This window comes from Microlunatus phosphovorus NM-1 (genome assembly GCF_000270245.1).
Lineage (GTDB): Bacteria > Actinomycetota > Actinomycetes > Propionibacteriales > Propionibacteriaceae > Microlunatus > Microlunatus phosphovorus.
Genome location: NC_015635.1, coordinates 4,148,869 through 4,264,211, shown reverse-complemented (window position 1 = coordinate 4,264,211; position 115,343 = coordinate 4,148,869). Strand labels below are relative to the sequence as shown.

The window sequence follows — 115,343 nt, the reverse complement described above, 5'->3', positions numbered from 1 at the left end:
CTGCCCGGCTCTCGAGGAGAGAGCATGCCCAACCCTGACCAGCTGTCGGTCCAGCTCTACACCGTGCGTGGGGCGCTCGAGGAGGACTTCGACGGCACCCTGGCGCGGATCGCCGAGTTCGGCTACACCCAGGTCGAGCCGTTCAGCTTCGTGACGTACTTCGACGATCTGAAGACGGGGCTGGCCGCGTACGGGTTGTCGGCGCCGACCACCCACATCGGATTGCTGACCGCCGAGGACGTCGACGATGTCTTCGTCAAGGCCAAGGAGCTCGGGATGGAGACGGTGATCGTGCCGTCCACCGACCCAGCCCGCTGGCAGAGCGCCGAAGGTATCGCCGAGATCGCCGCGGAGCTGAATGCGGTGGCCGGCAAGGCCGCCGAGTACGGTCTGACGGTCGGCTATCACAATCACCACTTCGAACTGGAGTCGAGGATCGACGGCAGGCACGGCCTGGAGGTGCTGGCCGAGCAACTCGATCCCGCCGTGGTGCTGGAAGTGGACACCTATTGGGCCTATGCCGGTGGCGCCGATGTCCCGGCATTGTTGGAGCGGCTCGGCGATCGGGTCGTCGCGCTGCACGTCAAGGATGGAGACGGTTCATTGGATGACAAGAAGCAGGTAGCGGTCGGCAGCGGTTCGCTACCGGTCAACGACTACCTGGCGGCCGCGCCGAGCGCGCTGTTCGTGGTCGAGTTGGACGACTCCGAGGGCGACCTGATGACTGCCGTCGGGGCGAGCCGGGAATTCCTGATGGGAGGTGCGCTCTGATGGCCGGTCGTGGACCCGTCGGTGTCGGCATCATCGGCGCCGGCGTGATCAGTGGCACCTACATCGAGAATCTGAAGTCGTTCCCCGACACGGAGCTGTTGGCGATCGGCGACCTCTACCCGGAGATCGCCGAGGCGAAGGCCGCTGAGTACGGCATCGCCTCCGCCGGCGGCTCAGAGGTCGTGCTGAACAACCCCGATATCGAGATCGTCATCAACCTGACGGTGCCGTCGGCTCATGCGGAGGTGGCTGCGCAGGCGATCGCGGCTGGCAAGAACGTCTGGAACGAGAAGCCGCTGGCCTTGGATCGGGAGGCCGGCAAGGCCACGCTCGAGGCGGCGGCCGCGGCTGGCGTACGCGTCGGGTGTGCGCCGGACACCTTCCTCGGTTCCGGCATGCAGGCGGTCAAGGCGGCCCTGGCCGACGGTGTGATCGGCCAGCCGCTGAGCGCGCTGTTCTTGATGCAGCAGCCCGGTCCCGACCTGTGGCATCCGAATCCGGCGTTCCTGTTCCAGTATGGTGCCGGCCCGCTGTTCGACATCGGCCCGTACTATCTGACCGCGCTGGTGCAGCTCTTCGGTCCGGTGGCTTCGGTCGCCTCGATCGGCACCAAGGCCCGGGAGCGCCGGACGATCATGGCCGGTCCCAAGGCCGGTGAGGAGTTCGACGTCACCGTGCCCAGCCAGACGGTGGCACTGGCCAGGTTCGAGAGCGGCCAGGCGCTGACCCTGGTGCTCAGCTTCGACTCGGCGGTGGAGCGGATCCTGCTCGAGGTGACCGGCACCGATGCGGTGCTGGAGATGCCGGATCCGAACATGTTCGACGGCGAACTCAAGCTGCGTCGGCCGGGTGTCGACTGGGAGAGCCTGGGCACCACCAAGGCGAAGTCGGCCCGGGGCACCGGTGCGCTCGACATGGCTCGCGCCATCCGTGAGGGTCGGCCGCACCGCGCGACCGGCGATCTGGCGTACCACGTGCTCGACATCATGGTCTCGATGGCCGAGTCGGCGGAGTCCGGTGAGGTCGTCCAGGTCGAGAGCACGGTGCAGCCGTCCGCGCCGCTGCCTGCCGATTGGGATCCGCTGGCCGCGACCCTCTGAGGTACCGCCCGCTGGTTCAGCCCGCCCGGCTCCGTACGTCCGCCGGGCCCCATCGAAGCTGCTCGGGTTTGTCGGTCCTGCTCTATCTGCAGATCGAGCAAAGCCGACAAACCCGAGCAGCAACTCTGTCGTCGCTCGCCTCGCGGCCGCTCGCGGTGTTGGTCGTCGACTCGCTGTTCGGCTGCGCTCCCAGGACTCCCTCCGCCTCACGGCCGCTCGCGACGGGGGACGCAGCGCCCTTAGGCGGACGGGACGGGATGCTTGCCGACCTCGCTCTGGGCATCGACCAGTTCGGTACGCGCGGTCTCGCGGCTGAGCAGCAGGCCGATCAGCGACAGCACTCCGACGAAGATCAGGAAGAACGCCGGGGCGCTGGAGTTGCCGGTCACCGCGATGAGCCAGGTGCCGATCAGTGGCGCCACGCCACCGAAGAGCAACGCGCCGACGTTGAACGGCAGGGCGAAGCCGAGGTAGCGGGAGCGAGTGCCGAACATCTCGGTGAAGAAGGATGGGAAGACCGCGTCGTTCATCGCGAAGAAGATCAGGCCGACGATGAGCACCGTCGTCGCCAGCAGCACGCCGCCCCGGGTGAACAGGCTCATCATCGGGTACGACAACACGATGAACGCGATGCTCGAAACCAGCAGGGTGCGTTTGCGCCCGAAACGGTCGGAGAAGTGCGCGATGACCGGGATGATGACGAGATAGGCGACCAGGCTGATCGTGACCACCAGGTTCGAGCTTGCCTCGCTCATGTGCGCCTGCTCGATCAGGAAGGTGGGCGTGTAGCTGAGCAGCAGATAGTACGCACCTGCGTTGAGCGACATCACGAGCAGCACCTTGAGCATCGACGGCAGACTCCTGCGCACCTCCGCCCAGCGGTGGGCCCGGGAGAGCGCCGCACGTTCCGCCGCGTCCACCTCGCGCTGCTGGCGTTCGAGCTCCTGCACGTGACGGAACTGGGGAGTGTCCTCCAGCCGGGTCCGCAGCCACAGACCCAGGATGCCGAGCGGTCCGGCGATGAGGAAGGGGATCCGCCAGCCCCAGGAATGGAGGAACTCGGGGGACATCGTCGCGTAGAAGACCGTCGCCATCAGCGAGGCGAGCAGGAAGCCGGCGGCCGAACCCAGGGGCACGACGCTGGTCAGCAGCCCTCTCCGGTGGGGCGGCGCGTACTCGGCGATGAAGGTGCCTGCGCCGGCGTACTCGCCCGAAGCAGCGAAGCTCTGCGTCATCCGCAGCAGCAACAGCAGAATCGGGGCGAGGACGCCGATGGTCGCGTACCCGGGCAGGAAGCCGATCAGGAAGGTCGACCCGGACATGAGCAGGATCGTGGTGGACAGGATGGTCTTGCGGCCGACCCGGTCGCCCAGGCTGCCCCAGACGAAGGCGCCGATCGGGCGCACCAGGAACGCGAGCGCGAACACCGCGAAGGTGCTCATCAGCGCGACCGTACGGTCCTCGGAGGCGAAGAAGACCACCGCGATCGTGGTGGCGAGGTAGCTGTAGCTGGCGTAGTCGAAATACTCCAGCAGGGTGCCGAGGCCGCCGGCGATCAGGACTCGGCGAAGCACCGAGCGGTTCTCCTGCTCGGTGGTGTCGGGCGCGTTGGACATGGATGACTCCTGTCAGATGCCGGGTGGAGCTGTCAGGTACCAGTCGAGGGACCTTCGGGAACGGGTGTTGCCGGATATGGTTTCAATCGGTGTCGGCATGGGGGAATGGCCGCGCGGCCAGTTCCGGCACAGCACGATGTACGTTGCGGCGAATCGGGAGCGGCCTCGCGTGCTGGTCGGTCGGTTCGTTGTTCGGCCTGGTCAGTCCAGGTGGTGATCGCGGAATCCGCGCGCCTTCAGGGCCAGCCAGAGTTCGGTCTGCGCATCGATCGCCTCGATGTCGTGACCGGTCAGCTGGGCGATCCGCTGCAGACGGTTGCGCACCGTGTGTCGATGCACGTTCAGCCGGTCCGCCGTCGCATCCACCGAGCGCCGCTCGACGAGCCAGGTGTGCAGGGTGAGCAGCAGGGCCGCTCCGCCGCGAGCCGACTCGATCGGCGCCAGGGTGGCGTCGGCGAAGGACTCCAGGTAGTCCGCCGGAGCGGCTCGGATCAGGAATTCGTGGGAGGCGCCGTCCACGTACTCGATCGGGGTGCCCAGCCGGCGACTCGTCTCGAGGGCGACGCCGGCCTGCTGCATGCTCCGGGCCGCGTGCCACGGGGCGACAGCGACGCCGACTCCCAGTGGCACCTCGAGTCCGTACTCCCGTAGTGCGCGTCGTGGGTCGGCGCCGACCAGACACTCGACGAGCCGGTCCCGATGTGGCCGAGCCGGTGGAATGCCGCGACCGGTTCGCCGGTCTGCTGCTGCCAACCGCGCAGCAGCCGCTCGATGCCGCCGCCGCGGGCGACGATCGCCGTCAGATCGATCTGGAGCTCCAGTGACCGGACGAGCGCCTGGTAGGCCTCGGGCGGTGTGTCGGCGGTCACAGCGGTCAACCTAGCAAGCTCGTGTTACGGGGAACCACGCTGTTTTCGCCGCTGCGGCCACTTGACGGAAGTGGCCATCGCCATGGTGGCGATAGACCGACCCGGAGCAGATTCCTAACCTGGGCGGGGCCGCGGACCACGCAGCCACTCACCGACAACCAAGCAGGAGTTCAGATGATCGGCCAGAACGAGTACTTCGACGGGCAGGTACGCAGCCTCGAGTTCTGCAATGAGCAGGGCAACTTCACCGTTGGCGTCATGGAGCCCGGCGAGTGGACGTTCGAGGCGCCGGTCAAGGAGTGGATGCACCTCGTTCGTGGCAGCTGGGACGTGCAGCAGCCTGCCGGCCAGGGTGAGTGGAAGACCTACCGCGAAGGCGAGCAGTTCGAGGTCCCCGGTGGCACCGACTTCACCGTCCGGATCAAGGACACGGTCGCCTATCTCTGCCCGTACACCGGCGAGTTCCTCGGTCACCTGGATCTCTGAGCCCAAGTCGCGTACCGCCGACGTACTCCTTACTTCCTGCTCGGGTTTGTCGGTCCTGCTCGATCTGTAGATCGAGCAAAGCCGACAAACCCGAGCAGGAGTGAGGTGGAGGGTCAGGCGAGGTCGTTGACGCTGCGGAGGACGGGCTTGGCGGTGAGGGCGACCTCGCCCAGCCCTGCGATCCCGTCGGACTCGGTGCCGGTCACCCGGAAAGTGTGCATGGCGCCGGCCGGGAGGGTGACCAGGGCGGTGTCCACCCGGGCCCGGGGGTCCAGCCGGTCCGGGAACAGGGTGGCGTCCTTGACCAGGGCCTTTGCCTCCAGGCGTACGTCGTAGCCGTCTTCGGTCGGCACCACTGTGACCTGGTACGCCGCCGCCGGGTCGACCAGCTGTAGGGCAGTGTCCTCGACGAAGTACCCGTACGCCGTCGTCGCCGACCTATCCTCCGAAGTCCCAGTCGCGGTCAGGAACTCTGCGGTCGGGTCGGCGGGGCTGAGCACATCGGCATCCAGGGCGATGGTGAGGGCCGAGCGGGCGTCCAGATGCAGTGGCAGTCGCTGCTCGGCCAGCACCGGCGTACCGACTCCGGTTCCGCGGCGGGTGATCACCAGTTCACCGCTCCAGACGTCTGCGGAGTCGTTGTGTGCGATCAGCGCTTGCACGTCGGTGCCGTCCTCGTCCTGCCGGGGCTGGAAGGTCAGCAGCCGGTCGGCGTACGCCCGATGGAGCGCATGCCATAACGGCTTGCGGATGCCGGCGTAGTCGACGGCCGCCCAGGAGATCACCGGCCAGTTGTCGTTCAGCTGCCACACGATGGCGCCGCGGTTGCGCGGGTAGTAGCTGCGCAGATGCTCCACGCCGAAGCTGACCGCTCGTGCCTGGTTGAGCGAGGTCAGCCAGTGCCAGTCATCCAGGTTCGGGGTCGGCGTCGTCGACCACATCGGCAGATGGTCGCCCAGCCCACGCTCCAGCTTCAGGTTGCCCTGGTGTGCCTTCTGGTGCACCAACATCTGTTCGCCGTACGGGTCTGCGGGCTCGTCGTGGACGACCGAGAACAAGGTCGACCAGCCGGGCGGGCCCTGAAAGCCGAACTCCGACACGAACCGGGCCGGGTAGTCCCGGTAGTGGTTGTAGTCCAGCTGGTTCCAGACATCCCAGATGTGCATGGTGCCGCTGCGGAAGTCGTTCGGGTGGTGATACTTCGCGTACGAGTAAGGGCTGCCGGGGGAGTACGGCACGGGCGGGTCCAGCTCGGCCACGATCGACGGCAGGATCTCGGAGTAGTAGCCGTCACCCCAGGTCCGACCGGCCAGCGGCTGCCGCCAGCCCCACTCCACGTAACCCCAGATGTTCTCGTTGTTGCCGTTCCAGACCGCCAGGCTGGGATGAGACGACAGTCGGGTGACCGCCTCGCGGGCTTCCGCGATCACCTCGCTGCGCAGCGGCTCCTCCTCGGCGTACGCGGCGCAGGCGAACAAGAAGTCCTGCCAAACCAGGATCCCGAGCTCATCGCAGACCTCGTAGAAGTCGTCGCTCTCGTAGAGGCCGCCGCCCCAGACCCGCAGCAGGTTCGCACCGGCGGCGACTGCCTCGTCGATCGAGGTGCGATAGGTGGCCGGTGACAGCCGGGTGAGCAACGCATCGTCCGGGATCCAGTTGAAGCCCTTGACATAGATCAGGGTGCCGTTGACCACGATCGCGAACCCGGTGCCGTGCTCGTCCGGGGTGTGTGACAGCTCGACGGTGCGGAAGCCGACCTTGGCGGCGTGGGACTGCTCGCCGACTTGCACCGTCACGTCGTAGCGGGACTGGGATCCGTAACCGATCGGCCACCAGAGTTCGACATCGTCGACGGAGAGCTCGACTGTCGCTTCGGTGTCGCCAGGGATGACCGGGACGGCGATGGTCTGATCAGCCAGAGTGACGACCACCTCAACGACATCCGTGGCCACTGGATCGGCCCACTCCAAATCGACGTGCGTCTCCAGCCGTCCCGTCGTGCCGTCCACCAGCGCCAGCGGTCGTACCGACCCGAGTCGGACGGTGCTCCAGGACTCGATCCGGACCGACTTCCAGATCCCGACCCCGGCCAGGTCGGGCCCCCAGTCCCAGCCGTAACCGGCGGCCATCTTGCGGATCGCGTTGAACGGATGACCGTATGCCCGCGGTCGCTCGCCCAGCTCCTCCGACAGTCGCTGGGCTGCGGTCACCGGACCCTCGAAGCGCACCTCCAGGACGTTCTCGCCCGTCCGGACCAGGTCGCCGACATCGAAGCGGTAGCTGCGATGCTGGTTCGCGGTCCGGCCGACCTCGATGCCGTTGAGCAGCACGGTCGCGATGGTGTCGAGACCGTCGAAAACCAGGTCGTGCCGCTGCTCGTCCCCGGGTGCGAAGGTGAAGCTGGTGCGATAGGACCAGTCGACGCTTCCGATCCAATGCAGCCGGCGCTCGTTGTCGCCGTTGAAAGGGTCGGGAATCAGCTCGGCGGCGAACAGGTCCGCGTACACCTCTCCCGGCACCGTCGCCGGAATCGGGGCCACGGCGACTCGGCTCCACTCGGCGGGCGGTGGGGTGAGCGGGATGAGGGTCCAGGAGACTCCGGCGGGGGAGTCAGCGGTGTTCAGCGACATGCAGCGCAGCGTTGGTGACATCGTCGTCGGGGGCACATTCCGGGACGCTACTTGACCGGTTAAGTGTGGACAAGGGTCGGAGGGCGGCAATGGGGTTCCCATCGGCTGGAGGTCAGGCGCACTCCGAGCGCTCCTACTAAGGTTAGGCTTACCTCATGCGTGATCAAGATCACCCGCAGTCGGCCGCCGCTCCCGCCTAGGATTTTAGCAAGGACACTGTTTCGTAAATGTGCCCTCTTGTCTGTTGGATCGAGTGAGAGCGAAGTTGTGAGAGATCTGCGTGTTGCCGTGGTTGGTGCCGGCCCGGCGGGCATCTATGCCGCCGACATCTTGACCAAGGCTTGCGAGGAGCGCGAGAGTCGGGCCGGCGTCGACCTGTTCGAGCGCCTGCCCGCGCCGTACGGCCTGGTTCGCTACGGCGTGGCACCCGACCATCCCCGGATCAAGGAGATCATCACCGCGCTCCGCCGGATCCTCAGCAAGCCCGGGCTCCGGTTCTTCGGCAACGTCACGTACGGGGTCGACGTCAAGCTCGCTGACCTGCGCCAGCACTACGACGCGGTGATCTTCGCTACCGGCGCTGCCGCCGACCGCCCGTTGGAGATCCCGGGCATCGAGCTGCCCGGCAGCTACGGTGCGGCGGATTTCGTCTCCTGGTATGACGGGCATCCTGACGTGCCGCGGACCTGGCCGCTGGATGCCCGTGAGGTCGCCGTGATCGGGGCCGGCAACGTGGCCCTGGACATCGCCCGGGTGCTGGCCAAGACCGCCGATGAACAGTTGGTCACCGAGATCCCGGACAACGTCTATCAGGGCCTGAAGGCAAACCAGGCAACCGATGTGCACGTCTTCGCCCGCCGCGGCCCGGCGCAGATCAAGTTCACGCCATTGGAACTGCGCGAGCTCGACCACTCGCCGAATGTCGACGTGATCGTCCATCCGGAGGGGTTCGAGTTGGACGAGGCGAGCGAGCGCACGGTTCAGAAGAGCCGGCAGGCCAGGATGGTGGTCAACACGTTGTTCGGCTGGATCGACAAGTTGCCGAAGGGCGCACCGCATCGTATCCACATCCATTTCTGCGCGGCTCCGGCTGCGATCCTCGGCGTCGATCGAGTCGAAGGACTGCGGACCGAGCGCACCGAGTTGGTCGGCGACGGGCAGGTCCGAGGCACCGGAGAGTTCACCGATTGGCCAGTGCAGGCGGTCTATCGGGCCGTCGGCTATCTGTCCTCGCCGCTGGCCGACGTCCCGTTCGATCACGTCGGGGGTGTGATCCCGAACCAGGCGGGGCGGGTGCTCGATCTCGACGACTTCGCCGTCACGGGCGTCTACACCACCGGCTGGATCAAGCGAGGGCCGGTCGGACTGATCGGGCACACAAAGTCCGACGCAGCCGAGACAATCGACAGCCTGCTGGCCGATATCGACGAACTGCCTCGGCCCGAGTACGCGAACCCGAGTTCCATTGTGCAGCATCTGCGCGGCCGCGGCATCGCTTTCACCAGCTACGACGGCTGGGAGCGGCTGGACAGCCATGAGATCGCCCTGGGCGAGGCAGCTGGGCGTCGCCGGATCAAGGTGGTTCCACGGGAAGAGATGGTCGCGATCTGCGGCGATTGATCGTCGCCAGGCATGTTACTTGCCAGTAGGTTGCGGGGTCTACGCTGGCATCGTGAGCGCGTTTGACGAGATCTACACTCCGACCGAGGATCACCAGGCGCTCCGGGAGGCGGTCCGGGAGCTGTGCGAGGCGAAGATCGCGCCGCACGCCGCCGAGGCCGACGAACTTGGGGAGTTCCCCAAGGCGTCGTTCGAAGCGCTGCGTGCCGCGGACTTCCACGCCCCGCATGTGCCGGAGCCGTACGGCGGTGCGGGTGGGGACGCGCTCGCGGTGGCCATCGTTATCGAGGAGATCGCCCGGGTCTGCGCCTCGTCGGCTCTGATCCCGGCGGTCAACAAGCTCGCCTCGGTGCCCTGGCTGCTGGCCGGATCCGAGGAGCTCAAGTCCCGCTACTTCCCAGGGATGGCCACCGGCGAGGCGATGGCCTCCTATTGCCTCTCCGAGCCGGAGGCTGGTTCGGACGCGGCCAGCATGAAGACCCGTGCCGTACGCGACGGCGACGACTGGGTGCTGAACGGCACCAAACGCTGGATCACCAATGCCGGCGTCTCCGAGGTCTACACGGTCTTCGCCGTCACCGATCCGGACAAGCGCTCCAGGGGTATCAGCGCGTTCGTGGTGGAGAAGTCCGATCAGGGTGTGTCGTTCGGGGCACCGGAGAAGAAGCTCGGCATCAAGGGCTCGCCGACCCGGGAGGTCTATCTCGACCACGTACGGATTCCCGGCGACCGGCTGATCGGCGCCGAAGGCACCGGCTTCGGTACGGCCATGAAGACCCTCGACCACACCCGGGTCACCATCGCCGCCCAGGCGATCGGCATCGCCCAGGGCGCCCTCGACTATGCGCTCGGCTATGTCAAGCAGCGGCAGCAGTTCGGCAAGGCCATCGCCGAGTTCCAAGGGCTGCAGTTCATGCTCGCCGACATGGGTATGAAGCTGGAGGCGGCTCGTCAGCTCACCTACGTCGCCGCTGCCAAGTCCGAGCGGGGCGACGCCGATCTCACCTATTTCGGCGCGGCGGCCAAGTGCTTTGCCTCCGACGTGGCGATGGAGATCACCACCGATGCGGTGCAGCTGCTCGGCGGCTATGGCTACACCAAGGACTACCCGGTCGAGCGGATGATGCGGGACGCCAAGATCACCCAGATCTACGAGGGCACCAACCAGGTCCAGCGGATCGTGATGGCCCGCCAACTGCTGGCCGGCCTGCCTCAGGTCTGAGCTGCCTGATCGGCGACTGGGCTCATCGACTGGTGCGCTGGAGTGGCTTCAAGTCAGTCGAAGCCACTCTGGCGCACCAGTGAGTGCGCGCTCACTTCCTCCGCGGTCAGTCGCTGACGCGCTGCTGGCCGAAGACGGCGAAGTAGTAGCAGAGATAGGCGGCGAGCGTCGCGGTCATGTCTTGGTGGTCGGTCATCGGGTTGACTTCGGTCACCGCGAACGAGTCGCAGTGCGGTGCGAGCGCGATGATCGTGTCGATCGCCTGGCGCGAGGTGAGGCCGCCCGGTTCGAGTGCGCCGGCCCCGGGTGCGTGGGCGGGATCGATCGCGTCGATGTCGAAGCTGCAATGCACGTGATCGGCGCCGGAGATCCGCGCCAGGATGCGATCCACTGCCGCACTGGTGCCGATGTCGTCGAAGGCGGCTGCGGTGATCCGGGCCAGTCCGGAATCCTCCAGGTAGGCCCGTGAGGAGGGGAAGTTGAAGTGGCGCAGGCCCACCTGGATGCTGTGCTCGGTGCTCGCCCGGTCGAGCTCGAGTGATCGACGCATGCCGCTCGACTGACTGTGGGTGCCTTGCTGCCGGTTGCGATCCATCACGTCCAGGTGCGCGTCGAAGTGGATGATCGCCAGGGTGCCGTCGGTGGCGTCGTGCAGTCCTTTCGAACCGGCATAGAGAAAGCAGTCGTCACCGCCGAGCAGGATCGGCACGTTCCCGGCGCGAATGCTGTCCGACACTCGCGCACTCGTACGCTCCAGCGTGGTCATCAGATCGTGCGCCACGACATCGGCGTTCCCGCCGTCGACGAGTTGCGGGGCCGCGTGCAACTCGCCGGTCTCGAGCGAGAAGACCTCGCCGGATTCGACCCGCTGGGTGATCCACTTGAGTTGGTGGCGGATGCGATCCGGGGCATAGCGGGACCCGGGGTAGCCGAGCGTCGAGGCGCCGTCGAACGGTGCTCCGATGACTTCGAACTGGCGGACGCTGCCTGACATACCTGCGCTCCTTGAGTCCTGCGAGTGGGCCGGGGTCCAGTATGGGGTTCGTGGGCGTCGACCGATGGCTGATTGACCAGCATCCAGTTCGGAGAATCTCGGAGCGCGACAATCGCCGGCTCGCGCGGGACCGGTGGCCGGCCACGCTCGCGCCGGTCCGGCAGTTGCTGGACGATGGTCTCGACCTCGGCGGGCTGACCATCCTGGTAGGGGAGAACGGCACCGGGAAGTCGACGATCGTCGAGGCGGTGGCGATCGCGTACGGACTGTCGCCGGAGGGCGGCTCGACCGGCGCGCGACATTCCACCCGTCCGAGCGAGTCATCTTTGAGTGACTATCTGCAGCTGACTCGGGGCGCCGGCGCCACGAAGTGGGGCTACTTCCTACGGGCCGAGACCATGCACGGGCTGTTCTCCTACCTGGAGGACAACCCGGGGCGGGATGATCCGCGATTCCACGAGCTGAGCCATGGCGAGTCGTTCCTGCGCATGGTTGGCACCCGGCGATTCCTCGACGCCGGCTTCTTCGTCCTCGATGAGCCGGAGTCGGGGCTCTCCTTCACCGGTCAACTCGCCCTGGTCGGCCTGTTGGCCGAGTTGGCCGGAGATCCGCGCGCCCAAGTCCTGATGGCCACCCACTCGCCGGTGCTGGCCGCGGTGCCGGGTGCGACCGTTCTGCAGCTCGACGAAACCGGTCTGCATCCGACGGCCTGGGAGGACCTGGCGGTGGTCGACCACTATCGCCGCTTCCTGGATGCACCACGGCGCTACCTTCGCCACGTCCTGCCGTGATCCATGCCGAGAGTCTGTCTGGCAGCCGTTGCCAGATCGAAACGGGTGTGAGTCGTGGATTGCGGCGTACGGTCACCCCGTCATCGAGTGGCGACTACTGGTTGCTTCGCGCAGGGCAGTCGAGCCCGCTGCCCGGACTTGAGGCGGTCGGGTTGCCTACCACAGTCCTGACGCACACCCGATCGAAACCATACGACCTACCATTCCAATGGTAGAGTAATGGCATGAAGACAACCATCGATCGGGCCGGGAGGCTTGTGATCCCCAAAGCCCTGCGGCTGGAGATCGGTCTCGTGCCGGGGCCGGTCGAGATCGTGGTGGATGGCAACGCGTTGCGGATCAGACCGAGTGGTGCCGTGGAGTTCGACGACCTCGAATTGGTGGATGGCATCCCGACCCTCCCCAGAACCGGGGTCCCGACGACTGACAACGACGTACGGGAGATGCGGCTTGCCGACCAGCGCTGAACTGCTGCTCCTCGACACCAGCGCGGCGGTTGCTCTGGTCGATCCGGACCATGTGGCTCATGACGCGGTTCGTGATCGGGTCCGGGGCCATCGACTCGGACTCGCGGGTCATGCCGAGTTCGAGACCTTCTCAGTCCTCACCAGGCTTCCGGGTGCGAAGCGGGTCGCGCCGGAGGCGGCGATCAGGCTGATCCAGATTGGGTTCCCCGAGACTCGGCACCTTTCGCGCACCGCCGCAGAACTGTTGCTGACCGAAGTCGGTCGCCGAGGGGTGGCTGGCGGAGCCGTGTACGACGCTCTGGTGGCCGCGGCGGCAGGCGAACACGCGTTGTTATTGGTGAGCCGAGATGCCCGTGCGATGGCCACCTATCGTGCGATGGGCATCGACGCCGAACTCGTTGGCCTGCCGTAGCTCCCGAGGTATCAAACGCGCCCCCGCGAGTGTCCTTGAGGTGCACACCCGCGGGGGAGGCAGATCGTGACCGCGACCATCGCTGACCGGAGTCATGCCACGAGTCCACCGGCAGTTGCCGGCGGCAAGCCTGACGAACTCGAGCCCGAGCATCCGCGCCGGATCCGGCGGGCGCCGTTGCCGACGATCATGCCGGTCGCCGGGACGGTCAAGCGGGATGTGCTCGAGCAGTTGGCGGAGACCCATCCCGTCGACGCGGAGCGACTGGGCGAGGCGCTCATCCGGGGGCAGCGAGCGCTCGACGGCGATGATCGGGTCCACTTGGCCGAGCTGGTCAACGAAGGCGTACGCACCCTGACCCCCGCAATGGCCACGACCGACAAGGCCGTACGGGTGAAGGCCGAGACCGCCCTGAAGAACCGGGTTACCTTCGTCTGCCGCTTCGTCTCCCGGCGGGAGGGTGAGATCGCTCGTCGGAAGTACGCAACCGGGCTCGGCTTGGGGGTCGCGTTCAGCGTGCTGGTGCTCGCTTTGGTCGGCTATCTGGCTCCGGTGGTCATCCGATCCTGGCTGCAGCTGACCCATGAAGGAGCCGACACCATCGTGGTCGGCTCGTACAACTGGCTCGCCCTACGCGACACGCTGGTGGCGATCGGTGGTGGCGCTGCGGGCGCGGCGGTCAGCGTGTTGCTGCGGCTCAACCGGGTGCCGGACCTGAAGGTCGAGACCGTCCGAGCCAGCACCGCGATGGTGCGGATCCTGCTCGGCTGGTTCTTCGCCCTTGCGCTGCTCGCCCTGGTCAAGAGCGGGATCGCGGCGGACCTGTTCCACGACCCGAGCGGGGCACTGTTGGACGCCGATCCGACCAACGACACTCCGGCCGTGATCGTGGGCAGTTGGTTCTTCTGGGCCGCGGTCGGTTTCCTGGCGGGCTTCAACGAGCGCTGGGCGACCACCATCATCGCCCGTGACCCTGCCACGCCGCCCGCGAAGACGGATCAATCGGGCATCCCGAACCCGTGAGTCGATCGCCGACCGCGCGAAACTCCCGCCGCACGAAACTCTCGCCGCACGAAACTCCCGCCGCACGAAACTACTGGGCGTACTTCTTCAGATTCGAGGTGTCCCCGCGGGCGATGTCCTCGAACATCGACTTCGCCTCCTGCTCGTCCCAGATCACCGCGGATCCGACCGGCGTGTACGCCCCAGGGTTCGACACCGGGACGGTCAGGGTCAGGCCCTGCCCGGAGGAGACCTTGCGCATCGCGTTGCCCATCTTGACCACCTCGAGGAACGAGGTGTCCTCTCCGATGGTGATCGCGTCGAAGCCGGACGTCATCAGCCTGAAATAGCGCACCGGATTGATCACCGTCACCGGCGAGGCGGCGTCCTTGGCGATGGCGGCCAGCATCTCTCGTTGCCGCTTCACCCGGCCCAGATCGCCGAGCGGGTCAGCCTTGCGCATCCGGACATAGCCCAGGGCGTTCTTGCCGTCCAGGTTCTGGCAGCCTTTGGGCAGATCGAGGTGCGAGTCCTTGTCCTTGATCGCCTTCGGCAGGCACATCTCAATCCCGCCGAGAGCGTCGATCACGTTCACGAAGCCGCCGAAGCCGATCTCGGTGTAGGCGTCGATCCGCAGCCCGGTGTTCTGCTCGACCGTCTGCACCAGCAACTCCGGCCCGCCGAGGGCGTACGCGGCGTTGATCTTGTTGGTGCCGTGACCGGGGATCGGAACGTAGGAGTCGCGGGGCACCGAGATCAGCGCCGGCTTCCCGCCGGGCGGAATGGACAAGATCATGATCGTGTCGGTGCGCAGGCCCTCTGTGCTGCCCGTACCGAGCTTCTTCTGCTCAGCCTTGGACAGCCCCTCTCGGGAGTCGGACCCGACCAGCAGGAAGGTGGTGCCGGGCTGGTTGGCCGGTCGGTCGCCGCTCGGTGCCGCATCCACGCGATCGATCCGAATCCAGGCGTAGACCGGGACGGCGATCAGCCAGACCAGCAAGGCCGCCAGGATGATCGCGACCCAGGTGAAGAACCGGCGTACGGGGTGCTTCTTCTTGGGACTCTTCGGTCGACCACCGGGCCCGCCCGGTCCGGGAGGGCCGCCTGGCCCGGCCGGCCCTCCGGGTCCGCCGGTGCCTCCCGATCCGTACGGGGCAGGCTGGGGAGGCGGCGCCGGCTGCGGGCGCACGACCGGCGGTGGAGGAAATTGCTGCGGCGGTGGCGACGGCCGGGCCTGACCGGCCTGCGGGGGCACCGGAGGCAGCATGCGAGTCGGTTCTGGCTCACTGGCACGAGGGTTGTCGCGCCCGTACAGCCAGTCGAGGTCGTCGTCGCGGCCGGATGCCATGGCAGCGAGCGTACCTGTAGCAGTTCCAGGTTGCCCCGGCGTGGCGCGCCGGAAGGGCCTTGGTCTGGCGACAATACTGGCCGAGGTTCTTCATTGAGCTGACTGGCCGAGATGACGAAAGGTTCCACGTGTCGGACACCGGAGAGGACGAGACGCAGCAGCCACAGGCACCTCGCGACTCGCACCTGCCGCCTCCGTCGCTGCGCACCTCGCAGCAGCGCAGCGAGCGGGTGAAGCTGCGTCGCGCCCTCGGCTTTCTCGGCATGACGCTGATCGCCCCGGGTTCGGCACAGCTCGCGGCCGGCAACAGAACGCTCGGCCGGGTGGCGCTGCGGATCTGGGTGGGGTTGTGGGCAGTGCTGCTGCTCTTGGGGATCGGCGCCCTGGTCTGGCGTTCCGCAGTGATCGGCCTGTTCACCAACTCGACCGTCCTGCTCCTCCTTCAGGTGTTGCTGGTGCTCCTCGGCATCGGCTGGGGCCTGCTGTTCGTCGACGCCTGGCGACTCGCGCGTCCGCCGGAGCTGGCTCGTCGGCATCGGCTCGGCTTCGCCGCATTGGCCGGGGTGCTGGTGTTCGTCGTGGTCGGCGGGCTGGTCTCGTCGGCGTCGATCGTGGCGAGCCAGCGCAGCCTGATGTCGACCGTGTTCGCGGGCGGCGGTGAGACGAAGGCCCAGGCTGGGCGCTACAACATCCTGCTGCTCGGTGGCGATGCGGGGAAGGGCCGGACGGGCCTTCGCCCCGACAGCCTCACGGTCGCGAGTGTGGATGCGGAGACCGGTCGTACGGTGCTGATCGGCCTGCCGCGCAACATGGAGGACGTGCCCTTCCCGGAGAGCTCGCCGATGCACAAGAAGTTCCCGAAGGGCTTCGGTTGTGAGGACCACAGCTGCATGCTGAACGCCGTCTACACCTATGCCTCGACGCACCCGGGTCTCTACCCCAAGAGTGTCAAGGACCCGGGTGTCCAGGCGACCAAGGAAGCGGTCGAGGGTGCGACCGGGCTCAAGATCAACTACTACGCGATGGTCGACCTGAAGGGCTTCGAGGCACTGATCGATGCCGTTGGCGGGGTCCGGATCGACGTCAACCGAGACATCCCGATCGGTGGCGGCGAGGCCAAGCTGTACGGGTATGTGAAGAAGGGCAAGAACCAGTTGCTGAACGGCCGCTCGGCCTTGTGGTTCGCCCGGTCTCGATCCGACTCCTCCGACTATGACCGGATGGCGCGGCAGAAGTGCGTGATGACCGCCATGCTGAAGCAGCTGGATCCGGTGACCGTGCTGACGAACTTCAACCAGATCGCCGCGGCCGGCAAACAGGTCGTGGAAACCGACATCCCGCCGAGCAAGGTCGACACCATGGTCACCCTCGCCCTCCAAGCCAAGACGAAGCCGATCGCCAGCGTCTCCTTCGTGCCGCCGGCGATCTATCCGGGCAGCCCGGACATCGCCAAGATGCACTCGATGGTGGCGAAGAAGATCGCCAAGGCCGAGGCCAAGGACAATCCGACCGCCGCTCCCACTCCGGCGGAACAGCCGACCGACGCGCCGTCCTCGTCATCCTCGTCATCCTCGTCGCCGAGCCCGTCGGCCAGCAAGAAGCCCAAGAAGAAGACGGCGACGTTGAAGGCGGGTCAGCAGACCGAGGACCTGGCGTCGGTCTGCTCCGCGAGTTGATCTGCCGGCGAGTTGACCTGCTCCGCGAGTTGAGACGCCGTCAGCGGTGAACGATCGGCAGAATGAGCCGGTGCGCACCTGGCCCGGAGTGAGTGTCGTGATGCCGATCCTGAACGAGGAGCGGCATCTGCGCGCCGCCGTGGCGGGGGTGCTGGATCAGCACTATCCAGGCGACCTCGAGCTGATCATGGCGATCGGGCCGTGCCGCGACCGCACCCATGAGATAGCCGAGGAGTTGGTGGCCGACGATCCTCGGCTCAGGATCGTCGACAACCCCGCCGGCCGTACGCCACATGCGCTGAACCTGGCTATCGAAGCGGCTCGGCACGACATCCTGGTCAGGGTCGACGGGCACGGTGAGCTGGGAGAGCGCTATATCGAGCGGGCCGTCGAGCTGCTCGAGGAGACCGGCGCGGCCAACGTCGGCGGCGTGATGGAAGCGCAAGGGCAGACACCGTTCGAGGAAGCCGTCGCCTTCGTCTACACCAGCCGATGGGGTTTGGGGGGTGCGGCGTTCCACCAGGGCGATGTGCCCGCCGGCCCGGCGGAGACGGTCTTCCTCGGGGTGTTCGACAAGCGCGAGCTGAAGGCGGTGGGCGGCTTCGACGAGACCATGCACCGGGCACAGGACTGGGAACTCAACTACCGACTCCGGCAGTCGGGGCGCGTGGTCTGGTTCTCGCCGGAGCTGCGGGTGACCTATCGACCGCGGTCGTCGTTGCGGGCGCTCGTGAAGCAGATGTACGACACCGGCAAGTGGCGTCGGGAAGTCGTCCGGCGCTATCCCAAGACTGCCAGCGTGCGCTATCTGGCCCCGCCAGGCGCCGTGCTGGCGATCGCTGTCGGGTTGGTCGGCGCCTTCGTGGGCACGGTGATCGGCTCGCGGCTGCTTCAGTTGGGCGTGTTGGCGCCGCTGGGCTACGGGGCCTTCGTGGGGTACGTGACCGCGACCGCGCCCCGGACCTTGACGCCCGAAGCCCGGCGATGGCTGCCCGCGGTGCTGGCCGCCACCCACCTGTCCTGGGGTGCCGGCTTCTTGGTCGGACGGCGCTGAGCTGGTCGTCCGGTAAGTTCCGGACAATGAGCATCGAGCAGCAGGTCCAGGACCTCATCGATGGAGCGGGCGATGAGCTCGGCGTGGGTCAGATACACGACCTGTTGCTGCGCGTCGCCGAGATCAGCGGAGGCAAACCGCAGGCGGTGACCGGACCCGGACCAGAGTTCATCTGGCGACTCGGTGACCGTGGGCAGACCGTTTCGGTCTACCGGTTCCGCGACCGGCTTTCGCTGTCACACGACACGTTCGACTGGGCTGAGCACGACGACGAGAAGTATCGCGACTTCAAGTGGGGTGAGGTCCCCGATCTGCCGTATCTGTGGCGGCTGCCGATCGCGGGCGGGCTCGAGTGGGGTCCAGGTGCGCCGGTGGCGACGAGCTGGCGGGCGTTCTTCACCTGCTTCGAGAAGTGCCTGGATCGTCTGCCGAGTGACCTCCAGCTGATTCCGCCTGCGTGGCGGCCGGCGGGCGAGATCGTCACCTCGATGTGGAACATTGACGGGCCGACGTACGGAAGTGCCAGCATCGCCGTCTCGGACACCGGGATCACGATGGAGTGCTATGGCGACGAGCCCTTGCTGCTGCAGATCCCTGCCGACCGTCTCGGACCCAAGCAGGTGAGCGTGCCCGCGATCCTGGCGTCGCTGACCGCCAACGGCAACTACCGCGAGCTCCAGTTCTTCGAGAACCAGACGGTGATGGACGTCTTTCCCACCGGGATGGAGCCGGGCGATCCGATGTTCGATCCGGACGACTTTCCCGACCCAGGCAAGCCCAAGCACCTCCAGACTGTCGATCAAGCGCGCGCCCTCCTCGCCCCTGCGCCTGAGCCCGAGTCGACCACTCTCGCTGCGGTCGCCGATCCGGCGCCTGCCGAGCCGGTCGCACCGGTCGAGCCGGTCGCACCGGTCGAGCCCCCAGCACCGCCCTTGGTCATAGAAGTGCCTGCTGCACCGGAGGCGCCGGCACGTAAGCCGTGGTGGCGCAGGCGTGCCAAGCCATCGCCGGCAGCGTTCGTCGCGACGATGCCGCCGGAGCATGCCGTCGAACTGGCTGGTCAGCTGGCCCTGAACAACCACGATGTGCCGGCTGTGCTCGCGGCGTGGGGAACGGTCCTCGACGAGCGGTGGCATGGGGTGCTGCGGCTCGGGTTCGTTCAGTGCCAGCGGTCTGGTACCGGTTACGACGTCGCCGTCGAGTTGGTGCCCACCGGTGGTGAGATCGATGACCTGTCCGGCGCCACGGCGTACGCGCGTCAGCTGAAGGATGGTCTGAGGGCACGTTTCGGCGGGCAGCAGGCGCAGTTTGCCTCGCTCACCACAGGGAGCTTTGCCTGGCAGGTGGGCTCGGCGGGAGTCGTCTTGGAGCTTGATGCCAAGCGGGTGGCCGTCGTGGTGCTGGCTGATGGCGATCGGGCGGTGTCGTTGGTGGAGGGAATGGCCCAGCCATCCACCTGATCGACATTCTGCTCTGACTCCACAACGGAGTTCATCACTTCGATAATTTGTCCGTACAAATCTTGACTGCCGGCCGGACCGGCACTACCGTCGGACAGAATCGAAGGAGAGTGATGAGCAGCGCACCTCAGCACAGTCCGGACGTAGCTTCGACACCGCTGGAGGTGTTGACGTTCGGCCGCAGTGGCGTAGACATCTACCCGCACCAGATCGGGGTGGGCTTGGAGGATGTCAGCTCCTTCGGCAAATACCTCGGCGGCACCACCGCCAATGTGGCGGTCGCCGCCGCACGACTGGGGCGACGGTCGGGGATCATCACCGGGGTCGGCAACGACCCGTTCGGACGCTTCGTGCGCCGCGCCCTCACCGAGCTCGGGGTCGACGACTCCCAGGTGGTGACCAACAACGAGTACCCCACGCCGGTCACCTTCTGTGAGATCTTCCCGCCGGACGACTTTCCGCTCTGGTTCTATCGCAAGCCGACGTCGCCCGACATGCAGGTCAGGGTCGACGACATCGACTTCGACGCGGTCCGGGCAACCCAACTGATGTGGCTGTCGGTCAGCGGATTCAGCCAGGAGCCGAGCCGCTCGGCGCACTTCGCCGTCCTCGAGGCGCGCAACCGCAAGCCGATCACCGCCCTCGATCTGGACTACCGACCGATGTTCTGGGAATCCCCTGCTCACGCCGGCGAGCAGGTACGCAAGGCGCTGCCGTACGTGACGGTGGCCGTCGGCAACCGTGAGGAGTGCGAGGTCGCGGTCGGGGAGACCGATCCAGAGCGGGCGGCCGATGCGCTGCTGGATGCCGGCGTCGAGCTGGCCATCGTCAAGCAGGGTTCGAAGGGTGTGCTGGCCAAGACCCGTACGGAGCGGGTGGTCTCGCCACCGATCATGATCAAGCCGCTGAACGGCCTGGGTGCCGGCGACTCCTTCGGCGGCTCGCTGTGTCATGGGCTGCTCGCCGGCTGGCCGCTGGAGAAGGTGCTGGCGCGGGCGAACGCGGCGGGAGCCATCGTCGCCTCGCGCCTGGAGTGCTCGACTGCCATGCCGACCAGCGAGGAGATCGACCTGCTGCTGGCCGGCGGCGATCCCAACGAGCGGATCGCCGATCAGCTCGCCGTGCACTTCGAGACGGTGGGGGCGACCTCATGAGCGTGACCGAGGCGCCCCTCACGACCTCTCGATCGGCATCCTCGACAGAGACCCCTGCGCCTCAGCGGTTCGTCTCCTCGATCGCCGAGATCAGCGACGTCCGGTTTGCCGAGCCGGAGCGGATCGGTGAGCTGCTGGCCACCCGGCGCCGACGTACCATCGCCGGCAGCGACGGCCGGCTGATGATCGTGGCCTGCGATCACCCGGCCCGAGGCGCGCTCGGGGCGACCGGCAACCGGATGGCCATGGCCAACCGGACCGAGCTGCTGGAGCGGCTCGTCACCGCGCTGGCGCGACCTGGAGTCGATGGACTGTTGGCCACGGCCGACATCGCCGAGGATCTGCTGCTGCTCGGCGCGTTGGAGGACAAGCTGGTCTTCTCCTCGATCAACCGAGGTGGGATCCAGGGCTCAGCCTTCGAGATCGACGATCGCAACACCGGCTACGACGTCCGGGGCACCATCGAGGCCGGCTTCGACGGGGCCAAGATGCTCACCCGGATCGATCTGGACGATCCCGCCACCGTGGCCACCCTGGAGGCCCAGGGCAAGGTGATCACCGAACTCAACCGGGCTCGCCTGATCGCCATGGTCGAGCCGTTCCTGTCCAAGCGGGTCAACGGCCGGGTCGTCAACGACCTCAGCCCCGACGCGGTGATCAGGTCGATCGCGATCGCCCAGGGCCTGGGGGCTTCCAGCGCCTACACCTGGATGAAACTGCCGGTGGTCCATGAGATGGAGCGGGTGATGGCCGCCACCACCTTGCCGACCCTGCTGCTGGGCGGCGATCCGGACAACGATCCCGACGAGACGTACGCGTCGTGGCAGGCCGCGCTGGCGCTGCCCTCGGTGCGCGGTCTGGTGGTCGGCCGCACCATGCTCTACCCGGCCGACGACGACGTAGCGAAGGCGGTCGACACCGCCGTATCCCTGGTGCGCTGAAAGGTCCCCAATCGATGAGTGAGTTGTTCCTCCCTGCTGGCGCGGGCGCCAGTGGACCGTATGACCTCGAGGTCACGCCGACCTCGGCCGGCTGGGGCTACTCGAGCCTGCGCACGATCACGCTCGCCGCTGGTGCCAGCCACGACTTCACCTGTGATGGCGAGGAGATCATCGTGGTGCCCCTGGCGGGCAGCGCGACCGTCAGCACCGGTGAGCAGAGCTTCATCCTCATCGGTCGACCGCACGTGTTCGCCGGGCCGACCGACATCGTCTACCTGCCGGCCGGCTCGGGTGCCACGCTCACCTCGGCCGATGGTGGCCGGTACGCGCTGTGCGGTGCGGTGTCCACCGCCGAGCTGCCTGCTCACTACTCGCCGGCGGCCGAGATCCCGGTCGAGCTGCGTGGCGCGGGCCAGTCGAGCCGACAGGTCCGCAACTTCGGCACCCCCGGCGCCCTCGAGGCCGGCGCGATCATCGCCTGCGAGGTGATCACCCCGGGCGGCAACTGGTCGTCCTATCCGGCGCACAAGCACGACGAGGCGACCGAGACCGAGTCGGAGCTGGAGGAGATCTACTACTTCGAGATCGCGGCCGGTCCGAATGGCGAACCCGGTTTGGGTTTCATGCGGACCTCGTCTTCGCCGGGTCACGAGATCGACATCTGCGAAGAGGTCCATGACCGCGACACGGTGCTGGTGCCGTACGGCTGGCACGGTCCCTGCGTCGCGGCGCCGGGCTACGACATGTACTACCTGAACGTGATGGCCGGTCCGCCCAACCCTGATGGCGGCGACCGGGCCTGGAAGATCTCCGACCATCCCGATCAGACCTGGGTGCGGGGCACCTGGGTCGACCAGGCGGTGGACCCCCGACTGACTCGAAAGGACTCCTGACCATGGCCGAGACTGTTCACCTGACGGTGGCGCAGGCGACCATCAAGTTCCTCAGCCGGCAATACAGCGAGTCCGACGGTGTCGAGCGCAAGTTCTTCGAGGGCTGCTTCGGCATCTTCGGTCACGGCAATGTGGCAGGGCTCGGCCAGGCGCTGCTGCAGGCCGAGATCGAGGAGCCGGGCACGCTCCCGTACGTGCTGGGCCGCAATGAGCAGGCCATGGTGCACTCCGCCGTCGCGTTCGCTCGGATGCGGAACCGGCTGCAGGCCTATGCCGTGTCCTCCAGCGTCGGGCCGGGTGCGACCAACATGGTTACCGGCGCGGCGTTGGCGACGATCAACCGGCTGCCGGTGCTGCTGCTGCCGGCCGACACTTTCGCCGACCGCAGTGCCTCGCCGCTGCTGCAGGAGTTGGAGCTGCCGACCGCCGGCGATGTCACCGTCAACGACGCGTTCCGCCCGGTCAGCAAGTACTTCGACCGGGTCTGGCGGCCCGAACAGCTGCCGGCCGCGCTGCTGTCGGCGATGCGGGTGCTGACCGATCCGGTCGAGACCGGCGCGGTCACCGTCTGCTTCCCGCAGGACGTCCAGGCGCAGGCGTACGACTGGCCGGTCGAGCTGTTCGCCAAGCGGGTTTGGCACGTCTCCCGGCCGCTGCCCGAGTCCGCGATCATCGGCCGGGCCGCCGAGATCATCCGCGGCGCCGGCAAGCCGCTGGTCGTGGCCGGTGGCGGGGTGCACTACTCCGGCGCGACCGAGGCCCTGGCCAGCTTCGTGGAGGCGACCGGCATCCCGGTCGGCCAGACGCAGGCCGGCAAGGGCACGCTGGCGTACGACCATCCGCAATGCCTGGGCGCCATCGGCTCGACCGGCACCACCGCCTCCAACGCGATCGCGCACGAGGCCGACGTGGTGATCGGCATCGGCACCCGCTACGAGGACTTCACCACGGCCAGCCGGACCGCGTTCGCCAATCCGGACGTGAAGTTCGTCAACGTCAATGTCGCCCCGATCGATGCCGTCAAGCACGCCGGTCTCGCCGTCCAAGCCGATGCCCGCGAGGCTCTCGGTGCCCTGACCGGTCTGCTCGACGGTTATGCGGTCGACGACTCTTACCGAGCCCGCTACACCGAGCTGGATGCCGAGTGGGATGCGACCGTCACGGACGCCTACGCCCAGGAGGAGCCGGCACCGGGCCTGCTCACTCAGAACTCGGTGATCGGGCTGGTCAACGAGCTGTCCGATCCGCGCGATGTCGTGGTGTGTGCGGCCGGTTCGATGCCCGGTGACCTGCACAAGCTCTGGCGGACCAGGGACCCCAAGGGCTATCACGTCGAGTACGGCTATTCCTGCATGGGCTATGAGGTCGCCGGCGGCCTCGGCGTTCGGATGGCGTGCCCCGACCGAGATGTGTTCGTGATGGTCGGTGACGGCTCATACCTGATGATGGCCACGGAGTTGGCGACCGCCGTGCAGGAAGGCATCAAGATCATCACCGTGCTGGTGCAGAACCACGGGTTCGCCTCGATCGGCTCGCTGTCGGAGTCGCTGGGCTCCCAGCGCTTCGGCACCGCCTACCGGCGGCGCGATGCCGAGACCGGTCGGCTCGACGGTGCGAAGCTGCCGATCGACCTGGCCGCCAACGCCGCCAGTTTCGGGCTCGAAGTGCTCAAGGCGACCACCAAGGCCGAGTTCGCCGAGGCGATCAAGACTGCCAAGGCGGCCGAGCACCCGATCGTGATCTATGTCGAGACCGATCCGCTGATCGACGCGCCGTCCTCGCAGTCTTGGTGGGACGTGCCGGTCAGCGAGACCTCCACGCTGACCTCGACCCAGCAGGCCAGCGAGTTCTACCGAGGGAAGAAGGCCGAACAGCGGCCCTACCTCACTCCGACGGCCTGATCACGCCGAGCAACACAGCACCGACCAACCCTCCACTGACCAAGGCAGCAAGGAAGAGAAGCAACCGTGACGTCCACCCTCACCATCGGCACCGCCCCGGACTCCTGGGGTGTCTGGTTCCCCAGCGACCCAGAGCAGGTGTCGGCCAGCCAGTTCCTTGCCGAGGTCGCCGAGGCCGGCTACGAGGCCATCGAGCTGGGCCCGTACGGGTATCTGCCCAGCGACCCCGCTGAACTGCAGGAGGTGCTGGCCGAGCATGGGTTGAGCGTGCTGGCGGGGACCGTGTTCTCGCATCTCCACCAGCCGGGTGCGTGGGACTACACCTGGAAGCAGGTCACCGACGTCGCGGCCTTGACCAAGGCGGTCGGCGGCGAGCACATCGTCGTGATTCCGGAGCCGTGGCGGGACCACAAGACCGGTGAGCCCAAGGAGAGCTCGACGCTGACCGATGATCAGTGGCAACTGCTCACCTCCGGTCACGACGAGCTGGGTCGGCGGATCCTCGAGGAGTATGGCCTGCACGTGCAGTTCCACTCCCATGCCGACACCCACGTCGGCTACCAGGCCGAGATCGAGCGGTTCCTGGAGTCGACCAACCCGGAGTACGTGAACCTCTGCCTGGACACCGGGCACGTGGCCTACTACGGCGGCGACTGCGTCGGCCTGATCACGAAGTACCCGGAGCGGATCGGCTACGTCCACCTGAAGCAGGTCGATCCCACGGTGGTCAGCGAGGTGTTGGAGAAGGATCTGTCCTTCCCCGAGGCCGTACGCCGGGGCGCGATGATCGAGCCGCCACTCGGCCTGCCGGAGATGCCGCCGGTGCTGGAGGCGCTCGCCGGCCTCGACCGGGAGATCAAAGGCATCATCGAGCACGACCTTTACCCCTGTGCGCCGGATGTGCCGCTGCCGATCGCGAAGCGGACCAAGCGCTATCTCTCCTCCTGCAGCCCCGTGTCCATCGACATGGGCACCCTGCAGTAGTTTCCGTCCGACCCCACTCACTCACCCCAGACATTCATTCACCCAGAGGAAGATCACGATGGCAACAACCCTGCAGCACTGGAAGAACGGCGCGGTCTACGAGGGCACGTCGGGTCGGTTCTCGGATGTGACGAACCCGGCGACGGGTGAGGTGACGGCGCAGCTGGCGTTGGCCAACGAGGCCGATGTCGATGCCGTGGTGGCTGCTGCCGCAGCCGCGTTCCCGGCGTGGCGGGACACGTCGCTGGCGAAGCGTACCCAGGTGTTGTTCGCGTTCCGGGAACTGCTGAACGCACGCAAGGAAGAACTTGCCGCGATCATCACCGCCGAGCACGGCAAGGTGTTGTCGGACGCCTACGGTGAGGTGTCGCGCGGCCAGGAGGTGGTGGAGTTCGCGTGCGGGATGCCGCACCTGATCAAGGGCGCCTTCACCGAGAACGCCTCCACCAAGGTGGATGTGCATTCGATCCGGCAGCCGTTGGGGGTGGCCGGGATCATCTCGCCGTTCAACTTCCCGGCGATGGTGCCGATGTGGTTCTTCCCGATCGCGATCGCGGCGGGGAACACGGTGGTGGTCAAGCCGTCGGAGAAGGATCCGACCTCGGTGTTGTGGATCGCGGAGCTGTGGCAGGAAGCCGGTCTGCCGGATGGCGTGTTCAACGTCTTGAACGGGGACAAGGTGGCCGTTGACGGGCTGCTGGCGCATCCGGATGTTGCCTCGATCAGCTTCGTCGGGTCGACGCCGATCGCTCAGTACGTCTACGAGACCGGCACCCGGCATGGGAAGCGGGTCCAGGCGTTGGGTGGGGCGAAGAACCACATGCTGGTGCTGCCCGATGCCGACCTCGATCTGGCGGCGGACCAGGCGGTGAACGCCGGGTATGGGTCGGCGGGGGAGCGGTGCATGGCGATCTCGGCGGTGGTCGCGGTCGGCGGCATCGGTGACGAGCTGGTGACCAAGATCAAGGAGCGCACGGTCGGTCTGCGCACCGGCGACGGGACCCGAGGTTGTGACATGGGCCCGTTGGTGACCGCGGCGGCGCGGGACCGGGTGTCGGGCTACATCGATGCCGGCGAGGCGGCCGGCGCCACGCTGGTGGTGGACGGGCGGACCGTGGAGCCGGACGCGGACGGCGAGGGGTTCTTCGTCGGCCCGACCCTGTTCGACCATGTCAGCACCGAGATGAGCATCTATACCGATGAGATCTTCGGTCCGGTGCTGTCGGTGGTGCGGGTCGACTCCTATGACGAGGGCGTGGAGCTGATCAACTCGAACCGGTACGGCAACGGGGTGGCGATCTTCACCAACGACGGCGGCGCGGCGCGGCGGTTCCAGAACGAGGTCTCGGTCGGCATGGTCGGGATCAATGTGCCGGTCCCGGTGCCGATGGCCTACTACTCCTTCGGTGGCTGGAAGGCGTCACTGTTCGGTGACACCCACGCCCATGGTGTGGAGGGTGTGCATTTCTTCACCCGCGGCAAGGTGATCACCTCCCGTTGGCTCGACCCGAGCCATGGTGGCCTGAACCTGGGCTTTCCGCAGAACACCTGAGCTCGCCCTGAACCCACTGCAGCCGCTGGAGCCGTCTCCGTCCGGGGTGGGGCAACTTCTGGTCAGAAGACCCGATCACAGTGGGGAACCTGACCGGAACCCCGATCGGGTGACTTTTGGTCAGGTATCTCGACCTGATGGGGTTGTCTGACCAACAGTCGGCCGGAGGACGGGAACCTCGTGTTGGACCCGGACGGCGACGCCCCGCTCGAGTCCGTTATCTGACCAAAGTCGGCCGGAGGGCGGGAACCCGCGGCTCCGGCCGCTCGCGCTCAGGGCTCGCTCGCGGGCCCGTTGACTCTGATCAGGCTCGTTCGGCCAGCAGCACCGGGATCACTCGATCGACGCGCTCCTGATAGCCCGCGTAGGGCGGGAAGGTGGCGACGGCACGGGCCCACCACTCGTCCCGCTCGGCTCCGGTCAGCTCGCGGGCTACGGCGTCGAAGGGCTCCGGGCCGTCCTGGACCGTCAGGGCGGTCGGGTCGGCCTTGAGATTCCAGTACCACTGCGGGTGAGTCGGTGCGCCGCCCTGGGAGGCCACCATTGCGTACTTGCCGTCGTGTTCGACCCGCATCAACGGGGTCTTGCGCAGCTTGCCCGACTTGGCGCCGCGGGTGGTGTAGATGACGACCGGCATCCCGGTATCGCGCAGGGTGTTCGCCTCGCGACCACCGGTGCGCTCATAGGTCTCGACCTGGTCCCGGACCCATTGCTGCGGGCTCGGCTCATATTCTCCGGAAAGGGGCATGCCGCCAGGTTAATCCCGAGCTGTCGCACACTAGCTGCGTGATCATCTCCGACATCAGAGACCATCACGCAGCTTGTTGGGATCGACTCGGTTGAGCTCGGCCAGCCAGTGGTCGGAGGTGCCGTCGAATGGCGCGTCGCGCCGGCGTACGGCAGTGAGCACTTCCGCTGCCGCCTGTTCGGCCAACTCGATCACCTCGATCGGGTAGCCGTAGGCGACCTGGTGTGCGGCGAACTCGTCCTTGTCGTCGAGATAGACGGTGCCGTCCCGGCGTCGGATCACGTCCAGGTCGAGATCGATCGAGCGCAGAATCGCGCCATCCCAGACGGCCGGTGTGGCGATGTCGACATAGACCTCCGCCGGCGAACCAGGATCGCCGTGTCGGGCCTGTGCCCGCTCGTCGTTGAACGCCGGCAGATAGGCCACTCCGCCGGCGGGCACCAGCACCACGCCGGCGAAGTCGGCGGTGAACTCTGCTTCGGGCCGGCGATAGTGGGTTCCGACCGGGCAGCCGAGCCAGTCACCGTGCTCATCGGTGCCGAGATAGATGCCGCGATATGTCCAGTGCGGTCGATCGCCCCACTTGGCCATCTCGACGAGGATCTGCTGACCAGGGACCATTCCTGCTGTCTATCAGACAGCTTGGAAAAGATCAGATTGAAAGGTGCGCAGATGTCGTTTCAGCGCCGGGAAACGACATCCACGCACCTTTCAAACCTCCGCTTGGACGTTTTCGGTGGTTCGGATCCGCGCCAGCGCGGCGTCGTCCTCACCCACCACGACCACCACCGAGCCACCGCCGATCAGGGCGGCCAGAATGCCGTCGCGTACGGTCGGCCAGGGGGTTGTCGGTCGGATCAGCCGCCGATCCGCCGAGCCGGCCACGTTGTCGAGCTCGGCCTGGGTCAACGCCACCTCTGCCGACCGCCAGGCCGGCGCATCGGTCGGCACCGGCATGGCCGCATACTGATCGGGTTGCGCGCGGACATCGAGGGAGTAGTCGGTGACGCCCGCCGGCAGGCGCTCGGTGAACGGCAGCCCCAGCGGATGGAGACTGCACGCGAGTACGTCCGCGCCCAGCTCCGCCGCCCGCGCTACTACGGCCCCATAGTCGGGCCCCGCCACCACCAGACGCGCGTCGGCACCACCATCGGCATCGTGACCACCATCGACGGCAACGGTGGCACCGATCCGCCAGCAGGCAAGTTCCAGACAGGCGGTCACCCAGTGCCCCGGATGGGTGCGCGCGACGTCGAGCAGCACGATGTCGCCGAGATCGAGACCGTACTCATCCGTCAGCAGATAGCAGGTCTTCTCGACCCAGTTCGACACCGTGACTGCCGACAGCTCGGTGCGCTCGCCGGAGCCGAGGTCGTAGTAGGTGATCAGGGGGTCCGCACCCGCCGCCGACGTACGCTGACGCAACCGCCGAGAGATCAACTGCATGAGCGCGATCGTAAGGTCTGGCGGAGAAGTCAGCGAGTGCTCGATGTGATGTCCGTCGCGCGGACGGGATTCGCTCGTGGCTGGCGTCGATCTCTCATTAGCCTGGAGCGATGCGTCACGTGCTCATCATGGCCGGCGGCTCCGGAAAGCGACTGTGGCCACTGTCGCGCCAGGACATGCCCAAGCAGCTGCTCCGCATTCTCGGTGGGAAGAGCCTGCTGCGACTGGCGTACGACCGGTTGGACGGCCTGGTCGGTCCTGAACAGGTGTGGGTGTGCACCGGCACCGACTATGCGCACGTGGTGGCTGAGGAGCTGCCCGAGCTGCCACCGGAGAACATCCTGGGTGAGCCCGAAGGCAGGGACTCCCTCAACGCGATCGCGTGGACCGCAGCCGTGCTGGCTGCGTCCGACCCCGACGCGGTGATGGCGGTCGTCGCCTCCGACCAGATCATGCGGCCCACCTCGACCTTCCAGCGGGCGCTGCGGGAAGGATTCGAGGTCGCCGAGGCCGACGAGCATGCCTTGGTCACCTTCGGCGTGGTGCCTACGACCCCGCACACCGGCTACGGCTACCTGCATTGGGGAGAGGGCCTGCCAGACCACCCGGATGTTCGGCGAGTGCTCGCGTTCAAGGAGAAGCCCGACCGGACGACGGCAGAGAGCTATCTCGACTCGGGGGAGTACTGGTGGAACTCGGGCATGTTCATCTGGCGGGCTACCACGGTGCTCGACCAGCTGCGCCAACTGCTGCCCGATACGCATCGGCTGGTCACCGAGCTTGCCGCCCAGCCCGACCGGTTGGCTGAGATCTATCCGAAGCTGGCCAAGATCAGCGTGGACTATGCAGTCATGGAGCCGGCTTCCCAGGGTCGAACGAACGCTCACGTGGTCGCGGTCCAGCTGCCGATCACCTGGCACGACGTCGGCGGCTTCCCGTCGCTGCGCGGTCAGCTGCCGTGGGACGACCACGGCAACGCCGTGTCCGGGACCACGGTGGTCGTTGGTTCTCGCGACAACCTGGTGCTCAACCGGGCCGGCAATGGTCGGCTGCTGGCCGCCATCGGCATGCACGACACCGTGATGGTCCAGACCGACCAGATCACCGTCGTCTGCCCGCTGGGCGAGGCCGAGCGCGTCAAGGAGCTCGTCGCCGAGGTCACCGCCCGATTGGGTCCTGACTACGCCTGAGGCGCCTGCTGATCGAGCAGCAGGGAGCGGATCAGGTCTGCGGCATCGACCGGCAGCGTGCCGGTTTGCAGCAGTTGTGTGGTCGCGGTCTGCGGGCCGGCGCCGACCAGTTCCTCGTACGCCTCGGGTACGCCGAGCGCGCGGCACAGTGCAGCCAGCACCGCCTCGCGCGACCCGTGGCTGAACAGGTCGTCGGGTCCGGTCCGGACAATCGTGGTCGCGCCGGCGGCTTCCTCAGGCTGCGGACCGACCAGCTCGCTCAGACCGCGGATCACTGCCACCGGCCGGCCGGCCAGCTTGCGTTTCACCAGGTCCGCAGCGGCGGCCAGTTCGTCCGCCAGCGCCATCGTGGTGACGGCCAGCTCATTGCCGTACGGATCGGTCTTGCCGGCATAGCTCTCCAGCACTCGGACCCGGGCCGCGCCGATCGCGTGATCGGTCTGTCCGAGCCGCCACGGCCGGCCGGCCGTGTCGGAGACGATCACCCCGACGTCGCCGCCCGCGGCTTCGCTGAGCCCGGCTGCCAGCCGCTCGGCGGAGGCGTCCGGGTCGAGGGGCAGCAGCAGGATCCGCCCTGGTGCCACGTTGGAGTTGTCCACGCCCGCGGCCGCGATCGTCAGCCCGGTTCGGGTACGGACGATGCGCATCGACCCGCGCCGAACCACGGTACGGGTGCTCTCGGCCGCGATCGCCGCCTCCCGATCGGCGGCGTCGGCGTACCGGTCCTCCGCCTTGCTGATGATCTTGGAAGTGACGACGACGATGTCCCCGGGCCGCAGCGGTCCGTGCTCATCGGCGCTGATCGCGGCGGTGAGTAGCTCGACCAGATCGGTCCCGGGGGCCACCTCCCCGATGCCCGCCGGGGCGAAGAGCGCTATCGCAGAGTCAGTCGGCATCAGCGGGCCGATCAGCGAATAAGGTGTGCGATCCTGCCGGGTGTTCCCGGCAAAACCGCACAGTGTGTCTGCGGCTGGCCTCGCCGAAATCACCCGGCATCACAGGGCAGACGAGGGGAGTGCCTTGACCGCAAGTCGAATGAACTCTGCGGTCGCGTCGGGGCTGCTCATGATCAGTCCGGTGACAGCCACGTGCAGCCCGTCGGCCTCCAGTCCGGCGGCGCTGGCGGCGTCGGCGGAGTCCATCACCCACAGGTGCAGGACACCGCAGGCAGCGCGGCTGCCGTAGTGCCGGCCGACCGCAGCCGCGTCCACCTCGACGCCGATCGCGGGCAGCAGCCGGTGGGCCATGCCGAGCACTGGCGCCCCTCCTAGGATGCCGGCGAAGCCGACCACGGGAGCATTGCCCGTGCGCAGCGCGGTGCGGATGCCAGGGACCTCCAGAATCGGGCCGATCGAGACCACCGGGTTGCTGGGGGCAATCAGGATCAGGTCGGCGGCGGCAATCGCCTCCGCAACGCCTGCTGCCGGGCGGGTTGCCTCGATCCCTCGCCGACGGATCGCCAGCGCATCCGGTTGGGCGCGGAGCCGTACCCAGTATTCCTGGAAATGCAGCCATCGCCGCCCGCCGTCGGCCGCCGGGTCGGCGATCGCGACCTCGGTCTCGACCACATCGTCGGTCATCGGCAGCAGGATGAGCCGGGGGTCGTCGGCCAGCCAACGCGCGGTGATCCGGCGGGTGACCTCCGACAGCGGCAAACCGGCAGCCAACAGCTGGGTCCGGGCCAGATGCGTGGCCAGGTCCAGGTCTCCTAGCCCGAACCAGGTGGGCTCCAGACCGTATGCCGCCAGCTCCTCCTTGACTCGCCAGGTCTCGCCGGCCCGGCCCCACCCGCGCTCGGGGTCGATGCCCCGCCCGAGGGTGTAGGTCATGGTGTCCAGATCGGGACAGATCCGCAGCCCGTGCATGGTCACGTCGTCTGCGGTGTTCACGATGACGGTCAGCTGGGCATCGGGGTAGGCGGCCCGGACCCCGGAGACGAAACGGGAGCCACCGACACCACCGGCCAGGACGACGATCTGCACGTGGCCAGTGTTCCATGCAGGCGTGAACTGACGGCTGGGATGAGCCTGCGGAGGCAAGCACTAGGGTGACGGCATGCCCTGGCACCGATGGCGGGAACCCCTTGCCGTACTGCTGCTGGTCGTCTTGGCGATGATGTTCGTGCTACGCGGGATCGCGCTGTGGCAGGCGATCGAGGCCGCCACCATGCACGGCGCGCTGGGCGGTCTCCCGGGAGGCGATGAGCTGTTGCTGCTGGCAACGGCTGGCGCGGTGCTGTGGTGTGCCACTCCGGTCGTTGTGCGGGAAGGGGAGCCGGCAGGGACGAGTCCGCATGCTCGCTCTATCGCCATCGTGGGATTGCTGGTCGTCGGTCTCACGGTGCTCGGCTGGTTGGCGCTGTCGATGTGGGCCGTGGTCGAGCTGGTCAGGTGGCCGACTCCGGACAGCGGGTACCTGCTGTTCGTGATCGAGGGCGTCCTGCGGCTGGCGATCCCGGCAGTGGCTCTGGGCCTGGCATTGCTCGCGGCCGGTCGGACCAGCGCCGCAGGGCAGGGCCGTGGCGACCCCGTACGCGCCGAACTGTCAGTTGCCACGCCGGCGCTGCCCGAGAGGCCTGCTGGGAGCTCTGCTGACGGCGAGACGACATCGGCCAACACCGAGCCGGAGCGACTGCCGGCGGCGTGGCACGTGGACGATGCGGCCGGCGCGGTCTGGCTGACCGCCGACGATGCGGCTCAAGGGCGCCCGGGTCTGACGTGGTCGCGGCCGGGATCCGAGTTGCCCGCTGATGCCGCTCCTGCTGATGCCGCTCCTGCTGACGCCGCTCCTGCTGACGCCGGGCGTGCCGAGGCGAGGCCGGCCGGAACGGAGCCCCAGCGGCGGATCCGCCCGTCGGCCGAGGATGACGACGATCTTCGTTGAGCTGTGTCAGTCGCCACTCGCGTCGGCGGGTGCGCCTCGGCGGATGCGACTTCGCACCAGTTCGGTCATCTTCGCACCACGTACACCCCCCCATGCGCAGTAGCACCAAATGGTGCGAAGTGGGGTTGGGGGTGGGCCGCTCGGGGCGGGGCAACTGACCATATACCAAACTCGGCCTTGACTTTCGTGCATTGACAGGCATGTAATTTCACCTATGTTGTTCGACTGAGACGACATCGTGGGCGCGGGGGCGTCGACGACGGTCACTGGTCGACACACGATTGCCGTGGGGCCGCGAACCCCTCGGCAGGCAACAAACCCCCGGGTCGAGGAGGCAAGACGGTGGAGCAACTGGCGGACGTCGATGAAGGTGCATTTGGCTGGCAGGAGCGTGCGCTGTGCGCGCAGACTGATCCGGAGGCCTTCTTTCCTGAAAAGGGTGGATCCACCCGCGAGGCCAAGAAGGTGTGCCTTTCCTGCGATGTCCGGGCCGAGTGCCTGGAGTATGCGTTGCGGCATGACGAGCGGTTCGGCATCTGGGGTGGCCTGTCGGAGCGCGAGCGCCGCAAACTGAAGAAGCGCGCCGTCTGATCCGGATGGTCGTGCTCGCTGGGGCGCGCTGACCTCGCATACAGTGGTCGTCGCCCTGCGCCGTTGCGCGGGGCCGCATCACTGGCCGTACGACATCGCGAGGTTCTTCCGAGACTCATGGACAACGACGTGAGCGAGGAGACCCAGAATCTCTCCGGCGACGGCTGGGACGATCTGCGGATTCCGATCATCGAGGACGAGCCGGACCGCTGGGCGTGGCTCCACGAGCAGTCCGACGAGCCGGCCCCGCCGGACGTGTCGCACTGCACGGTCACCGCTGTGCTGGTCACGCTGGATGCGGAGGACTGGCTGCCCGACACGTTGGCGGCCCTCTCTCGGCTCACGGTCAAACCGTCCCGACTGATCGCGGTCGACAACGGCAGCACCGACTCCACGCTTGAACTGCTGGAGCGAGCACACCGGCACGGCGTGCTCGATGCGGTCGTCGAAGGGCCTGCGGCCGGCGGGTTCGGTGCCGGTGTGGCTGCGGCACTCGCCGCGGAGAGTCCAGCCGACGAGGATCAAGAGAGCCCGGATCACGATGCTCCCGGCGAAGATCCAGAGAACGAGGCCCCGGCCAATGCCGACCAGGCCGACGAGGCCCCGGCCAATGCCGACCAGGCCGACGAGGACCAGGCCGACGAGGACGAGGACTCGGTTGAGGACCCCGAACACCTCGATAACCACTTCCTCTGGCTGCTCCACGACGACGCCGTTCCTCGGCCCGACGCGCTCCAACGTCTGCTGGCCCACCTGGTCTCCGACCCGAGCGTCGACATCACCGGCCCCAAGCTGCTCTTCCCGCGCCGGCGTCACCGCGGCGGTCATCAGCTCAGTGAGCTCGGCGTCAGCATCTCCGGCACAGGGCGCCGTGAGATGGGGCTCGATCTGGAAGAGATCGACCAGGGTCAGCGCGACCGCGCCAAGCAGACCCTGGGCGTGTCGACCTGCGGCATGCTGCTGCGGCTGACCACCTGGCGCGATCTCGGCGGACTCGATCCTGATGTGCCGTGCTTCCGCGACGGTGTCGAGCTCGGTTGGCGGGCTACCGCCCGTGGTCTACGGGTCGTCACGACCCCTGAGGCCGCGATGGTGCACCGCCAGGTCGGACGCGCGGGCCTGCGACCGCGTGGTGCGGGTGGCCGGCACCCGGACCGGGTCGACCAGCAGCTCGGCATGCTGATCGTCGCCGGTCGCGCACCGGCGTGGCGACTGCCCTTCACCTGGCTGCGGCTGGCGCTCGACTGTCTGTTGCGCGCGCTCGGCTACCTGCTCGGCAAAGCTCCGGCCCGAGCTCGCGACGAGCTGGCCGGTCTCGGCTGGCTGGTCGCCCATCCTGGGCGCATCCGCGCCTATCGACATCGATTGGCGGGTCAACCCGTCGAGCCGGGCAGCGCGCAACTGATCCGCACCCTGCGCCCGCCATGGTGGGCGAGTATCCGGCTGGCTTTCGAGTCGTTGACCGGTACGGTCTCCGATCGCTACCGCGAGCTTGCCGGCGACAGCGAGGCCGCCAGCCTGGACGAGCTCACCGGGGACGAGTTCGCCGGCACCGGTGAGGACCGCTCGAAGCATCCCTGGCTGGCACCGGCGGTGGTCGTCGGCGCGGTCCTGGTGATCGCGAGCGTGATCGCGGCTCGCGGACTGCTCGGCCTCGGGCATCTCGATGCGCCGGCGCTGTTGCCCGCGCCCGATCGACTCGGCGAGCTCTGGCGATCGGCGGCCAGCCCGGTCGTCGGAGCACCGGGTGAGATGGCCCCGCCATGGCTGGCGCTGGTAGCGCTCGGCTCGACGATCCTGGCCGGTCAGCCGGAATGGCTGGTCACCTCGCTGCTGCTCGGCGTCGTGCCGTCGGGCTACCTGGCGGTCTATCCATTGCTTCGTTCGCTGGTTGACGACCGGCGGATCCGGATTCTCGCGGCGGCCGCGTACGCGCTGCTGCCGGCGCTGCTCGGCGGCACCAACCAGGGCCGGTTGACACTGAGCGTGGTGGTCATCCTGCTGCCGATGCTGGTGCTCGCGTTGCGAGGACTGGTGGAGCGCCGGCCGCGGGCTCCCGAGGCCTGGCGTGGCGGATGGGGCGCCGGCGTGGTGCTGGTCGGACTCACCGCCTTCGAGCCGTCGCTGATCCTGGTCGCTTTGCTGTTGGGGCTGATCGGTGCCATCTGGCTGCGGCGTACGCCGCGCAAGGTCGGCCGGATCGGTCTCGCCCTCGGTCTGCCGCTGCTGGTCTGGGCACCGTGGTGGCCGACCCTGATCGCCTTCCCGGGGCGGCTGTTCGCCGGTCCGGATGCGGCTCTGGTCGCGGCCGGCAATGCACCCCAGGTGTGGGAGCTGCTGCTCGGACGGGAGATCGGGCCGGGTCTGCCGCCGTTGTGGCTGGGCGCGGTCGTGTTCGGGGTGATCTGGTTGGCGGCGCTGGTCGGCCTCGGCCGACGCCCTCGCAGTGGGGTGGTGGTCGGCTCCTGGCTGGCCGGGATCATCGCCATGATCGGCTCGGTGCTGCTCAGCCGGCTGGTGGTCGCGGTACCGCCGATCGGCAGTGAGATCCGGCCCTGGACGGGTGCCTATCTGTTGATCGGGTTCGCCGCGCTGCTGCTCGCGGCGGCCGTCGGCACCGACGGACTGGCCGCCGAGCTGCGCCGCCGGAGCTTCGGCTGGCTGCAGCCGACCAGCGTGATCGCGGGCGTGCTCGCCGTGGTGACCGTGGTGGGCGCCGCAGGCTGGTGGGTCTGGGCTGGAGCCAGCGGGCCGATCGGACGGCAGCAGCTGGACGCGCTGCCTCCGTACCTGCAGAACGCCATGCTCTCCGACGCCGGCGTACGGGTGCTGGCCATCGATCTGGGAGACGACCCTGATCCGACGACCGGAACGGTCGGCGTCGCGCACTATTCGGTTGTTGCCGGCGACCAGCTGCGACTCGGCGACGCCGACCGAGGCTTCGCCTTCGGCGGCTCGACCACGGCTCCGGCCCAGATCGGCGACCTTGTCCAAGGCCTGGTGGCAGGGACGGCCGACTCCGACATCGCCCCGCAGCTGCGCAGTCTCGGGATCGGCTATGTGTGGGTGCACGGTGCGACCACCGAGGAGATCGCCCGGATCGACAACACCCCGCAGCTCGGCACCGCCAGCGGCAACCTGGAGGCGACGGTGTGGCAGCTACAGCCACCGGTCACCCGGGTCGTCGTCGCGGACGGCCAACAGCTCAACGGGATCGACACGCTGCCCCCGGCGGTGGCTGCAGGCTCGGCGAACCGTCAGCTCCGGTTGGGAGAACCGTCCGATCCGCGCTGGCGAGCCAGCATCGACGGCACACCGCTGACCCCAACGACCGAGGGCTGGCAGCAGGCATTCGAACTGCCCGAGGCCGGCGGAACCGTGACCATCAGGCTTGCCTCGCCGACGGTCTGGCTGCTCGTCGCTCAGGGCGTGATCGTCGCGGTCGGGCTGGTGCTTGCCGCCCCTGGAATCCGGCGACCTGAGGTTCGTGACCCGGTCCGGACCGCCCGCCGGGCGGCATTCGTGGGAGGTCGGGCCCAGTGAGTCCACGTCGCAGCCAAGCCACCGGCCCGTTCCGGCAGGTCGTGACGGTTTCCGCGGCACTGGCCGCCGTGGCGCTCGTCGTGGCCGGCGGCACGGTGCTGCAGCCGCAGGCCGCGCCGGTCACCGTCGCCCAGGCGCCGCTGGTAGGCCGGACCACGACGGTCTGCACCACCACTCCCGACAAGGAAGCCACGGCTACCTTGTCTGCGATTGCGGTCCGCAAAGCACCGGGCCGGGAGGGCGCCTTGACCGCGACCGAGCTCGACAGCGGCTCGCCGCTGCTCACCATCGAGAAGCAGGGCTTCGGCGAGCAGAAGGATGCGCCCGCCAAGCCGGCGCTGCTCACCGGGGAGGGCGTGATGGCCACCGCCGGCAGCGGCGCGGTCAGCAGTCGGGCCACCAAGGGCGAGCAGTCCGGCCTGATGGCGGCGCCGTGTGCGGCACCGGCGACGGAGCAGTGGTTCGTAGGTGTGGGCGCCAATCCGGCGTACCGTACTGAGCTGGTGCTGACCAATCCCGACGCCGGTCAGGCCGAGGTGGATCTCCGCTTCTACGGCCGGGACGGCATCGTGGTGGTGCCGGGAAGTCCTGGTCTGATGATCGAGGGTGGGACCAGCAGAACCGTCTCGCTGGACACCCTGGTCACCGTGCAAGGTCCACTCACCGTGTCGGTGCGGGCGAGCACGGGCCGAGTGTCGGCCGTCGCGCTGAACCGCCGGAGCCTCGACTTCGCGCCCACCGGCGCAGACTGGCAGGTCTCTGCCGTGCCGCCGGCGCACTCGGTCGTCATTCCCGGCATTCCCGAGGGCTCCGGCACCCGTACGCTGCTGGTCGCCAACCCCGGCACCAACCGGGCCCAGGTGAGCGTGTCGGTGCTGGGCGCGGCAGGTGGGTTCGCACCGGCCGGCGCCGAGACGGTCGAGGTGCCGCCGGAGAGCACCGCCGAAGTGTCGGTGGCCCAGGGACTGGCGGGCGCCGCCGCCGGGATTCAGCTGACCAGCGATCAGCCGATCACCGGCTCGGTGATCTCGGAGGCGATCGGCAAGGACGCGCTGCCCGACATCGCCATCCAGTCCGCGGCCGCGCCGATCGTGCGCACCGGTGTCGTCCCGCTGGTCTATCTGGACAAGACCGATGCCCAGTTGGTGCTCAGCAACGGTGGCGACGGCGACGTGCCGCTCACCTTCGAGGTGTACGGCTACGACGGCGTCAAGATCCACGACGACGATGTGCTGCTGGTCCCGCACGCCACCGCTACCAGGCGGCTGACCATGGGGGAGGCGGCGTACCTGGTCGTCTCGGCGCCCGCCGGCGCCACCGTGATGGGTGGCGTCACCTTCCTGGCCAACTCCGGTGGCATCGCCGGGGTGGCCACCCTCCCGGTCACCTCGCCCGACGTCGCCAGTCGGGCTCCCCAGGTGACCTTCGACCCCTCGGTCGCCCGCTGACTCCTACGTTTCGCGCCCGCGGGCCACACACGATCGCAGGTCACGCGGGCGGCGGGTACGTTTCGCGCCCGCGGGCCACACACGATCGCAGGTCACGCGGGCGATGGGTGCGTTTCGCGCCGCCGGGCCATAGATGATCGCGGGTCACACGGGCGCTGAGTACGTTTCGCGCCCGCGGGCCACACACGATCGCAGGTCACGCGGGCGGCGGGTACGTTTCGCGTCCCCGCTACAGACGCCTACCCGAAGACACCAGACAACCCGACGGTGGCGGCGAGATTCTCATGTGTCCACAGGAGAATCGTGGCCTCCCACACGACGGCCGCCTGACCTCTCGGAGGGTCGCGGCTCAGTCGTCGTCGGGGGCGGCGCCTTCGTCGTCGAAGTCGGAGACCGGGCGACCGGTGAGGGCGGAGAGCTGTTCCACGATCGTGCGATAGACCAGGATTTGCAGTCCTCGACGGCTGGCGGCCCGATGCTCCAAGGGCCGGCGATAGATGACCACCTGAGCCAACTGTTCGGCGTCCGCGGCGACTGCGGCGGCGAGGGGGACGCGGTCGCCGGCCCAGGACGGCGGCAACTGCGGTACGTCCTCGATGCCGAAGGTCACCCCGAGCAATGCGTCCGGGCAAGTCGCGGCGATTCGGTCGACGGCGGCGTGGACGGAGTCGTCGAAGAAGGCGGCTCGATTGGCGGGTCGGGGTGGGCGGGCACGCGCTCCGTACGGGTTCGGCAGCGCCAACGGGCCCCGCAGGCCGCGCTGGTGGCGGTCCTTCCGGCGAGTCGACATGGCGTGCACTCTAGTCCGCGGGTAGCGTCTCGGCCGTGGTGTCGCGTCGGTGTTCACGAGCGGGCTGCCCGGGGGCGGCTGTGGCGACCTTGACGTATGTCTACAGCGACTCGACCGCAGTCCTGGGACCACTAGCCGCCCGCAACGAGCCGCACGGCTACGACCTGTGCCATACCCATGCCGAGAACCTGCGCGCCCCGCGTGGCTGGGAGGTGATCCGCAAGGAGATCCCGACCGAGCCGGAGCCGAGCAGCGACGACCTGCTCGCCCTGGCCAACGCGGTCCGCGAGGTCGGATTCTCCTACGACCAGCCGGTGCATGACCGCCCGGCCGAGGTACGCCCGCGCGAGCAACGCCCGGGGATCGTCGAGTTGGGGCGGCGCGGTCACCTGACCGTCCTCGCCGACCCCGACGCGCGGTAATCGTCACCCGCTGCTCCGCTGCGCGCCGATTGGTCCTGTCTTTCCTCGTCGATCGCAGACGATAAAGCGTTGTCTGCTCTCTCCTCAGTCCAGACGGAACCGGGCGCTCCGCTTCACGGCCGCTCGCGACGGGCTCACTCGCTGACGCTCATTCGGGTCGTCCAGGCAGAGCCGCGCTCCGCTCACGGCCGCTCGCGACGGGCATTAGGATCGTCGGACCATGATCGATTCGCGTATCTTCAAGGCCAATGACATCCGTGGCGTGGTGACCGGGCTCAGCCCGGAGTGGGATCTGGCGGGGGCACACGCGATCGGAATTGCTGCTGCGGAGGTGCTGGGGATCGCCGACGGCAACGGTGCTCTCGTGCTGGGGCGCGACATGCGTACCACCAGCCCGGAGTTCGCCGCCGCATTCGCCGACGGCGTGCTGAGCCGGGGCGGCAATGTCATCGACATCGGGTTGGCGAGCACGGACGAGCTGTGGTTCGCCTCGGGCCACCTCGATCTGCCGGGGGTGATGTTCACCGCGAGCCACAACCCGGGCAATTACAACGGGGCGAAGTTCTGTCATGCGCAGGCCCGCCCGATGCAGCCGGCTGAACTGGTTGCGATCCGAGACCGGGCGCTCGCGCTGTCAGACGAACCGAGTGAGCCGGCAGCCACCCCAGGCCGGTTGACTCAGCGTGACCTGCTGCCCGCGTACGCGGAACACCTCCACTCGCTGGTCGACCTGAGCGGGATCCGCCGGCTCAAGGTGGTGGTGGATGCCGGCAACGGTATGGGCGGGCTGACCACGCCGGCGGTGCTGGGCTCGGCGAATCTGGAGTTGATCGGGCTCTATCTCGACCTGGACGGCGGTTTCCCGAACCATCCGCCGAATCCGCTGGAGCCGGCGAACCTGGTGGATGCACAGGCTGCGGTACGTGAACACGGGGCCGATCTGGCGGTGGTGTTCGACGGCGATGCCGACCGCTGTTTCGTGATCGACGAACGGGGAGAGGTGGTCTCGCCCTCGGCGATCACGGCGTTGATCGCGGTCCGCGAGCTCGCCCGTGATCCAGGCGGCGCGATCGTGATCAACAAGATCACCTCTCAATCGGTGCCGAAGCTGGTCTCGGCCGCCGGGGGTCGGACGGTGATCACCCGGGTGGGGCACACGTTCGTGAAGGCTGCGATGGCCGAGCACGGTGCGGTCTTCGGCGGAGAGCATTCAGCGCACTTCTATTTCCGGGATTTCTGGGGTGCCGACACGGGGATGCTCGCGGCGTTGCATGTGCTGGCCGCGGTCGGGACGACCACCGAGCCGCTGTCGGCCTTGGTCGAGCAGTACACCCATTTCGCAGCGTCGGGGGAGATCAACTCCACGGTCGCCGACGTCGAGCCGGTGCTCGCCCAGCTGGAGCAGCAGTTTGCCGGCCGGGCCGTTCCGGATCGGGTGGACGGTCTGACTCTCACCGGCGATGGCTGGTGGGTGAACGTACGGCCCAGCAACACCGAGCCATTGCTGCGGCTCAACGTGGAGGCGCCCACGGCCGCGGAGGTCGATGCTCTCCGTGACGAGGCGCTGGCGATCATCCGAGCCTGAATGCCTGAATGTCCGCGTGGCAGTGCGTCGGCGTGACAGGGCGACGCGATTGTCAGCGAGATGCGATAGAACAGAAGCGTTCCGAACCCAGTCAAGGAGGCCGCATGGCCATCGACCTGGCACCCGAGTTGCTCGACATCTTGGCCTGCCCCAACTGCCACGGGTCGCTCGCGGTCGACCATGACCGCGACGAGCTGGTCTGCCTGGCCGCCGACTGCGGACTGGCCTATCCGGTCCGCCAAGGCATCCCGGTGCTGCTGATCGACGAGGCCCGTCGCCCCGGCGCGGATCTGTCGGCCTCGTCCGCAGTGTCGGCAGCCTCTGCATCGTCCGCGGCTCCGGTCAGCTCGGGCGATCCAGCCGAGTCCGAGGGCTCGGCAGCAGGGCCGGCGACGGGGACGTCCGCCGCGGACGGCGTCGAGCGCACCTAGACCGATGTTCGACGACTCCTGGCTGGAGGATCAGCGGGCTCTTCGCGACGCCGACGCCGGTCTACGGCGCCTCGCTGAGGCGGGCGCTCGGCTGCGCCGGGAGTTCGGTGGGGCGGAGGAGCCGCTGCTGCAGATGTCGGTGCTCGAGCGTCCTCGGGCAGTGATCGCGGTGGGCAGCGAAGCCCGGTTCATCCGCGCGATGCTGGAGCCGGCCTGTCCGGTCCCGTTCGTGGCCTGGCCGGCGCATGGGCTGCCAGGTTGGGTGGGGGCCCTGGATCTGGTCGTGGTGATGGCCAGCGATCTGGTGACCCCCGCGTTGCTCGCAACCGTGCACGAGGCGGTACGCCGCGGCGCCCAGCTGCTGATCGCCTGTCCACCGGCTTCGATCATCGCCGATCACGCGGTCTCCAGCTCGACCATTCTGTTGCCCACCTCGACCGCCGATCCGCTGGCCGCGGCGATCGTCACACTGGCCGCGTTGCACCGGCTGCAGCTAGGGCCGGAGGTGGACCCGTGGCAGGTGGCGGATGCGATGGATCAGGTGGCCACCGACTGCTCTCCGTACGTGAATGTCGCCGAGAACCCTGCCAAGGACCTGGCGATGGGGCTGGCTGAGGCGCACCCGCTGGTCTGGGGCGGTTCGGTGCTGGCCGCTCGAGCGAGTCGGCGGGTCGCCGAAGCATTGCGTGCCGCGAGCGGCCGGGCCGCGTTGGCCGCCGACGCTGACGAGCTGATCACCGTGTTGGAGTCCGCAGCGCCTCGCGACCCCTTCGCTGACCCGTTCGAGGATGCTGTGTCGGCCGATCGGCGACCTGTGCTGTTGATCCTCGACGACGGAAACCCGGAACCGCCGATTCGCCACGCTCATGCCAGGCTGCGGACTGCCGCCGAACGCAATGACATCCGAGTATGCGTGGTGCAGCATGCCAGTGGCTCCGATGTGGAGCGCTATGCCACCGTGCTGCAGACAGGCATGTACGCCGCGGTCTATCTGGCGGTCGGTCTCGGACGCTACCTCCAAAGCTGAGATGAGGGCTGATCACGGATGAGCACAAAGGGATGAGTACAGAGGGCGGAACCAAGGCGGTGGTGGCCGCGCTGACGGCGAACCTCTTCATCGCCGCCACGAAGTTCGGGGCCTGGGCACTCACCGGGGCTTCGTCGATGCTCGCCGAGGCGATCCACTCCGTCGCGGACTCGGGCAATCAGGCGCTGCTGCTGATCGGCGGCAAACGGGCAAAGCGGGCGGCGACGCCGGAGCACCCGTTCGGATACGGCCGAGACCGCTACATCTATGCGTTTCTGGTGGCCATCGTGCTGTTCTCGGTCGGTGGCCTGTTTGCTCTGTACGAGGCGTATCACAAGTGGCACGAATTGCGTGCTGGGCATTCGGGCGGCCTGCTGGAGAGCGCGTGGTGGTGGGTCCCGCTGGTCGTGCTGGGCGCGGCCGTTGTCGCCGAGAGCCTCTCGTTCCGGACGGCGATCCGAGAATCGTCCAAGACGAAGGGCCGCCAGTCCTGGTCGCGCTTCATCCGATCGGCCAAGGCGCCGGAGCTGCCGGTGGTGTTGCTCGAGGACTTTGCCGCGCTGCTCGGACTGCTGTTCGCGCTGTTCGGCGTCGGAATGACCCTGCTCACCCACAATGCGATCTTCGACGTGTTCGGCACCGCAATGATCGGCCTGCTGCTCGTGGCGGTCGCGGTGACGCTCGCTACCGAGACCAAGAGTCTGCTGCTGGGTGAGTCGGCCAGCCCGGAGTCGATCCGACGCATCGAGACCGCGTTGACGGCGGCAGACGGGGTGGAGCGGGTCATCCACATGAAGACACTGCACCTGGGTCCGGAGGAGATCCTGGTCGCCGCCAAGATCGCGGTGCGGCCCACCTCGTCGGCGCAGGAGGTCGCCACCACGATCGACGCAGCCGAGGTGGCCATCCGGGCGGCCGAGCCGATGGTCACCGACCTCTATCTCGAGCCTGACATCTACAACGTCGACTACACACCGGCGCCGCGTCCCGAGCGTCCCGGCGCGCCCAGCCATTGACGTACGTCCTGTGGTTGGTGCTGGGCACCGCGGTCCTGCACGCCGGGTGGAACGCGCTGGCCAAATCGGTCGGTGATCGCTGGGTCGCCTCGACCCTGATCGGGGTGGTCAACGGGATCGGGGGGATTGCGTGCATCCTCGTCTTCGGACTGCCGGCCCCGGGTGCCTGGCCCTTCCTGGTGGTGTCGGCGCTGCTGCAGGCGGTCTATCTGCTGACCCTCACCTCGGCCTACCGGCACGGCGACCTGTCGCGGCTCTACCCGATCATGCGGGGCACGGCCCCGGTGCTGGTGACCGCGGTCTCGGTACTGGTTCTGAATGAGCAACTGAGCCCCTCCTCCTGGCTCGGTCTCACGGTGCTGGTGGCGGGGATCGGGCTGCTCGCGGTCGGTCGAGGGCTGCCACGGCGGGGTGACGGCCTGGGTCTGGCCGTGCTGACCGGGGTGATCATCGCCAGCTACACCGTCTCCGACGGCATCGGCGTCCGGATCGGTGACCAGCCGATGGCCTACATCGGCTGGATGTTCGCCCTCCAGGCGCCGGTTCTGATCGGCGTGTGCTGGTGGCAGGGCGGTCCTGGGCTGCCGGTCCGGCTGCGTCGACATGCGGTGCGCGGGCTGACCGGCGGACTGCTGTCGGTCATCACGTACGGCACGGTGGTCTGGGCGCAGAGTCGCGCACCGTTGGCCGTCGTCTCGGGATTGCGAGAGACCAGCGTGATCTGGGCCGTGCTGATCGGCCGGGTCTTCCTCGGCGAACGGTTGGTCGGTCGGGAGGCTTTGGCGATCGTCTTGGCCTGTTGCGGCGCGGTCGTGCTCCAGGTCAGCAGCGGCTGAGATTGGGGGGAACAGTGATCGAGCCTTGGCTGGCGGAGCTCACCGGCAGAGACGATGCTCCGCGTCAGCTGCGGACCCGCTCCGGCAGTCGGCTGTACTTCTTCGCCGATCTGCTGGTGAAGGTGCACCGGCCGGCCACGGACGCGGCCGAGCTCGGCCAGCGCCTTGCGTACTGTCGTGGTCCGCTGCTGACGCCGCTGGACCCGATTCCCCGACTGCTGCTCGTCGATGGCCCGGATCGTCCGCCGGGACTGGTGACCCGCTGGCCGATCGTCGAGGTGCTGTCCCCCGAGGCGACGCCTCCGTGGACGGAGTCCGCGCGGTTGCTGGCTCGAGTGCACGAGACCAGGATCACCACCCCGGTTCCGGGCCACGGCTGGCCGGCCCGGTTGGCCCGGGCCGTCGCGCTCGCTCCGGCCGAGCTGGCCGATCTGGGTCGATCGCTGCTTCACCAGGTGTACCGCAGGAATGAGCCGCAGCGGCTGTTGCACGGCGACTGGCATCTGGGGCAGCTCGGCCGCACTGCAGCAGGGTGGTGCCTGCTGGATCCCGAGGATCTCGGGCGGGGCGACCCCGCCTGGGACCTGGCCCGGCCAGCCGGCTTCTGGGCTGCGGATCTGCTGCCCGACGCCGACTGGCAGGAGTTTCTCGATGGCTACCGGGCAGCGGGGGGCATCGCGATCCCGGCGGCGGGGGATCCGTGGCCGGTATTGGACCTACCGGCCCGCTGCGCGGTGTACGTGGCCGCGATGCATCCCGACGCACATCCCTCCGACACCGCCCAAGCATTGGCGGAGGCCTGCCGACGGATGGCACAGTTGTCCCTATGACCCTGTCAATGGTCGCGCTCCGCGCTCCGCGGTCATGAGTTCCGCGAGATCTCGCTCGTTCGTCGCGATTCCGTGCGACGGCTCTGGCGCGCCTGCTCGCTTTACTCGCAGGCACGTCGCCCAGAATCACTCCTGCACTCCCGAGAGGCTCCACTCATGACCAACGACCCGATGCCCGCCTACGAGCCGTACAACCCGGGCGGGGGCCAGCCGGGAGCCATGGTCTGTCCGAAGTGTCGTGGCACCATGCGGACCTTTGACCGCAACGGCGTGCATATCGAACAGTGCATGAGTTGCCGCGGCGTCTTCCTCGACTTCGGTGAACTGGAGCACCTCACCCAGATGGAGAGCCGCTACGCTGCCGCGCCGCCACCACCGGCTCCCGGATATGGACAACCTGGGTACGGAAGCGGCCCCGAATGGGGTCACCGGGGCGGCAAGCACTATCGGCGCAAGGGGTTCGGAGGCCTGTTCTTCTCCAGCTGACGCTGTCCCACGCCCGCGCCGGCATTGGTGGGTGTCAGCGGCGCGCCCTAGGCTGCCAGGTATGACGGTTCCTGCAGCATCCACCTTCGACTACAAAGTGGCGGATCTGGGTCTGGCCGATTTCGGACGCAAGGAGATCACCCTCGCCGAGCACGAGATGCCTGGGCTGATGGCGATGCGCGCCCAGTTCGGGGAGTCCAAGCCACTGGCCGGTGCCCGGATCGCCGGCTCACTGCACATGACCGTGCAGACCGCCGTCTTGATCGAGACGCTGGTGGCGCTGGGAGCCGAGGTGCGCTGGGCGTCGTGCAACATCTTCTCCACCCAGGACCACGCCGCCGCCGCGGTGGTGGTCGGTCCGGACGGTACGCCGGAGCGGCCCGCCGGGGTGCCGGTCTTCGCCTGGAAGGGCGAGACGATCGAGGACTACTGGTGGTGCAGCGAGCGGATCCTCGTCTGGCCGGACGGTGAGTTCGCGAACATGATCCTCGACGACGGCGGTGACGCCACCCTGCTGGTGCACAAGGGCGTCGAGTACATCAAGGCGGGCGCGGTGCCCGAGCCCGCCGAGAGCGATCCGGAGGAGCTGCGGGTGCTGCTCGCGCTGTTGCGTCGCTCGATCGCCGAGGGCTGTGACTGGACCGAGATAGCCAACGCGATCAAGGGCGTGACCGAGGAGACCACGACCGGCGTCCACCGGCTCTACGAGATGTTCCGCCGGGGTGCCTTGCTGTTCCCCGCGATCAACGTCAACGACTCGGTGACCAAGTCCAAGTTCGACAACAAGTACGGCTGCCGCCACTCCCTGATCGACGGTTTGAACCGCGCCACCGATGTGCTGATCGGCGGCAAGGTTGCGGTGGTCTGCGGGTACGGCGACGTGGGCAAGGGCTGCGCGGACTCGCTGCGCGGTCAGGGTGCTCGGGTGCTGATCACCGAGGTCGACCCGATCTGCGCCTTGCAGGCGGCGATGGACGGCTATCAGGTGGTGACCCTGGACGAGGCGTTGCCGGTGGCCGACATCTATGTCACCGCCACCGGTTGCCTGGACGTCATCTCGGCCGACCAGATGGGCCGGATGAAGCATCAGGCGATCGTGTCCAACATCGGGCACTTCGACAACGAGATCGACATCGCCGGGCTGTCCAGGGTTCCGGGCGTGGTCAAGACGAACATCAAGCCGCAGGTCGATCTGTGGACCTTCGACACCGGCACCGACGCCGAGCGCTCGATCATCGTGCTCAGCGAGGGCCGGCTGATGAACCTCGGCAATGCCACCGGTCACCCCAGCTTCGTGATGAGCAACTCCTTCACCAATCAGGTGCTCGCGCAGATCGAGCTGTTCACCAAGACGACGGATTATCCGGTGGGTGTCTACACGCTGCCCAAGAAGCTCGACGAGGCGGTGGCGAGGCTGCATCTGGCGGCGCTCGGTGTCCACCTCACCGAGCTGACCCAGACTCAGGCCGACTACTTGGGCGTGCCGGTCCAGGGGCCGTACAAGGCTGACCACTATCGCTACTGACCATCACCACTACTGACGGACCGCCGACGATGACGGTGCTGCAGCGCTATCTGGATCGCAAGATCCAGCCGGACATGTTCGCGGTCCCGGCGCCGTCGTACGACGAGTTCGCCGGCCCATCGGGCGTCCGGGACGGCTGGCGGGGACTGGCCCAGGGCTTGGAATCCTTTGGTCCGGTCGACCTCGAGCGCGCTCGGGCCGAGGTCGTACGGCTGCTCGAGGATGACGGCGTCAGCTATATCTCCGGTCCGGCTTCCACCACCACCTTCGTCGATGCGACCATCGCCCCGCCGGGTCGGCCGGCGGGTCCCGACTCGGCAACGCCGCTCGCGGAGCCGGAGCCCTGGCAACTCGATCCGCTGCCGTTGGTGCTTGCCGAGCGGGAGTGGTCGGCGGTGGAGGCCGGGGTGGTGCAGCGGGCTGAGCTGTTGGACGCGATCGTCGCCGATCTCTACGGAGCGCAACGGCTGCTGGCCGGCGGACACCTCCCTGTGCCTGCGGTGCTCGACCACGAGGAGTATCTCCGAGCGCTGGTAGGTGAGCACAGCGCCGCCCCGTCGCTGTTCATGGTCGCGGTGGATCTCGGCCGTGACGCGTCGGGGCAGTGGACGGTGATGTCCGACCGGACCCAGGCACCATCGGGCGCCGGGTATGCGATGCAGAACCGCCGGGTCGTCTCGCGGGTGATGCCGGAGCTTTATCACGCCGCCCACCTGCACCGACTGACCCCGTTCTTCCAAGCCATGCGGTCCGCCTTGATCGACGCCGCGCCGGCCCAGGTGGAGAGCCCGCGGGTCGTGGTGCTGAGCCCGGGATCGATGTCCGAGACGGCCTTCGACCAGGCGTTTCTCGCCTCGCTGCTCGGCTTTCCACTGGTCGAGGGCGGTGACCTCACCGTGCGCGACGGCAGGGTCTGGATGCGAGTGCTGGGTAAGCTCGAGGAGGTCGACGTCATCCTGCGTCGGGTCGACTCGATCTGGACCGACCCATTGGAGCTGCGGCCCGGGTCGCGACTCGGTGTGGCCGGCTTGGTCGAGTGCGTTCGCCGGGGAACGGTGTCGGTCGTCAATGCGATCGGCTCCGGCATCGTCGAGAACCCGGCGCTGATGCCGTACCTACCACAGCTGTGCGAGCGGCTGCTGGGACAGTCGCTGCGACTGTCCTCGGTGCAGACCTGGTGGTGCGGCGATGCCGACGGGATGCGCTACGTGACCCAGCATCTGGATGAGCTGGTCGTTCGGCCGATCAGTCGGGGGCACGGTCGCAGCGTCCGTGGGATAGCTCTGTCGCGAGCCGAGCGGGAGAAGGTGATCGCGATGATCGCGGCGGCGCCGCACCGCTACGTCGGCCAGCAGGTGCTTCAGCTGTCCTCCGCGCCAACCGCGATCGGTGGCCGGCTGCTGCCGCGCAACGTCGTGTTGCGCTCGTTCGCGGTCCGCGACGGCTCGTCGTACGCCGCCATGCTGGGTGGTCTCGCCCGGGTCAGCGACGACGCAGACGAGTCGCGCGGTCTGCTGGTCACCGCGGCCGGCGGGGGGATCGCCAAGGACGTCTGGGTGGTGAGTGAGCATCCGGTCGTCGCCAAGGGCCAGACCACGATCCGGATGTCGCGAGAGGTCGACCAGCTTGCGGTGGCGGACGCCACGACGGCCGCGATGGTGCCCCGGGTGCTCTCCGATCTGTTCTGGTTCGGGCGCTATGCCGAGCGGGCCGAAGACCTGTTGCGGCTCATCCTGGCGACCAGGGCGACCGCCCTGGAGACCGATCTGGACCCTGGTTCCCGGGGCGCGCTGCAAGTGCTGCTGCGGGCCATCACCACCACTTCGACCGCTTATCCGGGCTTCCTGGCGGAGGGCTGCCCGATGATGCCCGAGTTTCGGGCGCTGCTGCTGGACAGGTCGCGGCTCGGCACCGCGGGGCAGTCGCTGGCCGCGCTGTTGCTCGCTGCACAGGGGGTTCGTGATCAGCTGTCCGAGGACGTCTGGATGGTGCTTGCCGACATGGACCGGGCGAGTGCGACGCTGGCTGCGAGCCCCGACGACCAGGGTTTGCTGCTGGTGGATACCGGCGAGCGGATCCTCTCCGGGCTGTTGGCGCTGGCGGGAATCGTCAGCGAGAACATGGTTCGTGACGCAGGCTGGTATCTGCTGGACACCGGTCGCGGGCTGGAGCGGGCGCTGCAGGTGCTGGCGCTGTTGCAGGCGACGGTGTGTGAGGAGCGACCCTGGGACACCGAGCGATTGGTCGTCGAGACGGTGCTGACCGCGACCGAGTCGATCGTCACCTTCCGGCGGCGCTATGGCGGCCAGGATCGAGTCGAGGCAGCGGTCGAGTTGCTGGTCACCGACGCGCGTAACCCCCGATCGGTGGCCTACCAGCTGGAGCGGATCCTGACAGACCTGCGGGCGATCCCGAACACTTCGGCGAGGCTCCGGCCGGTTCGCCTGGCTGAAGCCGTGGTGCATCAGGTGCAGACGGTCGATCTGGGGGCCATGTCGGCAGCGTCGGACCGGGTGGAGTTGGCTGAGTTCCTGGCCGGGTTGACGACCCAGCTGCGGGACCTGGCAGACGCGATCCGCGACCAGTATCAGCAGCTGCCGCCGACACCGCAGCCGATGCGGACCAGGGCCGGAGGCGCGGCGTGACCATTGAGGCAGGGAGATATCGCACCGGAGGTGGGTCCTGGTGAAGTACCGGACCGGAGGTGCGTCTCGATGAGATACCGAGTCCAGCACACCACCACATACACCTACGACGACGAGGTGACCGACAGTTACGGGGTCTTCCACCTGCGTCCCCGGAACCTGGACTGGCAACGCTGCGGAGATCATGAGGTGAGCATCGACCCGGCCCCTGCGGATCTATTCGGTCACGTTGACCTCTATGGCAATCAGAAGTCCTACTTCCACGTGGTCGAGCCGCACACCGAACTGGTGGTGACCGCTACCTCGATGGTCGAAATCGATTCCCCGGTCTATGTCGAGGAGGCGCTCGCGCTGCCCTGGGAAGAATGCCGGCCGCTGGTGCCAGGGACGGCTGCGGCCGCTGACTCCGAGGCGTGGCAGGCGACGGACTTCGTCTTCGCGTCGACGATGGTGGACATCCCTCCCGGCGTCCGGGACTATGCCGAGCGATCCTTCGCGCCGGGTCGACCGGTGGGGGAGTCGGTGACCGAGCTGATGCACCGAGTCTTCGACGACTTCACCTACAAATCGGGATCGACCACCGTGTCCACCCGGGTGGCCGAGCTGTTGGAAAGGCGCACCGGTGTCTGCCAGGACTTCGCGCACGTGATGGTGTCCGGGCTGCGCAGCCTGGGACTCGCCGGCCGCTATGTCAGTGGCTATCTGGCGACTCGGCCGCCCCCCGGCAAACCTCGCTTGGTCGGAGCCGATGCCTCGCACGCCTGGGTGGGCTGCTGGATTCCCGGCAACGGTTGGATGTATCTCGATCCGACCAACAACCGGCTGATCGACGCCTCTCATGCGACCGTCGCCTGGGGCCGCGACTACGCCGATGTGACCCCGGTCAAGGGAGTGATCTTCACCGAGGCGAAGTCCTCGACCATGAAGGTCAGCGTCGACATGGCACCGCTTGAGTAGCGCTGCGTCAAAGTGCCCCCGATCCTGTCCCTCCTCGGCGTGTCGCGGCGCGGAAGGCGGGAACAGAGCCAGTTCGACGCAGGTGCTGGTTGTCCACAGGCTTGAGCAGTGAGTCGAGCGCTGTCCACAGATCGCTGATCACCCCGGACGAAATGGCACTCACGTCCGCAATGTCTAGGCATGAGACACCACGACGCTATCGAGCACCTGCTGACCACCGAGCAAGTCATTCTGCGCCGAGAGCATCCAGAGCTCGACGACGCCCTGACCCGCGCCTGCGCGGCCGGTGCCATCGCGCGCATCCTGCCCGGCGTTTTCGCTGATCGTGGCCGCGCCGAGGACCCGATCATCCGGATGATGGCTGTCACCCGTTGGGACGCTGATGCCGTCATCCGGGGCCGGGGCGCGGCGGCATTGACCTACTGGACCGATGTGAAGCTCGGATCGACGATTCAGGTTGCTTCCCCATTTCGGCACCGCCCGCAGCCGGGGTTCGAGTTCACGAGATGGCGAGTGCCGCCTGAGCTGGTGCAGCGCTGCAACAGTGTGCCTGTCACTGCCCCGTCGCTCACTGCAATCGATCTCGCAACCTACGACTTCACCGAGCCGATCGACATTGCGCTCGGCAGCAAACAGGTGACATTGGAGACGCTACGGGAGGCATTGCGGCTGACAGCTCACAGACGGGGCAATACTGAGCGATGGAAGGTGATGTTGGACTCGCGAGCCGATCCCTGGTCGAAGGCCGAACGCCTCGCTCATCGGCTCTATCGCCAAGCCGGTATCACGGGTTGGGTCGCCAACAAGGAGCTGATTCTTCCCGGCGCCGGCACCTACTACCTGGACATCGCCTTCCAACGTGAGCGGATCGCCGGCGAGGTAGACGGCTGGCGATATCACTCCAAGCCCGAGGTGTTCGAGTCGGATCGGTTGCGACAGAACGCCCTCATCTTGGACGGCTGGCTGGTGCTGCGGTTCACCTGGAGGATGCTGACCACCGACCCGAACTATGTGGTGCGTGTCACGCACGAGGCGCTCGCGTCACGGGGCGGTCTGCGGTGAAGTCGCCCCGACTGCTGTGTCGCTCGGCGTGTCGTGCTCGCTCGCTGGCGAGTGCGGCTACTTTTCCGCGACTCGCGTCCGACGGACGCCTAGCCGCGCGGCACTTCGAAGGCGACCAGGTCGGCCGATTCGGCGTCGGCCCAGGGTCCGTGAATACGCAGCACCGCCAGGCCGGAGGTGGGGTATTTCCGGTCCATCCGAGCCCAGGCATCGCGCGGTTCGGGGCGGGTGCCGAGCAGGTCGGCGAGATCGGGGAGTCCCGGGCCGTGACCGATGAGCATCAGGCTGCCGAACTCTTCCGGGGTCTGTTGCACGAGGTCGAGCAGTTCGTCGGTGTAGGCCTCATAGATCTCCTCGCTGTAGCGGACCTCGCCTGCAGTAGCGCCGGCTTCGGTGGCCAACTGCCAGGTCTGTCGGGTCCGGACGGCGGTCGAGCACAGCACCAGATCCGGTTGCCAGCCTTGCCGAGCGAGCAGCTTCCCGGCTTCCGTGGCGTCCCTGATGCCGCGGGCGGCCAGTGGACGATCGTGATCAGGGAGCGGCTGATCCCACGCCGACTTGGCGTGCCGAAGGAGATAGAGGATGTGGGTCATGGGCGGAGCCTCTCAGGAGCGCGACCGTGGAACACCGTCATGGGCGGAGCCTCTCAGGAGAGTGTTGACGCTTTCGAGTGACCCGTATCGCCGGCGAGCAGATCCGGGCCCTAGGCTCCGCAGTATGCCGATCGCCTCGGAGAGACGCCGCATCGGGCGGCCGATAAGGCTTGCGAGCGTGCTTGCCGCAGCCATGCTCGTGCCAGCGAGCCTGGTGCTGGCCGCCTGCGGCCGGAGCGAGTCACCGATCTCGCCGTCCGCCAGCTCCACCGCCAGCGCTTCCAGTTCGGCTTCACCTGGCGACTCAGCCAGCCCGGAGATGTCCGGCACTCCTGCGGATGGCACCGCCACACCTGGCTCGTCGGCCACCCCGGGCGCGTCGCCGGATGCTTCCGGGATGCCGACCGGCACCGCGAGCGATGCGGTCACCGTGGCGCCCGCTTCCTGTACTTCGGTCACGCCGCTCCGGATCGAGAAGTCGGTGGTGGAGCCACGACGCACCACGGAGGTCGTCACCGTGGTCTCCGACGGTCGCACGCTGACGCCTGGCACCCGGGAACAGACGGACTTCACCGCTGCTGCACTGGTGTCACCCGACGGCACGACCACGATCGACGACGAGGCGACGCTGACCAAGATCGCGGGGATGATCGAGAAGTCGTCCAAGCACACGGTGCTGCTGAACCGCCCTGAGCCGCCGGACACCGGACTCGACACCAACAAGCGCCCGTTCAATTCGACCGGCACTTTCGTGCTCTATCGCGCCTCGGGGCTGCTCACCGCAGATGTCGTTGTGGAGTGCTCGGACCAAGAGCAGCGGTGGCGGTTCACCGCCGAGGCCAATCCGGCACTCGGGACGGTCAACTGTGCCGTCGAGCCGCCGCGCGGCAATGCGATGGCCCGGCAGGTGTATGGCGCTTTCTGCTGAGACTCGACCCAGCGACGACACGGCCTGAACCTCGCCGTGACGTCGCGGGCAGCCTGGGCTCAGGAATCGCCGGAACCGTCGTTTCCTTTGCCGCCTTTACCGCCCTTGCCACCCTTACCCTTGCCGCCGACCGGCAGGCCCTCCCAGATTTCCTTGCACTCAGGGCAGACCGGGAAGCGTTGCGGGTCGCGGCTGGGCACCCAGACCTTGCCGCAGAGCGCGACGACCGGCGTGCCCATCACCATGGCCTCAGTCAGCTTGTCCTTGGGCACGTAGTGCGAGAACCGCTCGTGGTCGCCCTCGTCGACTCGAAACTCGGTCCGCTCGTCGAGGATCGTCTCTGCACCGGGGCTGAGCTGCTGCTGGGTCACGTGGCCAGTCTAGGAAGCCGAGCCCGTCCGCGGTAGCCACTGCATCAGTCGGCGGGACATCAGACATGGCAGGGCTCGACTTTGAGCAATCGATCTGACAACCCGGTGACCGAAGTGATGGGATGGGCCGGATGTCCACCGATCAACCTGAGCCGACGACGCCCCCCGACGAGTCCGGCGCCGTGCCTGTTTCCCGGCGGGCGCTGGCCATCGGCATCTGCACCTGCGTGGTCGCGATCGCGTTCGAGTCGATCGCGGTGGCCACGGCCATGCCGGTGGCGGCTCGGGATCTTGACGGACTGGACTACTACGCCTGGTCGTTCTCACTGTTCTTGATCGGCATGCTGTTCGCGACCGTGGTGGCTGGCCGGCTGAGCGATCGGATCGGACCCGGCAAGCCGCTGTTCGTCGGGCTGGCGATCTTCGCTCTCGGCTTGGTGGTCGCGGGCACCGCCGGGAGCATGCTGCAGCTGGTCGGCGGGCGGCTGATCCAGGGCCTGGGCAGTGGTGTGATGAACACGGCCTCGTTCGTCCTCATCGCGCATGCCTTCGACGCCCGTCAGCGGCCGCGGATGTTCACCTACATCTCTACTGCTTGGGTGCTGCCGGCCTTTGTCGGGCCGCCGATCTCCGCTTGGATCACCGAGACCTTCAGTTGGCACTGGGTGTTCTTCGCGGTGCTGCCCCTTGTCGCGTTCGGCGCTGCCGTGTCCGCGCCGACGGTGATCAACCTGATCAAGAACTTCACCCCCTTGCCGCAGCGCGCCAACCGGCCGAAGCCTGCGCCGCTCTGGGCTGCGGGGGTGGTCGCGCTGGCCGCAGCGGCGATTCAGCTGGCCGGTCAGCGACTCGACTTGATTGCTGTCGGACTGCTCGGTGCCGGCATCGCAGGTCTGCTGGTCGCCCTGCCGCGGCTGATGCCGCCGGGCTTCTTGCGTTGGCGCCATGGGCTGCCGGCGGTGATCTGGGTACGCGCCCTGCTGCCCGGAGCGTTCTTCGGCGCCGAGTCGTTCCTGCCGCTGATGCTGGTGGAGCAACGACACGTACCACTGGTACTCGCCGGTGCGATGCTGACCATCGGCGCGATCGGCTGGACAGTCGCCTCCTGGTTGCAGTCCCAGTCCTGGTTGCCGGTCCGCCGGGACCGGCTGATCACGTACGGCACCTTGTCGGTCTGCCTCGGCATCGCCGTGTGTTTGGTAGTCGCGCTGTCGCCGGGGCTGTGGTTCGGGCTCGTCGGCGTCGGCTGGCTGTTCGGCGGATTCGGCATGGGACTGGCGACCGCGAGCACCGGACTGGCGGTGATGACCCTCACTCCGGCCGCAGAACAGGGCCGCAACGGGGCCTCGCTCAACGTCGGTGATGCCCTCGGCTCGGGTCTGTTCGTCGGTGTTGCCGGCTCGATCTTCGCCGCATTGCACGACCGTACGGAGCTGTCGATCACCTTCGGCGCGCTGCTCGCCGCGATGGTCGTGGTTGGTCTGCTCGCCACCCTCAGCTCGCTGCGGATCGGTCCCGTCAACAACGAGTCGTACCGGCCCCGGTGACTCGGAAGTGGCGGTGCGCCGGACTACACTCGCGCCGGTGACCAGGCAGACCCTCGATCCGAATGTGACGGATTTCAGCACCACGGGGCTGCCGCCTGCGTTCCCGGACCGGGCGGCCTGGGGCACGGCGACCAAGCTGAGGGCCTGGCAGGCCGCCGCCTTGCAGCAGTACTTCGATCAGCCGCAACGCGACTTCCTGGCCGTCGCCACACCGGGCGCTGGCAAGACTTCGCTCGCTCTCACCGTGGCCGCCAACCTGCTCGCCAAGCGAGCCGTCGATCGGATCGTGATCGTCGCGCCCACCGAGCATCTGAAGACCCAGTGGGCCGAGGCCGCTGACCGAGTAGGCATCGCCATCGACCCGCAGTTCGGCGTCCGCCAGGGCAAGGCCGCCAAGGACTTCAAGGGGATCGCGCTGACGTACGCGGGCGTGGCCGCCAATCCGCTCGCCCTGCGGATCAGGGTCGAGGGGTTCAAGACGCTGGTCATCCTGGACGAGATCCACCATGCAGGAGACGCACTCTCGTGGGGCGAATCGGTACGCGAGGCGTTCGACCCGGCAACCAGGCGGCTGATGCTGACCGGTACGCCGTTCCGCTCCGACACCAACCCGATTCCCTTCGTCCGGTACGAGCCGATGGGGGATGGCGGTCTCCGTTCGGTCGCCGACTTCACCTATGGGTACGCGGAAGCATTGGCCGATGCGATCGTCCGCCCGGTGTTGTTCATGGCCTACTCCGGCGACATGCAGTGGCGAACCAGCGCCGGCGATGAGGTGCACGCCCGGCTCGGCGGGCCGATGACCAAGGACCTCGCCGCGCAGGCATTGCGGACCGCGCTCGACCCGCACGGCTCCTGGATCTCGGCGGTGCTGCGGGCGGCGGACACCCGGCTGACCGAGGTGCGGCAGCACATGCCCGATGCCGGCGGTCTGGTGATCGCCACCGACCAGACGAGTGCCCGGGCCTATGCGGACCTGCTCAAGGCCATCACCGGGAAGATGCCCGTGGTGGTGCTCAGCGACGACACCGGTGCCGGCAAGAAGATCACCAAATTCGCCGCGGGCGACCAGCGGTGGATGGTGGCGGTTCGGATGGTGTCGGAGGGTGTGGATGTGCCCCGGCTCGCGGTGGGGGTCTATGCGACCACCACCTCGACCCCGCTCTTCTTCGCCCAGGCCGTGGGCCGGTTCGTCCGAGCCCGGGCGCGCGGCGAGACGGCGTCGGTGTTCGTGCCGAGTGTCCCGCTGCTGCTCAGCTTCGCTGCCGAGATGGAGCGAGAGCGCGACCACGTGTTGGCGCCCAAGTCCGAGCCGGACGAGGCAGCGCTGCTGGAGGCGGCCGAGCGGACCGAGACCGAGGCCGACCTGCCTGAGGGCACGTTTGCCGCGCTCGGCAGTGAGGCCGATTTCGACCGAGTGGTGTTCGACGGTGCCGACTTCGGCCTGACCGCGCAGGCGGGCAGCGCGGAGGAGCAGGACTATCTGGGGCTTCCCGGGTTGCTGGAGCCGGATCAGGTGAAGGACCTGCTGCGGCGACGGCAGGCCGATCATGCGCAGCGCAGCCCGCGTGCCGAATCGGCGGACCGGAGCACCCACCAGCAGCTCCGGGACCTGCGCAAGGAGCTGAACGGCTTGGTTGCTGCCTGGCATCACCGCACCGATCGTCCGCACGGGGCGATCCATGCCGAGCTGCGCAGCGCCTGCGGAGGACCGCCGTCGGCAGTGGCCAGCGCGGAGGAGCTGCAGGAGCGGATCGACCACATCCGGCAGTGGGCGGTCACCCGATCTTCAAGGTGAAGCTGGGGAGCGCGGAAAAGTCGCCCCGCGCTGGCCCTGAGGGGCCCTTCACCGGCGTGCCGCAGCATTGAGAGGCAACTTTCCTGCACCGCTACAGAGTGAACCCGATCACGATCGCCACGAACACGGCGAACACGACCACCGCCAGCACGGTCATGCCGATGTAGAAGGTCGCCGTCCGGGCGGGTTTCGCGAGAGCCGGTGGCGGTGCAGCGGGAGACACCGGCGGAGCCGGATCCGAGGCCAACGCGATCGTGTGCCCATCGGTCGACGGGGGTAGCTCGACGGGAACGGCCGAGGGCTCGACCCCAGGCGCCGGCTGAGCCGCCACAGGTTCCCGACCCTCCAGAGCATCCGCGAGTTGGTCGAAGGCGTCGGCCAGGATTGCCGCGGTCGGCGGGCGCCGATGCGGATCGGTGGCCAGACCGGAGCGGAACAATCCGTCCAAGGTCGCGGGTGCGCGGAGTTCTGCGGCGATCGGCGCCGGCTCGGCGGTCGCGGGGCGCGTGAGCAGGTCGGTCACCCTTTCCACCCGGTAGGGAGGAGAACCGGTGAGCAGCGCATAGGCGACCGCGCACAACGCGTACACATCGGCACGGTGGTCGACAGCGCTGGAGCCTGCCTGCTCGGGCGCCATGTAGGACGGCGTACCGACGATCATCGACCCGCTCGAGGAGTCGACGACGGAGCGGGCCACCCCGAGGTCGGCGACCACGACCGTCCCCGTCCCGTCCGGTCGGTTGCTGAGCAGCAGGTTGCCCGGCGTCACATCGCGGTGCACCAGATGGTGGCGGTGCAGCACCTCCAGACCGCGGGCCGCTTCCGCGCAGAGCCTGAGCGCTTTTGCCGGGTCTACCCGGCTGATCCGCACATCCTCCAGTGATCCGCCGTCCAGATAGTCCATGACGAAGTACGGCCGTCCGTCATCGAGCGTGCCGATGTCATAGACGTGGACAACGCGACGGTCCCTGATCCGGCGCAGGAACCGGGCTTCGGACAAGAAGCGCTCTCGGATGCCGGGATCGGCGGCCCAGTTGTCGGCCAGCACCTTGATCGCGACGGCGACGTCGAACTCGGGATCGTGGCCCAGCCAGACGGTGGCGAAGGCGCCGGCACCGATCCGGCGGATCAACTGATGGCGGCCGAGCTGTGTTGGTGTGCTCACCCTGGCTCCAGCGCTGCGTCTCTACCCACCACCCACCCCCTGGTCTCTATCCACCACCCACCCCCTTATCTCTACCCACCACCCACCCCCTTATCTCTACCCACCACCCGCCCCCTCGTTGATCAGGGGACCGGTCCGATAGGGGATGGCCTCCGACAAGCCGATCAGCGTCGAGGAACGAACCACCCAGTCCTCGCTGACCATCCGGTCGATCACCCGCTGCAGATCGGCGTTGTTGTGGGCCACGATCCGACACCAGAGGTCACCGCTGCCGGTGATCGTCCAGCACTCCAGCACCTCGGGAATCGCCGCGATGCGCTCGGTGAAGGCCTGTCGGCCGGTGTGCTGGGTGATCTGGATGGTGACGAACGCCGTCACCAGGTAGCCGATCGCCTCCGGGGAGATGTCCGGCCCCCACCCGGTGATCACGCCGGTCCGCTCCATCCGGTCCAGCCGGGCCTGCACGGTGCCCCGCGCGACTCGAAGCCGCCGGCTCGCCTCCAGCACCCCGATCCGTGGCTCCTCAGTGAACAGCGCGACGATGGCCCGATCGAGCCGATCCAGTGTGATGGGCGTCTCAGTGGTCATCCTGCTCCTCCTGTTCGGCTCGAACTTGAGTCGCGCTGATCAGGTTGTCTAGTCTGGCAGGTCTTGATTGCGCAGGTTGTCACGTCTTCGCATCATTCGACTATGACCGATGTGCTCACCGATGCTGTGCTGACCAATGAAGAGAAGCTCGCTCACCTGGACGCGGAGCAACTGCGTCAGCTGGTCGGGCTCGTTGAATACGACGCATCCCATGACCCCTTCCCGGTAACTGGCTGGGACGCCGTCGTCTGGATCGTCGGGAATGCCACCCAGACTGCGCTGCACTATCGGACCGCGTACGGGATGAAGCTGGTCGCCTATTCCGGTCCGGAGACTGGTCAGCGCGACCACAAGGCGTACGTCCTCACCTCCGGCGGGTGCCGGTTCGTGATCATGGGTGGAGTGGCGCCGGACAGTCCGCTCCATGATCATCATCGGGCGCACGGCGACGGAGTGTCCGACATCAGCCTGGAGGTGCCCGATGTGGACGTCTGCGTCGCCCACGCCATCAAAGTGGGGGCCAGGGTGCTGGTCGAGCCGCACGACGTGACCGACGAACACGGCACCATACGCACGGCCACCATCGCCGCGTACGGCGACACCGTGCACAGCCTGGTCGACCGGTCGCGCTATGACGGTCCCTATCTGCCGGGCTTCGTCGCGTACGAGGACACGTTGGTGGGCGACCGGCAGCCGGTGTTCTGGGCGTTGGACCACGTGGTCGGCAACGTCGAGCTGGGCCGGATGGACGAGTGGGTGGAGTTCTATCACCGGGTGATGGGCTTCACGAACATGGCGGAGTTCATCGGTGATGACATCGCCACCGACTACTCGGCACTGATGAGCAAGGTCGTGGCGAGTGGCAACCATCGGGTGAAGTTCCCGCTCAACGAGCCGGCGATCGCCAAGAAGAAGAGCCAGATCGACGAGTTCCTGGAGTTCTACGACGGCCCGGGCGCTCAGCACCTGGCGTTGGCCACCGACGACATCGTGGCGGCGGTGGACACTCTCCGGGCAGCCGGCGTCGAGTTCTTGAACACGCCGGACTCCTACTACACCGATCCCGAGTTGCGGGCTCGGATCGGCGAGGTCCGGGTGCCGATCGAGACCCTGCAGGAGCGCGGCATCCTGGTCGACCGGGACGAGGACGGCTATCTGCTGCAGATCTTCACCCGACCGATCGGCGACCGGCCGACGGTGTTCTTCGAGCTGATCGAGCGGCACGGCTCGCTCGGCTTCGGCAAGGGCAACTTCAAGGCCCTGTTCGAAGCCATCGAGCGGGAGCAGGAACGCCGCGGCAATCTGTGACCGGTCCCTCTGCAAGCAACCTAGCCCAGACCCGGATCTGCTCGATCTTGTAGGCGTCGCTCGATCTACAGATAGAGCAGATCCGACAAGATCGAGCGAAACCGATGGGGACAGGGCACTCTGTAGATTGGGAGGGTGTCTGAGATCCCCGTAGGTTCGCCGCCGGTTCCGCCGGGGCGTCATGCCGCACCCAGCGGCTGGTATCCCGATCCGGTCAACCCCGCCAACGAGCGCTACTGGGACGGCTGGCAGTGGTCCCGGAACACTCGGCCGATCGACAATCCGGCGCCGCCGGCCGGCCCGCCCGGCTACGCGCCGCCGGGAACCTCCCAATCACCTGGCCAACTGCCCTCCGGGCAACAGTCCTACGGACAACCGCAGCAGCCCGCTGGCCAACAGCCGTATCCACCACAGCAGTACCCGCCACAACAGTACGGTCAGCAGCCGTACGGGCAGCCCGGCTATGCACAGCCGTACGGATTCAAGCCGATCGCGACGACCGCCGACGGGGTGCCGTTGGCCGGCTGGTGGTCGCGTGCCCTGGCCATCGTGATCGACGCGGTGCTCGTCAGCACTGTCGCGGCGTTGCTGGCGATGCCGATCTATCTGCGGATGGCACAGACCGTGGGTGACTTCTTCCGCGAGTCGTTCCGCGCTGCCGAGCAGGGCCTGCCGATGCCGCCTCAGCCAGACGTTTCGACGTTCATCTCCGCCACCGACCAGTTGATCCTGCTTGCGGTGACGTTCGGTTTGCACACGCTCTATCTGGTGGCTTTCGTGCGTTGGCGGAGCGCCACCCCGGGCAAGATGATCGTCGGTCTGCGGGTGGTCCCGGTCGACCAGGGGCGGAGCACCGAGAAGCTCAGCTGGTCGGCCGTCGTCTTTCGAGCACTCTGCTGGACTCTCCCGAACACGTACGCGCTGCTGATCGTGGTCCGAATCGCCGATGTCGTGCTCCCGCTGACCAACCCCAGACGCCAAGCACTGCACGATCTGGTCGCCAGAACCCAAGTGATCCGGACCAGATAGCGATCCTCACCAACAAGCTGCTGCTTCATCCCCGACATCGGGGGTTGAGCCAGCAGCTTGTTGTGTCTCTGCACCGGCTAGCTGGTCGGAGCCGGGGTGATCCGACCGGACACCTCGCCCAGCCGGATGACGCCGCCGTTCGGCCCGCCCGGCGCCCGGCCGCGCAGCACGACCTCGTCCCCGTCGGCGAGGAAGGTTCGTTCCTCACCGCCGAGCAGCAGCGGCTCCGAGCCGTTCCAAGTCAGCTCCAGCAGCGACCCGCGCTGCTCAGCTGCCGGGCCTGAGATGGTGCCCGAGCCGAACAGATCGCCGGTGCGCAGCGAGGCGCCGTTGCTGGTCAGATGGGCCAGCATCTGGGCGGGGGAGTAGTACATCGACGCGTACGGGCAGGTGCTCACCAGATAGCCGTTGATCCAGACCTCGACCTCGATCGCATAGCCGCTCACCTCACCGCGCAGATAGTCCAGCAGTTGCGGCTCCTGCGGCGGCAGCGGGCAACGCGCCGCATCCAGGGCGGCCAGCGGCAGCACCCAGGCCGAGATCGAGGTGGCGAAGCTCTTGCCCAGGAACGGACCGAGCGGCACATACTCCCAGGCCTGCAGATCCCGTGCCGACCAGTCGTTGAGCAGCACCGCCCCGAAGACGTGCTCGGCGAAGGCATCGACACCGACCGGTACGCCCTGGGTCGATCCGACACCGACCACGAAGCCCAGCTCCGCCTCGATGTCGAGCCGGCGGCTGGGCCCGAAAGTCGGCTCCTCCTGGTCCGGTGCCTTTCGTTGCCCATTCGGTCGTACCACCGGCGTACCGGTCGGCACTACGGTGCCCGCCCGGCCGTGATAGCCGATCGGCAGGTGCTTCCAGTTCGGTGTCAGCGGCGCGCCTCCGGGACGGAAGATCCGTCCGACATTGGTGGCGTGATATTCGCTGGCGTAGAAGTCGACATAGTCGGCCACCTCGATCGGCAGGTGCAGTTGCACGCTCCCGGCCGGCCGCAGATGTGGCTCGACGATCTCCCGACCGGACTCCTCGGTCAGCAGCGCCTGCAGCAGGTGGCGCGCCTCGGCCCAGGCTTCAGGCCCCAGCGACATCAGCGGATTCAGGGTGGGCTGCTGGAACACCTCGCCTTCCAGCCCCGCGGAATGCGCCATCTCAGACAGGTCGAGCACCTGGTCACCGATCGCGACACCCACCCGGCGAACCTCGGAATCGGGGGTGGTGAAGATCCCGTACGGCAGTTCCTCGGCGCCGAACGGCGCTCCCGGTGCGACCTCGAACCAGCTCATCGCACGGACTCCAATCCGGTGAGCAACCCTAGTGTGACCAGGTCCTGGACCGGGTCGGTGACCCCGCAGCAGCCGAAGCTGCGGAATCGCCGCCGGACTCGGGTCACGGTCGCATCATCCCAGTCGCTCAGCGCGGCGTAGATCCGGCCGGGGTCGTCCAGCCGCAACAGCTCGGCCGCCTGGTCGGTGCCGGCTCCGTCGACCAGCGCCTCGACGGCCATCAGCACGGTCAAGAACCCGTGCTGGTGCAGGGTCTCGCCGCGCTCATTGAGGATCCGGTTCGGCCAGGCTCGGTGCAGCCCGGCGGTCGCCTTGAACGGCAGATCGGCCTCGATCAGCTCCGAGAGCTGCTCGGCCAGCTGGTCGGCCGTCGGGTACGCGTCCGGCACCACCCCGCCGGTCCGGATCTTTCCCGACAGCCCGGCCGCCTCGATCACCTCGATCGCCGCGACCCAACCGGGCTGGAACGGCAATTCCACGAAGATGGCGACCTCGTCCGGGTCGAACTCCTGCGCAGCCGCCACCACTCGCTGCGCGTTGCCGCGCAGATCAGCCAGGTCGCGCAAGGCGATCTCGGTGGCCACCACCTGCAGGCCCGGCAGGTCCCGGCGGGCCAGCGCCGTCAGCCCGCCGGCGCCGCTGGTGATCACCACGCTGATCGGCAGCGGCGTACCATCCGGAGCCGAGTCGCGGGCGGCTCGGGATGCTGTGGCCAGCTCGGTGTCGGGCAACACCAGCGGGCCGATCAGCGGCGCGTACCCGGCGGACCGGTGAACCCGATGCTCGTCGACGGCGTCGCTGACGGCCGCATTGCCGGGCGGGAAGACCGCGGCATCGTCGACCAGTCGTTCGAACAGCGCATCCAGAGAGCCCACACCTGCACAATAGGGCCCGGCACAATGACCCTGTGGCCGACTACACGAGCGCTGACGTCGAGATGCAGCTGACCCGTCTGCGGGCCGCCTGTCTGGCGCTGCCGCAGACCTCGGAACGCCTCAGCCACGGCGGGCCGTGCTTCTTCATCCGGGAGAAGAAGTGCTTTGTGATGTTCCTCGACGACCATCATTGCGACGGTCGGCTGGCGATCTGGTGTGCGGCGCCCGAGGGCGCTCAGGCCGAGATGCTCGAGACGGAACCGGACCGCTTCTTCCGTCCCCCGTATGTCGGGCATCGTGGCTGGCTCGGCGTGCACCTGCGCACCGTCACCGATGAGGAGTTGACCGCGATCGTCACCGAGGCGTTCCGCACCATCGCGCCGCCGACTGTGCTGCGGCTAATGTGAGGTATGGCCTTCTATCGCAGCGTCGGCGAGATCCCACCCAAGCGTCATACCGTCTTCCGGCAGCTGGATGGGACGCTCTACGCCGAGGAGTTGATGGGGGAGGAGGGCTTCTCGTCAGACTCGTCCCTGCTCTATCACCGGGGCATTCCCTCGGCCATGAGCGGGGCGCGGGTCTGGGACCTGCCGGACCTGACCACAGTGCCGAATCACCCGTTGCGTCCCCTGCACCTGCGGCTGCCCGCGTTGTTCGTGGGTCGTGATCCTGCCGAGGTCGACCTGGTCACCGGTCGGATCCTGGTGCTGGGCAACGGTGATGTCCGGATCAGCTATGCGGTCGGATCCCAGGCCTCGCCGCTCTATCGCAACGCCGTCGGGGATGAGTGCGTCTACATCGAGTCCGGCTCAGGCGTGGTCGAGACCGTCTTCGGTGCGTTGACCTTCCAGGACCGGGACTACGTGCTCATCCCGCGCGCCACGGTGCACCGCTGGCTGCCGGACGGCGTGGTGAAGGCGTACGCGATCGAGGCCAACTCCCACATCTCACCCCCGAAGCGCTATCTGTCCCGGTACGGCCAACTGCTGGAGCACAGCCCGTACTGCGAGCGGGATCTGCATGGGCCGACCGAGCCGCTGCTGGTCGAGGGCACCGACGTGGAGATCTACACCAAGCATCGAGGCAACGGACCGAGCGGCATCGTCGGCTCGATCGTGTCGGCGAGCACGCACCCGTTCGACGTGGTCGGCTGGGACGGCTGCCTCTATCCGTACACGTTCAACGTCGACGACTTCGAGCCGATCACCGGCCGGGTGCATCAGCCGCCGCCGGTCCATCAGGTCTTCGAGGGATACAACTTCGTGGTCTGCAATTTCGTGCCGCGCAAGGTCGACTACCACCCGCTGGCGATCCCGGTGCCTTACTACCACTCCAATGTGGACTCCGACGAGATCATGTTCTATTGCGGCGGCGACTATGAGGCTCGAAAGGGTTCCGGCATCGGGCTGGGCTCGATCACCGTTCACCCCGGCGGTCACAGTCACGGGCCCCAGCCGGGTGCGGCGGAAGCGGCCATCGGCAAGCACTACTTCGACGAGCTCGCGGTGATGGTCGACACCTTCCGTCCGCTCGAGCTCGGACCCGGTGCGCTGGCCAGCGATGACGGAAAGTATGCGGGCAGCTGGGATCGAGTACTACACGAGTAGTCACGTCCTGAGAGGGGGTGGAGGATGTATCACGCACGGCGGCCGGGTCGTCCTCTCTATATGCCCCGACACACGGGGTCGCCACGCCCAAGGGAGATCCGATGACCGACACGTACACCGTCCTGTGGGACATGAGCCGCAGCAATCTCGACGAGCCGTTCCGGGGCGGACTGGAGAGTGTTACCCCTGGTGGCGCATCGACTGCGCGGGTGCAGCGAACCGAGCTGACCAAACGGGAGGTACGTGATCTCTCCCGCGCGCCCGAGGTCGCCGCGGTCGCTCCGGTGATGCCGACGAACCTGATCGCACCGGTGTCGAACGACGAGGCCGGGGTGGAGGCCGCGGCCGAACCGGCACCGGGCGGCGTGGCCTGGGGGATCGAGGCCGTCGGTGCCGTGGCCAGTCAACGCGACGGCTCCGGTGTGGTGCCGGCCATCCTGGACACCGGCATCGATGCCTCCCATCCGGCGTTCACCGGCGTGACCCTGGATCAGGTGGACTTCTCCGGTTCCGGCAACGGTGATCGCCAGGGGCACGGCACTCACTGCGCCGGCACGGTGTTCGGCCGCGATGTCGACGGCACCCGGATCGGGGTCGCCCGCGGCGTCAGCCATGCGCTGATCGGCAAAGTGCTCGGTGACGACGGCAGCGGCGACTCCGACATGCTGTTCCGCGGCATCCAGTGGGCCGCTCAGAGCGGCGCCCAGGTGATCTCGATGTCGCTGGGATTCGACTTCCCGGGGCTGGTGCAACGGCTGGTGCAGCAGGGTTTCCCGGTCGACCTGGCGACCTCGCGGGCACTGGAGGCCTACCGGGCGAATCTGCGGATGTTCGACACTTTGATGCGGCTGCTGGCGGCTCAGATCGACTTCACCGGGGGCACGGTGGTGGCCGCGGCCAGTGGCAATGAGAGCAAGCGCAAGGTCAACCCGGACTATGAGATCGGGGTGTCTCTGCCGGCGGCCGCCGACGGGGTGCTGTCGGTCGGCGCCCTGGGCCGCTCGCCGAACGGGCTGGTCATCGCCCCCTTCTCCAACACCTTCCCGCAGGTGGCCGGACCCGGTGTCGAGGTGCTCTCGGCCAAGGCCGGTGGCGGTCTGGTCGCCTTCAACGGCACCTCGATGGCCACCCCGCATGCGGCCGGGATCGCCACCTTGTGGTGGCAGGACGTGACGGCCTCCCCGCTGCCGTCGACCTCGACGACCGTCACAGCTCGAATGCTCGCTGCCTGCGACCTCAGCCAGCTGGCACTCGATGTGGACGTCGCAGACCGCGGCATGGGTCTGGTCCAGGCACCGGCGCAGCAGCTGCCCTAGGCAGGCCCGTGAGCGGGAAGACGGCGCGCCCGGCGTGCGGAGAAGCGATGAGCGAAGACACGTCTTTCGTCTTCGCGAAGAGTGACGACGTCGCCGGTGAACGCGGGCCGTCGTCGCGAGCGGGTCCGTCAATCTGCTCAGAGCGGGAAGTCGACCCCGGTCAGCTCTTCCGACGCCGTCCACAGCCGTTTGGCCAGTTCAGGATCGCTGGCTTCGGTGGACCGGCCGAGCAGGATCGGGGTGCCACGATTGCCGGCCATTCCGGCTGGGCCCACATACGACCCACCCGGGATGTCGGCGGTCGCGGCGAACAGCGACGACCAGGCACCATGTTCGGGAGATTGCCCCATCACCTTGGTGACCATCAGGGTTGCCCGGTCCGCCACCGCGTTGCCGCTGTGGCCCTGCAGATTGGTGCGGACGAAGCCCGGGTGGACAGCCATCGCGCGGACGGAGGAGCCGGCTGCGGTCAACCTCCGCTGCAACTCCAGCACGAACAGCAGGTTCGCCAGCTTCGACTGCCCGTACGCGGGCCACTGCCGATAGCGGCGATGCTCCCAGTTCAGATCGGTCAGGTCCAGGTGGCCCACCCGGTGGGCGGCCGAACTGAGGCAAACGATCCGGTCGGTGATCCAGGGCAGCAGCAGGTTGGTGAGCGCGAAGTGCCCCAGGTGGTTGGTGCCGAACTGCAACTCGAAGCCCTGCGCGGTTCGGGTCAGCGGGACCGCCATCACACCGGCATTGTTGATCAAGAGGTCGATCGGGTCGACCCAGGCAGCGGCGAAAGCGCGGACCGAGTCGAGATCGGCCAGGTCCAGCGGGCGAGCCTGCGCGTCAGCTCCCAGCCTACGGACCACATCCTCGGCCTTTGCCAGGTTGCGAGCCGCGACCACGACCCGAGCGCCCTTGTCGGCCAGCACGTGTGCAGTGGCTTGGCCGACGCCGCTGGTGGCGCCTGTGATGACCACCGTGCGCCCGGCTTGTGACGGAATCTGCTCGATCGACCACGGTGCCCGGTTCGCCATCAACTCACCGTATTCCCTCGGTCTCGACCGCGACACGGGCCGCGGCCCATTCGGTGATCACCTCGGCCGTGTTGGCGGGAGCTACGGCGGCGGTCAGGTCCAGCAGGACCGTGGTGTCGAAGCCGTTGCGGGCCGCGTCCAGCGCGGTGGCCTTGACGCAGTAGTCGGTCGCGATCCCGCAGACATCCACGTCGGTCACCTCCCGGCTGTGCAGCCAGTCGGCCAGCGGCTCGCCGTCGCACTTCCCCTCGAAGCCCGAGTACGCGGCCGCATACTCGCCCTTGTCGAAGATCGCCTCGAACCTGGTGTCACCGAGATTCGGGTGCAGTTCAGCGCCGGCGGTGCCGGCCACACAGTGCACCGGCCAGGAGTGGACGTAGTCGGGGTGCTCGGAGAAGTGATCGCCCGGATCGATGTGGTGGTCGCGGGTGGCGATCACATGGTCGTAGCCGTGCTCATCGGCGATCAGCTCCGCGATCCGTCGTCCGACCTCGGCGCCGCCGGCCACCGCCAGCGACCCGCCCTCGCAGAAGTCGTTCTGCACGTCGACGACGATCAGCGCCCTGGTGCCTCCGGTCATGTCTCTCCCCTCAGAGCTTCGGTGCGTACGGGTTGTCCAGCGAGCCGTGCTCATCGAGATAGGCGGTGTCGATCACCGGTTCGCCGCGGGACATCTTCCACGCCTCCAGCGGCAGCTCCGCCCGGGATCGTCGGTGTCGCTCGCGGGCTGCCGCCAGATCCTCCTCGACCAGGATCTCACCGCCCTGCACCAGGGGCACCAGCAGTTCGCGGTCGTTGTGATCGCCGACCGGAGGAGCGCCGATGCCGATCAACTCCAACTCGGCAACGCCACGATCGTTGAACCGGCGCAGCGCGAATTTGCGACCGCCGACGCTGACCTTGTCGGTGCTCTTCTTGGCGACCGAGACCAGCGGGGCCCCCGGGTCGTCAGTGTCGGCGCGGGCCACCAGCTTGTAGACGAAACCGCAGGTCGGATGCCCACTGCCGGTGACGAGCGCGGTGCCCACCCCATAGCCGTCGACCGGCGCACCGGACAGGGCGGCGATGTTCCACTCGTCCAGGTCGGAGGTGACGATGATCTTGGTCTGGGTCGCGCCGAGGGAGTCCAGCAGGGCACGTACCTGGGTGGCCAGCAGCGCCAGATCGCCGGAGTCGAGCCGGACCGCGCCGAGCTTTCCGTCCGTCAACTCCACCCCGGTACGCACCGCGTTGGTCACGTCATAGGTGTCGACCAGCAGAGTGGTGTCGGTGCCGAGCGCGGCGATCTGGGCGCGGAACGCCTCGGTCTCGTCGCCGTGCAGCAGGGTGAAGGAGTGCGCGGACGTGCCACGAGTGGGTACGTGGTAGCGCCTGCCTGCCTCCAGGTTCGAGGTGGCCTCGAATCCGGCGATGTAGGCGGCGCGGGCAGCGGCCACGGCAGCCAGCTCCTGGGTGCGCCGGGAGCCCATCTCGATGCAGGGCCGATCGCCGGCCATCGCCGTCATTCGTGACGCAGCCGACGCGATCGCCGAGTCGTGGTTGTAGATGCTGAGCAGCACCGTCTCCAAGATGACGCCCTCGGCGAAGGTGCTGTCCACGACCAGCAACGGAGAGCCGGGGAAATAGATCTCACCCTCCGGATAGCCCCAGATGTCACCGGAGAAGCGGAAGTCGGCGAGCCAGTCGGCGGTGGGCTGGTCGACCACGTCCGTATCAAGCAGGAAGCGCAACGACTCCTCATCGAAGTGAAAGGCACGCAACGCTCGCAGGGCACGGCCGACCCCGCACACCACGCCGTACCGACGACCGGGCGGCAAGCGGCGGCCGAAGAGCTCGAAGACGCTGTGCCGGTTCGCCGTGCCCGCCTGCAAGGCAGCCCGCAGCATGGTGAGCTCGTAGTGATCGGTCAGCAATGCGGTGGTGGGCACCCGCGTCGGGCCCCAAGCGCTGGAAAGGCTCACAAGCTGAACCTAGGGCATCGCTGCCCGATCGAGCACCCTGCAGCGCTGCCGGATCGGGCGCGACAGCGCGGGATTCGCGGTCAGAGAATGATGAGGAGGTGGTCGGGATGAATGCACAGGAGTTGCTCGGCGCAGAGCCCGCATACCGAAGCACGTCGCGCACCAGCGACGAGGGCGCAGGCTGGACACCGGAGACCACGGACGCGCTCGCCGAGCTCCCCGATGCCGCTTGGGTGGCATTGGCGTGCGAGCAGCCGACCGGCGACCTGCCGTCGGCCGCGGACGGTCGGGCTCTGCGCCAACTGCCCCGCAAACTCACCTGGTTTCGGGCAAAGGTGCTCTGGGGAACCCGCAACGACTTCATCGCTCGGTTGTCCGACCCGACGGCGGGGTTGCGTCGCCGGCACGTGGGCGACCCGGATCGGCACCGGCTCAGCGTCGACCTGACCACACCGGCCGGACAGGGGTCCGAAGGACCATTGTCCTTCCTGCTGATGGGTGACACCGGCGAGGGTGATTGCAGCCAGTACGCCCTGGTGCCACCGCTCACCACCGTCGCGGCGCGGGTGAACGCACGTTTCCTCTTTGTGTGCAGCGATGTCATCTATCCGGTGGGCCGGCTCAACGACTACACGGTGAGGTTCTATCACCCGTACAAGACGCTCCCGGTGCCGATCTATGCCATTCCCGGCAACCACGACTGGTACGACGGACTCGAAGCGTTCATGACCAACTTCGTCGGCCCGGACGCGGTCGGGGCAGCGGCCGCGGAGGTGACCGCCAAGCCCAGCTCCCGGCTGGCTCGCGTGCGAGCCTGGTGCCTGGATCTCATCCGCGAACTGCTGTGGTCGAACCCGAACTGGAACCTGAACCAGGAACTGATCGCCGCTGGTCCGCCGATGCGCGGGGCGGCCAACCAGCAGCGGCAGCCGGCTCAGCCGGGGCCGTACTTCACCATCGAGACCGACCACGTACGGTTCGTCTGTATCGACACCGGGATCCTCGGTGGCCTCGACGGTGACCAGGGACGCTGGCTGCGGGAGGTGTCCGCCGACGAGAAGCCCAAGATCTTGTTGACCGGGAAGCCGCTGGTGGTCGACGGCGAGGTCAAGCGGGCGTACCGGATCGAGGACGCGCCGCCCGAGCTGGACACAGTGCTGAAGGTCGCGCACCATCCCGACCATCACTACGTGGCCGTCATCGGCGGCGATGTCCACAACTATCAGCACTACCGGGTACGGCTGACGGGGCCGGGCCAGCCGCCGGGGCGGGTCATGCATCACATCGTGTCCGGGGGTGGCGGCGCCTTCATGCACGCGACGCATCTGGTGTCGTACGTCGACACGGCGGAGGAGGATCTGGCCTTCGGCGAGCAGGACTATCGGGCCTACCCGCTGCGGATGGACTCGCTGGCCGCGTTCAGCATCGTGCTGCAGTCGGTCGTCTCGCGTCTGCGGCTGCCACTGAAGATCCAGATCGACGACCGCCAGGCCGCGCAGATGATCAACCAGCGCTTCACCCGGCTGGGCGCGCCGGAGCCCTACCCGGAGCTGAGACGGCCGGGTGAGCCGGTCGCACCGGCCGCACCGCCGCCGCTGACCTGGCTGCAGCGGGTGGTGAATCGAGGCATCCTGGTGGCAATCGGTGGCCGGCGGTTCCAGAGCCTGCTGGCCCCCGCGCTCGATTGGGATCGCCCGCCGTTCTTCAAGCACTTCCTGCAGCTCGAGGTCGGTCCCGCCGGGGTCCGCGTCCGCTGCTATGCGGTGACTGGTCGAGGAGGCAAGGACGAGATTGATCCGCCGGTGGAGGAGGAGTTCACCATCCCCATCGGTTGAGATCGCGGGATCGGCCCGAGATTTGCGACAATGGTCGGTATGCCCGAGACCGAGGGCGGGCAGGTGACGCCCGCCGGAAGCACCGCGATCGCCGACCGTCCCCAAGAAGAGGCCCTCATCCAGACACCCTGGGTGACGATCGTGTGGGACGACCCGGTCAACCTGATGTCGTACGTGACGCATGTCTTCGTCACCTATTTCCACTACGCCAAGTCCAAGGCGCGACGGCTGATGCTGCAGGTCCACACGGAGGGCAAGGCGGTGGTGTCCAGCGGCTCCCGCGAGGAGATGGAGCGGGACGTCACGGCGATGCACGAGTTCGGCCTCTGGGCCACCCTGGACAAGGCTGAGAAGTAGGCGATCGACGACATCATGCGAAAGTTCCGGCGCAAGAGCGGGGCGGTGGTCACTCAGCTCAGCGGCTATGAAGTGGAGCTGCTGACCTCTTTGGTCAACCAGCTGGTGGAGATGATCAGCGACGGTCAGCCCGAGACCTTCCAGCGGCCCGAGAGCAGCGATCCGTTCGAGTTGTGGGCCCAGGAGCTCGCCGTCGATCCCGATCAGCCCGAAACCCACGACGATCCCGTGCTGCGACGGCTGTTCCCGGATGCCTATCCGCACGATGCTCAGGCGTCCTCGGACTTTCGTCGGTTCACCGAGCGAGAGATGAAGACGAAGAAGATCGCCGACGCGCAGGTGGTGTTGAGCTCCCTGGCCGCGACCGCGGGTGGGACGATCGCCTTGCGGGTGCCCGCCGAGGAGGTCCAGCCCTGGTTGCGGACGTTGACCAGCGTGCGGATCGCGGTGGCGACTCGGCTCGGCATCACCGACGCAGAGTCGGCGGAGGAGCTGGCCCAACTGCCCGACGACGACCCGCGGAGCTTCATGGTGAGTGTCTACGACTGGCTCGGGTTCGCCCAGGAGACGATGATCTCCGCGCTGTGACTCCTGTCGCGCTGGAAGGGCGCCTCGAGGCTCCGTCCTTCCTCCCGCGCTCGCGACCCGACTCCGTCGTGGTGACAATGAGCGGTCGACTCAGTCGCGGTGACAGTGAGCGGTCGCTCGCTCACTCGTCAGGACGGAGCCGGCACCCCGCCATCGCTCCGCGCTGTGATTCCTGTCGCGCTGGCAGGGTGCCTCGAGTCTCCGTCCTTCCTCGCTCGCTCGCGACCTGACTCAGTTGCGGTGACAGTGAGCGGTCGCTCGCTCACTCGTCAGGACGGAGCCGGCACCCCGCCATCGCTCCGCGCTGTGATTCCTGTCGCGCTGGCAGGGTGCCTCGAGTCTCCGTCCTTCCTCCCTCGCTCGCGACCCGGTCCAGTCGCGGTGACAGTGAGCGGTCGCTCGCTCACTCGTCAGGACGGAGCCGGCACCCCGCCATCGCTCCGCGCTGTGATTCCTGTCGCGCTGGCAGGGTGCCTCGAGTCTCCGTACTTCCTCCCTCGCTCGCGACGTGACTCAGTCGCGGTGACCTCGCAATGCGACTCAGTTGCGGTGACAGTGAGCGGTCGCTCGCTCACTCGTCAGGACGGAGCCGGCACCCCGCCATCGCTCCGTCTACGCTGGCGCGCGTGTTGAGGATCTCCCAGGATTATGTCGACGCGATCATCACCCACGCTCGGCGCGATTTCCCGGATGAGGCGTGTGGCGTGATCACCGGACCGGAGGGCTCCGATGTGCCGGCTCGCTTGATCCCGATGATCAATGCCGACCGTTCGCCGACCTTCTTCCGGTTCGACCCGGCTGAGCAGTTCGCCCTGCACAAGGAGATGGACGCCCGCGACGAGGAGATCGTCGTGGTCTACCACTCTCACACCTCCACCGAGGCATATCCGTCGCGGACCGACATCAAGTTCGCGGCGGAGCCACAGGCGCACTACCTCCTCGTGTCGGTGGCCGAGACGGGAGCCGAGGACGGACCGGCCGAGGTCCGGTCGTACCGGATCTTGGACGGTGTGGTCACCGAGGAGGAGATCGAGATCACGGCTGATCGGCCCGCCGCCGCGGAACAGCCGGAATAACCCTGGCCACCGTCGTGGTTATGCGACGGTACGCGACAGCGACATCCCCGCGCCGAACCAACAGACCCAGGCGCGGGGGAACTGAACGAGGAGACGACGAACGTGGCCGTTGAAGTACGGATTCCGACCATCCTGCGGACTTACACCGGTGGTGCCAAGGCGGTGGCCGGCGACGGCGGCACCCTCGCCGAGGTGATCGATGATGTCGAGAGCCGTCATCCCGGGCTGAAGGCCCGACTGGTCGAAGAGGCCGGCCTTCGCCGGTTCGTGAACGTCTATGTCAACGACGAGGACGTCCGGTTCACCGGCGGTCTCGGGGCTCCCACTGCCGACGGCGATGTCGTCGTCGTGCTGCCGGCCGTCGCGGGTGGTTGCTGACGACGTCGCCTTCGGCGACCGTTCAGCGACACCGCTGTCCTCTCGACGCAGATGCGTTTCGACTCGTTGGCCGACTCGGTCGGCCAGACCCCGCTCATCGGTCTGCCGCGCCTCTCGCCGGCCGAGGGCGTACGGCTGTGGGCCAAGCTGGAGGATCGCAACCCGACCGGCTCCATCAAAGACCGCGCGGCGTTGAACATGATCAAGGTTGCCGAGGCCGACGGCACGCTGCGGCCCGGCGCCACGATCCTGGAGCCGACCAGCGGCAACACCGGCATCTCGCTCGCGATGGCGGCGAAGCTGGCCGGCTATCGGATGATCTGCGTGATGCCGGAGAACACCTCCATCGAGCGCAAGCAGATCCTGGCCATGTGGGGGGCGGAGATCGTCTCGTCACCGGCCGCCGGCGGCTCCAACGAAGCCGTCGCGGTGGCCAAGAAGCTCGCCGCCGAGCACCCCGACTGGGTGATGCTCTACCAGTACGGCAATCAGGCGAACGCCGAGGCGCACTATCTGACCACCGGCCCGGAGATCGCCGCGGACCTGCCCGAGGTGACCCATGTGGTGGCCGGGCTCGGCACCACCGGCACCTTGATGGGGATCGGGCGCTACTTCCGCGAGACCAAGCCCGGGGTCAAGATCATCGCCGCCGAGCCCCGTTACGGCGAGTTGGTGTACGGGCTGCGCAACATCGACGAGGGCTTCGTACCGGAGCTCTACGACCCGCAGTATGTGGACGCGCGCTTCTCGGTGGGTTCTCGTGACGCTGTTCGGCGGGTGCGCGAGCTGCTCGAGCGGGAAGGCATCTGGGCCGGTCTGTCGACCGGTGCCATCCTGCACGCGGCGCTGGCGCAGGGCGTCCGGGCGGCGAAGGCGGGTAAGACCGCTGACATCGTGGTGATCATCGCCGACGCCGGCTGGAAATATCTGTCCACCGGCGCTTACACGACCGACCTCGACACCGCCGAGGATGTCCTCGACGGCCAAGTCTGGGCGTGATTCCTCCGGGCCCCGCCCGACCTCGTTCGCTCCACGCGGCCTGACCTGACCCCAGTGTTGTTCAATGGCCCTCGCTGGACGTGCACCATTGAACAGAATTCCGGCTGAGCGCCGGCGGATGCCGTGCGAAGGTCAGCCAGCTGGCGACCAGTACGGGTCGCGGCCGGCGCAGGCGAGGACTCGGTCCAGCAGGGGAGCGCCGTCGGCCACCGCCAGCCGTGGCCCGAAGAGTCCCGCTCGGGCCGACGGATCATCCGGGGTGTTGAACACCATCACCCAGGAAGCGTCCAGGTTCGGCTCCGCGACCTCGTACGGCTGATCGGTTGCCGCCGCAAGGTCCCAGCCATGCAGGACCAGTTCGTTGTTGACCACGAAACCCATGTCTGTGGCAGGCAGGGTGATCCCGCCTGCGGTCGTCTCGCCCTCCCATGCCGCCGGATCGCTCCAGGCTGCGACCAGACGCGTCAGCCGGGCCGGGATCTCGGTCCGCCAGTCATCCGCCAACGTCATCGCCCACGGATTCGGTGGCGTACTCGTCGTCGGCCCCGGGACCTTGCCCGCGGCATCGGTGAAGGCTGCCGCCAGCCCGGAGATGTGGGTCAGCAGGACCCGTACGGTCATCTCGGCACACGGTGTCGGATCGCCCAGCTGCTGGTTGCGCACTCCCGCCACCAGGCGCGACACCTGATCGGCGGGATGGGTCAAGTTCACGGTCATGGTCGTCCTCCTTGTCGCCAACTCCATCCACCCTGGCACGGTTTTGTCCCATGGTCCCCCGTGGGCGTGCACCATTGAACAGAACCGGAGGAGGGCGGGCGGCTCGGGCTGGTGTCCCTATTGACGCCAGAATTGCAGGTACTCCACTGACCCGAAGATGGTCAGGAAGACCGCATAGCCGGCGATCACGACCAGCGCACCGCCGAGATTCGCTCGCCTGCCGGCGCCCTTCTTCGGATCGAGCCACCCCTGCAGCGCTCGTCCGGCAGCAGGCATCAGCACCCAGGTCAGCAAGCTGACGCTGATCACTTGGCTCAAGAACATGGTGAGCCACACGTCGGTGCCCAGCCGGCGGATCAACGGATCGACGAATCTGGAGAGCAGCATCACCGTCGGATAGAGCACCAGCAGCACGACCATGTTCGTCTTCCAGTTGGGTGTGACCTCGGCGACGCCGTCCTCGATCCGGACCGTGGATCCGAAGGACTGGTGAGTGACGACGTGGAACTTCCCGCCGAGCTGCTCCCGGAGCCGGGGGAGTGCCGACTGTCTGGTCCCGGACTCCATCCAGTCCTGGAGCCGCTGCTCGGTCCGGAACCTGATCAGCGACGTCCATCGCCCGTCCTCGCTGGTCGGCGGGAGAACCGTCGTCCCCCGGTAACCGGGAGAAGCCGCGGCGAGCTCGGTCAACTCGATCTGGGCCGCGATGAACGCTGTCTCGGTCCCCCACTCGATCCGATGGAGCACCAGGCCGAGACCTGGCGTACGGGGTGAGCCGTCGACCACGATCTCGAGCCCGGCGGGCAACGGTGTCGGCGGGGCGGGATCGGGCAGAGCGGGCCCGGATGGGGGGATTGTGTCGAGCCATTGGTCCAACGCAGCCTCATCGCGGAACGTCACCGCGATGGCCCAGTCGAGCCTGTCCGAGGTCAGCACGGAGACCTGCCAGCCGAGATAGCCCGGCTGGGTCTCAGCCGAGCCTGCGACGGTTGCCGCGAATGACTCGAAGACCTCCAGCGGGACCGTGCGGTGGAATCGGAGAATCGCGGTCGCCACTGGCCTACGGTGCTCCATGGTCTTTCCTTCGCGATCCGCAGCGGTCGTGTCCCGTACGTCAGTCCTGTCGGTAGCCGGACAGGGGGCCCAACCGTGGCTGAGACGCCGCGTCGGTCACGGCATCCGCGCCGACCGCGCAGGCGATTCGAAGCGCGTCCTCGTCACTCTCGCCGCTGTTCAGCGCCAGCACCATCGCCGCGCAGAAGGCGTCCCCGGCACCGATCGTGTTGACGACCTCGACCTTCGGCGAGGGCACCGACGCCACCTCTCGCCCCTGACGCAGCAAGGACGCGCCCTTGGAGCCGTACGTGATCACCAGCACCTTGGCCGAGGCCAGCTCGGGCATCTGCTCCGCTTCGGTTTCGTTCACGATCACCAGATCGCACCGGTCACGAAGCTCGGCGGGGATCGGTTGGGAAGGTGAGGCGTTGATGGCGAAGAAGCCCGGTGCCCGTCGGGCAGCCTCCAGAACGACCTCCAGGGAGATCTCCAGCTGGCACAGCACGGCCTCGTCCGAACCGAACTCCGCCTCGGTCAGATCGAGGGCGTCGTTGGCGCCGGGGCAGACGGCTATCTGATTCTGGCCGTCCTCGTCGACGACGATGAGGGCTGTGCCCGTGGCAGCCGAGACTCGTTGTACGGACTCGGTCTGCACCCCGGCCGCGGCCATCGCGGCCAGCACTCGATCGCCGCCCTCATCACTTCCGATGGCACCGATCATCCGCACCTGCGCTCCCAGCCGCGCGGCGGCCGCTGCCTGATTGCCGCCCTTGCCGCCCGGCTGATGGCTCAGCACACCACCACCCACGGTCTCGCCTGGGCCGGGGAGCCGCTCGGTCGTGGCGATGATGTCGAGGTTGATGCTGCCCACGACACAGAGCGCGGGGGCCATCGGCTTTTTGGTCACGATGTTCCTTACCTGATTCAGAGGCTGACGATGCGTTCCAGCAGCATCGGGGCGAACGGACGCTCGAGCTCGAGGACGACCTGGGCGTGCGCGCCCGGCTGCTCTGGGAAGCCGCGGAATCTGCCGCGCAGGTCGGCGATCGTCTGACCGCGACCGGGCCCATCGGTATCGTCCACCACCACGTCGACCACCGGAGCACTCGCGTACGTCAAATGCCCGCAGGCTGCGGCCGCCGCCAGCGGGTCGTGGAGGGCGACCGCCCGACGGCCGAAGACGCCTGTGTAGAAGTCGGCGTACCCGTCCATCATGGCTGCGATGGCACCAGCGACCGGTCGGCCCGAGTCGACCAGGGCGATCCGATCCGCTTCCTCGAACTGGTGATCCATGGTGACGTCGAGACCGAGCGTCGTGACCTGCCACGGGGCCGCCAGCACCACCGCGGCGGCTTCGGGGTCGTGGTTGACGTTGGCCTCAGCCACCGGCGTCATGTTCCCCGGAACCATGGCAGCGCCACCCATGACCACGACGCGATCGACCAGCTCCGAGATCGCCGGATCCTTCTGTACGGCGGCCGCCAGATTGGTGAACGGGCCGACGGCCAAGACCCTCAGCTGGCCCGGGTGCTCGTGGGCGAGCCGGATCAGCATGTCCACCGCGTGCTCGTCGACCGGCTCAGCGGCCGCGGTGGGCAGCTCGATGTCACCGATGCCGTTGGCGCCGTGGACCTCGGGGGAGCCACCGTCGAAGGGATGCGCCAGCCAGTCGTGGCAGCCCACCGCAACCGGGATGTCTGCTCGGCCGGCGATGCCGAGCAGATCGAGGGTGTTGCGGGCGGCCTGTGCGGCGGAGCAGTTCCCGCCGACCGTGCCGATGCCCTTGATCTCGATCTCGGGCGTGGCCAGCAGATAGGCCAGCGCCATCGAGTCGTCGATGCCGAGGTCGGTGTCGAAGTAGATCGGTGTCTTGGCGAGTGTCACAGTCACGACTCTTTCAGGGTGTGGACGGGCTGTCGGGATGCGGGTGGTCCTTGAACGCGATCCTGGGTTCAGGACGCAGACGGTGCTTCAGGACGCGGTCAGGGGCTTGGGGCGCAGCAGGAAGCTCGATACCAACGCGGCCGCACCGATGGCGACGCACACCCACAGAGCCGTGTGATAGCCGGACGCCGTACCGGCCGAGACGATCGGACCGGCCCAGGCGAATCCGATGGAGGCACCGATGCCGAAGCAGGCATTGGAGATCCCCGGCAATGATCCGGGCGCGTCGTCAGGTGCCTGCACCACGCCCATGCCGCTCGCCGAGGTGAGCATCAGTCCGTTGTAGCCGACCCCGAACAAGATCATCAAGACGAACACGATCCACTTGTCCAGGGCGAAGACGGCGGTCGCAGCGGTGACGAGCAACGTCAGGATGATGCCGGCTCGCAAGGTGGTCACGAAGTGGGTCCTGACCGCCAAGCGACCTGCGATGGGTGCTGTCGCCAGGCCGAGCAGTGCGGCGGGGGTGAGGAACATGAGGGCCATCGCGGTCCCGCTCATTCCCCAGCCGACCTCGGCGTCCTCGGCGATCGCGGGCACGATGAAGTTCAGCACGACATAGAACGCACTCAGACCGAGGGTGACTGAGGTCAGCACCGGCCAGACCCGCAGGGAACGCATGTGGCGCACCGCGATCAGCGGGCTGGCCACCCTCGACTCCACGACCACGAACACGACCATGCTGATGATCGCTGCCGCGATCCACGCCAGGGCCGGACCGGAGAGCCAGCCGCGAGTGCCGCCGGTGGTCAGATACAGGTTGATCGAGGCCACGGCGGCGCCGAGCAGGAGACCACCGATCCAATCCATCTTGCCGACGGCCCCTGCCTTCGGCCGACCACCGGGGACCGCGATCAGCGCAAACCCGATGGCAGCGACGCCGACCACGGCGATCAGGATGAAGATCGAGCGGTAGCCCCAGGCGTCGACCATGACGCCGCCGAGCAGGGTGTCCAGGCCCGCCACGCCGCCGTTGATGGCCGAGACCACACCGACGCAGGCCCCGAACGTCGGACCGCTCAGGTGCTCACGGAGGATCATGTAGGCGAGGCTGAACGAGATCACGCTCCCGCCCTGCAGGATGCGGCCCGTCACCATGACCGGCAGCGATGTCGCGAGGATGCACACGATGGTGCCGAGGACGGTGACGGCCATGATGCCGATCAGCACCGGCTTGCGACCGACGAAGTCGCTCCAGCGGGCGAAGATGACCGAGACGATAGCCCCGGCCAGGAAGAAGTAGTTGCCCATCGCGGTGAAGGCGTTGGCGCCGAACTGGTCGTTGATGGCACCGATGGCCGGCACCAGCATGCTCGCATTCAGCTGAAACGAGATCACCGCGCTGACCAGCGCGGCGACGAGCAGCACCGTCTGGCCCTTGGACAGGGTGGGGCCACCGGGGTCGGACGTCTCGGAGCCCGACGGGGTCCTGGGTGCTTGCATGCACTACCTCCAACATCGCAGGTGTCTAGTTGTTGGACATCACTTGTGAGATGTCTAACCTCTTGCAGATTAGTTGGGTTTCCGGTGAGGCGTCAACCCGACTCGACGGGGTGCGACGGGTCTCGTCAGCGGGCGCGCTGATCCGCGGTCGAGGGCCGGTCCGCGGGCTCACGGGTGCGAGACTCCTGGTCATGATCGCCGTTCGGGTAGGTCGAGTTCGCTACGGTCTGACCTAGCCCATGTCGCTCTGCCCGCGAGCGCAGGCCGTAGCAGGGAGGATCCACAGTGCCGAGGTCTACGACTTACCTTGACACGCAGCTGACGGTGCAGGCGGGCGTACCCCTTCGCGTGGCCGTGTACGACCGGATCGCCGATGGCATCAAGTCCGGGAAGCTCGCCCTCGGGGAGCCGCTGCCGGGGGAGGGCGAGCTGTCTCGACAGCTGGGGGTGAGCCGCACCGTTGCTCGTGAGGCGCTCCTGCTGCTCGAGGAGGACGGTCTGGTGCGCAATCGCCGGGGAGTCGGTCGGTTCGTGACCAGCAGGCTGCCACAGATCGGCTTGGAGCGGATCCAGTCGCCGGAGGCATTCCTGTCGGTCGCCTCGAGCGTCCGATTCGTCCGCACGAAGATGGAGATCGAGCTGGCCTCGGCGTGGGTGCGGGAGGGCCTCAACCTGCGCGAAGGGGACAACTCCTGGATCTGGGAGTCGATTGTCAGTGACGGCGACCGGCACATCGGGGTGACCCAGGAGCATGTGCCGGTCGGCTCGCGCCTGGCCGACGTGGACGAGGCACTGGCAGATGCCATCGACGCTGTGCCGGCCAACGGCCACAGCCTGTTGCGGGTGATCATGGAGTCACTGCCGGAGCGCCTGGGCCCGGCGGTCGCTCAGGTTTCCGCATCTCGGATCGGCAGCACCCGGGCCGCGATCCTGGGCGTCAAGCGCGACGATCCCGGACTCGTCATCACTCAGCGCGTCGATTACAAGGGCCGCCCGCTCTATCTGGGCAAGCACGTTCTCCTCGCGGAGGCCGCCCAGATCGCCGTCATGCAGTCCTGAGATCGTCCGGTAGCCAGATCCGGGCCAGCAGTGCGGCACTCCGCCTGGACACTGCGTAGGCTGATCCGCTGTGATCACGCAGCCCGTCGCATCGGACTTTTGGTCAGGTCTCCGCTCGTGAGCCGGTTTTCTGACCAGAGATCCCCGCTGGCCGAGGCGCCGATCGGGATCTTCGACTCCGGGTTCGGCGGCCTGACGGTGGCGCGGGCGGTGATCGATCAGCTCCCGTACGAGGATGTGGTCTATCTCGGCGACACGGCCCGCACCCCCTATGGGGACCAGCCCATCGCCGACGTCCGCGAGTTCGCCCTGGAGTGCTTGGACCATCTGGTCGACCAGGGTGTCAAGATGCTGGTGATCGCCTGCAACTCGGCCAGTGCGGCAGTGCTGCGGGACGCCCGAGAACGCTATGCCGTGCCTGTGGTCGAGGTGATCATGCCCGCGGTGCGCCGGGCGGTGGCGGCGACCCGTTCCGGGAACGTCGGGGTCATCTGCACCACGGCGACGGCCACCTCCCAGGCCTACGACGATGCCTTCACCGCCGCTCCGCAGGTCGAGCTGCGTACTGTCGCCTGCCCGCGATTCGTCGGCTTCGTCGAGGCGGGCATCACCAGTGGCGATGAACTGCGCGCCTGCGCCGAGGACTATCTCGCCTCGCTGCGCGCGGAACGGATCGACACTTTGATCCTCGGCTGCACCCACTATCCGCTGCTGACCGGGGTGATCTCCTATGTCCTCGGCGACGGCGTGACCCTGGTGTCCAGCGCCGATGAGTGCGCCAAGGACGTGTACGCGACTCTGACCCGCCTTGGTCTGATCCACGACCGGCCACGAACAGCCCGGCACCGGTTCTGGACGACCGGCCATCCCGGGGACTTCGCCGGCATCGGCCGACGGCTGATGGGCGGCGGAATGATCGATGAGGTGGAGCAGCTTGCCGCTGTTCCCCGGATCTGAACCGCTGGCACCCCTAGAGTCAACCCCGTGGTGGATGGACGAGCGTTTCCGGCCGAGACGAGCCGCTGGTGACCATGCAGCTCACGATCGTCGGTGCCAGCGGCTCGGTGTCGGGTCCGCTCTCGCCAGCCTCCAGTTATCTGGTGCAGGCACCGCATCAGGGCCGCACCTTCTCCTTGCTGCTCGATCTCGGCCCTGGCGCGTTCGGTGCGCTCTATCGCTATCTCGATCCGGCGGAGATCGATGCGGTCGCGGTCAGTCATCTGCATCCTGACCACTGCATCGACCTCTGTGGGATGTATGTCGCCGGCCGCTATGCTCCGACCGCGCCCTGGCAGCGGATCCCCGTGTACGGCCCGAGCGGCACCCCCGAACGACTGGCCCGAGCGTATGAGGTGCACGACGCCTCAGAACCAGGGCTCTCGATCGCGGACTGGTTCGATCACCGGGTCTGGCAGTCCGAGCAGGTCATCGGTCCGTTCACCGTGACCACGGTGCGCGTGGCGCATCCGGTGGAGGCGTACGCGCTCAAGCTGGTCGAGAACACCGCCGATGGGGGCAGTCTGGTGTTCACCGGGGACACCGGGCCGACGCCGGTGCTGGCCCCGTTCGCCCGCGGCGTCGACGTGTTGCTGTCCGAGGCGGCGTTCCTGTCCGGCGCGGACAACCCGCCCGATCTGCACCTGACCGGGGCACAGGCGGCCGAGGTCGCCGACCAGGCCGGGGTAGAGCTGTTGATCCTGACCCATATCCCTCCCTGGCATGACCCCGAGACGGTCCTGGCCGAAGCGCGGAGCGTACGAGACCGGCCGATCGAGCTCGCCACGCCCGGCGCCCGCTGGACCGTCGGGCGCTGAGCAAGCAGCCGGCTTCCGCGGCCTCTCGTTTGTTCGGAGCCCGCCCAGACCCGCCCCGATTCCGACTTCGCACCATTTGCTGCTACTGCGCACCAGGTAGACGTGGTGCGAGGTGACACGAAATGGTGCGAAGTCCGAGTTGCCCCATACGCAGCCGAACAGCGAGCCGACGACTAGCACTGTCGGAGGTTGCGCCTAAGGTTCTGGTCTGTGACGACAAGCCCGACAGCGACCGAGACCGCAGCAACTCAGACCACCACCCGGACCGATGGACGCAGCAACGACCAGTTGCGCCCGGTGAGATTCAGTCGTGGCTGGCTCGAGGCGGCCGAGGGATCGGTGTTGGTCGAGTTCGGCTCCACCCGGGTGCTGGTCGCCGCGAGTGTTACCGAGGGGGTGCCGCGGTGGCGGAAAGGATCGGGCCTGGGCTGGGTGACGAGCGAGTACGCGATGCTGCCCCGCGCCACGAACACCCGGTCGGATCGTGAGTCGGTGAAGGGCCGAATCGGCGGCCGGACCCACGAGATCAGCCGACTGATCGGCCGTAGTCTGCGCGCCGTCATCGACTACCAGGCATTGGGTGAGAACACCATCGTGCTGGACTGCGATGTGCTGCAGGCCGACGGCGGCACCCGGACCGCCTCCATCACCGGCGCGTACGTGGCGCTGCACGACGCGGTCGGCTGGCTCCGGGAGCGCAACCTGCTGGTGGGCGAGCCGCTGATCGGCTCGGTCGCGGCGGTGTCGGTCGGCGTCGTGGGCGGTACGCCGATGCTGGACCTGTGCTACACCGAGGACTCCGGAGCCGACACCGACATGAATGTGGTGATGAGCGGCGCCGGAGACTTCATCGAGGTGCAGGGCACCGCGGAGGGCGTGCCGTTCGATCGCTCTGTGCTGAACCAGTTGTTGGACCTCGGCGCCGCCGGCTGCGCGGAGCTGACCCGGCTGCAGCAAGCGGCCCTCGCCTCCTGAGAGTGGTGCCGATCATGACGACCGAGCCAGCTACCGTCGAGAGCACGACCGTTAAGCCCGCGGCCACCGGGAGCAGCGCAGTTGAGATCGTGCTGGCCACCCACAACGTCAAGAAGCTCGCCGAGCTCCGCCGATTGGTCGCCGCCGCCGGGCTCGACGTCATCGTGCTCGGACTGAGCGACCTGCCCGCCTACGACGAGCCGGCCGAGACCGAGACCACCTTCGAGGGCAATGCCTTGATCAAGGCCCGGGCCGCCGTCGATCGGACCGGCCGCATCGCGCTGGCCGACGATTCGGGACTTGCGGTGGACCGGCTCAACGGCATGCCCGGGGTCCGCTCTGCGCGCTGGGCCGGCAGTCGCGCCACCGATGCCGACAACAACGAGTTGCTGCTGCGTCAGCTCGACGACGTACCCGATCCGCACCGGACGGCCCGATTCGTGTGCGCGATGGCCCTGGTCACGCCCGATGGTGAAGAGGTCGTCCGGCACGGAGTCGTGGACGGACACCTGCTGACCGCCCCCCGGGGCGAGAATGGTTTCGGCTACGACCCGCTGTTCGTGCCGGACGGGTACGAGCAGACCACCGCCGAGTTGGATCCGGCGGCCAAGGACGCGATCAGCCACCGGGGCCGCGCGGTCCGGGCCATTCTGGTGGACCTGGAAGATTCGCTCGCCGGCAATGCACGGACTGGCAACGCAGAGACGAGGACACCGTGAAGACCTATCTCGAGCTGCTGCGGCACGTCATCGACCACGGAGTCGCGAAGTCGGACCGCACCGGCACCGGCACGCTGAGCGTGTTCGGCTACCAGATGCGCTTCGACCTCCAGGCCGGGTTTCCGCTGCTCACCACCAAACGGGTCCACACCCGCTCCGTGATCGCCGAGCTGTTGTGGTTTCTCCAGGGTGCGACCAACGTGGCCTGGCTGCACGAGCAGAAGGTGACGATCTGGGACGAGTGGGCCGACGATTCCGGCGAGCTGGGTCCGATCTACGGCTACCAGTGGCGATCCTGGCCGGCGCCGGACGATCGCCACATCGACCAGATCGCCACTGTCATCTCCGCTCTGAAGACCAACCCCGATTCGCGGCGGCACCTGGTCAGCGCCTGGAATGTCGGTGATCTGGACCACATGGCGCTGCCGCCGTGCCACACCATGTTCCAGTTCTACGTGGCCCCGGCACCCGAGGGCAGCGACGACCCGCGCGGCCGGTTGTCCTGCCAGCTCTACCAGCGTTCGGCCGACATCTTCCTCGGAGTGCCGTTCAACATCGCCTCGTACGCACTGCTGACCCACCTGATCGCGCAGGTCTGTGACCTGGCCGTCGGTGACTTCGTGCACACCCTCGGCGACGCGCACCTCTACACCAATCACCTCGAGCAGGCCCAGTTGCAGCTCACCCGCGAGCCGAGACCGCTGCCGACGCTCAGACTGGATCCGACCGTTACCGACATCGACGGCTTCCGGCTCGAGCACATCAGCATCGAAGGGTACGACCCACTTCCGGGCATCAAGGCCCCGATCGCGGTCTGAACATGGCGAACCCTCATCCCGTATCCGAGACACCAGCGCCGACCGAACGGCCCACCGTGATCGGTATCGCCGCCGTCGCCCGCAACGGCGTGATCGGCGCAGGCAATGACATCCCATGGCGGATCAAGGAGGACTGGGCCCGGTTCAAGGCGATCACCATGGGCCACGTCTTGATCATGGGTCGCAAGACGTATGACTCGATCGGCCGTCCGCTGCCCGGCCGGACGACCATCGTGGTGACTCGTGATCCCGACTGGACCGCCGACGGCATCCGGACCGCCCACAACCTGGATGACGCGTTCGAGGTGGCGTACGCGTTGGCGCCGGAGAAGGTGTTCGTGGCAGGCGGCGGGCAGATCTATGCCGCGGCCTGGGACCGGCTGGACGTCTTGGAGATCACCGAGGTCGACATTGAACCGGCCGGCGAGGTGCGTTTCCCGCTGATCGGGCCCGAGTGGGTGGTGGTCAGCCGCGAGCAGGCGGACGGCTATGCCTTCGTCACCCTCGAGAAGGATACTGAATCGATACTGAATTAGTTGGAGCTCATCCGGTGAGGATGATGTGGGATCACCTGGGTCGGATCGTAGGGTCTTCTAGAACGGTTCGCGATGGGCGAACCTGCGCAAGGAGTAAGTTTCATGAGAGAGATCCCGCTGAGCGCCAAACTCGGCGCCGAGGCTCTCGGCACCTTCTGGCTGGTCTTCGGCGGCTGCGGATCCGCTGTGCTGGCCGCACACGTCCTGAGCGACGACACGAACCCGGTCAACATGGGCATTGGCTTCGTCGGTGTCGCACTGGCCTTCGGCCTGACCGTGCTGACCGGTGTCTACGCGGTCGGTCACATCTCGGGCGGCCACTTCAACCCGGCCGTCACGCTCGGCCTCGCCATCGCCAAGCGCTTCGAGTGGAAGCTCGTGCTGCCGTACTGGATCACCCAGGTGGTCGCCGCCACGGTGGCCGGTGCGGTCCTGTTGCTCGTTGCCAGCGGCAAGGCAGGCTTCAATGCGGTGGAGAGCGGCTTCGCCACCAATGGATACGGTGACCGATCGCCGGACGGTTACGGGCTGCTGGCCGGTCTGGTGATCGAGATCGTGTTGACCGCGGTCTTCCTGTACGTGATCCTGGGCGCCACCGACGCTCGGGCACCCAAGGGCTTCGCCGGTATTGCGATCGGTCTGACCCTGACCCTGATCCACCTGGTCTCCATCCCGGTGACCAATACCTCCGTCAACCCGGCCCGGTCGTTGGGCGTCGCCTGGTTCGCCGGAGGGGGAGCCCTCAGCCAGGTCTGGCTGTTCATCGTGGCCCCGTTGATCGGTGCCGCGATCGCCGGCGCTACGTACGCAGTCATCACCGCGGCCAAGTTCCCCCTGGACGAGGGCGTGGCAAACAACCCCGAGGTCGGCACGGCCCCGCCGGCCAAGTAGGACGCCTCGGACGCTTCGGGTACACGAGCGCGGCAGCCATCTCCGGCTGCCGCGCTCTGTGTGTTGCGGCTCAGATCGCCCTGCCCATCCCTGGCGACGGCGTGGAAGGGCGCCAGGCTCCCGGATAGGCTTCCGTCATGAGTTCTGACCGCCTTGTCCCCGGCGATCCAGCCCCCGCCTTCACCTTGACCAACGCCGATGGCGACCAGGTTTCGCTCTCCGACTATGCCGGTGGCAAGGTGATCGTCTACTTCTATCCGGCCGCCATGACCCCCGGCTGCACGACCCAGGCGGTCGACTTCACCGCAGCGGTGGACGATCTCGACGACGCCGGTCTCGCCGTGGTGGGCATCTCACCTGACCAGCCGGAGAAGCTCGCCAAGTTCAAGGCTTCGTCGTCGGTTGCCTTCCCGCTGTTGGCCGATCCCGAGAAGAACGTGGTGAAGGCCTATCGGGCGTACGGGACCAGGATGCTCTACGGGAAGCTGATCGAGGGAGTGATCCGCTCGACCTTCGTCGTCGAGGTCGCGGACGACGGCACCGGCACGATCGACGTGGCACAGTACAACGTGAAGGCGACCGGTCACGTCGCCAAGCTCAAGCGCGACCTGAAGATCTAGGGGGTTCGGGATCTCGGCCGAGATCCCGCCTTGCCGGAGTGGTGGAATTGGCAGACACGCAGGATTTAGGTTCCTGTGCCTTCGGGTGTGAGGGTTCGAGTCCCTCCTTCGGCACCTGGTAGCGGCGACTTGACGAGCTTCATGGTGAGACGCCAGTCGACGCGGGAGATCGCGGCATCGCCCAGCAGTGAACCGGCCGACCTCAGCTGTTCGGCGGCATCGCCTCGGTGCGCTTGATCACATCAGTGAGCCGATCCCGTAGCCCGGTGAGCTCCTCGAGATCCATGCCGAGAACGTCCATGATCGCCGGTGGAATCGCCAGCGCTTGGGACCGCAGCCGCCTTCCCTCGGTGGTCAGCGTCACGCGCAGTGCGCGCTCATCGTCGGGGTCCCGAGCGCGGATGAGATACCCGGCGGCTTCGAGTCGCTTCAGCAGTGGTGACAAGGTGGCGGGCTCGAGCGACAGGCGCTCGCCGAGCTCTCGTACCGTCATCGGCTCCTTGCCCCACAACGCCAGCATCACGAGGTATTGCGGATGGGTCAGGCCCATCGGTTCGAGCAGCGGCCGGTAGAGCGCGATCACCCGCCGGGATGCGACCGCGAGTGCGAAGCACACCTGGTTCTCCAGCGCCAGCAGATCCACCGATTGCACGGAGTTGTCCCTCGCCATGCATCGAGCGTACTCTCGGCACTAATAGTTTGTGTACTAACTAACTGAGCCTGGGGAATCGGATGCCAACAGACAGCTACTTCTCGGACGAGGCTTCGCCTCAGGATCCCCAGGAGCGGAAGAGTCTCGACCTCGTACAGCGCGCCGTGTTGTCGGCACTCCTCGGCGTGGTTCTCGGGCTCTTCTCGGCAACGCTCGCGGTCTATCTGGTGTTGCGCGGCCACCATGATCTTCCGCACAGCGACGTCATCGGGCTGTGGGTGATGACCGGCGTCATCGGCCTGGTCACGTCAGGCTCGATCCTGATGATCAACAGGCGCAAGCTCTATCACCCGCTCCTGCTCCTCGGTCTCATCCCAATGGCTGCTGCCTGGTACGGGATCTTCCACTGACGTTCGAAACGACGGGATGGTGGGAGTCTCACCAGGTCTGCACTACCCTGGGGCGAGCCTTCGACGATCGAGGAGAGACGTGGCCGCGAACGAGAGCACCCACCCGACCAGGACGCCTGAGCAGATCGAGGCCGACCTTGCCGCGGCCCGGCTGCGGATTGCGCATTCCACCGAGGAGTTCATCGATCAGGTCCATCCGAGCCGGATCAAGCAGCGCCAGATCGACAACGTGAAGCAGTTCGTCGGCAACGAGGTGGATGCTGCCAAGACCTTGGTCTACAACGCCAAGGGTGACCTGCGTAAGGAGCGCCTGATCGCGATCGCCGGTGCGGTCGTCGGCGGCCTGGTGTTCCTCGCCGTCATCCGCGGACTCGTACGCCGGGGGCGGAGCTGAGGAATGTCGAGTTCAGCTGACTCCGGTGAGGCGCTGCCGATCCGGATGCTGCACGATCGTGTCCTGGTCTCGACCGAAGGGGAGAGCGGGGAGCGTCGCAGCGGTGGCGGGATCGTCATTCCCGCCACGGTGGCCATCGGCAAGCGTCTCGGCTGGGCCGAGGTGGTTGCGGCCGGGTCCAACGTGCGCAGCGTCAAGGTCGGTGACCGCGTGCTGTTCGATCCGGACGACCGCGCCGAGGTCGAGATACGCGGCCATGACTACGTGCTGCTGCGGGAGCGTGACCTGCATGCCGTCGCCACTCAAGGTCGCTCGGACGGTCAGACCGGTCTCTATCTGTAGCGCGCCGCGGCGGAGCGCGAACTCAGCCCTTGACCGCCCCTGAGGTCATGCCACGCACCATGAACTGCTGCAGACTGACGAACACGATCAGCGGCACGATCATGGTGATCAGCGCGCCGGCGGTCAGCAGCTCTTGGCCCTGACCCTGGGTGCCGAGCAGTTGCTGCAGCTTCACGATCACGGTCGTGTTCTCCTGCTTCAAGAACAGCTTGGCGATCAGCAGGTCGTTCCACACCCACAGGAACTGCAGTGTCGCGAAGGCGGCGATGGCCGGCGCCGACATCGGTGCCACCAGCCGCCAGAACGTCTGGTAGTGCGAGCAGCCATCCACCTTCGCCGATTCGACCACGCTGGTCGGCAGCGTGCTCATGTAGTTGCGCAGCGTGTAGATGCATAACGGCATGCCGAAGCCGGTGTGCAGCAGCCAGACCGCGATGTACTGTCCGGAGACGCCCAGCCCGTTCGGTCCGAGCAGGTTCAGCATCGGCTGGAAGCCCACCTGGATGGGCACCACCATCACGGCGATGATGAGCAGGAAGAAGAACTCCTTGAAGGGGAACTTCATGAAGGTGAACGCGTACGCGGCAAAGGCGGCGAACATGATCGGGATGACGGTGCCGGGCACCGCGACCACGATGGTGTTCAAGAAGGCCGGACCCATGTCAGCCCCGGTCCAGGCACCTCCGTAGTTGCTGGTGGTCCAGTCCGCGCCGGCGGGGTTGAACAAGGCTGTCCACCAGCCTGACTGCAGGGCGTCGTCGCGGGTACGGAATGAGGTGACCAGCACCCCAATCGTCGGTATGCACCACAACAGGGCAAGCAGGAACATGACGGTGATCGCCACGTAGCTGCGGGGGCGACCGTCACGCATCAAAGAACGAGTCATCGGGCTGTATCCCCCTCACGGAAGGTCTTGATCTGGAACCAGATCAACGGCGACACCGCGACCAGCAGCACCACCACGATGGCGCTGGCCTGGCCCGCCTCGCCGGCGGCGAACAGCTTGTTGAAGAAGAGGTTGGCGAGCACGTTGGTGTCGTAGGCGCCGTTCGTCGACACGTACACGATGTCGAAGACCTTGAGCACCAGGATGAACACCGTGACGAAGACGGTGATGATGGTGCCGGCGATCTGCGGGATCACGACCAGTCGGAAGACCTGGAACTCCGTGGCGCCATCGATCCGCGCTGCTTCCACGGTGTCGTCCGGTACGCCCTTGATCGCTGCGCTGAGCAACACCATGGCGAACCCGGCCTGCATCCAGATCAAGATCACCATCAGCAGGATGCTGTTGAGCTTGGCCGACTCGATGGCGAGCCAGGTCTGCGGCTCGCCGCCGAAAGAGGTCCAGATCGCGTTCAGCAGACCGGTCTGGGACTGCTCGGCCGGGTTGTAGGCGTACACCAAGCCCCACACCGCGGTCGCGGCCACGAAGGAGATCGCCATCGGGACGAAGATCAGTCCCTTGGACACCCGCTCGCCGGTGGCCGACAGCTTGTCCGCCAGCACCGCGATCACCACACCCAGACCCACGGTGACGGCCGGCACGATCACCAGCCAGAGGATGTTGTTGATCACCGAGGCCCAGAACTCGCTGTCGGCGAAGATCGTCCGATAGTTCGCCAGGCCGATGTAGGCGGTGCTGTCGGCATTGGCGAAGGAGTAGTTGATCGTTTGGATGGTCGGATAGAGCAAGACCAGTGCGACCAGGGCGAACGCCGGGAGGAGGAAGGCGTACGGGATGATCGCCAGGGAGAACCGTTGGGGCAGTGCCTCGACGAACATGTTCAAGAACCAGAACAGCAGGGCCGCGCCCCCGACGCCCGCGATCAGTGCGACGACGCCGATGACCAGCTTGTTGCCGAACCACTGTGGGTAGTAGCCGAACGCCAGGAACAGGTTCGCCAGGAACCAGACGACGATCAGCATGCCGAGCAGGCCCAGCAGCCCACGACCCGGTTGGAACCTGGTCAGCTTGTCGGGATCCTTCTCGCGACCAGCTGCGCGCCGCGCTCGCGTGGTGACCGTGCTTGTCTCAGTGCTCATCACTGGCTCCCGTCACTCGGGCCAGGAGGCTTCGATGGCATCGGCCGTCGTCTGCGACGACTGCCCGTTCTGCCACTTGACCATCTCGGTCCAGAACGTTCCGGAGCCGACCGCCTTCGGCATCAGATCCGAGCGTCGAACCGGAACACGTCGGCGTCGGCCACGATCTTGGCGATCTCCCGGGTGGTCTTGTCCGGGTAGTTGGCGACATCGAACGTACGGTGCGGGGAAAGCCAGCCGCCGGCCTTCGCCCACGGGCCGCCGAACTTGTCCGAGGTGAGGAACTGCGCGACGGCCTGGGCGTCGGGGTCGTTGCCGTTGAACAGCGCCACCAGGTCGCCGCCGCCCATGATCGGCTGGCCGGAGTAGCCGCCCTCGTACGGTGGGAACGCGTAGATGCCGACCCGGTCGTCGAGGTTCTGCTGCACGGTCTTGGGGAAGAAGCCGGTGATGAAGTTGCCCTGGCGCATGATCATGCACTTCGGCGAGTCGTCGAAGGCGGGGTTCATGGCATCGCCGAAGGGGGTGTTCAAGATGCCCTTGGTGTCGCCCAACACCTGCCCGGGAGTCTTGGTGATCTTGGCGACCTCGTCGAGCGCCTGCACCACGCGCTTGTCGTTGAACGGGATCCGGTGCGCCACCCAGTCGTCGTAGACGTCCGGTCCGTACATACGCAGCATGTATTCCTCGAGCCAGTCGCTGCCTACCCAGCCGGTCGTCTGGTCGGACTCCCAGCCCATGCACCAGGGGGAGATCCCGCTGGCCTTGATCCTGTCAGCGACGTCGGACTGGAGCTCTTGGATCGAGCTGGGGGAGGTGTCGTAGTCGCCGTCGGTGTAGGCGGGCTTTGGATACCAGACGATGCTCTTGACCGCCATCCGCATCGGTGCGCCGTAGACGCGGCCCTTGTAGCGGGCAGCGTCGAGGAAACCGGGGACCAGGCTGCGGTCCAGGCTGTCGTAGTCGAGATAGGTGTCGATGGGCTGGACCTTGTCGTCGGCCGCGAACTCGAGGATGCCGCCGGGCTGTGGGAACAACCCGAGGTCCGGCGCGTCACCGGAGTTGACCTTCTGCTTGATGGTGGTGGTGAAGTCCGTGTCGGCCACGTACTGGATGTCGATGCCACTGCTCTGCTCGAACTCGGCGAGCGAGGCCTCGAACTGCTTCTGCTCGTCGCCGCCATCGACGAAGCCACCGCCGGCACTGCCACCGCCACTACCTGATGGATTGGGGTTTTGCAGACAACTGGTCAGGGCCAGGACCGACAGCAGGCTGGCTGCCAGGGCCAGCACCTTGATCCGAACTCTTCCTCGTTCTCTGCGTCCTAGCACGCCATCCTCACTCCCGGTGTTCCTGGCGTCCACGGATCTGCTAATTCGGGCCTACCCAGGTTCGGGAGGGCCAAACACACAGCTCTGAGATCGGGAAGGTCGAGAGGGAAGGTTCGGGAGTGTGGCGCGAGAGCTGGTACGCGGGTGTCAGTCCGCGTCGACCAGCTGGGTTGGTTAGTCCGCGTCGACCCAGCTGGGGGAGAGCTCGGTGATCCGGGCGCTGCCGTTGCTGGCGGTCAGGATCAAGGTGTTGACGTCTTCGAGATCGGCGGTTGCCACGGCTGCCCGGAGTCGGGGGAGGCCGGTGTCGTAGTCGACCTCGATGGCGGCGATCCGCCGGAGCTGGTCCTCCAGTCGACCAGCAATGGCGAAGTCGACTGTGGTCTCCAGCCGCTGCCGTAGCTCTCGACGCCGGGTTCCGGCAACGCGCAGGGCTGCGCGGGTCGCGTCCCCGTACGCCTGCACCAGTCCGCCCGTGCCGAGCAGGGTGCCGCCGAACCAGCGGGTCACGACGGCGACCACATCGCTCAGCTGGGCACCTTGGAGTGCGTCGAGGATCGGCGGGCCCGCCGTACCGGACGGCTCACCGTCGTCGTTGCTGCGCAGGGTGGCGCCGTCGGGTCCGAGGATGAAGGCGGAGCAGTGGTGGCCTGCGGTCCCGTACGCGCGTCGCTCCTCGGCGATCACGGTGCGGGCATCGTGCTCGCTCTCGACGCGTGCGACGCGACAGAGGAAGCGCGAGCGTTTGACCTCGATCTCGGCCGTCGCATCGCGTGCCGGCACGAGATAGGAGTCCACAGCCGGTCAGGCTAGCGGGCTGATCATGCCTCGCGCTGCTTCGGCGAGGACTCCAAGGTGCGGGCCGGATCGCGCTCGACCACTGGGTCCAGCACCTCGTCGATCTGGGCCATCACGTCCGCCGGCAGCGTCACGCCCGCAGCGGCGACGTTGTCGGCGACCTGCTCGGGCCGGGACGCACCGATGATCGCGCTGGCCACGTTGTCGTTCTGCAGCACCCAGGCCACCGCCAGCGCTGCCATCGAAAGCCCCGCATCGGCCGCGATCGGCTTCAACTGCTGCACCCGCTCGAGCACGTCATCGCGCATCCAGCGCCTGATCATGTTCGCGCCACCCTTGTCGTCGGTAGCCCGTGAACCTGCGGGTGGCTGCTGGCCCGGCAGGTATTTGCCGGTCAACACACCTTGCGCAATGGGTGACCAGACGATCTGGGAGATGCCAAGCTCGCGGCTGGTCGGCACGACTTCACCCTCGATCACCCGCCACAAGGCGGAGTACTGCGGCTGGTTGGAGATCAGTTGGACCCCGAGCTCCTTGGCCAGGGCGGCGCCGATGCGCAGCTGGTCGGCGGTCCACTCGCTCACGCCGAGATAGAGGACCTTGCCCTGACGGACGAGGTCGGCGAACGCCTGCATCGTCTCTTCCAGCGGAGTCTCATAGTCGAACCGGTGCGCTTGATAGAGGTCGATGTAGTCGGTCTGTAGCCGGCGCAGCGAGGCGTGCGCCGACTCCATGATGTGCTTGCGGGACAGCCCGACGTCGTTGTGACCCTTCGGTCCGGTCGGGCCGAAGACCTTGGTGAAGATCTCCAGTGACTCCCTGCGTTGCCCCTGAAGTGCCTGACCTAGGACCGTCTCGGCCTTGGTATTGGCGTACACGTCGGCGGTGTCGAAGGTGGTGATCCCGGCGTCCAGCGCGGCCCGTACGCAGGCGGTCGCCTGGTCGTTCTCCACCTGGGAGCCGTGGGTCAGCCAGTTGCCGTAGGTGATCTCGGAGATCTTGAAGCCGGAGTTGCCGAGGTAACGGAAGCGCATCGGGCCAACCTACTCGCCTAGCGCGTACGGACGCGTCGGCTGAAATCGGCTGCGCTCTGTGTACGGCTGGCGGCTGGAGCGGCAGCCGGGCGCCGGGTCGACCTGCCCGACGAGGACTGGCGCCGTGATTGAGCGCCGTCTGTGCGACGGGTCGTGTCTCCAGCCGGCTTGGCGGCGGTGCTCCGGTTCGGCTTGCGGTTTCGACCTGGTTGCGAGGCGTTCTTGGGCCGGGTCGTGGACCGCCCGCGGGGTGCTGCAGTGGCCGTGGTCGCTTCGGGGGAGCCGAAGCTTCGTTCGCCAGCCGCCAGCTGCTGCAGGATCGGGTGAGACACGCTATCGACCACGGTGGTGCTCGGCCGGACACCGGCGGCCTTCGTCAAGGCGCGGACGTCGCAGACCTGGGCATCGGTCATCATCGTGACCACCGTGCCGCGGCTGCCGGCGCGGGCCGTCCGTCCGGAGCGGTGCACGTACGCCTTGTGTTCGACCGGCGGATCGGCGTGGATCACCAACTCGACGTTGTCGACATGGATGCCGCGAGCGGCGATGTCGGTCGCGACGAGGGTGGACACCCGACCCTCGTGGAAGGCGTCCATGCTGCGGGTTCTGGCGTTCTGACTGAGGTTGCCGTGCAACTCGACGGCCGGAACGCCGCGGGCATTGAGCTGTCGGGTGAGCGACTTGGCGCGGTACTTGGTGCGAGTGAAGATCACCGTCCGACCGGGTGCAGCGGCGAGATCGGCCAGGACGTCGGCGCGAAGTGTCTCGCGGACATGGAGCACGTGGTGATCCATGGTCGTCACCGGGGCCTGCGGTGAGTCGGCCTCGTGCCGGGCCGGGCGGGTCAGGAAGCGCTTGACCAGGCCGTCGATGCCCTTGTCCAAGGTGGCAGAGAAGAACAGTCGCTGCCCGCTCTGGGGTGTCTGGGCGAGGAGGCGGGTGACACCAGGGAGGAAGCCCAGGTCGGCCATGTGATCGGCCTCGTCGAGCACGGTGATCTCGACCGCGTCGAGCCGGCAGGCGCCCTGCTGGACGAGATCCTCCAGCCGCCCGGGGCAGGCGACGACGATGTCGACGCCACCCTGCAGCGCCTTGGTCTGTGGCACCTGACTGACGCCGCCGAAGACCGTGCGGCTCCGCAGACCGGTGGCGACGGCCAGCGGTTGCAGGGCGGTATCGATCTGGGTGACGAGTTCGCGGGTCGGGGCGAGGATCACAGCGCGTGGGCTGCGGGATCGGGCCCTGACCGGCCGTGCGCTCAGTCGGGTGACCAGCGGCAGCAGGAATGCGTACGTCTTGCCGGAGCCGGTACGGCCGCGGCCGAGGACATCACGGCCGCCGATCGCATCACGCAGCGTCGCGGCTTGGATCGGAGTAGGGGTATGGATGCCACGCTCAGTGAGGATGTGCACCAGTTGGGCGGGTACGCCGAGGTCGGCGAAAGAAGGGCTGGCGGACGCCGCGTCCTTGGCGGCTGGGGACGTGCTGGACAGGCGGGACGTGCTGGTAGGCAAGTTCACAACTCTCGTGATGTCTCACCAGGGATGGCCACTGCTGAAGCGGGACCGACACGGTCCGTACGCAGAACTCGGGAAGAGAGGAGCAAGTCGCTCGACGTCACCGGCAGCTTGGGGCGAGACCTGACAGGCTGCTGGGTCAACCATAGCTGATCCGGCTGGTCCGACGGGTGATGCAGCTGTGGCAAGTAGTAAGGGGACGATGATCGGCTGCTGCTCCGAACGGCGCCCCGACTTGGTCCCAGTGCCGGTGTTGCCCGCTTCCGGTGTCGAGACCAGGTCGAGCATTCGCTTAAGAGTGTCCGGCCAACCGCAGTCGGTGAGTCAGGTCGTGTAGATGATGCTGGGGCGCTCGAAGTTGTCGTTGATCGCGATCTCCATCACCATGTCGTCAGGGTTCGCTACTCCGAATCCGATGTCCCACTCAGATTCACGACCCTTGAGCAACTTGGTGGAAGGCGAGCCTTCAAGACCTTTCTCGGAATCGAATACTTGCTCGGCTTCCTTGTTGTTCGATTGCATTGTGATGTAGGTGACCGCCAGGTCAATTGGTCCGGAGGTCTTGTTGACAACGGTGATGGTGAACCGCCGATAGGCCTTTGCCCCGTCAACCTCTGCGTAGTCGCTTGGCTTGAACTTCGACGGCTTGCCGATGGTAATGGTTAGGCCGTCGTCCCACGTGTAGGACTTGCCAAACGACAACTCCTGGCTCCCGGCTGACTCCTCGGGCTCGCTAGGCTCATCCGAAGAATCTGAGGCCGGCTTGTTGACCCCTGCTGGAGGATTCTCATCCGCGCTTCCGCCTGTCGTGGCGAGACAAGCTGCGCAACTGAAGATTGCTACAACAAGAACTGCCAACCGGAGGATGCGTCGCATGGCGGGAATCGTACGGTATCGGGACTATGTGTGCATAGCCTCAGTTTCGGCAATGAAGGACGGATTCGCGGCAGACCAGACTTCGCCCTAATCGGCGAAGTGAAGATAGGCGAAGGGGCCGCAAGGGTAGCGAGTCGCCGCACGGGTGTTGAGACGTCAGACTATTCCCTGGCAGCTCGTCGAGTACGCCTGCTACGACGCGGGCGGCAGGTTGGAACCGCGACACCGAATCCCGCGAGTAGTTTGACAATCCATGCGGCTCCACCCCGCTGAGGCCGTCTGCCCGCCCGCGCATTGAATGCCAGACTCCGCTCCGCTACCAAACGTGCCGAAGTTGGCGCCACGTCGAGGGGTCATAACCCGACCACAAGAGAACAGTCCACCCGCCCTACGATCCCGAGCTAGCAGGGCCTCCTGCCGTCCACCAGATCCGCGGTCGCCGTGCTGCATCACATCCCGTGCCGATGGGCGGCAAAGTGACCGATGATTTGGGGCGCGCGCAGAAGGAGCCGCCATGCCGCACTGACTAGGTGCGATGATGGTGCGCCGCGAGGGAATCGAACCCCCAACCCGCTGATTAAGAGTCAGCTGCTCTGCCAATTGAGCTAGCGGCGCGCGAGGAGAAACACTAGCAAAACGATCACGTACTCGCGAATCCGTTCCACGGGTGGGCTGGAGCCGGCGTGGCGCAGGGCCAGGCGAAGCCGGTTGATCGAAAGGTGCGCAGATGTAGTTTCAGACGAACGAAGCTGCATCTGCGCACCACTCGATTGCGTCCCCAGCAGATCTCGTACGACAGCGGGGGCCAGACGGCCCGTCCCAGGTCAGGACGGGCGCAGCCCACGATCCTCGAGCAGAGCCATCGCGGCGTTGTGACCGCCCAGACCGCTGACCGCGCCACCCCGGCGGGCACCTGACCCGCAGAGCAGGATCGAGGGATGATAGGTGGCCACGCCCCAGCGCTCGGCCGGTGTCTCTGCGGACTCACCCTCAGCCAACCAAGGCCAGCTGAGGTCGCCCTGGAAGATCTGCCCACCGGGCAGCAGGGTCTCGCGTTCGACGTCTTGCGGGCTCATCACCTCGATGCACAGCTCGCCGTTCGCGTCGCGGGCGATGCAGTCCTCCAGCGGTTCCGCCAAGGCCGACTGCACGGAGGCCAAGGCCGCTTCGAGTGCCCGAGCGCGCACCGCATCGTGATCGGAGGAGAACAGTGCCGCCGGTGTGTGCAGACCGAAGATGGTCAAGGTATGGAAGCCAGCCTCCTGCAGTTCCGGCGACACGATGGACGGGTCGGTCAGCGAGTGGCAGTAGCTCTCGCAAGGCAGCGGATCGGGCACCCGGCCCGCAGCGGCCTCAAGATACGCGTGCTCCAACTGCGCGTACCCCTGGTTGAGATGCAGTGTGCCCGCGAACCCGGTCTCCGGGTCGATGCCGGAACGGAACTCAGGTAGCCGGCGAAGCACGATGTTGATCTTGACCTGGGCGCCCGCCGGCTTGGCTTCCGAAGACTTGCTGTCAGGCTCCCCGAGCAGTCCGGCCAGGGTCCACGGCGCACAGTTGGCGAGTACGGTCCGCGCCGTGAGCACCCCGCCGTCGGCGAGCCGAACCTCAGTCCCCTCGTCGCCGGGGGCCAAGCCGGTGACCGGCGCAGAGGCCCGCAGCTTCGCCCCAGCAGCGCGTGCCGCGGTTTCCAGCGCGGCAGCCACCGTGCCCATGCCGCCGACCGGTACCTTCCACTCGCCGGTGCCGTTGCCGACCACGTGGTAGAGGAAGCAGCGGTTCTGTTGCAGGGCAGGGGAGTGGGCACTGGCGAAGGTGCCGATCAACGCATCGGTCAGCACGATCCCGCGTACGGTGTCGTCGGCGATCCGTTCCTCGATCAGCTCACCGATCGGTCGCTCCACCAGGGCGTCCCACAGTTCCTCGCCCACCCGCACCCGGAGCTCACCGGCGGAGGGCAGCGGCCCAGTCAGGGTCGGTGCGACCACACTCGCGAACCGGTGCAGATCAGCCTCCAACTCGGAGAAGGCCTCGTACGAGGCAGACCCGGGTCCGGCCGCGAATGACGCCCGGGTCGCCTCGCCGTGCTGACGCTCGACCAACAGCCCACCGTCGTCGGCCGGCGTATAGGACGCGACCCTGCGGGAACGCAGGTCGAGATCAAGATCGAGGTCATCGATGATCTGCTGCGGCAGCAGCGACACCAGATACGAGAACCTCGATAGCTTGATCGCCACCCCGTCGAAGATCTGCGCGCTGGCGACCGCACCGCCGAAGCGTGGCTGCGCTTCCAAGACCGTCACATCCAAACCCTCCCGGGCGAGGTACGCGGCAGCGACCAGCCCGTTGTGGCCGCCGCCGACGATCACCACATCATGGTCCGGCTGCCCGGAGCCTAAGACGCCCGCCGCCATCTCAGTGCACCCCGGGCGTCGCTGAACAACGGGCCAGCTCCTCGGCGCTCAGCTGCAGATCCGCGGCTCGGGCTGAGTCTGTGATGGAGGCAGGCCGACGCGCCCCCGGGATCGGGAGGACGTGGTCGCCCAACGACAGCTCCCAGGCGAGTACGACCTGCTGCGGGCTCACCCCGTGTGCTTCGCCGATCTCCCGGAGCGCCGCGAACCGATCGCCGACATCCCGACCGCCGCCACCACCGGTGCCGCCCAGCGGGCTCCACGGCAGGAACGCGACCCCCTGCTGACCGCAGAACTCCAACTCATCGGCGCTGGACCGGAACTTCGGGGAGAACTCGTTCTGCACACTCGCCAGACCACCCTCGCCCAGCACATCGATCGCGATCTGGATCTCCTCGACGTTCGCATTGGAGATGCCGATGGCCTTGATCTTGCCCTCATCCTGCAGGGTCTTGAAGTTGCCGATCGCGTCGGCATAGGCCATCGATCGGTCGGGACGATGCCACTGATAGAGATCGATCACCTCGACGTCGAGCTTGCGCAGCGACTTCTCCACCGCCTTCCGGAGATAGGTCAGCGAGCCGTCACGACCCCAGGTCTCACCCTCGGCCCGAGTGATGCCGCCCTTGGTGCCCACCACGATCTGGTCGGTGTCGCCGCCGTACGTCTTCAACGCCTTGCCGACGAGCTGCTCGTTGTGGCCCATGGTGTCCCACGACGGAGCGTAGATGTCGGCGGTGTCGATGAAAGTGATGCCGGCATCCAGAGCCGCATGGATGGTGGTGATCGCCTCATCCTCGGTGGGGAAGACGCGATCGTTGTTCATCGACATCGGCATGCCACCGAGACCGATCGCGGAGACGGTGAAGGGGCCGAGAGCGCGGGTCTGCATACCGGTCACGCTACCGGTTCAGCCTCCTCCGATGCCTCCACTGAGATCGCTTGCACGGTACCGAATGCGAGCAGCAGCTGAGCAGGCAGATAGATCGACATGTTCACGAACGCCCCGTGCGGAATGGCTCCCGGAGCGATGAAGTAGTTCACCGCGAGCACGATGTCCGACAGCAGGAACAAGAAGCCGCCGATTCCTGCCAGCCGCGCCACGCCGGTGGCCAGCACCGCCATCAATGCCAGGCTTGCGCCGTAGATCGCGACCGCCGGTGCCAGAGGTCCAGCTGCGACAGCCGCGATCGCGATCACTGCGGTCAGCACAATGACGTACGCCACCAGCAGAGGCGGTCGAGTCAGCAGGCTGCGTCGCCAGTAGGGCCGGAAGGCCGCGATGTAGACGACCTGGGCAACGAGGAAGAAGCCGATCTTGAGCAAGATCGTGAACCCGGCAAAGTCGCCGAGCCAGGAGAAGCCGAGCGCGACCATGACCAGGATCAACAGCCGGGTACGCCGAACTGCCCCGGACCAGCACACCCAGATCAGCAACGGCATCAGCAGCATGCGGCAGCCCCACGACACGGGCAACCAACCCGCGAACTCGGCAACGAGATCGACAATCGCGACCGCCGCGAAGCAGCCCAGGGCCACTGCGCTGCGTCGGTGGGGCATGCTCCCAGGGTAGATGGGCGTCCGATTCAGGCCCGCTGCACGGCCGCCAGCCGCTCCCGTCGCAACTCGTCGATCTCGGGCCGATCCAGCGGTGCCAGCCCTTCACCGAGGGCGAGCTGCAGGATGTGGTCGGCCAGCGCGGGATTGCGGGCCAGCACCGGACCGTGCGGATAGGTGCCGATCACCAGGCCGTTGACGGCACCCTCCGTGCCGCGCCCGTCGTTGCCGACCCCGATCTCGACGGTGGCGAGCGGGGTCGCGGACCGCCCGAGTGTCGTGTACCCGCCGTGGTTCTCGAACCCGGTCAGCCAGGCGTCCTGGCCTTCCCGGCCGATCCAGTGGGTGAGGATCTCGCCGACAGCGCGCGTCGGTCCGCGCCGGGTGCTGACGTCCAGCAGCCCGAGCCCCTCCACCACCTCGTCGTGCTCACCGACGGTGAAGCTGGTGCCGATGATCTGATAGCCGGCGCAGACCGCGAACACGGCCGCGCCGCGGTCGACGGCCCGCTGGAGACCGCCGTCGGTACGCAGCGCGTTCACCGCGGAGATCTGGGCGGCGTCCTCACCCCCACCGAGCAGATAGACCTGACCGCCCGCCGGCAGCGGATCGCCCGGTTCGACCACGGTCAATGTGGTCTCGTAGCCCCGCCACTGCAGCCGCTTGGTCAGCACGGTGGCATTGCCGCGGTCGCCGTAGATGCCCAGCAGCGACTGATAGACGAGCACGATCTCGATTGGTGCCTTCGTCGGTGCAGCCATGATCTAGACGCCCCCCATCTTCCGCAGCCGCTGGAACGGTGTGTACGTGGCGATCACGTCCACCGGCTCGGGGTGACCGTCGAGTGCCTCGGCCAGGTCGGGTACGCAGCGGCACGCCACCTCCGCGTACGCGAGCCGGACCGCCAAGTCCTGAGCCCGGGGCCCGGTCGCGACCACCGTTCGGCCGGCCAGCTGCTCGTACTCGACATCCCACAGCCACGAGACATCCCTGCCGTCGGCGGCCGCGGAGTCGATGGCCAGCACCACGACGTCGCTCTGCGCCAGCGGCAGCGCCTCGGCCCAGCCGGCCGGGTTCTTCGCGAGCAGCAGTCGGGCGGTGGTGTCACCGAACCGAGTGGTGGCGAACCGGCCGGCGGGTGCGGTCACCGTACGCATGCCGGCGATCGCCGTCGCGCTCGGCACTCCGAGCTGGGCCGCGGCCGCCATCGCGCAGGCAGCGTTGCTGATGTTGAAAGCACCCGGCACCTGCAGCTCCGGGTCGAAGGACTTCCCGTCGGGATCGACGATCCGACCGTCAACCACGCGATAGCTGGCGGCAGGTTGGGCAAGCTCGCAGCCGGAGCAGCGCCACCCACCGCCCTGGCCGCCGGTCTCGTCGGGCTGGTCATGGAGCAGCAGGGCTCCGCACTGCGGGCAGAGCGAGGCGTCTTGGGTCCAGGTGGTTGCGGTGTCGACCCAGACCACTTCGCGGGCGGTCTGCGCGGCCCAGACCACCAGCGGCTCATCGGCATTGGCGACCACGACTGGGCCGCGCTCGCCGGCCGCTTCCAGTGCGTTGCGCCACGACCGGCCCAGCGCCTTGATCTCGTGGTGGCGGTCCAGCTGGTCGCGAGAGAAGTTCAGCAGCACCAACACCTCGGGGTGGCCCAGCCGGATCATGTCGGCGACCACCCGCTCATCGGTTTCGATGATGGCCCAGGTCGCGCTCCGGTTGTCCGAGAGCGCGGCGGTGATGCCGCCATGCAGGTTGGCGCCGTCGGCGTTGTGTACGACCCGGGTCCCACCCGGGTCGAGGCCGGCACGGACTGCGGCAGCCAGGAAATGGGTGGTGGTGGTCTTGCCGTTCGTACCGGAAACCATCGCAAGATGCTTGCCGGCGAGCAGCTGTTCCAGGGCCTGCGGAGCGATCTTGAGCATCACCGCGCCCTTGATCGCAGTCCCGGCACCACGACCCATCAGACGGGACGCGCGCGCGGCCAGCTTCCCCGCTGCTCGGGCAACACTCAGGCGCGGTCCGGCCAGGGCTTGACCAGGTCGCGCCAACGCCTGGCGGGAGCGGCCAAGGGCTTGGCGGGTCTTGGCGGATCCGGCGATGGACTTGCCGGACTCGGCCAGAGCTCTGCCCGACCTGGCCAGGGCCTTGCGAGACTTCCCCAGGGCTCTGTGGGACGTGGCAAGGGCGGATTGCGCCCGAGTGATCAATGTGTTGGCGATGATCGGCTCCTGCGGGTCGGCTCTGGAGTCGAGTGGCGACCTACGGATGCTTCGACGTCCATGAAGCGTCCATGGCTCGCCACTCGGTGCGAAGACTACTGCCGCCCTTCGTCTCGGTCGAAGCACAGCGCGCGAACCTCCGCTGGACCTGGCATTGCGATGGCGGTCACCGCGAGGTCTTCGGCCTGGCCGGAGTCAACCGCTCGTACCGCCTGTTTGACCAGCGGGATCGCGGGTGGACTCACCGACAGGGTGCCGACACCCAGTCCGACGAGCAGCGCGGCGGCCCGAGGGTCGCCGGCGAGGTCGCCGCAGACCGCGACCTGCGGGCCGCCAGCGGCACCTTGGCAGACCGCTCGGATCAAGGCGAGCACGCCAGGGTCGTACGCGTCGCCGATGGCCGCGACATCGGGATTGCCGCGCTCGGCGGCGAGTGCGTACTGGGTCAGGTCGTTGGTGCCGATCGAGAAGAAGTCGATCGCGGCGGCAAACTCGGCGGCCTTGAGCGCGACCGCCGGCACCTCGACCATGATCCCGACCTCCAGTCCCGCCGGTGTGCCGTGGCCCTCGGACGCGATCACCTCGTCAAGCAGTCGACGTGCCGCATGGACCTCGGTCAGAGTGCTCACCATCGGAAACATGATGCTCACCGACGTCTCACGTGCGACCCGGACGATGGCCCGAAGCTGATCTCGGAACAGGGCCGGGTGAGCCAGCGACAGCCGCAGACCACGGACGCCGAGGAAGGGGTTGGCGCCCGCTGGGGTGGGGGCGTAGGAGAGCGGCTTGTCACCGCCCACATCGAGGGTGCGCAGGGTCAGCCGGCGGCCGCCGATGGTCTCAGCAAGGGTGCGGTAGACCTCGACCTGCTCGTCGACGTCGGGTGCGGTGTCGCGACCTGAGAACAAGAACTCGGTACGCACCAGACCGGCGAGGTCTGCGCCCGACTCGGCGGCGGTCAGCGCGTCATCGAGCGACCCGAGATTGGCGCCAACCAGGATCTGGAGCCCGTCGGTGGTGCGCGCAGGGCGCCCGGACGATTGGGCAGCGGCGGCTCGATCGGCTGCCTGTCGCCTCGCTCGATCAAGCAGCACGGTTCGGGTGGCGCTGTCCGGGCTGAGCTGGATCTCACCCGTGTCGCCGTTCACCGCAAGCTCGGATCCGGCGGGCGTCATCAGCAGCGTCGGGCCGGCGGCGACGACCAGCGGAATACCGCGGGCCCGGATCAGGATCGAGGCGTGGGAGGTCGGGCTGCCGAGGGCCAGCGCGACCGCGAGTGTGGTCGTCGGCTCGAGGCCGGCGGCCTCGGCTGCTGTCAGGTCGGGCGCGATCAGCACACTGGGCGCGGGGTCAGGTTCGGCGGGTGAGCCGATCGTCATCTCGATCGGCGTCGCCAGGGCAGCCAAGGAATGGAGCACCCGCCCTCGCAGCTCGCGGATGTCGGCGGCGCGAGTCTGCAGATAGTCATCCTCGAGCCCTGCGATGGACTGCGCGATGTCCTCGGTCGCCGATCCCCAGGCCAACTCCGCCGATTGACCGCCGGCGATCCGGGTCGCCACGTCAGCCAGCAGTTCGGGGTCCTCCAGCAGCGCCAGGTGAGCCTCGAAGATGTCCGCTTCATCAGCGCCGAGCTGATCCCAAGTCCGTCGCTGGAGTGTCCGAAGCTCGCCGGCGGTCGCCGCCAGCGCATCACCTAGTCGATGCTGCTCCACGGTGGGCGATCCGGTGGCCCGTTCGGGAATCTCGACCGGTTGCTCAGTGAGCAGCTGAGCGGGCCCGATGCCGATTCCCGGTGCGGCTGGCAGACCGCGCAGCAGCTTCGGCACCTCATCCGGCACGACCCCCTCCCGCGCGCTGCTCGCCACTCTGCGCGAGTCGGAGCTGGCGCGGAGTGGCTGAGCCTCGGGCGCGGCGAGTGGGTCGCCAAAGGCGTTCCGGGCGAGAGCCAGGACCGCGTCGACAGCTGCCTGACCAGCGGGTCCAGTAGCCGATACCTCGAGCTCGTGTCCTTGCAAGGCCCCCAGCATCGCGATCTGGGACAGGCTCCGAGCGGAGACCCAGTCCGTGCCGGTTGTCAGGTTTCGGATCCCGACGTCGGCGTCCAGGCCTGCGGCCAACCGAGCCAGCCGCGCGGCCGGTCGGGCATGGAGACCGTGCACATTGGTCAGCGTGAACGTGGCTCGGACGATGGGTGGCACTTCGTCATCCGCTGCCGAAAGCGCGGGCGCCGGCGCCACTACGACCGATCCACTGGCTGGGCTGCCCGGCGCTTCGGTTCGCGGTTCACCCAGCTGAGTGAGCTTCCCGGCCAGCCCTGACCTGGACTCGGTAGCGACCTGCTGGAGGCTGGCTCCTCCCGCGGCTGCGACGGCGGCCGCCAGCAGGCCCTCCACGAGCGGCGCTGGTGACAGCGCCACCCGTTGGCGGACCTCATCCTCGAGCAGTTCCAGCGCCAGTTCGGCGGACAAGATGGCGCTGCCGATATCCATCAAGACCAGTACGCCGTCGCCGTCCTCAGCGGTGCTGATCGCTTCGGCAATGGCGACCGCATCGGTCCCGAAGGTGGTTTCGTCCAGACCCGCGGCAGCCTCGATCCGCACCGTCGCGTCGGGCACCATCTCCCTGGCCAACGCCACGGCCGCCTCGCCCAGCGCGCGGCTGTGCGAGACGACGACGATCCCGACCATCGCTAGCCGGCTTCAGTTGGCGGGGGAGCCGAGGGCCGTGGCAGCAGCCTGGATGAGCAGCACCGCGGAGGTTGCGCCGGGATCTTGGTGGTCGGCGCTGCGCTGCCCCAGATAGCTGGCTCGGCCCTTGCGAGCTACCAGTGGGGTCACGAAATCGCGGCCTTGCGCTGCGGCGGCCGCGGCTGAGTCGAGAGCTGCACTCAGGTCGCTTCCGGCAGCCAAGGCGGCGTCGAGCGCGTCGCACGCGGGAGCGAGGGCGTCGTACATGGTCTTGTCGCCGAGCACCGCCTTGCCGCGGGCGGCTACGCCCTCGACCCCAGCCCGGAACATGGTCGCGAAGCCAGCTCCGTCCAGGGCTGCAGAGTCTCCAGCTGCCGTGGACATGCGCAGGAACAAGGTGCCGTACAGCGGACCGCTGGCTCCGCCGACCTTGCTGATCAGGGTCATCGCCGTGGTCTTGAGCAGCGGGCCGACGCCGGTCTCGGAGTCGAGTCCGGCCAGCGCCTCCCGCACCGCGGTCGTCCCGCGTTGCAGATTGGTGCCATGGTCGGCGTCGCCGATCGCAGCATCCAGCTCGGTCAGCTCAGCCGCGTGGGCCTCGATCAGGCGGGTGAACTCATCGAGCCACCGGCGTACGGCTGCAGGGTTCACGACAGCGGGCATCTCACCCTCCCAACGCCCTTCACATTCCCCACCGTAGGGCCGGCGTGTTCACCGGGGCATCCCACAGCTCGAGGATCTCAGGATCGGCGCGGAGCAGAGTGACCGAGCAGCCGGCCATGTCGAGACTGGTGATGTACGGCCCGACCAGCGATCGGGCGATCGAGACACCCGCGGCGGCCAACAGGTCGGCGATCTCGCCATACATCAGGTAGAGCTCGATCAGCGGCGTGGCACCGAGCCCGTTCACGAAACAGATCACTCCGTCTTCACCGGAGCCCTCGTCGCTCGTGCCCTCGTTGTTGGTAAAGGCGAGATCGGCCAGGATCGGCTCGACCAGCAGCCGTGCGACCTCGTGGGCTGAAGCGAGCGGTACGCGTTCGCGGCCGGGCTCCCCGTGGATGCCGACGCCGAGCTCCATCTCGCCGTCGGGCAGATCGAACGTGGGCTTGCCCACCGCCGGGACTGTACAGCTGGTCAGCGCCGCGCCCATGCTGCGACCGTTGGCGACGATCCGGCGGGCCAACTCAGCACAAGCGGCCAAGTCAGCGCCCTGCTCGGCAGCGGCGCCGACGATCTTCTCCAGCAGCACCGTCAGCCCGACCCCGCGGCGGCCGGCGGTCCAGGTGCTGTCCTGGACGGCCACATCGTCGTCGACGATCACCGATTCGACCTGGACCCCCTCGGCCGCCGCCAGCTCGGCGGCGAGCTCGAAGTTCATCACGTCGCCGGTGTAGTTCTTGACGATGTACAGGACGCCCGCGCCACCGTCCACCGCAGCGGTCGCGGCGATCACCTGATCGGGGACGGGGGAGGTGAACATCTCACCGGCACAAGCCGCGTCGAGCATGCCTGCGCCGACGAAGCCGGCGTGCAGCGGCTCGTGCCCGCTGCCGCCCCCGGAGACCAATCCGACCTTGCCGGCCACCGGTGCGTCACCGCGGACCACGATCCGCTGGTCCAGCTCAACGCGCAGCTCCGGATGGGCAGCCGCCAGGCCACGCAGTGACTCGGTGACCACCGCAGCGGGGTCATTGATCAGCTTCTTCATGGAACCGACCCTACGACTCCGGCTGGTTTTCGAAACTCTGCCACACAGCGGCGGTGCCTGCGCTCAGCTCACGCTCGCCGGCCGATCGGTGTGGCAGATTATCGAAATTCACCTAGCTGGTCAGTCGATCAGCCGCAGCTCGATCGCCTTCCGCACGGCCGACGTACGGTCGCCGACGCCGAGCTTCTCGTACGCCCGCCCGAGATAGGTCTTCACCGTCGTCTCGCTGATGTGCAGCGAGGTGCCGATGGCCGCGTTGGTCTTGCCCTGGGCGGCGCCCGCGAGCACGGCGATCTCCTGGGGGGACAAGGTCGGCACTCTCGGACCAGGCTGTCGCATCCGGCTCAGCAGCGCGGACTGCACCGACGGCGCCAGCACGGTCTCGCCCCTGGCGGCGGCACGGATGGCCGTGGCGAGTGCGCCCGGCGCGATGTCCTTCAGCAGATAGCCGGTCGCACCAGCCTCGATGGCGCGCAGGATGTCCTCATCGCTCTCGTACGTGGTCAAAACCATGACTCTGGCGGTGCCACTGGCAGTGAGCTGCCGGGTCGCCGTCACGCCGTCGCCGCCGGGCATCCGCAGATCCATCAGCACCAGGTCGGGGGACAGTTTGGTTGCTAGCGCCACACCTTCCGGGCCGCTGGCACCCTGCCCGACGACCTCGATGTCGTCGAAGCCGGCGAGCATGCCCCGGATGCCCTCCCGGACCAGGGGATGATCGTCGACCAGGATGATCCGGATCATGGTGCCTCTCCTGTCGACGCTGATGGCCCGGTCAGGGGCAGTGTGGCGTGGATCGTGGTGCCCTGCCCCGGCGCGCTCGTCAGGTCGAAGACACCGCCGACCTCGCTGACGCGTGCCTTCATGCCACTCAATCCGTATCCCGCGGTGGCAGCGGTCGGGTCGAGTCCAGTGCCGTCGTCGTGCACATCGATCGCCACTTCGTCCGTCGCATAGCGCAGGGTGACCGTTGCTCGAGAGGCTGCGGCGTGCTTGCGTACGTTCTCCAGGCTCTCCTGAACGAGCCTGAGCGCGACCACGTCGATCGCTGCCGAGGTCGCGGCCGGCTGCCCCGTGGCGGTGAGCCGTACGTCGGTGCCGGTCGTCTCTCGCCAAGTGTCCACGGTGCGTTGAACTGCCTCGGACAACGACGCACCGGCCAGCCTGCCCGGCCCGAGGGCGGCAATGATCCGGCGAGACTCTGCCAGGTTCTCCCGGGCGTTCTCGGTGATCAGTGCCACGTGCCGACGTGCAGCCGCGGGATCGCGGTCCAGCTCGCCCTGTACGGCGTGGCCGAGCGTGACGATCGAGGCGAAGCCCTGGGCGAGCGTGTCATGCAGCTCGCGGGAGATCCGGGACCGCTCCGCTTCCGCCCCGCGGGCCGCCGACAATGCTGCGACCTCGGCCTCGCGCTCGCGCAGTTCCTCGATCAGCCTGCGTCGCTCCTCGTTCTGCTTGCTGATGCTCAAGATCCGGCTGGCGAAGAACAGCGAGAAGGTGATCACGAACGCCGTCTGCCCGATGTCCTGGATGACCTGCCGTGCGGTGTGCGACTCGATCAGCAATCGGCCGGCCAGCGGCAGCAGATTCAAGGCCCCGATCACTACCGTCGCCGGTCGTGGCGTGAGCAGCATGAAGATCTGCGGCGTCAGTGCGAACAACAGCAACGCGGACCACGGGTTGAGAATCGCGCCGATCGTGAAGAGGATGATCGCGAGAGCGGCAAAGGTCCACGCGAGGCCGGAATTGGCGCGGATGCCCGCCAGCCGCGGCCTCGCCACCAGCCAATACAGGGCCTCCAACACCACGACCAGCACCGCGGAGATCGCGGTGCCGGTCGCCGAGTTGGTCGGATTGGCCATCACGAGCAGGACCGTGCCGACGGTGACCAGGAGATAGAAGATCGACCAGCCGCCGAACGACACCGCCCGGACGTCCAGGCGATAGCCGTCGCTCATGCCGCGACTGTAGCCGTGCCGCTCTCGGCTGCGGCCGAGCCGGAGTCTTCGTGATCACCGAAAGTCGCCGAGATGACGCCCTTCGGGTAGCACAGACCCAACAGAGTCACCACCAGCATGGCGATCGCCGCGCCCGCGAACGCCCAGGCCACGGCGTCGGCGTACCCCTGATGCACCGCCTGCAGGTATTGCTGCTGCAGGGCCGTGGGCAGCTGGTCGAACGATCCGGAACCAGTGCCATGGCCGACCTCAGCCCCGCTGATCCGACCGACCACCTCGCGGGCAGCGTCCGCCGGGGCACCGAGTGCGGTGAAGGAGGCCGTCAGCTTGTCGATGAGCACCCCGGTGACCAGCGTGCTGAACACCGCGAGGCCGAGTGCCGAGCCGAAGTTGCGCATCGTCTGGGAGATGGCGGTGACCTCGCCGTACGAGGCGCCGATCGCCCGATTGACCGCGTCGGTCGATGCGGCGCTGATCATGAAGCCGACACCTGCCCCGGCCAGCATGATCGGCCAGGTCTGCGGGTTGATCACTGCGCCCGGGTTCGCCGGGATGGTGGTGACGCTGACCGCGAGCCAGCCGAAACCAGCCGCGCCGATCAGGCCACCCAGGATCAGCACCGAGCGGGCCCCGACCTGATCGAAGCGACGAGAGCCGATCTGCGCCGCGATCACGAAGCCCACGAAGAACTTGCCGAACAGCAGACCGGTGTTGATCGCCGTCAGCTCCAGGGACACCTGCCCGTACACACTCAGGAAGAAGAAGGTGGACAAGAAGGCCATCGAGGCGAACAAGGTGGCCAGCGTGACGATCACGAAGCCGCGGTCGCGGAACAGCTCGAGCTTGACCAGCGGTTCGTCGGTTCGGCGCTCGACCAGCACGAAGACGATGACCAGCACGACGCCGGCGACCAGGCTGGCGAGGACGTACGGGCTGGTCCAGCCCCAGCTGCCGGCCTGTTGCAGACCGAAGACGATCGCACCCAGACCCGCCGCGATGGTGAGCGCGCCCGGCAGGTCGATCCGCTCGTCACGGCGCACCGATGGCGCTGCGGACACGGCGATGATGGCCGAGGCGACGATCGCGAGCGGGACGTTGACCCAGAACACGCTCCGCCAGGTCCATTGGGTCAAGAAGCCGCCGGCGATCGGGCCGATCGCGGTCATCGCGCCGGTGATGGCGAAGAAGGACGCCATCGCCTTGGCTCGACCCTCGCGCGGGAAGCTCTGCACCACGATGCCGATCGCGGCCGGGAACATGATCGCGCCGGCGACGCCCTGCAGGGCCCGGGTGGTGATCAGCCAGGCACCCGCGTACGCGTCGGTCGGGGCGAGCCCGCAGAGCAGGGAGGTGAGACCGAAAGCAGCGATGCCGATCTGCACCATCTTCTTGTGGCCGAACACGTCGGCGAGCCGACCGCCGAGCAGGAAGGCCGCCGCGGTGGCGATCAGATAGACATTCACCGCCCACTGCATCAGGTCGTGTCCGAGGCCGAGATCGGTCTCGATGGTCGGTGCGGACAAGGCGACGATGGTCTGGTCGATGGTGGTCATCGAGACGGCCACGATCAGACCGGCGAGAGTGAGGCCGGTGGCCCTCGCCCTCAGCTGAGACCCGTTCGGTTGAGTACTCGGCGGTTGAGACAGCGACGGTTGAGACATCGGTGCGCTCCTGGCATTCCTCGTAGGAGTTGGGATGTCTCAACTCTCGCGAGTGGAGCGCCAGCCCGGGACCGACGACCGGACGGACCTGATGTCCTCCGATCGGAGGACATCATCCCGGGGGCAGCAAAGGATCCGTGCCTCGACGGTCTTGTGTCACTACTACTCAGCGTTACTATGTACTGGTAGTCAGTACTGCTGAGTAGTCGGAGGAGCATCGGTGGGCAAGCAGATGACGGAGATGCTCAAAGGCACCTTGGAGGGCGTCGTCCTGGCGATCTTGTCGATGCGATCCGCGTACGGGTACGAGATCACGGCGTGGCTGCGCGAGCAGGGTTTCACCGACCTCGCCGAGGGAACCGTCTACGCGCTGCTGGTCAGGATCGAGCAGCGCGGCCTGGTCGACGTGGTGAAGGTGCCCTCCGAGAAAGGCCCGCCGCGCAAGGTGTATTCGCTCAACGCGCAGGGCCGCGACTACCTCCAAGAGTTCTGGAGGACCTGGAGCTTCCTCTCAGAACGGCTCGACCGGCTCCAGCAAGAAGGGAGATGACCATGTTCATCGAGAAGATCGTCGGTGACTTCGGCGACAAGCGTCGGTGGCGGGAGTACAAGCAGCGCGTCAAGGCGCTGCCTGCGAGCTATCGGGAAACGATCGAGGCGCTGAATCGATACCTGATGTATTTCGGGGCGATCACCAAGGGCGACACGATGATGTCGATGCTCGAGGACCTCGCCGATCTGTTCGAGCAGGCGGCTGCGGACGAGACGCCGATTCGGTCGGTCGTCGGCGAAGATCCGGTGGAATTCGCCGAGACCTTTCTCCGGAACTACTCCGACGGTCAGTGGATCAACAAGGAGCGGGAACGGTTGATCAAGGCGATCGCGCGTGCCGAAGAAGAGGAAGCGCGACCATGACTGTGTCCGTCGATCGCACGTCGCCCTCCACACCTGCGATCCGGGTGCAGGGCCTGGAGAAGTCCTACAAGGAGCTCCAGGTGCTACGTGGCGTCGACTTCGACGTGGCACGAGGCAGCATCTTCGCCCTGCTCGGCTCGAACGGCGCAGGCAAGACCACCGTCGTGAAAATCTTGTCCACGCTGCAAGGAAGCGACGCCGGAACGGCCCAGGTCAACGGCTTCGATGTCGTCCAGCAGCCTGCCGAGGTGCGGAATTCCATCAGTCTCACCGGGCAGTTCGCTGCCGTGGACGAGATCCTCAGCGGGCGCGAGAACCTCATCTTGATTGCCCGGCTGCGGCACCTCGACGGTCCGGGCGACATCGCAGATGAACTGCTCGACCGCTTCTCCCTGACCGAGGCGGCCGGCCGGAAGGTGTCGACGTACTCCGGTGGCATGCGTCGTCGGCTGGACATCGCGATGAGTCTCATCGGGAAGCCGCCTGTGATCTTCCTCGACGAGCCGACGACCGGCTTGGATCCGCAGGCAAGGATCGAGGTCTGGCAGTCGGTCAAACAACTTGCCGAGCAGGGCACCACCGTGCTGCTCACCACGCAGTATCTGGACGAGGCCGAACAGCTGGCCGATCGGATCGCGATCCTCCATGAAGGACGGATCATCGTGAACGGCACGTTGGCCGAACTCAAGCAGTTGCTCCCGCCCGCCAAGGTCGAGTACGTGGAGAAGCAGCCGACTCTCGAGGACGTCTTCCTGAGCCTGGTCGGAAACAAGGGAAAGGGCGATGACGCCGGCAGCGGCACCACCGCGACGTCGAGTGAGGAACATCGATGACCAAGCACTTCTTCGGCGACACGTCCGTCCTGCTCGGACGGTCCCTCCGCCACATCCTGCGCAGCCCCGACACCATCATCACGACCACGGTCATGCCGATCGCCTTCATGCTGCTGTTCGTCTACGTACTCGGCGGCGCCATCAACTCCGGCTCGGACTCCTATCTGAGCTATCTGCTGCCAGGCATCTTGGTGATCACGATCGCCTCCGGGATCTCCTATACCGCGTTCCGACTCTTCCTGGATCTGAAGGGCGGCATCTTCGAACGGTTTCAGTCCATGCCGATCGCGCGGTCGTCGGTGCTCTGGGCTCATGTCGGGACCTCGCTGGTCGCCAATCTGATCTCGCTCCTGGTCGTCGTGCTCGTCGCGTTGTTGATGGGCTTCCGTTCGGGAGCAGGGATTCTGGCGTGGCTCGCCATCCTCGGGATCTTGCTCCTGTTCACCCTTGCGCTGACCTGGATCGCGGTGATTCCCGGCCTCACCGCGAAGTCGGTGGACGGTGCCAGTGCCTTCTCCTACCCACTCATCCTGCTGCCGTTCATCAGCTCGGCCTTCGTGCCGACCGACACCATGCCAGGCCCGGTACGTGCCTTCGCCGAACACCAGCCGGTGACCTCCATCGTCAACTCGATTCGCGATCTGGCCACCCAACAGCCGGTGAGCAACGACATCTGGCTCGCCCTTGCCTGGTGCGTGGCGATCCTGATCGTCGCCTATGCCTTCGCGATGGTCGTCTATCGGCGGAAGTTCAGCTGAGGTCCGCGGCCTCGAGTCGCTCCCGCGGATCTGACTCGCAAAGACCCGTCGGCGGTTCGCGTCCTGATGCGAACCCTCAACGGTTCATATATTTGCGATCAGATCTTCTAGACTGCGTATCGCTGACACCGACGATGCTGAAACAAGGGAGGGCCGCCGATGCCAGCGTCCACCGACGAGCCCAGCCGAGGTCCGGAGGCAGCGATGAACTCCGGGACTCCAAGGACGATTCGGGCGCGCGCAGTTCGGCTGATCCGGGGACGCGGCGTTCGTCAGAGACCGGGAATTGCGGACGAAGCTGATCTGCAGCGCGCCGAGCAACTTGTGGCCCAGGCCCTGCACGGAGACGCATCGTTGTTGTGGACCGGTGACAAGCGAGTCTTCTTCTCCAGCGAGGGCAACGCCTTCGTGATGTTTCAGATCCGAGGTCGCAGTTGGGTGGTGATGGGCGACCCGATCGGGACCCCGGACGAGTTCGACGACCTGCTGTCTCGTTTCGTCGCAGAGTGCGATCGGCGCTCTGGCCGGCCGGTGTTCTATTGCGTACGCGAGAGCAACGCGGAACGGTATAGGCGTGTCGGGCTGAGCTTGCACAAACTGGGCGAGGAGGCGGTGATCGACTTGGCCGCCTTCAGCATGCAGGGCGGTCATCGCGCCAAGCTTCGCTCTGAGTTGCGGGCGGCAGCCAAGCTGGGGTGCGCGGTCGAGGTGCTGGCTCCCGAGGATGTCCCTGCGGTTCTGCCCGCACTACGTGAGGTCAGCGACGTCTGGCTGTCCGAACGCAAGGTCAAGGAGAAGTCGTTCTCGCTGGGCGCCTTCGATGACGCGTACGTCGCTCGATTCCCGGTCGCCGTCACCCGCCGGAACGGGAAGATCATCGCTTTTGCTTCGTTGTGGGCCAGCGGCGGCGGCGGCGAGGTGAAGGTCGATCTCATGCGTCGTCGCAGCGACGCGCCGCGGACCGTGATGAGCCAGCTGTTCGTCGAATCGATGCTCTGGGCACAGGCGCACAGCTACTCGACCTTCAGTCTCGGCATGGCGCCGCTGTCTGGCCTCTGCCGAGATGAAGCCGCGCCCTTCTGGGAGCGCGTCGGGCACTTCCTGCATCTGCACGGCGAGCACTTCTACAACTTCCAGGGCTTACGCCAGTTCAAAGTCCGCTTCAAACCGGACTGGCAACCGCGCTACATCGCCGCCCGTGGCGGACCCGGGATGCCGATGGCCCTGTTGAATGTCATTTGTCTGGTGAGTGGTGGTCTGCGTGGTGCACTCCCGGTGACCGGGGTGAACAGGCCTGGTAAGAAGACGAGGGTCGAACCGGAGCAGGCGGTCGAGTCCCTGCCGCCGGCAGAGGCTTCACTGGTTGGGTTGGCTTCGTAGGAGCTATCAGAACGAGTGAGGTCGCATGGCCAGCCAGCCTTCCCGGAGTCGCCCCATCTGGCGTGAGCCGGGGATGCCCCACCTGCTGTTGACGACGGGCTTCGCGTTCGCCGGTTTCGCCGTGCTCTTGCCGGTCGCGCCCATGCACGTCGTTGCGCTGGGTGGAGACACCTTCCTGGCGGGTCTGGTGAATGCGGTACTGATGGCCAGCACGATCCTCACCCAGC

Annotated in this window: 112 protein-coding genes, 2 tRNA genes and 1 pseudogene (1 of these 115 running past the window's edge); 69 read left to right on the top strand and 46 right to left on the bottom strand. The window is 67.4% G+C overall.

The genetic code is table 11. The features are described from left to right. Positions 1-24: 24 nt before the first annotated feature. On the top strand, positions 25-771 hold the full coding sequence (locus tag MLP_RS19145) for a sugar phosphate isomerase/epimerase family protein (RefSeq protein WP_013864816.1): 747 nt from the start codon (positions 25-27) through the stop codon (positions 769-771). Then, a complete protein-coding gene (locus MLP_RS19140; protein WP_013864815.1) occupies positions 771-1,871 on the top strand; it encodes a Gfo/Idh/MocA family protein in 1,101 nt (366 codons plus the stop codon). The genes MLP_RS19145 and MLP_RS19140 overlap by 1 nt, the downstream gene beginning before the upstream one ends. 239 nt (positions 1,872-2,110) lie before the next feature. Here MLP_RS19140 and MLP_RS19135 read toward each other — a convergent pair whose 3' ends face one another. Further along, a complete protein-coding gene (locus MLP_RS19135) occupies positions 2,111-3,487 on the bottom strand; it encodes an MFS transporter (RefSeq protein WP_013864814.1) in 1,377 nt (458 codons plus the stop codon). 201 nt (positions 3,488-3,688) lie between these two features. Beyond that, on the bottom strand, positions 3,689-4,117 hold the full coding sequence (locus MLP_RS19130) for a PucR family transcriptional regulator (RefSeq protein ID WP_013864813.1): 429 nt from the start codon (positions 4,115-4,117) through the stop codon (positions 3,689-3,691). Positions 4,118-4,188: 71 nt separating this feature from the next. Here MLP_RS19130 and MLP_RS29270 point away from each other — a divergent pair, with 71 nt between their 5' ends. Further along, a complete protein-coding gene (locus tag MLP_RS29270) occupies positions 4,189-4,311 on the top strand; it encodes a hypothetical protein (protein ID WP_269453364.1) in 123 nt (40 codons plus the stop codon). A 219-nt stretch (positions 4,312-4,530) separates the two neighbouring features. Beyond that, positions 4,531-4,842 (top strand): pyrimidine/purine nucleoside phosphorylase, encoded by a 312-nt coding sequence (gene ppnP / locus MLP_RS19125; RefSeq protein WP_013864811.1) that lies wholly within the window; start codon positions 4,531-4,533, stop codon positions 4,840-4,842. 113 nt (positions 4,843-4,955) lie between these two features. Here ppnP and MLP_RS19120 read toward each other — a convergent pair whose 3' ends face one another. Then, entirely contained in the window at positions 4,956-7,472 is a 2,517-nt protein-coding gene (locus MLP_RS19120) for a glycoside hydrolase family 2 protein (protein ID WP_049804596.1), read from the bottom strand. Between the two features lie 159 nt (positions 7,473-7,631). On the opposite strand from MLP_RS19120, the gene MLP_RS19115 reads away from it, so the two are divergent. Both MLP_RS19115 and MLP_RS19110 read left to right on the top strand, forming a co-directional pair. Next, positions 7,632-9,092, top strand: a complete 1,461-nt coding sequence (locus tag MLP_RS19115) for an FAD-dependent oxidoreductase (protein ID WP_231851342.1) — start codon at positions 7,632-7,634, stop codon at positions 9,090-9,092. Positions 9,093-9,144: 52 nt separating this feature from the next. Next, complete coding sequence (locus MLP_RS19110) at positions 9,145-10,314, top strand: acyl-CoA dehydrogenase family protein (protein ID WP_013864808.1); 1,170 nt, start codon at positions 9,145-9,147, stop codon at positions 10,312-10,314. Positions 10,315-10,420: 106 nt separating this feature from the next. Here MLP_RS19110 and MLP_RS19105 read toward each other — a convergent pair whose 3' ends face one another. After that, a complete protein-coding gene (locus MLP_RS19105; protein WP_013864807.1) occupies positions 10,421-11,308 on the bottom strand; it encodes an arginase family protein in 888 nt (295 codons plus the stop codon). Between the two features lie 41 nt (positions 11,309-11,349). Between MLP_RS19105 and MLP_RS19100 the strand changes: the two genes are divergently transcribed. The 4 genes from MLP_RS19100 to MLP_RS19085 all read left to right on the top strand — a co-directional run bounded on the left by MLP_RS19100 (position 11,350) and on the right by MLP_RS19085 (position 14,001). Then, entirely contained in the window at positions 11,350-12,099 is a 750-nt protein-coding gene (locus MLP_RS19100; RefSeq protein ID WP_013864806.1) for an AAA family ATPase, read from the top strand. Positions 12,100-12,323: 224 nt separating this feature from the next. Continuing rightward, positions 12,324-12,566, top strand: a complete 243-nt coding sequence (locus tag MLP_RS19095; protein WP_013864805.1) for an AbrB/MazE/SpoVT family DNA-binding domain-containing protein — start codon at positions 12,324-12,326, stop codon at positions 12,564-12,566. Continuing rightward, positions 12,550-12,978 carry a type II toxin-antitoxin system VapC family toxin gene (locus MLP_RS19090; protein ID WP_013864804.1) on the top strand — a complete coding sequence of 143 codons (429 nt, stop codon included), beginning with the start codon at positions 12,550-12,552 and terminating at the stop codon, positions 12,976-12,978. Before MLP_RS19095 ends, MLP_RS19090 begins: the two co-directional genes overlap by 17 nt. Positions 12,979-13,044: 66 nt before the next feature. After that, positions 13,045-14,001, top strand: a complete 957-nt coding sequence (locus MLP_RS19085) for a hypothetical protein (RefSeq protein WP_013864803.1) — start codon at positions 13,045-13,047, stop codon at positions 13,999-14,001. 70 nt (positions 14,002-14,071) lie between these two features. On the opposite strand, the gene MLP_RS19080 is transcribed toward MLP_RS19085, so the two are convergent. Beyond that, a complete protein-coding gene (locus MLP_RS19080; protein ID WP_013864802.1) occupies positions 14,072-15,328 on the bottom strand; it encodes an LCP family protein in 1,257 nt (418 codons plus the stop codon). Positions 15,329-15,456: 128 nt separating this feature from the next. Between MLP_RS19080 and MLP_RS19075 the strand changes: the two genes are divergently transcribed. The 9 genes from MLP_RS19075 (at position 15,457) to MLP_RS19035 (ending at position 26,943) form a co-directional block, all read left to right on the top strand. Next, positions 15,457-17,004, top strand: coding sequence for an LCP family protein (locus tag MLP_RS19075; protein WP_013864800.1), 1,548 nt, complete (start codon positions 15,457-15,459; stop codon positions 17,002-17,004). 70 nt (positions 17,005-17,074) lie between these two features. After that, entirely contained in the window at positions 17,075-18,058 is a 984-nt protein-coding gene (locus tag MLP_RS19070; protein WP_041793000.1) for a glycosyltransferase family 2 protein, read from the top strand. 26 nt (positions 18,059-18,084) lie between these two features. Continuing rightward, positions 18,085-19,518: a hypothetical protein gene (locus MLP_RS19065; RefSeq protein WP_013864798.1), complete on the top strand. Its 1,434-nt coding sequence runs from the start codon at positions 18,085-18,087 to the stop codon at positions 19,516-19,518. A gap of 113 nt (positions 19,519-19,631) precedes the next feature. Next, a complete protein-coding gene (iolC, locus tag MLP_RS19060) occupies positions 19,632-20,672 on the top strand; it encodes a 5-dehydro-2-deoxygluconokinase (protein ID WP_013864797.1) in 1,041 nt (346 codons plus the stop codon). Further along, positions 20,669-21,613, top strand: coding sequence for a class I fructose-bisphosphate aldolase (locus tag MLP_RS19055; RefSeq protein ID WP_013864796.1), 945 nt, complete (start codon positions 20,669-20,671; stop codon positions 21,611-21,613). Before iolC ends, MLP_RS19055 begins: the two co-directional genes overlap by 4 nt. A 14-nt stretch (positions 21,614-21,627) precedes the next feature. Further along, the gene (gene iolB / locus MLP_RS19050) at positions 21,628-22,506 is read left to right on the top strand and encodes a 5-deoxy-glucuronate isomerase (RefSeq protein ID WP_013864795.1); all 879 of its coding nucleotides are present in this window, start codon (positions 21,628-21,630) and stop codon (positions 22,504-22,506) included. Between the two features lie 2 nt (positions 22,507-22,508). Continuing rightward, positions 22,509-24,407: a 3D-(3,5/4)-trihydroxycyclohexane-1,2-dione acylhydrolase (decyclizing) gene (gene iolD, locus MLP_RS19045; protein WP_013864794.1), complete on the top strand. Its 1,899-nt coding sequence runs from the start codon at positions 22,509-22,511 to the stop codon at positions 24,405-24,407. A gap of 66 nt (positions 24,408-24,473) precedes the next feature. After that, positions 24,474-25,391 carry a TIM barrel protein gene (locus MLP_RS19040; RefSeq protein WP_013864793.1) on the top strand — a complete coding sequence of 306 codons (918 nt, stop codon included), beginning with the start codon at positions 24,474-24,476 and terminating at the stop codon, positions 25,389-25,391. A 58-nt stretch (positions 25,392-25,449) separates the two neighbouring features. Beyond that, the gene (locus MLP_RS19035; RefSeq protein WP_013864792.1) at positions 25,450-26,943 is read left to right on the top strand and encodes a CoA-acylating methylmalonate-semialdehyde dehydrogenase; all 1,494 of its coding nucleotides are present in this window, start codon (positions 25,450-25,452) and stop codon (positions 26,941-26,943) included. Positions 26,944-27,247: 304 nt separating this feature from the next. Here MLP_RS19035 and MLP_RS19030 read toward each other — a convergent pair whose 3' ends face one another. The 3 genes from MLP_RS19030 to MLP_RS19020 form a co-directional block, all read right to left on the bottom strand. Continuing rightward, the gene (locus MLP_RS19030) at positions 27,248-27,691 is read right to left on the bottom strand and encodes a nitroreductase family deazaflavin-dependent oxidoreductase (protein ID WP_013864791.1); all 444 of its coding nucleotides are present in this window, start codon (positions 27,689-27,691) and stop codon (positions 27,248-27,250) included. 54 nt (positions 27,692-27,745) lie between these two features. After that, a complete protein-coding gene (locus MLP_RS19025; RefSeq protein WP_013864790.1) occupies positions 27,746-28,312 on the bottom strand; it encodes a DUF402 domain-containing protein in 567 nt (188 codons plus the stop codon). Positions 28,313-28,402: 90 nt separating this feature from the next. Next, on the bottom strand, positions 28,403-29,137 hold the full coding sequence (locus MLP_RS19020) for a TIGR03089 family protein (protein WP_013864789.1): 735 nt from the start codon (positions 29,135-29,137) through the stop codon (positions 28,403-28,405). Between the two features lie 110 nt (positions 29,138-29,247). Between MLP_RS19020 and MLP_RS19015 the strand changes: the two genes are divergently transcribed. Then, the gene (locus MLP_RS19015; protein ID WP_013864788.1) at positions 29,248-30,327 is read left to right on the top strand and encodes a mannose-1-phosphate guanylyltransferase; all 1,080 of its coding nucleotides are present in this window, start codon (positions 29,248-29,250) and stop codon (positions 30,325-30,327) included. Here the strand turns inward: MLP_RS19015 and cofE are convergent. Together cofE and cofD are read right to left on the bottom strand one after the other, a co-directional pair. Then, entirely contained in the window at positions 30,318-31,223 is a 906-nt protein-coding gene (cofE, locus tag MLP_RS19010) for a coenzyme F420-0:L-glutamate ligase (RefSeq protein WP_013864787.1), read from the bottom strand. The two genes, MLP_RS19015 and cofE, sit on opposite strands and share 10 nt — an antisense overlap. A 99-nt stretch (positions 31,224-31,322) precedes the next feature. Next, positions 31,323-32,309: a 2-phospho-L-lactate transferase gene (gene cofD, locus MLP_RS19005; protein ID WP_013864786.1), complete on the bottom strand. Its 987-nt coding sequence runs from the start codon at positions 32,307-32,309 to the stop codon at positions 31,323-31,325. 73 nt (positions 32,310-32,382) lie between these two features. On the opposite strand from cofD, the gene MLP_RS28680 reads away from it, so the two are divergent. The 4 genes from MLP_RS28680 (at position 32,383) to MLP_RS18985 (ending at position 38,792) form a co-directional block, all read left to right on the top strand. Beyond that, positions 32,383-33,210 (top strand): hypothetical protein, encoded by an 828-nt coding sequence (locus tag MLP_RS28680; RefSeq protein ID WP_013864785.1) that lies wholly within the window; start codon positions 32,383-32,385, stop codon positions 33,208-33,210. Positions 33,211-33,552: 342 nt separating this feature from the next. Next, positions 33,553-33,801, top strand: a complete 249-nt coding sequence (locus MLP_RS18995; RefSeq protein WP_013864784.1) for a WhiB family transcriptional regulator — start codon at positions 33,553-33,555, stop codon at positions 33,799-33,801. A 117-nt stretch (positions 33,802-33,918) separates the two neighbouring features. Continuing rightward, positions 33,919-37,344, top strand: a complete 3,426-nt coding sequence (locus MLP_RS18990) for a glycosyltransferase (protein ID WP_013864783.1) — start codon at positions 33,919-33,921, stop codon at positions 37,342-37,344. Next, a complete protein-coding gene (locus MLP_RS18985; protein ID WP_013864782.1) occupies positions 37,341-38,792 on the top strand; it encodes a DUF5719 family protein in 1,452 nt (483 codons plus the stop codon). Before MLP_RS18990 ends, MLP_RS18985 begins: the two co-directional genes overlap by 4 nt. 349 nt (positions 38,793-39,141) lie before the next feature. Here MLP_RS18985 and MLP_RS18980 read toward each other — a convergent pair whose 3' ends face one another. Next, entirely contained in the window at positions 39,142-39,582 is a 441-nt protein-coding gene (locus MLP_RS18980; protein WP_041790278.1) for a metallopeptidase family protein, read from the bottom strand. A gap of 80 nt (positions 39,583-39,662) precedes the next feature. On the opposite strand from MLP_RS18980, the gene MLP_RS18975 reads away from it, so the two are divergent. The 12 genes from MLP_RS18975 (at position 39,663) to MLP_RS26635 (ending at position 52,404) form a co-directional block, all read left to right on the top strand. After that, positions 39,663-40,004, top strand: a complete 342-nt coding sequence (locus tag MLP_RS18975) for a DUF3499 domain-containing protein (protein WP_456237769.1) — start codon at positions 39,663-39,665, stop codon at positions 40,002-40,004. Positions 40,005-40,224: 220 nt separating this feature from the next. Further along, positions 40,225-41,589: a phosphohexomutase domain-containing protein gene (gene manB / locus MLP_RS18970; protein ID WP_013864779.1), complete on the top strand. Its 1,365-nt coding sequence runs from the start codon at positions 40,225-40,227 to the stop codon at positions 41,587-41,589. Positions 41,590-41,693: 104 nt separating this feature from the next. Beyond that, positions 41,694-42,020, top strand: coding sequence for a Trm112 family protein (locus MLP_RS29645; RefSeq protein ID WP_013864778.1), 327 nt, complete (start codon positions 41,694-41,696; stop codon positions 42,018-42,020). A gap of 4 nt (positions 42,021-42,024) precedes the next feature. Continuing rightward, entirely contained in the window at positions 42,025-43,047 is a 1,023-nt protein-coding gene (locus tag MLP_RS18960) for an SIS domain-containing protein (RefSeq protein ID WP_013864777.1), read from the top strand. A gap of 32 nt (positions 43,048-43,079) precedes the next feature. Beyond that, a complete protein-coding gene (locus tag MLP_RS18955; protein WP_013864776.1) occupies positions 43,080-44,063 on the top strand; it encodes a cation diffusion facilitator family transporter in 984 nt (327 codons plus the stop codon). Further along, positions 44,060-44,899, top strand: coding sequence for an EamA family transporter (locus MLP_RS18950; protein ID WP_013864775.1), 840 nt, complete (start codon positions 44,060-44,062; stop codon positions 44,897-44,899). Before MLP_RS18955 ends, MLP_RS18950 begins: the two co-directional genes overlap by 4 nt. A gap of 14 nt (positions 44,900-44,913) precedes the next feature. Then, a complete protein-coding gene (locus MLP_RS18945; protein WP_013864774.1) occupies positions 44,914-45,729 on the top strand; it encodes a phosphotransferase in 816 nt (271 codons plus the stop codon). Between the two features lie 156 nt (positions 45,730-45,885). After that, complete coding sequence (locus tag MLP_RS18940) at positions 45,886-46,215, top strand: TFIIB-type zinc ribbon-containing protein (protein ID WP_013864773.1); 330 nt, start codon at positions 45,886-45,888, stop codon at positions 46,213-46,215. 61 nt (positions 46,216-46,276) lie between these two features. After that, positions 46,277-47,740 (top strand): adenosylhomocysteinase, encoded by a 1,464-nt coding sequence (gene ahcY / locus MLP_RS18935; protein WP_013864772.1) that lies wholly within the window; start codon positions 46,277-46,279, stop codon positions 47,738-47,740. A 29-nt stretch (positions 47,741-47,769) separates the two neighbouring features. Next, on the top strand, positions 47,770-50,385 hold the full coding sequence (locus MLP_RS18930) for a circularly permuted type 2 ATP-grasp protein (protein WP_013864771.1): 2,616 nt from the start codon (positions 47,770-47,772) through the stop codon (positions 50,383-50,385). A 69-nt stretch (positions 50,386-50,454) separates the two neighbouring features. Further along, positions 50,455-51,342 carry a transglutaminase family protein gene (locus MLP_RS18925; protein WP_013864770.1) on the top strand — a complete coding sequence of 296 codons (888 nt, stop codon included), beginning with the start codon at positions 50,455-50,457 and terminating at the stop codon, positions 51,340-51,342. 180 nt (positions 51,343-51,522) lie between these two features. Further along, positions 51,523-52,404, top strand: a complete 882-nt coding sequence (locus MLP_RS26635; protein ID WP_013864769.1) for a DUF559 domain-containing protein — start codon at positions 51,523-51,525, stop codon at positions 52,402-52,404. An 89-nt stretch (positions 52,405-52,493) separates the two neighbouring features. Here MLP_RS26635 and MLP_RS18915 read toward each other — a convergent pair whose 3' ends face one another. Further along, positions 52,494-52,997 carry a SixA phosphatase family protein gene (locus tag MLP_RS18915; protein ID WP_013864768.1) on the bottom strand — a complete coding sequence of 168 codons (504 nt, stop codon included), beginning with the start codon at positions 52,995-52,997 and terminating at the stop codon, positions 52,494-52,496. Positions 52,998-53,121: 124 nt separating this feature from the next. On the opposite strand from MLP_RS18915, the gene MLP_RS28110 reads away from it, so the two are divergent. Then, on the top strand, positions 53,122-53,925 hold the full coding sequence (locus MLP_RS28110) for a hypothetical protein (RefSeq protein ID WP_156821218.1): 804 nt from the start codon (positions 53,122-53,124) through the stop codon (positions 53,923-53,925). Positions 53,926-53,984: 59 nt separating this feature from the next. On the opposite strand, the gene MLP_RS18900 is transcribed toward MLP_RS28110, so the two are convergent. After that, on the bottom strand, positions 53,985-54,296 hold the full coding sequence (locus MLP_RS18900) for a DUF3039 domain-containing protein (RefSeq protein ID WP_013864765.1): 312 nt from the start codon (positions 54,294-54,296) through the stop codon (positions 53,985-53,987). A 131-nt stretch (positions 54,297-54,427) separates the two neighbouring features. Here MLP_RS18900 and MLP_RS29055 point away from each other — a divergent pair, with 131 nt between their 5' ends. Continuing rightward, positions 54,428-55,843, top strand: coding sequence for an MFS transporter (locus tag MLP_RS29055; RefSeq protein WP_231851340.1), 1,416 nt, complete (start codon positions 54,428-54,430; stop codon positions 55,841-55,843). A gap of 37 nt (positions 55,844-55,880) precedes the next feature. Next, positions 55,881-57,641, top strand: a complete 1,761-nt coding sequence (locus MLP_RS18890; RefSeq protein ID WP_456237767.1) for a DEAD/DEAH box helicase — start codon at positions 55,881-55,883, stop codon at positions 57,639-57,641. A gap of 91 nt (positions 57,642-57,732) precedes the next feature. On the opposite strand, the gene MLP_RS18885 is transcribed toward MLP_RS18890, so the two are convergent. Next, the gene (locus MLP_RS18885) at positions 57,733-58,806 is read right to left on the bottom strand and encodes a serine/threonine-protein kinase (RefSeq protein ID WP_013864762.1); all 1,074 of its coding nucleotides are present in this window, start codon (positions 58,804-58,806) and stop codon (positions 57,733-57,735) included. A gap of 96 nt (positions 58,807-58,902) precedes the next feature. Further along, positions 58,903-59,394, bottom strand: coding sequence for an Lrp/AsnC family transcriptional regulator (locus MLP_RS18880; RefSeq protein WP_013864761.1), 492 nt, complete (start codon positions 59,392-59,394; stop codon positions 58,903-58,905). A gap of 102 nt (positions 59,395-59,496) precedes the next feature. Between MLP_RS18880 and hppD the strand changes: the two genes are divergently transcribed. Both hppD and MLP_RS18870 read left to right on the top strand, forming a co-directional pair. Further along, positions 59,497-60,702, top strand: a complete 1,206-nt coding sequence (gene hppD / locus MLP_RS18875; RefSeq protein ID WP_013864760.1) for a 4-hydroxyphenylpyruvate dioxygenase — start codon at positions 59,497-59,499, stop codon at positions 60,700-60,702. A 135-nt stretch (positions 60,703-60,837) separates the two neighbouring features. Continuing rightward, positions 60,838-61,731: an RDD family protein gene (locus tag MLP_RS18870; protein WP_013864759.1), complete on the top strand. Its 894-nt coding sequence runs from the start codon at positions 60,838-60,840 to the stop codon at positions 61,729-61,731. A 77-nt stretch (positions 61,732-61,808) separates the two neighbouring features. Here MLP_RS18870 and fahA read toward each other — a convergent pair whose 3' ends face one another. Together fahA and MLP_RS18860 are read right to left on the bottom strand one after the other, a co-directional pair. Further along, entirely contained in the window at positions 61,809-63,017 is a 1,209-nt protein-coding gene (gene fahA / locus MLP_RS18865) for a fumarylacetoacetase (protein WP_013864758.1), read from the bottom strand. Beyond that, on the bottom strand, positions 63,014-63,892 hold the full coding sequence (locus MLP_RS18860; protein WP_013864757.1) for a hypothetical protein: 879 nt from the start codon (positions 63,890-63,892) through the stop codon (positions 63,014-63,016). Before MLP_RS18860 ends, fahA begins: the two co-directional genes overlap by 4 nt. 32 nt (positions 63,893-63,924) lie before the next feature. Between MLP_RS18860 and MLP_RS18855 the strand changes: the two genes are divergently transcribed. From MLP_RS18855 to MLP_RS18845, 3 genes are all read left to right on the top strand, one after another. Then, positions 63,925-64,299, top strand: coding sequence for an MmcQ/YjbR family DNA-binding protein (locus MLP_RS18855; protein ID WP_013864756.1), 375 nt, complete (start codon positions 63,925-63,927; stop codon positions 64,297-64,299). Between the two features lie 3 nt (positions 64,300-64,302). Continuing rightward, complete coding sequence (locus tag MLP_RS18850; protein ID WP_013864755.1) at positions 64,303-65,499, top strand: homogentisate 1,2-dioxygenase; 1,197 nt, start codon at positions 64,303-64,305, stop codon at positions 65,497-65,499. Positions 65,500-65,600: 101 nt separating this feature from the next. After that, positions 65,601-66,815, top strand: a complete 1,215-nt coding sequence (locus MLP_RS18845) for a S8 family peptidase (RefSeq protein ID WP_013864754.1) — start codon at positions 65,601-65,603, stop codon at positions 66,813-66,815. Positions 66,816-66,952: 137 nt separating this feature from the next. On the opposite strand, the gene MLP_RS18840 is transcribed toward MLP_RS18845, so the two are convergent. From MLP_RS18840 to MLP_RS18830, 3 genes are read right to left on the bottom strand one after another with little or no spacing between them, the layout of a single operon-like run. Then, positions 66,953-67,840, bottom strand: a complete 888-nt coding sequence (locus tag MLP_RS18840; protein WP_013864753.1) for an oxidoreductase — start codon at positions 67,838-67,840, stop codon at positions 66,953-66,955. Between the two features lie 4 nt (positions 67,841-67,844). Next, positions 67,845-68,420, bottom strand: a complete 576-nt coding sequence (locus MLP_RS18835; protein WP_013864752.1) for a nicotinamidase — start codon at positions 68,418-68,420, stop codon at positions 67,845-67,847. A gap of 10 nt (positions 68,421-68,430) precedes the next feature. Beyond that, positions 68,431-69,801, bottom strand: coding sequence for a nicotinate phosphoribosyltransferase (locus MLP_RS18830; protein WP_013864751.1), 1,371 nt, complete (start codon positions 69,799-69,801; stop codon positions 68,431-68,433). A gap of 107 nt (positions 69,802-69,908) precedes the next feature. On the opposite strand from MLP_RS18830, the gene MLP_RS18825 reads away from it, so the two are divergent. The 6 genes from MLP_RS18825 (at position 69,909) to MLP_RS18800 (ending at position 75,034) form a co-directional block, all read left to right on the top strand. Further along, positions 69,909-71,636 (top strand): metallophosphoesterase family protein, encoded by a 1,728-nt coding sequence (locus MLP_RS18825; RefSeq protein ID WP_013864750.1) that lies wholly within the window; start codon positions 69,909-69,911, stop codon positions 71,634-71,636. A 30-nt stretch (positions 71,637-71,666) separates the two neighbouring features. Next, on the top strand, positions 71,667-71,993 hold the full coding sequence (gene clpS / locus MLP_RS18820) for an ATP-dependent Clp protease adapter ClpS (RefSeq protein WP_013864749.1): 327 nt from the start codon (positions 71,667-71,669) through the stop codon (positions 71,991-71,993). 15 nt (positions 71,994-72,008) lie between these two features. Continuing rightward, complete coding sequence (locus tag MLP_RS18815; protein WP_013864748.1) at positions 72,009-72,581, top strand: DUF2017 domain-containing protein; 573 nt, start codon at positions 72,009-72,011, stop codon at positions 72,579-72,581. Between the two features lie 626 nt (positions 72,582-73,207). Further along, complete coding sequence (locus tag MLP_RS18810) at positions 73,208-73,657, top strand: Mov34/MPN/PAD-1 family protein (protein ID WP_013864747.1); 450 nt, start codon at positions 73,208-73,210, stop codon at positions 73,655-73,657. 102 nt (positions 73,658-73,759) lie between these two features. After that, entirely contained in the window at positions 73,760-74,035 is a 276-nt protein-coding gene (locus MLP_RS18805; RefSeq protein WP_013864746.1) for a MoaD/ThiS family protein, read from the top strand. Positions 74,036-74,086: 51 nt separating this feature from the next. Further along, the gene (locus MLP_RS18800; protein ID WP_013864745.1) at positions 74,087-75,034 is read left to right on the top strand and encodes a PLP-dependent cysteine synthase family protein; all 948 of its coding nucleotides are present in this window, start codon (positions 74,087-74,089) and stop codon (positions 75,032-75,034) included. A 132-nt stretch (positions 75,035-75,166) separates the two neighbouring features. On the opposite strand, the gene MLP_RS18795 is transcribed toward MLP_RS18800, so the two are convergent. From MLP_RS18795 to MLP_RS18775, 5 genes are all read right to left on the bottom strand, one after another. After that, positions 75,167-75,751 (bottom strand): TIGR03086 family metal-binding protein, encoded by a 585-nt coding sequence (locus MLP_RS18795; RefSeq protein WP_013864744.1) that lies wholly within the window; start codon positions 75,749-75,751, stop codon positions 75,167-75,169. Between the two features lie 117 nt (positions 75,752-75,868). Next, a complete protein-coding gene (locus MLP_RS18790; RefSeq protein ID WP_070100482.1) occupies positions 75,869-76,825 on the bottom strand; it encodes an antibiotic biosynthesis monooxygenase in 957 nt (318 codons plus the stop codon). A gap of 40 nt (positions 76,826-76,865) precedes the next feature. Next, positions 76,866-77,714: a ribokinase gene (locus tag MLP_RS18785; protein ID WP_013864742.1), complete on the bottom strand. Its 849-nt coding sequence runs from the start codon at positions 77,712-77,714 to the stop codon at positions 76,866-76,868. Positions 77,715-77,731: 17 nt separating this feature from the next. Further along, the gene (locus MLP_RS18780) at positions 77,732-78,697 is read right to left on the bottom strand and encodes a nucleoside hydrolase (protein WP_197536441.1); all 966 of its coding nucleotides are present in this window, start codon (positions 78,695-78,697) and stop codon (positions 77,732-77,734) included. Between the two features lie 81 nt (positions 78,698-78,778). Beyond that, positions 78,779-80,194, bottom strand: coding sequence for an MFS transporter (locus tag MLP_RS18775; RefSeq protein WP_013864740.1), 1,416 nt, complete (start codon positions 80,192-80,194; stop codon positions 78,779-78,781). Between the two features lie 285 nt (positions 80,195-80,479). Between MLP_RS18775 and MLP_RS18770 the strand changes: the two genes are divergently transcribed. From MLP_RS18770 to MLP_RS18725, 10 genes are all read left to right on the top strand, one after another. Continuing rightward, positions 80,480-81,253 (top strand): GntR family transcriptional regulator, encoded by a 774-nt coding sequence (locus MLP_RS18770; protein ID WP_013864739.1) that lies wholly within the window; start codon positions 80,480-80,482, stop codon positions 81,251-81,253. 117 nt (positions 81,254-81,370) lie between these two features. Continuing rightward, positions 81,371-82,210, top strand: coding sequence for a glutamate racemase (gene murI, locus MLP_RS18765; protein ID WP_013864738.1), 840 nt, complete (start codon positions 81,371-81,373; stop codon positions 82,208-82,210). 74 nt (positions 82,211-82,284) lie between these two features. Further along, on the top strand, positions 82,285-83,067 hold the full coding sequence (locus tag MLP_RS18760; protein ID WP_041792967.1) for an MBL fold metallo-hydrolase: 783 nt from the start codon (positions 82,285-82,287) through the stop codon (positions 83,065-83,067). A 210-nt stretch (positions 83,068-83,277) separates the two neighbouring features. Beyond that, positions 83,278-84,042, top strand: a complete 765-nt coding sequence (rph, locus tag MLP_RS18755; protein ID WP_013864736.1) for a ribonuclease PH — start codon at positions 83,278-83,280, stop codon at positions 84,040-84,042. 14 nt (positions 84,043-84,056) lie between these two features. Continuing rightward, entirely contained in the window at positions 84,057-84,761 is a 705-nt protein-coding gene (rdgB, locus tag MLP_RS18750) for an RdgB/HAM1 family non-canonical purine NTP pyrophosphatase (protein ID WP_013864735.1), read from the top strand. Beyond that, entirely contained in the window at positions 84,758-85,579 is an 822-nt protein-coding gene (locus MLP_RS18745; protein WP_013864734.1) for a thymidylate synthase, read from the top strand. The genes rdgB and MLP_RS18745 overlap by 4 nt, the downstream gene beginning before the upstream one ends. Positions 85,580-85,581: 2 nt before the next feature. Next, positions 85,582-86,115 carry a dihydrofolate reductase gene (locus MLP_RS18740; RefSeq protein WP_049804593.1) on the top strand — a complete coding sequence of 178 codons (534 nt, stop codon included), beginning with the start codon at positions 85,582-85,584 and terminating at the stop codon, positions 86,113-86,115. A gap of 102 nt (positions 86,116-86,217) precedes the next feature. Beyond that, entirely contained in the window at positions 86,218-87,006 is a 789-nt protein-coding gene (aqpZ, locus tag MLP_RS18735) for an aquaporin Z (RefSeq protein ID WP_013864732.1), read from the top strand. A gap of 137 nt (positions 87,007-87,143) precedes the next feature. Next, a complete protein-coding gene (locus MLP_RS18730) occupies positions 87,144-87,626 on the top strand; it encodes a peroxiredoxin (protein ID WP_013864731.1) in 483 nt (160 codons plus the stop codon). A gap of 32 nt (positions 87,627-87,658) precedes the next feature. Further along, positions 87,659-87,740: transfer RNA gene (locus MLP_RS18725), tRNA-Leu, on the top strand. An 88-nt stretch (positions 87,741-87,828) separates the two neighbouring features. On the opposite strand, the gene MLP_RS18720 is transcribed toward MLP_RS18725, so the two are convergent. Then, positions 87,829-88,296, bottom strand: coding sequence for a MarR family winged helix-turn-helix transcriptional regulator (locus tag MLP_RS18720; protein ID WP_013864730.1), 468 nt, complete (start codon positions 88,294-88,296; stop codon positions 87,829-87,831). 62 nt (positions 88,297-88,358) lie between these two features. On the opposite strand from MLP_RS18720, the gene MLP_RS18715 reads away from it, so the two are divergent. From MLP_RS18715 to MLP_RS18705, 3 genes are all read left to right on the top strand, one after another. Then, positions 88,359-88,688 carry a hypothetical protein gene (locus MLP_RS18715; protein ID WP_013864729.1) on the top strand — a complete coding sequence of 110 codons (330 nt, stop codon included), beginning with the start codon at positions 88,359-88,361 and terminating at the stop codon, positions 88,686-88,688. Between the two features lie 79 nt (positions 88,689-88,767). After that, on the top strand, positions 88,768-89,082 hold the full coding sequence (locus tag MLP_RS18710; RefSeq protein ID WP_013864728.1) for a DUF3618 domain-containing protein: 315 nt from the start codon (positions 88,768-88,770) through the stop codon (positions 89,080-89,082). 3 nt (positions 89,083-89,085) lie between these two features. Next, entirely contained in the window at positions 89,086-89,424 is a 339-nt protein-coding gene (locus MLP_RS18705; protein WP_013864727.1) for a GroES family chaperonin, read from the top strand. A 22-nt stretch (positions 89,425-89,446) separates the two neighbouring features. On the opposite strand, the gene MLP_RS18700 is transcribed toward MLP_RS18705, so the two are convergent. From MLP_RS18700 to MLP_RS18610, 20 genes and pseudogenes are all read right to left on the bottom strand, one after another. Then, positions 89,447-90,310: a carbohydrate ABC transporter permease gene (locus tag MLP_RS18700; protein WP_041790269.1), complete on the bottom strand. Its 864-nt coding sequence runs from the start codon at positions 90,308-90,310 to the stop codon at positions 89,447-89,449. Beyond that, complete coding sequence (locus MLP_RS18695) at positions 90,307-91,470, bottom strand: carbohydrate ABC transporter permease (protein WP_049804592.1); 1,164 nt, start codon at positions 91,468-91,470, stop codon at positions 90,307-90,309. Before MLP_RS18695 ends, MLP_RS18700 begins: the two co-directional genes overlap by 4 nt. 122 nt (positions 91,471-91,592) lie before the next feature. Further along, positions 91,593-92,801, bottom strand: coding sequence for an ABC transporter substrate-binding protein (locus MLP_RS18690; RefSeq protein ID WP_197536440.1), 1,209 nt, complete (start codon positions 92,799-92,801; stop codon positions 91,593-91,595). A 174-nt stretch (positions 92,802-92,975) separates the two neighbouring features. Further along, positions 92,976-93,599 (bottom strand): IMPACT family protein, encoded by a 624-nt coding sequence (locus tag MLP_RS18685; protein WP_013864722.1) that lies wholly within the window; start codon positions 93,597-93,599, stop codon positions 92,976-92,978. Positions 93,600-93,622: 23 nt separating this feature from the next. Then, positions 93,623-94,633, bottom strand: coding sequence for an aldo/keto reductase family protein (locus MLP_RS18680; protein WP_013864721.1), 1,011 nt, complete (start codon positions 94,631-94,633; stop codon positions 93,623-93,625). Between the two features lie 17 nt (positions 94,634-94,650). Next, the gene (locus tag MLP_RS18675) at positions 94,651-96,153 is read right to left on the bottom strand and encodes a DEAD/DEAH box helicase (RefSeq protein ID WP_013864720.1); all 1,503 of its coding nucleotides are present in this window, start codon (positions 96,151-96,153) and stop codon (positions 94,651-94,653) included. Between the two features lie 321 nt (positions 96,154-96,474). Further along, entirely contained in the window at positions 96,475-97,026 is a 552-nt protein-coding gene (locus MLP_RS18670; protein ID WP_013864719.1) for a hypothetical protein, read from the bottom strand. Positions 97,027-97,565: 539 nt separating this feature from the next. Further along, positions 97,566-97,641, bottom strand: a tRNA-Lys gene (locus MLP_RS18665). A 209-nt stretch (positions 97,642-97,850) separates the two neighbouring features. Then, a complete protein-coding gene (locus MLP_RS18660; protein ID WP_013864718.1) occupies positions 97,851-99,440 on the bottom strand; it encodes a phytoene desaturase family protein in 1,590 nt (529 codons plus the stop codon). A gap of 1 nt (position 99,441) precedes the next feature. Continuing rightward, positions 99,442-100,332, bottom strand: a complete 891-nt coding sequence (locus MLP_RS18655; RefSeq protein WP_041792963.1) for an aldo/keto reductase — start codon at positions 100,330-100,332, stop codon at positions 99,442-99,444. 5 nt (positions 100,333-100,337) lie between these two features. Next, positions 100,338-101,000 carry a lysoplasmalogenase family protein gene (locus MLP_RS18650; RefSeq protein ID WP_013864716.1) on the bottom strand — a complete coding sequence of 221 codons (663 nt, stop codon included), beginning with the start codon at positions 100,998-101,000 and terminating at the stop codon, positions 100,338-100,340. A gap of 26 nt (positions 101,001-101,026) precedes the next feature. Next, positions 101,027-101,758, bottom strand: coding sequence for a type 1 glutamine amidotransferase (locus MLP_RS18645; protein ID WP_013864715.1), 732 nt, complete (start codon positions 101,756-101,758; stop codon positions 101,027-101,029). A 3-nt stretch (positions 101,759-101,761) separates the two neighbouring features. After that, a complete protein-coding gene (locus tag MLP_RS18640; protein ID WP_041792959.1) occupies positions 101,762-102,916 on the bottom strand; it encodes a Mur ligase family protein in 1,155 nt (384 codons plus the stop codon). Between the two features lie 392 nt (positions 102,917-103,308). Beyond that, a complete protein-coding gene (gene ptsP / locus MLP_RS18635) occupies positions 103,309-105,411 on the bottom strand; it encodes a phosphoenolpyruvate--protein phosphotransferase (RefSeq protein ID WP_331442789.1) in 2,103 nt (700 codons plus the stop codon). 90 nt (positions 105,412-105,501) lie between these two features. After that, positions 105,502-105,900, bottom strand: a pseudogene (gene dhaM / locus MLP_RS29345) (dihydroxyacetone kinase phosphoryl donor subunit DhaM); the annotation flags it as partial. 12 nt (positions 105,901-105,912) lie between these two features. Continuing rightward, entirely contained in the window at positions 105,913-106,563 is a 651-nt protein-coding gene (dhaL, locus tag MLP_RS18630; protein WP_013864711.1) for a dihydroxyacetone kinase subunit DhaL, read from the bottom strand. Between the two features lie 19 nt (positions 106,564-106,582). After that, on the bottom strand, positions 106,583-107,611 hold the full coding sequence (gene dhaK / locus MLP_RS18625; protein WP_013864710.1) for a dihydroxyacetone kinase subunit DhaK: 1,029 nt from the start codon (positions 107,609-107,611) through the stop codon (positions 106,583-106,585). A 120-nt stretch (positions 107,612-107,731) separates the two neighbouring features. Further along, positions 107,732-108,355, bottom strand: a complete 624-nt coding sequence (locus MLP_RS18620; RefSeq protein WP_013864709.1) for a response regulator — start codon at positions 108,353-108,355, stop codon at positions 107,732-107,734. Next, positions 108,352-109,569: a sensor histidine kinase gene (locus MLP_RS18615; RefSeq protein ID WP_013864708.1), complete on the bottom strand. Its 1,218-nt coding sequence runs from the start codon at positions 109,567-109,569 to the stop codon at positions 108,352-108,354. The genes MLP_RS18620 and MLP_RS18615 overlap by 4 nt, the downstream gene beginning before the upstream one ends. Continuing rightward, positions 109,566-111,230, bottom strand: a complete 1,665-nt coding sequence (locus MLP_RS18610; RefSeq protein ID WP_013864707.1) for an MFS transporter — start codon at positions 111,228-111,230, stop codon at positions 109,566-109,568. The genes MLP_RS18615 and MLP_RS18610 overlap by 4 nt, the downstream gene beginning before the upstream one ends. A gap of 220 nt (positions 111,231-111,450) precedes the next feature. On the opposite strand from MLP_RS18610, the gene MLP_RS18605 reads away from it, so the two are divergent. The 6 genes from MLP_RS18605 to MLP_RS18580 form a co-directional block, all read left to right on the top strand. Continuing rightward, entirely contained in the window at positions 111,451-111,780 is a 330-nt protein-coding gene (locus MLP_RS18605) for a PadR family transcriptional regulator (protein ID WP_013864705.1), read from the top strand. Further along, a complete protein-coding gene (locus tag MLP_RS18600; protein WP_013864704.1) occupies positions 111,777-112,145 on the top strand; it encodes a DUF1048 domain-containing protein in 369 nt (122 codons plus the stop codon). The genes MLP_RS18605 and MLP_RS18600 overlap by 4 nt, the downstream gene beginning before the upstream one ends. Next, positions 112,142-112,978: an ABC transporter ATP-binding protein gene (locus MLP_RS18595; protein WP_013864703.1), complete on the top strand. Its 837-nt coding sequence runs from the start codon at positions 112,142-112,144 to the stop codon at positions 112,976-112,978. The genes MLP_RS18600 and MLP_RS18595 overlap by 4 nt, the downstream gene beginning before the upstream one ends. Further along, the gene (locus MLP_RS18590; protein ID WP_013864702.1) at positions 112,975-113,736 is read left to right on the top strand and encodes an ABC transporter permease; all 762 of its coding nucleotides are present in this window, start codon (positions 112,975-112,977) and stop codon (positions 113,734-113,736) included. The genes MLP_RS18595 and MLP_RS18590 overlap by 4 nt, the downstream gene beginning before the upstream one ends. 159 nt (positions 113,737-113,895) lie before the next feature. Further along, positions 113,896-115,116, top strand: coding sequence for a phosphatidylglycerol lysyltransferase domain-containing protein (locus MLP_RS18585; protein WP_156821215.1), 1,221 nt, complete (start codon positions 113,896-113,898; stop codon positions 115,114-115,116). Between the two features lie 25 nt (positions 115,117-115,141). After that, on the top strand, positions 115,142-115,343 hold the 5' end (the start) of the coding sequence (locus MLP_RS18580) for an MFS transporter (protein ID WP_013864700.1). 1,007 nt of this gene lie beyond the right edge of the window; the window shows 202 of its 1,209 coding nt (coding positions 1-202); it begins with the start codon at positions 115,142-115,144; its stop codon lies beyond the right edge, outside the window.

Coding starts and splice junctions, on each gene's coding strand:
- MLP_RS19145 (WP_013864816.1), top strand. CDS start 25: ATGCCCAACCCTGACCAGCTGTCGGTCCAGCTCTACACCGTGCGTGGG.
- MLP_RS19140 (WP_013864815.1), top strand. CDS start 771: ATGGCCGGTCGTGGACCCGTCGGTGTCGGCATCATCGGCGCCGGCGTG.
- MLP_RS19135 (WP_013864814.1), bottom strand. CDS start 3,487: ATGTCCAACGCGCCCGACACCACCGAGCAGGAGAACCGCTCGGTGCTT.
- ppnP (WP_013864811.1), top strand. CDS start 4,531: ATGATCGGCCAGAACGAGTACTTCGACGGGCAGGTACGCAGCCTCGAG.
- MLP_RS19120 (WP_049804596.1), bottom strand. CDS start 7,472: ATGTCGCTGAACACCGCTGACTCCCCCGCCGGAGTCTCCTGGACCCTC.
- MLP_RS19105 (WP_013864807.1), bottom strand. CDS start 11,308: ATGTCAGGCAGCGTCCGCCAGTTCGAAGTCATCGGAGCACCGTTCGAC.
- MLP_RS19100 (WP_013864806.1), top strand. CDS start 11,350: ATGGGGTTCGTGGGCGTCGACCGATGGCTGATTGACCAGCATCCAGTT.
- MLP_RS19095 (WP_013864805.1), top strand. CDS start 12,324: ATGAAGACAACCATCGATCGGGCCGGGAGGCTTGTGATCCCCAAAGCC.
- MLP_RS19080 (WP_013864802.1), bottom strand. CDS start 15,328: ATGGCATCCGGCCGCGACGACGACCTCGACTGGCTGTACGGGCGCGAC.
- MLP_RS19065 (WP_013864798.1), top strand. CDS start 18,085: ATGAGCATCGAGCAGCAGGTCCAGGACCTCATCGATGGAGCGGGCGAT.
- iolC (WP_013864797.1), top strand. CDS start 19,632: ATGAGCAGCGCACCTCAGCACAGTCCGGACGTAGCTTCGACACCGCTG.
- MLP_RS19055 (WP_013864796.1), top strand. CDS start 20,669: ATGAGCGTGACCGAGGCGCCCCTCACGACCTCTCGATCGGCATCCTCG.
- iolB (WP_013864795.1), top strand. CDS start 21,628: ATGAGTGAGTTGTTCCTCCCTGCTGGCGCGGGCGCCAGTGGACCGTAT.
- iolD (WP_013864794.1), top strand. CDS start 22,509: ATGGCCGAGACTGTTCACCTGACGGTGGCGCAGGCGACCATCAAGTTC.
- MLP_RS19035 (WP_013864792.1), top strand. CDS start 25,450: ATGGCAACAACCCTGCAGCACTGGAAGAACGGCGCGGTCTACGAGGGC.
- MLP_RS19030 (WP_013864791.1), bottom strand. CDS start 27,691: ATGCCCCTTTCCGGAGAATATGAGCCGAGCCCGCAGCAATGGGTCCGG.
- MLP_RS19025 (WP_013864790.1), bottom strand. CDS start 28,312: ATGGTCCCTGGTCAGCAGATCCTCGTCGAGATGGCCAAGTGGGGCGAT.
- MLP_RS19020 (WP_013864789.1), bottom strand. CDS start 29,137: ATGCAGTTGATCTCTCGGCGGTTGCGTCAGCGTACGTCGGCGGCGGGT.
- MLP_RS19015 (WP_013864788.1), top strand. CDS start 29,248: ATGCGTCACGTGCTCATCATGGCCGGCGGCTCCGGAAAGCGACTGTGG.
- cofE (WP_013864787.1), bottom strand. CDS start 31,223: ATGCCGACTGACTCTGCGATAGCGCTCTTCGCCCCGGCGGGCATCGGG.
- MLP_RS28680 (WP_013864785.1), top strand. CDS start 32,383: ATGCCCTGGCACCGATGGCGGGAACCCCTTGCCGTACTGCTGCTGGTC.
- MLP_RS18990 (WP_013864783.1), top strand. CDS start 33,919: ATGGACAACGACGTGAGCGAGGAGACCCAGAATCTCTCCGGCGACGGC.
- MLP_RS18980 (WP_041790278.1), bottom strand. CDS start 39,582: ATGTCGACTCGCCGGAAGGACCGCCACCAGCGCGGCCTGCGGGGCCCG.
- manB (WP_013864779.1), top strand. CDS start 40,225: ATGATCGATTCGCGTATCTTCAAGGCCAATGACATCCGTGGCGTGGTG.
- MLP_RS29645 (WP_013864778.1), top strand. CDS start 41,694: ATGGCCATCGACCTGGCACCCGAGTTGCTCGACATCTTGGCCTGCCCC.
- MLP_RS18960 (WP_013864777.1), top strand. CDS start 42,025: ATGTTCGACGACTCCTGGCTGGAGGATCAGCGGGCTCTTCGCGACGCC.
- MLP_RS18955 (WP_013864776.1), top strand. CDS start 43,080: ATGAGTACAGAGGGCGGAACCAAGGCGGTGGTGGCCGCGCTGACGGCG.
- MLP_RS18940 (WP_013864773.1), top strand. CDS start 45,886: ATGACCAACGACCCGATGCCCGCCTACGAGCCGTACAACCCGGGCGGG.
- ahcY (WP_013864772.1), top strand. CDS start 46,277: ATGACGGTTCCTGCAGCATCCACCTTCGACTACAAAGTGGCGGATCTG.
- MLP_RS18930 (WP_013864771.1), top strand. CDS start 47,770: ATGACGGTGCTGCAGCGCTATCTGGATCGCAAGATCCAGCCGGACATG.
- MLP_RS18925 (WP_013864770.1), top strand. CDS start 50,455: ATGAGATACCGAGTCCAGCACACCACCACATACACCTACGACGACGAG.
- MLP_RS26635 (WP_013864769.1), top strand. CDS start 51,523: ATGAGACACCACGACGCTATCGAGCACCTGCTGACCACCGAGCAAGTC.
- MLP_RS18915 (WP_013864768.1), bottom strand. CDS start 52,997: ATGACCCACATCCTCTATCTCCTTCGGCACGCCAAGTCGGCGTGGGAT.
- MLP_RS28110 (WP_156821218.1), top strand. CDS start 53,122: ATGCCGATCGCCTCGGAGAGACGCCGCATCGGGCGGCCGATAAGGCTT.
- MLP_RS29055 (WP_231851340.1), top strand. CDS start 54,428: ATGTCCACCGATCAACCTGAGCCGACGACGCCCCCCGACGAGTCCGGC.
- MLP_RS18880 (WP_013864761.1), bottom strand. CDS start 59,394: ATGACCACTGAGACGCCCATCACACTGGATCGGCTCGATCGGGCCATC.
- hppD (WP_013864760.1), top strand. CDS start 59,497: ATGACCGATGTGCTCACCGATGCTGTGCTGACCAATGAAGAGAAGCTC.
- fahA (WP_013864758.1), bottom strand. CDS start 63,017: ATGAGCTGGTTCGAGGTCGCACCGGGAGCGCCGTTCGGCGCCGAGGAA.
- MLP_RS18850 (WP_013864755.1), top strand. CDS start 64,303: ATGGCCTTCTATCGCAGCGTCGGCGAGATCCCACCCAAGCGTCATACC.
- MLP_RS18845 (WP_013864754.1), top strand. CDS start 65,601: ATGACCGACACGTACACCGTCCTGTGGGACATGAGCCGCAGCAATCTC.
- MLP_RS18840 (WP_013864753.1), bottom strand. CDS start 67,840: ATGGCGAACCGGGCACCGTGGTCGATCGAGCAGATTCCGTCACAAGCC.
- MLP_RS18835 (WP_013864752.1), bottom strand. CDS start 68,420: ATGACCGGAGGCACCAGGGCGCTGATCGTCGTCGACGTGCAGAACGAC.
- MLP_RS18825 (WP_013864750.1), top strand. CDS start 69,909: ATGAATGCACAGGAGTTGCTCGGCGCAGAGCCCGCATACCGAAGCACG.
- clpS (WP_013864749.1), top strand. CDS start 71,667: ATGGTCGGTATGCCCGAGACCGAGGGCGGGCAGGTGACGCCCGCCGGA.
- MLP_RS18815 (WP_013864748.1), top strand. CDS start 72,009: ATGCGAAAGTTCCGGCGCAAGAGCGGGGCGGTGGTCACTCAGCTCAGC.
- MLP_RS18800 (WP_013864745.1), top strand. CDS start 74,087: ATGCGTTTCGACTCGTTGGCCGACTCGGTCGGCCAGACCCCGCTCATC.
- MLP_RS18795 (WP_013864744.1), bottom strand. CDS start 75,751: ATGACCGTGAACTTGACCCATCCCGCCGATCAGGTGTCGCGCCTGGTG.
- MLP_RS18790 (WP_070100482.1), bottom strand. CDS start 76,825: ATGGAGCACCGTAGGCCAGTGGCGACCGCGATTCTCCGATTCCACCGC.
- MLP_RS18775 (WP_013864740.1), bottom strand. CDS start 80,194: ATGCAAGCACCCAGGACCCCGTCGGGCTCCGAGACGTCCGACCCCGGT.
- MLP_RS18760 (WP_041792967.1), top strand. CDS start 82,285: ATGCAGCTCACGATCGTCGGTGCCAGCGGCTCGGTGTCGGGTCCGCTC.
- rdgB (WP_013864735.1), top strand. CDS start 84,057: ATGACGACCGAGCCAGCTACCGTCGAGAGCACGACCGTTAAGCCCGCG.
- MLP_RS18740 (WP_049804593.1), top strand. CDS start 85,582: ATGGCGAACCCTCATCCCGTATCCGAGACACCAGCGCCGACCGAACGG.
- aqpZ (WP_013864732.1), top strand. CDS start 86,218: ATGAGAGAGATCCCGCTGAGCGCCAAACTCGGCGCCGAGGCTCTCGGC.
- MLP_RS18730 (WP_013864731.1), top strand. CDS start 87,144: ATGAGTTCTGACCGCCTTGTCCCCGGCGATCCAGCCCCCGCCTTCACC.
- MLP_RS18720 (WP_013864730.1), bottom strand. CDS start 88,296: ATGGCGAGGGACAACTCCGTGCAATCGGTGGATCTGCTGGCGCTGGAG.
- MLP_RS18715 (WP_013864729.1), top strand. CDS start 88,359: ATGCCAACAGACAGCTACTTCTCGGACGAGGCTTCGCCTCAGGATCCC.
- MLP_RS18705 (WP_013864727.1), top strand. CDS start 89,086: ATGTCGAGTTCAGCTGACTCCGGTGAGGCGCTGCCGATCCGGATGCTG.
- MLP_RS18700 (WP_041790269.1), bottom strand. CDS start 90,310: ATGACTCGTTCTTTGATGCGTGACGGTCGCCCCCGCAGCTACGTGGCG.
- MLP_RS18695 (WP_049804592.1), bottom strand. CDS start 91,470: ATGAGCACTGAGACAAGCACGGTCACCACGCGAGCGCGGCGCGCAGCT.
- MLP_RS18680 (WP_013864721.1), bottom strand. CDS start 94,633: ATGCGCTTCCGTTACCTCGGCAACTCCGGCTTCAAGATCTCCGAGATC.
- MLP_RS18670 (WP_013864719.1), bottom strand. CDS start 97,026: ATGCGACGCATCCTCCGGTTGGCAGTTCTTGTTGTAGCAATCTTCAGT.
- MLP_RS18660 (WP_013864718.1), bottom strand. CDS start 99,440: ATGGCGGCGGGCGTCTTAGGCTCCGGGCAGCCGGACCATGATGTGGTG.
- MLP_RS18655 (WP_041792963.1), bottom strand. CDS start 100,332: ATGCAGACCCGCGCTCTCGGCCCCTTCACCGTCTCCGCGATCGGTCTC.
- MLP_RS18650 (WP_013864716.1), bottom strand. CDS start 101,000: ATGCCCCACCGACGCAGCGCAGTGGCCCTGGGCTGCTTCGCGGCGGTC.
- MLP_RS18645 (WP_013864715.1), bottom strand. CDS start 101,758: ATGGCTGCACCGACGAAGGCACCAATCGAGATCGTGCTCGTCTATCAG.
- MLP_RS18640 (WP_041792959.1), bottom strand. CDS start 102,916: ATGCTCAAGATCGCTCCGCAGGCCCTGGAACAGCTGCTCGCCGGCAAG.
- dhaL (WP_013864711.1), bottom strand. CDS start 106,563: ATGCCCGCTGTCGTGAACCCTGCAGCCGTACGCCGGTGGCTCGATGAG.
- dhaK (WP_013864710.1), bottom strand. CDS start 107,611: ATGAAGAAGCTGATCAATGACCCCGCTGCGGTGGTCACCGAGTCACTG.
- MLP_RS18620 (WP_013864709.1), bottom strand. CDS start 108,355: ATGATCCGGATCATCCTGGTCGACGATCATCCCCTGGTCCGGGAGGGC.
- MLP_RS18615 (WP_013864708.1), bottom strand. CDS start 109,569: ATGAGCGACGGCTATCGCCTGGACGTCCGGGCGGTGTCGTTCGGCGGC.
- MLP_RS18610 (WP_013864707.1), bottom strand. CDS start 111,230: ATGTCTCAACCGTCGCTGTCTCAACCGCCGAGTACTCAACCGAACGGG.
- MLP_RS18600 (WP_013864704.1), top strand. CDS start 111,777: ATGACCATGTTCATCGAGAAGATCGTCGGTGACTTCGGCGACAAGCGT.
- MLP_RS18595 (WP_013864703.1), top strand. CDS start 112,142: ATGACTGTGTCCGTCGATCGCACGTCGCCCTCCACACCTGCGATCCGG.
- MLP_RS18590 (WP_013864702.1), top strand. CDS start 112,975: ATGACCAAGCACTTCTTCGGCGACACGTCCGTCCTGCTCGGACGGTCC.
- MLP_RS18585 (WP_156821215.1), top strand. CDS start 113,896: ATGCCAGCGTCCACCGACGAGCCCAGCCGAGGTCCGGAGGCAGCGATG.